Annotated in this window: 102 protein-coding genes and 2 tRNA genes (1 of these 104 running past the window's edge); 60 read left to right on the top strand and 44 right to left on the bottom strand. The window is 69.8% G+C overall.

Features of this window, described 5'->3' with window-relative positions:
• The 5 genes from RWK90_RS08770 to RWK90_RS08790 all read right to left on the bottom strand — a co-directional run.
• On the bottom strand, positions 1-368 hold the 5' portion of the coding sequence (locus RWK90_RS08770; protein ID WP_314036843.1) for a penicillin-binding transpeptidase domain-containing protein. 1,105 nt of this gene lie to the left of the window's left edge; only the first 368 of its 1,473 coding nucleotides appear in the window; its start codon is at positions 366-368; its stop codon lies beyond the left edge, outside the window.
• A 7-nt stretch (positions 369-375) separates the two neighbouring features.
• On the bottom strand, positions 376-1,845 hold the full coding sequence (locus tag RWK90_RS08775; protein ID WP_396230304.1) for an FtsW/RodA/SpoVE family cell cycle protein: 1,470 nt from the start codon (positions 1,843-1,845) through the stop codon (positions 376-378).
• Positions 1,842-3,365: a PP2C family serine/threonine-protein phosphatase gene (locus RWK90_RS08780; RefSeq protein WP_314036845.1), complete on the bottom strand. Its 1,524-nt coding sequence runs from the start codon at positions 3,363-3,365 to the stop codon at positions 1,842-1,844. The genes RWK90_RS08775 and RWK90_RS08780 overlap by 4 nt, the downstream gene beginning before the upstream one ends.
• Complete coding sequence (locus RWK90_RS08785) at positions 3,362-3,820, bottom strand: FHA domain-containing protein (protein ID WP_314036847.1); 459 nt, start codon at positions 3,818-3,820, stop codon at positions 3,362-3,364. The genes RWK90_RS08780 and RWK90_RS08785 overlap by 4 nt, the downstream gene beginning before the upstream one ends.
• 85 nt (positions 3,821-3,905) lie before the next feature.
• Positions 3,906-4,778: an FhaA domain-containing protein gene (locus tag RWK90_RS08790; RefSeq protein ID WP_314036849.1), complete on the bottom strand. Its 873-nt coding sequence runs from the start codon at positions 4,776-4,778 to the stop codon at positions 3,906-3,908.
• A 312-nt stretch (positions 4,779-5,090) separates the two neighbouring features.
• On the opposite strand from RWK90_RS08790, the gene RWK90_RS08795 reads away from it, so the two are divergent.
• The 12 genes from RWK90_RS08795 to RWK90_RS08850 all read left to right on the top strand — a co-directional run bounded on the left by RWK90_RS08795 (position 5,091) and on the right by RWK90_RS08850 (position 20,626).
• Positions 5,091-6,035 (top strand): glycosyltransferase family 2 protein, encoded by a 945-nt coding sequence (locus tag RWK90_RS08795; RefSeq protein WP_314036851.1) that lies wholly within the window; start codon positions 5,091-5,093, stop codon positions 6,033-6,035.
• Positions 6,032-8,221 (top strand): glycosyltransferase family 2 protein, encoded by a 2,190-nt coding sequence (locus RWK90_RS08800; RefSeq protein WP_314036853.1) that lies wholly within the window; start codon positions 6,032-6,034, stop codon positions 8,219-8,221. Before RWK90_RS08795 ends, RWK90_RS08800 begins: the two co-directional genes overlap by 4 nt.
• Positions 8,218-9,015, top strand: a complete 798-nt coding sequence (locus RWK90_RS08805; RefSeq protein WP_314036855.1) for a polysaccharide deacetylase family protein — start codon at positions 8,218-8,220, stop codon at positions 9,013-9,015. Before RWK90_RS08800 ends, RWK90_RS08805 begins: the two co-directional genes overlap by 4 nt.
• Complete coding sequence (locus RWK90_RS08810; protein WP_314036857.1) at positions 9,012-10,055, top strand: GNAT family N-acetyltransferase; 1,044 nt, start codon at positions 9,012-9,014, stop codon at positions 10,053-10,055. Before RWK90_RS08805 ends, RWK90_RS08810 begins: the two co-directional genes overlap by 4 nt.
• Entirely contained in the window at positions 10,048-10,995 is a 948-nt protein-coding gene (locus RWK90_RS08815; RefSeq protein WP_314036859.1) for a glycoside hydrolase family 16 protein, read from the top strand. Before RWK90_RS08810 ends, RWK90_RS08815 begins: the two co-directional genes overlap by 8 nt.
• On the top strand, positions 10,992-13,295 hold the full coding sequence (locus RWK90_RS08820) for a phosphotransferase (protein ID WP_314036861.1): 2,304 nt from the start codon (positions 10,992-10,994) through the stop codon (positions 13,293-13,295). The genes RWK90_RS08815 and RWK90_RS08820 overlap by 4 nt, the downstream gene beginning before the upstream one ends.
• Before the next feature lie 55 nt (positions 13,296-13,350).
• Entirely contained in the window at positions 13,351-15,066 is a 1,716-nt protein-coding gene (locus RWK90_RS08825) for a hypothetical protein (protein ID WP_314036863.1), read from the top strand.
• A 4-nt stretch (positions 15,067-15,070) separates the two neighbouring features.
• The gene (locus RWK90_RS08830) at positions 15,071-15,436 is read left to right on the top strand and encodes a hypothetical protein (RefSeq protein WP_314036865.1); all 366 of its coding nucleotides are present in this window, start codon (positions 15,071-15,073) and stop codon (positions 15,434-15,436) included.
• Between the two features lie 92 nt (positions 15,437-15,528).
• Positions 15,529-15,614, top strand: a tRNA-Leu gene (locus RWK90_RS08835).
• Positions 15,615-16,063: 449 nt separating this feature from the next.
• Positions 16,064-17,650, top strand: a complete 1,587-nt coding sequence (locus RWK90_RS08840) for a Re/Si-specific NAD(P)(+) transhydrogenase subunit alpha (protein ID WP_314036867.1) — start codon at positions 16,064-16,066, stop codon at positions 17,648-17,650.
• A gap of 4 nt (positions 17,651-17,654) precedes the next feature.
• On the top strand, positions 17,655-19,076 hold the full coding sequence (gene pntB, locus RWK90_RS08845; protein ID WP_314036869.1) for a Re/Si-specific NAD(P)(+) transhydrogenase subunit beta: 1,422 nt from the start codon (positions 17,655-17,657) through the stop codon (positions 19,074-19,076).
• A gap of 92 nt (positions 19,077-19,168) precedes the next feature.
• On the top strand, positions 19,169-20,626 hold the full coding sequence (locus RWK90_RS08850; RefSeq protein WP_314036871.1) for an NAD-dependent succinate-semialdehyde dehydrogenase: 1,458 nt from the start codon (positions 19,169-19,171) through the stop codon (positions 20,624-20,626).
• A gap of 71 nt (positions 20,627-20,697) precedes the next feature.
• Here RWK90_RS08850 and RWK90_RS08855 read toward each other — a convergent pair whose 3' ends face one another.
• From RWK90_RS08855 to RWK90_RS08865, 3 genes are read right to left on the bottom strand one after another with little or no spacing between them, the layout of a single operon-like run.
• The gene (locus tag RWK90_RS08855) at positions 20,698-21,561 is read right to left on the bottom strand and encodes an SDR family oxidoreductase (RefSeq protein ID WP_396230305.1); all 864 of its coding nucleotides are present in this window, start codon (positions 21,559-21,561) and stop codon (positions 20,698-20,700) included.
• Between the two features lie 44 nt (positions 21,562-21,605).
• Complete coding sequence (locus RWK90_RS08860) at positions 21,606-22,082, bottom strand: hypothetical protein (RefSeq protein ID WP_314036875.1); 477 nt, start codon at positions 22,080-22,082, stop codon at positions 21,606-21,608.
• Between the two features lie 38 nt (positions 22,083-22,120).
• Positions 22,121-22,282, bottom strand: a complete 162-nt coding sequence (locus tag RWK90_RS08865; RefSeq protein WP_314036877.1) for a hypothetical protein — start codon at positions 22,280-22,282, stop codon at positions 22,121-22,123.
• Positions 22,283-22,456: 174 nt separating this feature from the next.
• On the opposite strand from RWK90_RS08865, the gene RWK90_RS08870 reads away from it, so the two are divergent.
• The 3 genes from RWK90_RS08870 to RWK90_RS08880 are packed head-to-tail and all read left to right on the top strand — an operon-like array spanning position 22,457 to position 25,034.
• Complete coding sequence (locus tag RWK90_RS08870; protein WP_314036879.1) at positions 22,457-23,563, top strand: alkene reductase; 1,107 nt, start codon at positions 22,457-22,459, stop codon at positions 23,561-23,563.
• 59 nt (positions 23,564-23,622) lie between these two features.
• Positions 23,623-24,138, top strand: a complete 516-nt coding sequence (locus RWK90_RS08875; RefSeq protein WP_314036881.1) for an SRPBCC domain-containing protein — start codon at positions 23,623-23,625, stop codon at positions 24,136-24,138.
• Positions 24,135-25,034 (top strand): TIGR03619 family F420-dependent LLM class oxidoreductase, encoded by a 900-nt coding sequence (locus tag RWK90_RS08880; protein ID WP_314036883.1) that lies wholly within the window; start codon positions 24,135-24,137, stop codon positions 25,032-25,034. The genes RWK90_RS08875 and RWK90_RS08880 overlap by 4 nt, the downstream gene beginning before the upstream one ends.
• Positions 25,035-25,211: 177 nt before the next feature.
• On the opposite strand, the gene RWK90_RS08885 is transcribed toward RWK90_RS08880, so the two are convergent.
• Positions 25,212-26,522, bottom strand: a complete 1,311-nt coding sequence (locus RWK90_RS08885) for an acyl-CoA dehydrogenase family protein (RefSeq protein WP_314036885.1) — start codon at positions 26,520-26,522, stop codon at positions 25,212-25,214.
• A 132-nt stretch (positions 26,523-26,654) separates the two neighbouring features.
• On the opposite strand from RWK90_RS08885, the gene RWK90_RS08890 reads away from it, so the two are divergent.
• Positions 26,655-27,599: a TIGR03620 family F420-dependent LLM class oxidoreductase gene (locus RWK90_RS08890; protein ID WP_314036887.1), complete on the top strand. Its 945-nt coding sequence runs from the start codon at positions 26,655-26,657 to the stop codon at positions 27,597-27,599.
• A gap of 62 nt (positions 27,600-27,661) precedes the next feature.
• Here the strand turns inward: RWK90_RS08890 and RWK90_RS08895 are convergent, their stop codons facing one another.
• Entirely contained in the window at positions 27,662-28,243 is a 582-nt protein-coding gene (locus RWK90_RS08895; RefSeq protein WP_314036889.1) for a hypothetical protein, read from the bottom strand.
• 118 nt (positions 28,244-28,361) lie between these two features.
• On the opposite strand from RWK90_RS08895, the gene RWK90_RS08900 reads away from it, so the two are divergent.
• From RWK90_RS08900 to RWK90_RS08925, 6 genes are all read left to right on the top strand, one after another.
• Positions 28,362-29,780 carry an MFS transporter gene (locus RWK90_RS08900; RefSeq protein ID WP_314036891.1) on the top strand — a complete coding sequence of 473 codons (1,419 nt, stop codon included), beginning with the start codon at positions 28,362-28,364 and terminating at the stop codon, positions 29,778-29,780.
• Between the two features lie 277 nt (positions 29,781-30,057).
• On the top strand, positions 30,058-31,011 hold the full coding sequence (locus tag RWK90_RS08905) for an alpha/beta hydrolase (protein WP_314036893.1): 954 nt from the start codon (positions 30,058-30,060) through the stop codon (positions 31,009-31,011).
• Positions 31,012-31,046: 35 nt separating this feature from the next.
• Positions 31,047-31,772 carry a glucose 1-dehydrogenase gene (locus RWK90_RS08910; RefSeq protein WP_314036895.1) on the top strand — a complete coding sequence of 242 codons (726 nt, stop codon included), beginning with the start codon at positions 31,047-31,049 and terminating at the stop codon, positions 31,770-31,772.
• 71 nt (positions 31,773-31,843) lie between these two features.
• A complete protein-coding gene (locus RWK90_RS08915) occupies positions 31,844-33,505 on the top strand; it encodes an NAD(P)/FAD-dependent oxidoreductase (protein ID WP_314036897.1) in 1,662 nt (553 codons plus the stop codon).
• Positions 33,502-34,551, top strand: coding sequence for a ferredoxin--NADP reductase (locus tag RWK90_RS08920; protein ID WP_314036899.1), 1,050 nt, complete (start codon positions 33,502-33,504; stop codon positions 34,549-34,551). Before RWK90_RS08915 ends, RWK90_RS08920 begins: the two co-directional genes overlap by 4 nt.
• 76 nt (positions 34,552-34,627) lie before the next feature.
• Positions 34,628-35,698, top strand: coding sequence for a Zn-dependent alcohol dehydrogenase (locus RWK90_RS08925; RefSeq protein WP_314036901.1), 1,071 nt, complete (start codon positions 34,628-34,630; stop codon positions 35,696-35,698).
• 40 nt (positions 35,699-35,738) lie between these two features.
• On the opposite strand, the gene RWK90_RS08930 is transcribed toward RWK90_RS08925, so the two are convergent.
• Positions 35,739-36,767, bottom strand: coding sequence for a helix-turn-helix domain-containing protein (locus tag RWK90_RS08930; protein ID WP_314036903.1), 1,029 nt, complete (start codon positions 36,765-36,767; stop codon positions 35,739-35,741).
• 837 nt (positions 36,768-37,604) lie between these two features.
• Here RWK90_RS08930 and RWK90_RS08935 point away from each other — a divergent pair.
• The 7 genes from RWK90_RS08935 (at position 37,605) to RWK90_RS08965 (ending at position 46,156) form a co-directional block, all read left to right on the top strand.
• A complete protein-coding gene (locus RWK90_RS08935) occupies positions 37,605-38,639 on the top strand; it encodes a Rieske 2Fe-2S domain-containing protein (protein WP_314036905.1) in 1,035 nt (344 codons plus the stop codon).
• Positions 38,639-39,796, top strand: coding sequence for an acyl-CoA dehydrogenase family protein (locus RWK90_RS08940; protein WP_314036907.1), 1,158 nt, complete (start codon positions 38,639-38,641; stop codon positions 39,794-39,796). The genes RWK90_RS08935 and RWK90_RS08940 overlap by 1 nt, the downstream gene beginning before the upstream one ends.
• An 8-nt stretch (positions 39,797-39,804) precedes the next feature.
• Positions 39,805-40,887, top strand: coding sequence for an acyl-CoA dehydrogenase family protein (locus RWK90_RS08945; RefSeq protein ID WP_314036909.1), 1,083 nt, complete (start codon positions 39,805-39,807; stop codon positions 40,885-40,887).
• The gene (locus tag RWK90_RS08950; RefSeq protein ID WP_314036911.1) at positions 40,884-41,693 is read left to right on the top strand and encodes an enoyl-CoA hydratase; all 810 of its coding nucleotides are present in this window, start codon (positions 40,884-40,886) and stop codon (positions 41,691-41,693) included. Before RWK90_RS08945 ends, RWK90_RS08950 begins: the two co-directional genes overlap by 4 nt.
• The gene (locus RWK90_RS08955; protein WP_314036913.1) at positions 41,690-43,264 is read left to right on the top strand and encodes an AMP-binding protein; all 1,575 of its coding nucleotides are present in this window, start codon (positions 41,690-41,692) and stop codon (positions 43,262-43,264) included. The genes RWK90_RS08950 and RWK90_RS08955 overlap by 4 nt, the downstream gene beginning before the upstream one ends.
• A 111-nt stretch (positions 43,265-43,375) precedes the next feature.
• The gene (locus RWK90_RS08960) at positions 43,376-45,292 is read left to right on the top strand and encodes an NAD(P)/FAD-dependent oxidoreductase (protein ID WP_314036915.1); all 1,917 of its coding nucleotides are present in this window, start codon (positions 43,376-43,378) and stop codon (positions 45,290-45,292) included.
• Positions 45,293-45,412: 120 nt separating this feature from the next.
• Complete coding sequence (locus tag RWK90_RS08965; RefSeq protein ID WP_314036917.1) at positions 45,413-46,156, top strand: glucose 1-dehydrogenase; 744 nt, start codon at positions 45,413-45,415, stop codon at positions 46,154-46,156.
• Between the two features lie 124 nt (positions 46,157-46,280).
• On the opposite strand, the gene RWK90_RS08970 is transcribed toward RWK90_RS08965, so the two are convergent.
• On the bottom strand, positions 46,281-47,612 hold the full coding sequence (locus RWK90_RS08970) for an MFS transporter (RefSeq protein ID WP_314036919.1): 1,332 nt from the start codon (positions 47,610-47,612) through the stop codon (positions 46,281-46,283).
• A 168-nt stretch (positions 47,613-47,780) separates the two neighbouring features.
• Complete coding sequence (locus RWK90_RS08975) at positions 47,781-48,632, bottom strand: SDR family NAD(P)-dependent oxidoreductase (RefSeq protein WP_314036921.1); 852 nt, start codon at positions 48,630-48,632, stop codon at positions 47,781-47,783.
• A 455-nt stretch (positions 48,633-49,087) separates the two neighbouring features.
• Here RWK90_RS08975 and RWK90_RS08980 point away from each other — a divergent pair, with 455 nt between their 5' ends.
• The 6 genes from RWK90_RS08980 to RWK90_RS09005 all read left to right on the top strand — a co-directional run bounded on the left by RWK90_RS08980 (position 49,088) and on the right by RWK90_RS09005 (position 55,112).
• Complete coding sequence (locus RWK90_RS08980) at positions 49,088-49,981, top strand: cyclase family protein (protein WP_314036923.1); 894 nt, start codon at positions 49,088-49,090, stop codon at positions 49,979-49,981.
• Between the two features lie 49 nt (positions 49,982-50,030).
• Positions 50,031-50,498 (top strand): VOC family protein, encoded by a 468-nt coding sequence (locus RWK90_RS08985; protein ID WP_314036925.1) that lies wholly within the window; start codon positions 50,031-50,033, stop codon positions 50,496-50,498.
• 44 nt (positions 50,499-50,542) lie between these two features.
• Positions 50,543-52,387, top strand: a complete 1,845-nt coding sequence (locus RWK90_RS08990; protein WP_314036927.1) for an NAD(P)/FAD-dependent oxidoreductase — start codon at positions 50,543-50,545, stop codon at positions 52,385-52,387.
• A gap of 96 nt (positions 52,388-52,483) precedes the next feature.
• Positions 52,484-53,278, top strand: a complete 795-nt coding sequence (locus RWK90_RS08995; RefSeq protein ID WP_314036929.1) for a hypothetical protein — start codon at positions 52,484-52,486, stop codon at positions 53,276-53,278.
• Positions 53,275-54,216, top strand: coding sequence for an NAD(P)-dependent oxidoreductase (locus tag RWK90_RS09000; protein ID WP_314036931.1), 942 nt, complete (start codon positions 53,275-53,277; stop codon positions 54,214-54,216). Before RWK90_RS08995 ends, RWK90_RS09000 begins: the two co-directional genes overlap by 4 nt.
• A gap of 32 nt (positions 54,217-54,248) precedes the next feature.
• Positions 54,249-55,112, top strand: coding sequence for an alpha/beta hydrolase (locus tag RWK90_RS09005; RefSeq protein WP_314036933.1), 864 nt, complete (start codon positions 54,249-54,251; stop codon positions 55,110-55,112).
• A gap of 31 nt (positions 55,113-55,143) precedes the next feature.
• Here the strand turns inward: RWK90_RS09005 and RWK90_RS09010 are convergent, their stop codons facing one another.
• Positions 55,144-56,010, bottom strand: coding sequence for an alpha/beta fold hydrolase (locus RWK90_RS09010; protein ID WP_314036934.1), 867 nt, complete (start codon positions 56,008-56,010; stop codon positions 55,144-55,146).
• 127 nt (positions 56,011-56,137) lie between these two features.
• The gene (locus tag RWK90_RS09015) at positions 56,138-58,402 is read right to left on the bottom strand and encodes a catalase (RefSeq protein ID WP_314036936.1); all 2,265 of its coding nucleotides are present in this window, start codon (positions 58,400-58,402) and stop codon (positions 56,138-56,140) included.
• 177 nt (positions 58,403-58,579) lie between these two features.
• Between RWK90_RS09015 and RWK90_RS09020 the strand changes: the two genes are divergently transcribed.
• Positions 58,580-59,881 (top strand): AI-2E family transporter, encoded by a 1,302-nt coding sequence (locus tag RWK90_RS09020; protein ID WP_314036938.1) that lies wholly within the window; start codon positions 58,580-58,582, stop codon positions 59,879-59,881.
• Positions 59,878-60,414, top strand: coding sequence for a hypothetical protein (locus tag RWK90_RS09025; protein WP_314036940.1), 537 nt, complete (start codon positions 59,878-59,880; stop codon positions 60,412-60,414). Before RWK90_RS09020 ends, RWK90_RS09025 begins: the two co-directional genes overlap by 4 nt.
• Here RWK90_RS09025 and RWK90_RS09030 read toward each other — a convergent pair.
• From RWK90_RS09030 to RWK90_RS09040, 3 genes are all read right to left on the bottom strand, one after another.
• Positions 60,411-60,680, bottom strand: a complete 270-nt coding sequence (locus RWK90_RS09030; protein WP_314036942.1) for a hypothetical protein — start codon at positions 60,678-60,680, stop codon at positions 60,411-60,413. The genes RWK90_RS09025 and RWK90_RS09030 overlap by 4 nt on opposite strands.
• 10 nt (positions 60,681-60,690) lie before the next feature.
• Positions 60,691-61,884: a Rieske 2Fe-2S domain-containing protein gene (locus RWK90_RS09035; RefSeq protein WP_314036944.1), complete on the bottom strand. Its 1,194-nt coding sequence runs from the start codon at positions 61,882-61,884 to the stop codon at positions 60,691-60,693.
• A gap of 78 nt (positions 61,885-61,962) precedes the next feature.
• On the bottom strand, positions 61,963-62,466 hold the full coding sequence (locus RWK90_RS09040) for a nuclear transport factor 2 family protein (protein WP_396230291.1): 504 nt from the start codon (positions 62,464-62,466) through the stop codon (positions 61,963-61,965).
• A 128-nt stretch (positions 62,467-62,594) separates the two neighbouring features.
• On the opposite strand from RWK90_RS09040, the gene RWK90_RS09045 reads away from it, so the two are divergent.
• From RWK90_RS09045 to RWK90_RS09055, 3 genes are all read left to right on the top strand, one after another.
• Positions 62,595-63,893: an acyl-CoA dehydrogenase family protein gene (locus RWK90_RS09045; RefSeq protein WP_314036946.1), complete on the top strand. Its 1,299-nt coding sequence runs from the start codon at positions 62,595-62,597 to the stop codon at positions 63,891-63,893.
• Positions 63,894-63,917: 24 nt separating this feature from the next.
• Entirely contained in the window at positions 63,918-64,706 is a 789-nt protein-coding gene (locus RWK90_RS09050) for an SDR family NAD(P)-dependent oxidoreductase (protein WP_314036948.1), read from the top strand.
• A gap of 88 nt (positions 64,707-64,794) precedes the next feature.
• Positions 64,795-65,589 (top strand): IclR family transcriptional regulator, encoded by a 795-nt coding sequence (locus tag RWK90_RS09055; protein ID WP_314036949.1) that lies wholly within the window; start codon positions 64,795-64,797, stop codon positions 65,587-65,589.
• Between the two features lie 10 nt (positions 65,590-65,599).
• Here the strand turns inward: RWK90_RS09055 and RWK90_RS09060 are convergent, their stop codons facing one another.
• Complete coding sequence (locus RWK90_RS09060) at positions 65,600-66,265, bottom strand: flavin reductase family protein (RefSeq protein ID WP_314036951.1); 666 nt, start codon at positions 66,263-66,265, stop codon at positions 65,600-65,602.
• 98 nt (positions 66,266-66,363) lie between these two features.
• Here RWK90_RS09060 and RWK90_RS09065 point away from each other — a divergent pair, with 98 nt between their 5' ends.
• Positions 66,364-67,257 (top strand): alpha/beta fold hydrolase, encoded by an 894-nt coding sequence (locus tag RWK90_RS09065; RefSeq protein WP_314036953.1) that lies wholly within the window; start codon positions 66,364-66,366, stop codon positions 67,255-67,257.
• 94 nt (positions 67,258-67,351) lie between these two features.
• Here RWK90_RS09065 and RWK90_RS09070 read toward each other — a convergent pair whose 3' ends face one another.
• Entirely contained in the window at positions 67,352-67,789 is a 438-nt protein-coding gene (locus RWK90_RS09070; protein WP_314036955.1) for a hypothetical protein, read from the bottom strand.
• A gap of 231 nt (positions 67,790-68,020) precedes the next feature.
• On the opposite strand from RWK90_RS09070, the gene RWK90_RS09075 reads away from it, so the two are divergent.
• Positions 68,021-68,617 carry a maltokinase N-terminal cap-like domain-containing protein gene (locus RWK90_RS09075; protein ID WP_314036957.1) on the top strand — a complete coding sequence of 199 codons (597 nt, stop codon included), beginning with the start codon at positions 68,021-68,023 and terminating at the stop codon, positions 68,615-68,617.
• Between the two features lie 173 nt (positions 68,618-68,790).
• Here RWK90_RS09075 and RWK90_RS09080 read toward each other — a convergent pair whose 3' ends face one another.
• The 4 genes from RWK90_RS09080 to RWK90_RS09095 all read right to left on the bottom strand — a co-directional run bounded on the left by RWK90_RS09080 (position 68,791) and on the right by RWK90_RS09095 (position 72,502).
• A complete protein-coding gene (locus RWK90_RS09080) occupies positions 68,791-69,342 on the bottom strand; it encodes a YceI family protein (RefSeq protein ID WP_314036959.1) in 552 nt (183 codons plus the stop codon).
• Positions 69,343-69,513: 171 nt separating this feature from the next.
• Positions 69,514-70,461 (bottom strand): alpha/beta fold hydrolase, encoded by a 948-nt coding sequence (locus RWK90_RS09085; protein ID WP_314036961.1) that lies wholly within the window; start codon positions 70,459-70,461, stop codon positions 69,514-69,516.
• Complete coding sequence (locus tag RWK90_RS09090) at positions 70,458-71,132, bottom strand: TetR/AcrR family transcriptional regulator (protein WP_314036963.1); 675 nt, start codon at positions 71,130-71,132, stop codon at positions 70,458-70,460. Before RWK90_RS09090 ends, RWK90_RS09085 begins: the two co-directional genes overlap by 4 nt.
• The gene (locus tag RWK90_RS09095) at positions 71,129-72,502 is read right to left on the bottom strand and encodes an NAD(P)-binding domain-containing protein (RefSeq protein WP_314036965.1); all 1,374 of its coding nucleotides are present in this window, start codon (positions 72,500-72,502) and stop codon (positions 71,129-71,131) included. The genes RWK90_RS09090 and RWK90_RS09095 overlap by 4 nt, the downstream gene beginning before the upstream one ends.
• 158 nt (positions 72,503-72,660) lie before the next feature.
• On the opposite strand from RWK90_RS09095, the gene RWK90_RS09100 reads away from it, so the two are divergent.
• From RWK90_RS09100 to RWK90_RS09120, 5 genes are all read left to right on the top strand, one after another.
• The gene (locus RWK90_RS09100) at positions 72,661-73,428 is read left to right on the top strand and encodes an SDR family oxidoreductase (protein ID WP_314036967.1); all 768 of its coding nucleotides are present in this window, start codon (positions 72,661-72,663) and stop codon (positions 73,426-73,428) included.
• Positions 73,425-74,369: an SDR family NAD(P)-dependent oxidoreductase gene (locus tag RWK90_RS09105; protein WP_314036969.1), complete on the top strand. Its 945-nt coding sequence runs from the start codon at positions 73,425-73,427 to the stop codon at positions 74,367-74,369. The genes RWK90_RS09100 and RWK90_RS09105 overlap by 4 nt, the downstream gene beginning before the upstream one ends.
• A 21-nt stretch (positions 74,370-74,390) precedes the next feature.
• Positions 74,391-75,485 (top strand): LLM class flavin-dependent oxidoreductase, encoded by a 1,095-nt coding sequence (locus tag RWK90_RS09110; protein ID WP_314036971.1) that lies wholly within the window; start codon positions 74,391-74,393, stop codon positions 75,483-75,485.
• 62 nt (positions 75,486-75,547) lie between these two features.
• Positions 75,548-75,931 carry an MTH1187 family thiamine-binding protein gene (locus RWK90_RS09115; RefSeq protein ID WP_314036974.1) on the top strand — a complete coding sequence of 128 codons (384 nt, stop codon included), beginning with the start codon at positions 75,548-75,550 and terminating at the stop codon, positions 75,929-75,931.
• A complete protein-coding gene (locus RWK90_RS09120) occupies positions 75,928-76,356 on the top strand; it encodes a hypothetical protein (protein WP_314036976.1) in 429 nt (142 codons plus the stop codon). The genes RWK90_RS09115 and RWK90_RS09120 overlap by 4 nt, the downstream gene beginning before the upstream one ends.
• A gap of 74 nt (positions 76,357-76,430) precedes the next feature.
• Here RWK90_RS09120 and RWK90_RS09125 read toward each other — a convergent pair whose 3' ends face one another.
• A complete protein-coding gene (locus RWK90_RS09125) occupies positions 76,431-77,516 on the bottom strand; it encodes an alpha/beta fold hydrolase (RefSeq protein ID WP_314036978.1) in 1,086 nt (361 codons plus the stop codon).
• Positions 77,517-77,698: 182 nt separating this feature from the next.
• On the opposite strand from RWK90_RS09125, the gene RWK90_RS09130 reads away from it, so the two are divergent.
• The 4 genes from RWK90_RS09130 to RWK90_RS09145 are packed head-to-tail and all read left to right on the top strand — an operon-like array spanning position 77,699 to position 80,872.
• Positions 77,699-78,259: a sigma-70 family RNA polymerase sigma factor gene (locus tag RWK90_RS09130; RefSeq protein ID WP_314036980.1), complete on the top strand. Its 561-nt coding sequence runs from the start codon at positions 77,699-77,701 to the stop codon at positions 78,257-78,259.
• Positions 78,256-78,876, top strand: a complete 621-nt coding sequence (locus RWK90_RS09135; protein WP_314036981.1) for a methylated-DNA--[protein]-cysteine S-methyltransferase — start codon at positions 78,256-78,258, stop codon at positions 78,874-78,876. The genes RWK90_RS09130 and RWK90_RS09135 overlap by 4 nt, the downstream gene beginning before the upstream one ends.
• Positions 78,873-79,646: a LysE family transporter gene (locus RWK90_RS09140; RefSeq protein WP_314036984.1), complete on the top strand. Its 774-nt coding sequence runs from the start codon at positions 78,873-78,875 to the stop codon at positions 79,644-79,646. The genes RWK90_RS09135 and RWK90_RS09140 overlap by 4 nt, the downstream gene beginning before the upstream one ends.
• Before the next feature lie 11 nt (positions 79,647-79,657).
• Entirely contained in the window at positions 79,658-80,872 is a 1,215-nt protein-coding gene (locus RWK90_RS09145; RefSeq protein WP_314036985.1) for an MFS transporter, read from the top strand.
• An 11-nt stretch (positions 80,873-80,883) separates the two neighbouring features.
• On the opposite strand, the gene ppc is transcribed toward RWK90_RS09145, so the two are convergent.
• The gene (ppc, locus tag RWK90_RS09150; RefSeq protein ID WP_314036987.1) at positions 80,884-83,766 is read right to left on the bottom strand and encodes a phosphoenolpyruvate carboxylase; all 2,883 of its coding nucleotides are present in this window, start codon (positions 83,764-83,766) and stop codon (positions 80,884-80,886) included.
• A gap of 131 nt (positions 83,767-83,897) precedes the next feature.
• Between ppc and RWK90_RS09155 the strand changes: the two genes are divergently transcribed.
• A complete protein-coding gene (locus tag RWK90_RS09155; protein WP_314036989.1) occupies positions 83,898-84,329 on the top strand; it encodes a DUF4870 domain-containing protein in 432 nt (143 codons plus the stop codon).
• A 51-nt stretch (positions 84,330-84,380) separates the two neighbouring features.
• On the opposite strand, the gene RWK90_RS09160 is transcribed toward RWK90_RS09155, so the two are convergent.
• Positions 84,381-84,734 (bottom strand): DUF1801 domain-containing protein, encoded by a 354-nt coding sequence (locus RWK90_RS09160; RefSeq protein ID WP_314036991.1) that lies wholly within the window; start codon positions 84,732-84,734, stop codon positions 84,381-84,383.
• A gap of 403 nt (positions 84,735-85,137) precedes the next feature.
• Here RWK90_RS09160 and RWK90_RS09165 point away from each other — a divergent pair, with 403 nt between their 5' ends.
• Positions 85,138-85,548: a hypothetical protein gene (locus RWK90_RS09165; protein WP_314036993.1), complete on the top strand. Its 411-nt coding sequence runs from the start codon at positions 85,138-85,140 to the stop codon at positions 85,546-85,548.
• Positions 85,549-85,562: 14 nt separating this feature from the next.
• Here the strand turns inward: RWK90_RS09165 and RWK90_RS09170 are convergent, their stop codons facing one another.
• The 4 genes from RWK90_RS09170 to RWK90_RS09185 form a co-directional block, all read right to left on the bottom strand.
• Positions 85,563-85,976 (bottom strand): hypothetical protein, encoded by a 414-nt coding sequence (locus tag RWK90_RS09170; RefSeq protein WP_314036995.1) that lies wholly within the window; start codon positions 85,974-85,976, stop codon positions 85,563-85,565.
• Complete coding sequence (locus tag RWK90_RS09175) at positions 85,973-88,246, bottom strand: hypothetical protein (RefSeq protein WP_314036997.1); 2,274 nt, start codon at positions 88,244-88,246, stop codon at positions 85,973-85,975. Before RWK90_RS09175 ends, RWK90_RS09170 begins: the two co-directional genes overlap by 4 nt.
• Before the next feature lie 450 nt (positions 88,247-88,696).
• Positions 88,697-89,323, bottom strand: coding sequence for a recombinase family protein (locus tag RWK90_RS09180; RefSeq protein WP_314036999.1), 627 nt, complete (start codon positions 89,321-89,323; stop codon positions 88,697-88,699).
• A 214-nt stretch (positions 89,324-89,537) separates the two neighbouring features.
• Entirely contained in the window at positions 89,538-90,674 is a 1,137-nt protein-coding gene (locus tag RWK90_RS09185; protein ID WP_314037001.1) for a hypothetical protein, read from the bottom strand.
• Between the two features lie 135 nt (positions 90,675-90,809).
• On the opposite strand from RWK90_RS09185, the gene RWK90_RS09190 reads away from it, so the two are divergent.
• On the top strand, positions 90,810-91,541 hold the full coding sequence (locus RWK90_RS09190) for a hypothetical protein (protein WP_314037003.1): 732 nt from the start codon (positions 90,810-90,812) through the stop codon (positions 91,539-91,541).
• A gap of 166 nt (positions 91,542-91,707) precedes the next feature.
• Here RWK90_RS09190 and RWK90_RS09195 read toward each other — a convergent pair whose 3' ends face one another.
• The 3 genes from RWK90_RS09195 to RWK90_RS09205 form a co-directional block, all read right to left on the bottom strand.
• The gene (locus tag RWK90_RS09195) at positions 91,708-92,265 is read right to left on the bottom strand and encodes a hypothetical protein (protein ID WP_314037005.1); all 558 of its coding nucleotides are present in this window, start codon (positions 92,263-92,265) and stop codon (positions 91,708-91,710) included.
• 68 nt (positions 92,266-92,333) lie between these two features.
• Complete coding sequence (locus tag RWK90_RS09200) at positions 92,334-94,829, bottom strand: polynucleotide kinase-phosphatase (RefSeq protein WP_314037007.1); 2,496 nt, start codon at positions 94,827-94,829, stop codon at positions 92,334-92,336.
• Positions 94,826-96,238, bottom strand: a complete 1,413-nt coding sequence (locus RWK90_RS09205; RefSeq protein ID WP_314037009.1) for a 3' terminal RNA ribose 2'-O-methyltransferase Hen1 — start codon at positions 96,236-96,238, stop codon at positions 94,826-94,828. Before RWK90_RS09205 ends, RWK90_RS09200 begins: the two co-directional genes overlap by 4 nt.
• Here RWK90_RS09205 and RWK90_RS09210 point away from each other — a divergent pair.
• Positions 96,222-96,704, top strand: a complete 483-nt coding sequence (locus RWK90_RS09210) for a hypothetical protein (protein ID WP_314037011.1) — start codon at positions 96,222-96,224, stop codon at positions 96,702-96,704. The two genes, RWK90_RS09205 and RWK90_RS09210, sit on opposite strands and share 17 nt — an antisense overlap.
• Before the next feature lie 16 nt (positions 96,705-96,720).
• Here RWK90_RS09210 and RWK90_RS09215 read toward each other — a convergent pair whose 3' ends face one another.
• The 5 genes from RWK90_RS09215 to RWK90_RS09225 all read right to left on the bottom strand — a co-directional run bounded on the left by RWK90_RS09215 (position 96,721) and on the right by RWK90_RS09225 (position 99,462).
• Entirely contained in the window at positions 96,721-97,326 is a 606-nt protein-coding gene (locus RWK90_RS09215; RefSeq protein WP_314037013.1) for a hypothetical protein, read from the bottom strand.
• A 65-nt stretch (positions 97,327-97,391) separates the two neighbouring features.
• On the bottom strand, positions 97,392-97,985 hold the full coding sequence (locus RWK90_RS09220; RefSeq protein WP_314037015.1) for a hypothetical protein: 594 nt from the start codon (positions 97,983-97,985) through the stop codon (positions 97,392-97,394).
• A 76-nt stretch (positions 97,986-98,061) separates the two neighbouring features.
• On the bottom strand, positions 98,062-98,292 hold the full coding sequence (locus RWK90_RS17360) for a DUF2188 domain-containing protein (RefSeq protein ID WP_396230292.1): 231 nt from the start codon (positions 98,290-98,292) through the stop codon (positions 98,062-98,064).
• A 427-nt stretch (positions 98,293-98,719) separates the two neighbouring features.
• On the bottom strand, positions 98,720-98,950 hold the full coding sequence (locus tag RWK90_RS17365) for a PLD nuclease N-terminal domain-containing protein (protein ID WP_396230306.1): 231 nt from the start codon (positions 98,948-98,950) through the stop codon (positions 98,720-98,722).
• Between the two features lie 137 nt (positions 98,951-99,087).
• A complete protein-coding gene (locus tag RWK90_RS09225; RefSeq protein ID WP_314037018.1) occupies positions 99,088-99,462 on the bottom strand; it encodes an amino acid permease in 375 nt (124 codons plus the stop codon).
• 89 nt (positions 99,463-99,551) lie between these two features.
• Between RWK90_RS09225 and RWK90_RS09230 the strand changes: the two genes are divergently transcribed.
• Positions 99,552-100,208, top strand: a complete 657-nt coding sequence (locus tag RWK90_RS09230) for a hypothetical protein (RefSeq protein ID WP_314037020.1) — start codon at positions 99,552-99,554, stop codon at positions 100,206-100,208.
• Between the two features lie 449 nt (positions 100,209-100,657).
• Here RWK90_RS09230 and RWK90_RS09235 read toward each other — a convergent pair whose 3' ends face one another.
• Both RWK90_RS09235 and RWK90_RS09240 read right to left on the bottom strand, forming a co-directional pair.
• Entirely contained in the window at positions 100,658-101,749 is a 1,092-nt protein-coding gene (locus RWK90_RS09235; RefSeq protein ID WP_314037022.1) for an SMP-30/gluconolactonase/LRE family protein, read from the bottom strand.
• Positions 101,750-101,751: 2 nt separating this feature from the next.
• Positions 101,752-103,479, bottom strand: a complete 1,728-nt coding sequence (locus tag RWK90_RS09240; RefSeq protein ID WP_314037024.1) for an AMP-binding protein — start codon at positions 103,477-103,479, stop codon at positions 101,752-101,754.
• 174 nt (positions 103,480-103,653) lie between these two features.
• On the opposite strand from RWK90_RS09240, the gene RWK90_RS09245 reads away from it, so the two are divergent.
• Positions 103,654-104,580, top strand: coding sequence for a tyrosine-protein phosphatase (locus RWK90_RS09245; RefSeq protein WP_314037026.1), 927 nt, complete (start codon positions 103,654-103,656; stop codon positions 104,578-104,580).
• Here the strand turns inward: RWK90_RS09245 and RWK90_RS09250 are convergent.
• Positions 104,567-104,893, bottom strand: coding sequence for a hypothetical protein (locus RWK90_RS09250; RefSeq protein WP_314037028.1), 327 nt, complete (start codon positions 104,891-104,893; stop codon positions 104,567-104,569). The genes RWK90_RS09245 and RWK90_RS09250 overlap by 14 nt on opposite strands.
• 273 nt (positions 104,894-105,166) lie before the next feature.
• Here RWK90_RS09250 and RWK90_RS09255 point away from each other — a divergent pair, with 273 nt between their 5' ends.
• On the top strand, positions 105,167-106,315 hold the full coding sequence (locus RWK90_RS09255) for a DNA gyrase subunit A (protein WP_314037030.1): 1,149 nt from the start codon (positions 105,167-105,169) through the stop codon (positions 106,313-106,315).
• A 44-nt stretch (positions 106,316-106,359) separates the two neighbouring features.
• Here RWK90_RS09255 and RWK90_RS09260 read toward each other — a convergent pair whose 3' ends face one another.
• Together RWK90_RS09260 and RWK90_RS09265 are read right to left on the bottom strand one after the other, a co-directional pair.
• A complete protein-coding gene (locus RWK90_RS09260; protein WP_314037032.1) occupies positions 106,360-109,809 on the bottom strand; it encodes a UvrD-helicase domain-containing protein in 3,450 nt (1,149 codons plus the stop codon).
• Positions 109,806-112,730, bottom strand: a complete 2,925-nt coding sequence (locus RWK90_RS09265) for a PD-(D/E)XK nuclease family protein (protein WP_314037034.1) — start codon at positions 112,728-112,730, stop codon at positions 109,806-109,808. The genes RWK90_RS09260 and RWK90_RS09265 overlap by 4 nt, the downstream gene beginning before the upstream one ends.
• Before the next feature lie 130 nt (positions 112,731-112,860).
• Here RWK90_RS09265 and RWK90_RS09270 point away from each other — a divergent pair, with 130 nt between their 5' ends.
• Complete coding sequence (locus RWK90_RS09270; RefSeq protein ID WP_314037036.1) at positions 112,861-113,514, top strand: hypothetical protein; 654 nt, start codon at positions 112,861-112,863, stop codon at positions 113,512-113,514.
• 93 nt (positions 113,515-113,607) lie between these two features.
• A tRNA-Asp gene (locus RWK90_RS09275) sits at positions 113,608-113,681 on the top strand.

Below are 113,681 nucleotides of genomic sequence, written 5' to 3' on the forward strand. Positions count from 1 at the left end.
CCGGTGATGCGCTGGGACAGCAGGCGCGGGTCGGAGCCGTTGAGGAAGGCGTCCTGGGACTGTTCGATCCCGGCGGTGGCGTACTGCAGCGAGTAGTAGCCGACGGTGGGGCCGAACACCTCGGGGTCGGTGGGATAGGTGCGCTCGAACTCGAAGCGCCCGTCGGACGGCAGCGACATGGCCAGGACGCGCCCGCCGGCGGTGATCTGTCCGCGTTGGCGGGAGTACTCGTCGAGGAGCATGCGGGTGTTGCGCGGGTCGGCGCGCAGTTCGTCGGCGCGGAAGACCTGCACCCAGGTGAGCTGGAGGAGCAGGGCCACCACCATGACCATGGCGGCGACCGCGACCCTGCGGATGGCGGTGTTCACGCGGCGCTCACCCGTTCCTCCGGCCCGGCAGCAGCCGCGGCGTGCGCATCATGCCGGTGGCGGCGTCGGCGAGGGCGGGCGCCTGTCGGGGCGTGGGCATGGGCCGGCGCGCGTCGTGCGACAGCCGCACCAGGATCGCCATGAGGGCGTAGTTGGCGAGCAGGCTGGAGCCGCCGTAGGCCATGAACGGCAGCGTGAGCCCGGTGAGCGGGATGAGCGTGGACACGCCGCCCACCACGACGAACATCTGGATGGCGACGGTGAACGCCAGGCCCACGGCGACGAGCTTTCCGAAACTGTCGCGGATGGTCAGCCCCACGCGGATGCCGCGCAGCACGAGGATCGCGTAGACCATGAGCACGGCGGCCAGGCCGATGAGGCCCAGTTCCTCGCCGATGGTCGAGGTGATGAAGTCGGTGTTGGCGAACGGCACCTGGTCGGGGCGGCCGTTGCCGAGGCCGGTGCCGCCCATCCCCCCGGACGCGAGCCCGAACAGGGCCTGCGAGCTCTGGTAGCCGCCGGTGTCGAAGAACGCGAACGGGTCCTGCCAGATCTGGAACCGCACGCGCACGTGACCGAACAGCGCGTAGGCGAGCACGCCGCCGATCGCCACCAGCACCACGCCGATGAGCAGCCAGCTCACCCGTTCGGTGGCCACATACAGCATGGTCAGCACCGTGGCGAACAGCAGCAGGCACATGCCGAGGTCGGTGTTGAACACGAGCACGCCCAGCGAGAGGAACCACGCCACGATGATGGGCCCGAGGTCGCGGGCGCGCGGCAGGTCCACCCCCAGGACGCGCTTGCCGGCGGTGGTGAACAGCTCCCGCTTCTCCACGAGGATCGACGCGAAGAAGATGATGAGCAGGATCTTGGCGAACTCGCCGGGCTGGATGGTGAACCCGGGCAGGATGATCCAGTTCTTGGCGCCGTTGATCTCGGAGAACCGCGAGGGCAGCACGGCGGGGATCGCCAGCAGCACGAGTCCGGCGAAGCCCATGGTGTACCCGTAGCGGGCCATGACGCGGTGGTCGCGCAGGAAGAACAGGACCGCGCCCATGACGCCCACCCCGATGAACGTCCACAGCAGTTGCCGGGTGACGTCCATGCCGGGTGGGTCGTTGCCGGCGGCCGCGGCGTTGGCGGCGTACGCCAGGTCGAGCCGGTAGATGAGGACCAGTCCCAGGCCGTTGAGCAGCGCGACGCCGGGCAGCAGCACGGGGTCGGCGTAGGGGGCGAGCCACCGGATGAGCAGGTGGGCGCCGCCGGACAGGCCGAGGAACGCCAGGGTGATCCAGAGCAGCGCGAGGGACAGTTCCTGTTCCTGGGCGAGCTGGACGAGCAGGAGCGCGAACCCGACGATCACCGCCGCCGCGACGAGCAGGACGATCTCCTTGCCGCGGCGGGGGCGGTCGGGGACCGCCTGCCCGCGGGGGTCGGAGGCGGGTGGGGTCGAGGTCGCCGAGGACACGGTCAGCTCACCGCCCGACAGGTCTCGCCGGGCACCGGCGCGGGTGGCGCGGGGCGCTCGGCGCCGGGATCCGCCTCCGCGGGACGCTCGGCGCCGCGCGGGTCCGTCTCGGCGGGGGAGGTGGGCGCGGCGGGCGAGGACGGCGACGACGACGAGGTGGCCCCGCCGCGGCCGGCGCGCTCCGGCGTGGGCTCGCATTCCGGCAGGAGATTGTCCTGCGCCAGGCGCGAGACCTGGGCGTTGGCCTCGGACAGGCTTCCCGACGGCATCCCGGCCCGCACGGTCTCCCGGGCGGGTTCACGCAGGTCGCCCAGGGTGAACACGTCGCACCCGGTGGGGATCGCGTCGGGGGAGTGCATCGTCAGGTCACCGTCCGGGGCCAGACAGGCGACCTGGCTGACCGAGGCCAACGAAATGCCGAAGACCTCCCCGGAGATGCCCCTCTTCACCACGACCTGGTTGTCCTCCTCGGTGACGAAGTAATTGCTGCGGACGAGCAGCGCGGACACGCCGACGATCCCCGCCAGCACCGCGAGGACCCCGACGACGCTCAACGCGAAACGCCATCTGCTGCCCCGCGGCGGCGCGGGGTCGACCTCGTCGTCGTCGCCCCTCTCGCCCGGCGCGCCCCCCGCGCGGACCGCACCGGCCCCGCCGGCGTCCCCGGCCCGCAAGGCCACCTGGGCCCGGGAGAACGCGGCGGCCTTACCGGCCGCGGTGTCGGAGTACGGGTCGGCGGCCGGGTCGATCTGGCCCGGCTCCTCGCCGGACGCCGCACCGACCACCACGGGGACCACCGGCGCGGCACGGGGTGAGTCCACGACGTCCGCCAGCACGACGGTGATGTTGTCCGGACCGCCCGAGCGCAACGCCAGCTGCACCAACCGGTCCGCCGCCTCCTCGACCGTGCCCGTGGCGAGGGTCTCGGCGATGGTCTCGGTGCTCACCGGGTCCGACAGGCCGTCCGAGCACAACAGGTACCGGTCGCCGACCCGCGCCTCGCGGATGACGGCGGTCGGCTCGACCGGCTCCCCGGTGAGCGCCTTGAGGATGAGCGAGCGCCGCGGGTGCGTGTGGGCCTCGTCCGCGGAGAGCTCCCCGCGGTCGACGAGGGACTGCACGAACGTGTCGTCCTTGGTGATCTGACTCAGCGTCCCGTCCCGCAGGAGGTAGGCGCGCGAGTCACCGACGTGGATCAGGCCCATGCGGCGGCCGTCGAACAGCAGCGCGGTGGCCGTGCACCCCATGCCCTCGGTCTCCGGGTGCGCCTCCACGTGGGACGCGATCGCCCGGTTGCCCACGGTGAGCGCCCGGCTCAGCGCGGCGGTGAGGTCCTGCCCCGGCTCGTCCTCGTCGAGCCGCGCCAGCGCCGCCACGACGAACTGGCTGGCGATCTCGCCCGCCGCGTGGCCGCCCATCCCGTCCGCGAGCGCCAGGAGGCGCGGACCGGCGTAGGCCGAGTCCTCGTTGTTCTCCCGCACCATCCCCAGGTGGGACCGTGCGGTGTAGACGAGCGCCGGGGTCACGCGCGCAGCTCGATCACGGTCTTGCCGATCCGGATCGGCGTGCCGGCGGCCACCTTGACCGGTGTCGTCACCCGCGTCCGGTCCAGATAGGTGCCGTTGGTCGAGCCCAGATCCTCGAGGAACCAGTCGGAGCCGTGCGGTGACAACCGGGCGTGCTGGTTGGACGCGTAGTCGTCGTCGATCACGAGCGTGCACGAGTCCGCCCGGCCCAACAGGACCGGTTGCTCGGACAGCGTGATGCGGGTGCCCGCGAGCGCGCCCTGCGTCACGACGAGGTGGCGGATGGCCCTGGCCCCGCGGCCGAACACCCCACCCCGGCGCTCGGTGCGTCCGCCCGCGCGCATGCCGACGTTGCCGAAGACGTCGGTCTTCAGGGCCCGCAGCGTGAGGTAGATGAACAGCCACAGCAGCACCAGCAACAGGCCGCGCGACAACTGCAGAACGAGTCCCTGCACTGGTGTCGTCCTCCCCTCGCCGGTCGGGTCACCTCTACCAACGTGTCACCGCCCCCGGTGGTTCCGGGGGTCATCCGTGACGAGGCTAGTCGAACCGGACGGTGATCTCCGAGTGTCCGACGCGGATCACGTCCCCGTCGGCCAGCTGCCAGTCCTGGACCGGGCCGCCGTTGACCGTGGTGCCGTTGGTCGAACCGAGGTCGGTGAGAACCGCCTCGCGTCCGTCGAAGTGGATGTCCGCATGCTGCCGGGACACACCCGTGTCGGGCAACCGGAACGCCGCGTCCTGGCCCCGTCCGAGCAGGTTGGAGCCCCGCTGGAGCCGGAAGGTGCGGCCCGAGCCGTCCTCGAGGTGCAGCGTGACCGCCAGCGACGAGCGGCCCTGCGTGATCTGGGTGGGGGCGTCGGACGGGCCGCCCCAGCCGGAGCTGCGGGGGCCGGTCTCGGGTGCGACGGGGTAGTTGGTGGCGGGTGCCTGCATGTCGTTGTTCTCCTTGCTCGCGCCCGGCCGCTCGCGCGACGGCGACGACGGCGCGGGATGGCCCGGGCGCGGTGCCGGCGCGGCGGCCGAGATGTGGAACGGGACGGCATCCGGGTCCACGACCCCGTCGATGCGCATCTGTCCGGTGTGGAGGTCGTCGCGCTCCACGAAGGTCACGGTGACCGGACCGTAGGTCTCCCACCCCTGCTCGCCGATGTGATCCGACAGGTGGCGGGAGAAGGTCTTGACCGCCAGGGCCTCGTCCTCCGTGAACGACTCGTAGTCGGACCGGGCGAGGGTGATGGTGTAGCTGTTGGAGACCAGCAGATGGCCGTCGACCACCTTGAGCGAGGCCTCCGCCTGCTTGCGCAGTTGCGCCTCGACCTCGGCCGCGACGACGCGGCCCCCGAAGAGGCGGGCGAACGCGTCGCCCACGGCGCCCTGGAGGGTGCGTTCGAATCTGCCGACGATGCCCACGCTCACTCTCCTCTCGTCCCGGGCGGTCCGCCCGGTGCGCGGGCGGGTGCGGTCACGCCGCCTCGGGGCGGCATCCGGTCGATCATAGAGGCGATTCCCCACCAAAAGCACGCACGGAGCGGACCCCCTCCCCGCCGCTGGTCAGCCCACCTGCCGGGTGTCCAGTTGGTCACCCTGTGCAAATCGACGGGTGGAACGTTGTGAACTTGAGATGAAAAAAAGGTCACAGATGAGAGGAACTTTAAGATATGTTCATCGAGACCTAAGGGGGGTCCGGGCCGCGAGGCCCACAGTCACAAGGGGGAATTCGACGTGAACAAGGACGTCAACGGAAAATCTCGGGGGACGGTTCAGGCGGTCCAGGAGAACGGCTCGCGGTCACCGCGCGTCAGCCTGGTCATCCCGACGCTCAACGAGGCCGAGAACCTGACCTGCCTGCTGCCGACGATCGGGGGGATCGTCGACGAGCTGGTGATCGTGGACGGCAGGTCGACCGACGGGACGGTGGAGAAGGCGCTCGAACTGCGCCCCGACGCCGTGATCGTGCTCGAGGAGCGCGCCGGCAAGGGCTACGCGCTCCAGGCCGGATTCGCGGCGTGCACCGGCGACATCATCGTGATGATGGACGCCGACGGCTCGATGGCGCCGGCCGAGATCGAGACGTTCGTCTCCGCCCTCCAGGCGGGCGCGGACGTCGTCAAGGGATCGAGGTTCCTCCAGGGAGGGGGCAGCGGAGACCTCACCGGTGTGCGGATGCTCGGCAACGCCGTGCTCACGCGGACGGTGCGGTGGACGTTCGGCGGCCGGTTCTCCGACCTCTGCTACGGCTACATGGCGTTCTGGCGCGACGTGCTGCCGTTCTTCGACGAGGAGGTCGGCGGGTTCGAGATCGAGACGTTCCTCAACGTGCGCGCGCTCGCCGCGGGCCTGCGGGTCGTCGAGGTCGCCTCGTACGAGGAGCAGCGCCTCAACGGGGAGAGCAATCTCAGCGCCATCAAGGACGGGTGCCGGGTGCTGAGCACGATCGTCCGGGAGCGCCGGCGTGTCCGCCGGTACCGGGCGAGCCTGGGCCTGCACCGGCCCGACCTGCACAGCGGCACCCCGATGCCGCACCCGGTGATCGCCCTGCGCGAGCACCGCAGCCCCACCGTGATCCCGGCGACCACGCTGACCAGTGCGTCGGCGTCCCCGGTCGCCGGGGTGGCCGTCGCGGCCGTCGTCACCGAGGGCAGCGCCCTCCGGGGAACCGGGCAATGACCGGGGAGCGCGCCACGGTCATCGTGTGCGCGAACTCCTCGGATCGTTTCCCACAGCTCGTCTCGGCGGTCGAGTCCGTCCTCGGACAGACCCGGCCGCCGGCCGAGATCCTCGTGGTGATCGATCACAACCCGGAGCTCCGCGGCCGTGTCGCGCGCCGCTTCCCGGAGCTCGCCGTCCTCGAGAACATTGGTCCGCCCGGCCTCTCCGGGGCCCGGAACACCGGGACGGCCGCGGCCACCGGCGGGATCGTCGTGTACCTCGACGACGACGCGGTGGCCGACCCCGGGTGGCTCGAGTCCCTGACCGGCCACTTCTCGCGTCCCGAGGTCCTCGGGGTCAGCGGGTACGCGGAACCGCGGTGGGCGGCCGGTCGGCCGCGGTGGTGGCCGGACGAGTTCGACTGGGTGGTCGGCTGCAGCTACCGCGGGCTCCCGGAGTCCGTCGGCGAGGTGCGGAACCTGATGGGGTGCACCATGGCCCTGCGGCGCCACGTGGTGGAGGCCGCCGGCGGGTTCGACACGGCCCTGGGCCGGACGGGCACCGGCGCGGCCGGGTGCGAGGAGACGGAACTGTGCATCCGGGCCTCCGAGAGGTTCCCGCACGGGGTCTTCCTCCACGATCCCGGCGCGCGGGTGCGTCATCTCGTCCCCGCGACGAGGGGCACCCTGTCCTATTTCCGGTCGAGGTGCCTCGCCGAGGGCGTGTCCAAGCGGCTCGTCACCCGCCGCACCGGCGTGGGGACGGGACTGTCCACGGAGGTCGCCTACGTCCGCCGCACCCTGCCCGCGGGGATCGTGCGGAACCTCGTGCAGGCGTGGCGGGGCGAACCGGCCGGCCTGGCCCGGGCGGCGACCATCGCCCTCGGGCTGGGCGCCACGGCGGTGGGTTACCTCACCGCCGGCGTCCCGGTGTCGCGGACGCCCGCGGCCGGGCCGGCGCCGACCGCGGACGCGGTCCCGCCGGTCCTGCCGCTGGTCGTCGACCTCGCCGACCCGCCACGGCCGCTCCCGGACGCGCCGGCGCAGGGCCCGTACGCCCGGGCCTGGTGTCTGATCCTCGAGGACGGCACCCCGGTCGAGGAACACGACATCGCGCTGGACGGCACCGAGACGACCACCGCGGACGTCCTCGCGCGCATCGGTGCCCCCGCCCTGGGGCCCGGGCTCGACAGCCCGCCGGCGTCGGCGTCGGCGTCGGCGCGCGGGCGCGACGACACGACGGTGGTGGTGGCCACCCGGGCCAGACCCGCCCGCCTCGCCGAATGCCTCGACTCGATCGCGGCGGGGACGGTCCTGCCCCGGACGGTGATCGTGGTGGACAACGCGCGCCCGGACGACCTCACCGAGAAGCTGGTCGCGGGCTACCGCATGGAGGGCGTCACCGTCGAGTACGTGCGGGAGGACCGTCCGGGACTGGCCCACGCCCACAACGCCGCCCTGCGGTGCGTCGGCACGGAGCTGGTGGTCTTCACCGACGACGACGTGTGGGTCCACGAGCGCTGGCTCGAGAACATCACCGACGTCTTCGACACCGACCCCGAGACCGTGTGCGCGACCGGGATGATCGCACCCCGGGAACTCGACACCCTCGCCCAGCAGTGGGTCGAGGCGCAGGGGGTCTACAGCAAGGGGCTCCGCCCACTGGTGTTCGACAACGCCGAGCACCGGGCGGACAACCCCATGTACCCCTACGCGGCGGGCACGTTCGGTTCCGGAGCCAACATGGCCTTCCGCACCGCCCACCTGCGGTCCATCGGAGGGTTCGACGGCGCGCTGGGGACGGGCACGGTGACCAAGGGCGGCGACGACCTCGCGGCGTTCTACGACGTCATCCGTCACGGCGGGCGCCTGACCTACGTGCCCTCCGCAATCGTGCTGCACCCGCACCACCGGGACTACGCGGCGCTGCGCCGCCAGGTGTACGGGTACGGGGCCGGCCTGGGCGCCCATCTCATGCGGTGCGTCCTCGACGAGCCCCGCGCGGTGGTGACGATGGTGCGCAACCACCGGGCCGCCGTGGCCCGGCTCTCGACCATCCTCCACCCGCCGCCGGCCCGGGGACTGCCCGCCTATCCGCGGGACCTGTCCCGCGCCCAGCGCAGCGGGCTCGCCACCGGCCCGGTCCGGTACCTGATCAGTCGCTACCGCACCCGCGGCGACGTCCGGGAACGGATCGCCGCATGAAACACCTCATCCCGATCCTGCTGTACCACTCCGTCACCGGCACGCCCGCCCGTGGCCTCGAGAGGTTCACCGTCCGGCCCGATCAGTTCGCCGCACACCTGGACCACCTGATCGACGACGACCGCACGGTCCTACCGCTCGGGGAGATCGCCGAGCACCTCCGGTCCGGCACGCCCCTGCCTGAGGGCGCGGTGGCCGTGACCTTCGACGACGGACTGGCGGACTTCGCCGAGCACGCCTGGCCCGAACTGAGATCGCGGGGGATGCCCTCCACGCTGTACGCGGTCGCCGGGTATCTCGGCGACCGCAGCCGGTGGCTGGACGGCCCGGCGGCCGAGAGTCCCATGCTCAGCGCGGGACAGCTGTCGGCGTTGGCGGACGGCGGTGTGGAGATCGGGGCCCACAGCATGACCCACCCACAGCTCGACCTCCTGCCCCGCGCCCGCGCGCAGCGGGAGATCGCGGACAGCAAGGACGCCCTCGAGCAGATCCTCGGACGGCCGGTGACCACCTTCGCCTACCCGCACGGGCACCACACCCGCGCGGTCAAGGACCTCGTCGTGGAGGCGGGGTACACCTCCGCCGCGGCGGTCCGGGACATGTTCAGCCACGACCGCGACGACGTGTTCGCCATCGCGCGGCTGACGATCACCGACGCGACCACCAACGAGGACCTGGGCCGGCTCCTGCAGGGCAGGGGCGCCCGCCCCGCGCCCCGCCGGCAGCTGGTGCGGACGAGGCTGGGCCGGCAGGTCCGGCGTCTGCGTCAGACCCCGTCGAGGAGCGACCGATGAGCATCCTCGAGGTGAGCTCCCCCGCGCCCAGGGACAGGTGGAACGAGCTCGTCGCACGGTCCGACCGGGCCCTGCCCGAGCACGTGCCCGAGTGGACGGACGCGATCTGCGCCTCGGGACGGTTCGGCGACGTGAGCCGCCACTACCGTTTCGACAGCGGCGCCGAGGCCGTCCTACCGCTGGTCGCCCGCCGGGGACTGACGGGGATCGGCGGGTGGGCCAACTCCTACCCGCCGGCCTGGGGCATCGGTGGGCCCGTGCACACGGGGCTGACGACGGACGAGGCGGTCGCGGTCGTGCAGGACCTCGGCGGGTTGGGTTTCCAGCGGGTGGGGCTGCGTCCCGACCCGCTGGAGGGTCCCCTGTGGGCCGCCGCCGCGCACCGGGCCGGGGTGGACACCATCGCCCGACGCGCACACGTCCTCGACCTCTCCGAGGGTGTCGACGCTGTGTGGGCGGCAACGTCCAAGTCGGCGCGGAGGAACGTGCGCCAGGCGAGGAAGGCCGGGGTGCGGATCGAGGTGGCCCGCGGCGGGCGACTGCTCGAGGAGTACTACGAGCTGTACCTGACCTCCGTCGACCGGTGGGCCGAGTTCCAGCGCGAACCGCGGGCCCTCGCCCGGGCCCGGGCCCAGGCCCGCGATCCGCTGGGCAAGCTCCGGACCCTCGGGCAGGCCCTGGGGCAGCGGTTCCACGTCCTCCTGGCCTACGTCGACGACCAGCCGGCGGCGGGCGCGATCGTGGTGACGGGGCGTACCGCCCACTCGATCCGCGCGGCGATGGACAAGTCGCGGATCGGCGACACCCAGGCCGCCGTCCTCGCCAACTGGACCGAGATCGAGGTCGCCGCGGGCGCGGGGTGTCGGACCCTGCACCTCGGTGAGTCGGGGCGGTCCCGGCAGTTGGCGTTCGCCAAGGAGAAGTGGGGCGCGCGCCCGTACGACTACGTCGAGCTCCGCATCGAGAGGCTCCCGTGGACACGAGTCGATTCCGCTCTGCGGACCGGCGTCAAACGAGCGATCGGATTCAGAGATGACTGACTCAGACATCAGCCGGCCCCGTCGGACCCTCGTGGCGACGGGGGCCGTCGTCGCGGCGCTGTCCGTGACCATCGCCTCGTGCACGGTCGACGTCCGGTTCGGGATGGAGCGGGCCGGGGCGGAGACCACCACACTCACGCCGGCGGCCGCGACGACCGTGACCTCGACACCGGAGACCGGCGTGAGACACCTCCTCGCCGCGGAGATCGCCGAGGCCCCGCTCATCCTCGACGAGGACTTCAGCGGGTACGCGCTCGACACGAGCGTCTGGAACACGTGCCACTGGTGGGACGACGGAGGCTGCACGATCGCCTCCAACGACGAGCTCGAGTGGTACCTGCCGAGCCAGGTGGCGGTGCGGGACGGGGCACTGGAGCTCACCGCCGAACGCCGCGACGTCGTGGGCGCCGACGGGACGACCTTCCCGTACACGTCGGGGATGGTCACCACGGGTCCCCCGGTCCACGACGGGCTGGCCAAGCTGGCGTTCACCTACGGCGCCGTCGAGGTCGAGTTCCGGGCGCCCCTCGGCGCCGGGCTGTGGCCCGCGATCTGGATGCTGCCCGCCAGCGAGAACTCGAAGCCGGAGATCGACATGTTCGAGGCCGTCGGCCAGCGGCCGGACCAGGTCAGCATGTTCTTCCACCCCAAGATCGACCCGGACCGCAACGTCTCGCACACCCGGGTGTATCTCCCCGAGGGTCAGACGTTGGCGGATCCCCACGTCGTCCGCCTCGAATGGTCGCCGGGGCTCATGGACTTCTACCTCGACGGTGAGAAGGTGTGGCAGGTCACCGGGGCGCAGGTGCCCGACGAGCCCATGTATCTCGTGATGAACCTCGCCGTGGGCGGCGTCTTCGGCGGCACCCCGGATCCGTCGGCCTTCCCCGCGACGTTCTCCATCGATCACGTCCGCATCTGGTCGGGAGGCACCCAGTGACCGGGATCGCCGTGCCCACCCGGCAGCGGTTCAGGACGGCGAACCCGCTGCACACGAACGCCAACGCGCTCATCCTGAGCACCGTCCTCACCTCGGCGGCCGGGCTCGTGTTCTGGGCGCTCGCCGCGCGGTGGCTGCCGGCGGACTCCGTCGGACTCGGCACGGCGCTCGTCTCGGTCCTCACCCTGCTCGCCAACCTCGCCACCCTCGGGCTCCGCAACGGCGTGGTCCGGTTCCTCCCCTCCGCCGGGGCGTCGGCCCGGCGCCTGATCGCGGGGAGCTACGCCGCGTGCACCGCCGCGGCCGTCCTCCTGTCCGGTGTCTTCCTCCTCGGTCAGCCCCTCTGGTCCGCACAGCTCGGCTTCCTCCGGGACAACGTCTTCACCATCGGCGCGTTCACGGCCGCGACGGTGGTCTGGGTGCTGTTCGTCCTGCAGGACGACGTGCTGGTGGGACTGCGCAAGAGCGTCTGGGTCCCCGTGGAGAACCTCGCGTACGCGCTCGCCAAGATCGCCGTCCTGCCGGCCCTGGCGTTCACGGCGACGTGGGCGGTGCTCGCGGCGACCGTGCTCCCGGCGGTCCTCGCCGTCGCGGCGGTCAGCATCCTGCTGCTGCGGCTGTCGCACCCGTCCCGGCTGGGGTCCGGTGGGACCGGCAGGATCTCCGTGTCCCAGCTGGTCCGGTTCGCCGCGGCCGACCAGACCGCCTGGCTGATCTCCGCGTGCACCGCCCCGGTGCTCACGCTGATCGTGCTGGAGGTGCAGGGTCCCGAGGCGAGCGCCTACTTCTACATGGCCAACATGATCGGCTACACGCTGTACCTGATCACGAGCAACATCGGCAGCGCGCTCATCGCCGAGTCCGTCCACGACCCGGGGCGCGCGGCGACCCACACCCGTGCGGCCCTCGTGCACAGCCTCCGGCTGGTGCTGCCCCTGGCGGCGGCGGGAGTGGTCGCCGGTCCGCTGGCGCTCCGGATCTTCTTCGGGGAGGACTACGCCACCCACGCCGGCGGGGCGCTCCAGCTGATCATCCTGTCCGCGCTGCCGCAGACCATCATCGGGATCAGCATCAGCACCGCACGCGTCCGCCGGCAGATGTCGACGGTGGTGGTGACGTACGGCTTCCTCGCGGTCACCATCTGGGGCGGGAGCTGGGCGGCGCTGCAGTGGTGGGGTGTCACCGGCGTCGGGGCGACCATCCTCGTGGCGCACGTCCTGGCCGCCGTCGGGCTGGTCGTGACCGGTCGGGCGGGCCTCGGCGTGGGCGGCTCGGCCACCGGGACGCTCTGGTCCCTGGTCGCCCGGCTCTCCCTGGCGGCCCGGCACGGTGCCACCAGGCGCGACTCCGGTGGTCGCCTGCGCCCGGCGCTCGAGGCGTGCGGGCTGCCCGTCACGGCGGGGACCCGGGTGATGAAGAGCGATTCCGACACCCTCGTCGCCGCGGTCACCGCACCCGAGGGCGACTGTGTCCTCAAGATCTCGACGTCGGACGCGGCGGACCGGAATCTCGCACGCCACGTGCAGGTCGTCGAGGCGCTGCGGGGGATCGGCGACGACTCCTTCGCCGCACTGCTCCCACGGAGCCTCGATCAGACCACCGCCGACGGCCGGGCTGTGGTGCGCGAGACCCTGCTCCCGGGTCGCACCCGCGGGGACGACTCCACCCCCGCGGCCCTGGCCGCCATCGGTCGCCTCCACTCGGCGACCGCCCGGACGCGGACCGTGACCCCCCGGGTGCTGGCGAGCTGGCTCGATCCCGCCCTCCGGGTGCTCCGGGAGTCGGAGCAGGGGGCCCGCAACGCGCGTGCGACGCGCCACCTCGCGGACTACCTGGGTGCCGGCCTGCTCTACGCGGAGGTCACCGTGAGCTGGATCCACGGGGACTACTGGCCCGGCAACGTGCTGGTGTCCGACTCGGCGCACGGCCCGCTGGTCACCGGGATCGTCGACTGGGAGAACGGTCTCGAACCGGGTATGCCCGATGTCGACCTGGTGCACTGGTATCTGTCCACGAGGACCGACGATCTCGGGGCGGCGGTCTGCAGCCTGCTCGAGGACCCCTCCGCGGTGGAGCGGTCCCTCGACGCCGCCGGCGTGAGCCTGGCGAATGCGCACGTGGGGATCGAACGCATCGCGCTCCTCGTGTGGTTGTGGCACGTGGCCAACATGCTGTCGAGGTCGACGCGGAACGGGCCCGGGCGGATCTGGCACCTGCGCAACGTCCAGCCGGTGCTCAAGCGGTTCGAGTCGGATCCGTCGATGCTCGCGGGCGGTGGTCCCGGTGGTCACACTCGATGAGCGGCGGCGGACCGCCGCTCGACCGACGCCGCCCACGGCCGCGCAGGCGCCGCAGGTGACCCGGCAGGAACGGCCCCGGCGCGCCGCCCCGCTGCGCGCACTCCGGGGCCAGGCCGTGGCGTTGTGCTGCGTGGCGGCGGCGATCCTGATGTGGACGGTCGGGTTCGCGGGCGCCGACCCACGGCAGATGGGCGCCCTCGGCCTGCTGACGTTCTTCAACACGGCGATCGTGGGCGCGATCCTCCTGCTGCTGGGCAGCGCCCTGGTGTGCGTCTACCAACGACGCCCGCAATGGGTCGTGGGCGTGCACCTCGTCACCTATCTCGCACTGGTGCACGGCACACCGGCGCTGATGTACGACAACGTCAGGTATGCGTGGTCCTACAAACACCTCGGGGTCGTCGACTTCATCCTGAGGACCGGCACCGTCGACACCGGCATCGACGTCAACCCGATCTACCACAACTGGCCGGGGGTCTTCGCGGGCAGCGCGTTGATCGCGGGATTCGGGGGAGAGGACACCGAGAGGACCCTGGCACTGTGGGCCCCTCTGGTCTTCAACCTGATCCTGCTCGTGGTGTTGAGGTATCTCTTCCGCGGTCTGACGAGCCGCAGCGACGTGGTCGGGACGGCCCTGATCATCTACTTCACGATGACCTGGGTGGGGCAGGACTACTTCTCGCCGCAGGCCGTCGTCTACATCCTCTATATCGCGGTGGTCGGCCTGCTCCTCCGCGGCCAGTACTCCGGGTGGCTGCGGACCGCCTTGTTCGCCCTCCTCGTGGCCGCGATGGCGGTGAGTCACCAGATCACCCTGGTCATGCTCCTCATGGCGCTCACCGCACTGCTGGTCCTGCACCAGATCCGCGGATGGCACCTGCTGACCGTCGCCGTGGCGATCATCGGTGCCTGGGCCCTCACGTTCGCGGACGACTTCACCCTCACCAATCTCGCGGACCTGGTCTGGGGATTCGGGCAACCGCTCGCGAACGCGGAGGAGACGTTCAGCAAGTCGGACGGCGCGACCGGATTGCAGAAACTCGTGGTGGTGGGGGACAGGTTCACGGTCGGTGTGGCGGCCGCCTTCGCGGTCTTCGGCGCGTGGCGCAGTCGACGGGACAGCTCGCTGAGCCGGCCCGCCCTGATCCTCATGCTCGCCCCGGTGGCCATCCTGGGGATGATGTCGTTCGGCGGCGAGGCCCTGCTCCGGGTCTTCCTCTTCGCCGCGCCGTTCATCGCGTTCCTCGCCGCGCAGGGGTGCGCGCCGCGTACCCGGGGCACCGACGTTGACTACCGGCGGCTGTGCACGGTCGCCGCGGTGGTGGCGCTGGTCCTGCCGGGCTTCTTCCTCGGGTACTACGGCAAGGAGCGCCAGAGCTACTTCACCGCGGAGGAGGTGGGCGCCTTCGAATGGCTCGCGGAGAACGCCCCCGCCGGTTCCCTGCTCGTCGAGGGTGACACCAACTACCCGCGGCAGTTCCGCAACTACGAGAAGTTCGACTACGTCGTGATCGCCCGCGAACCGGCGTCGGGGCGCATCGTCTCCCGCCCGGTGGCCAGGCTGGGGGAATGGCTCTCCGACGCCCGGTTCGTGGACGGGTACGTCGTGATCACCCGCTCCCAGAAGATCGGAATCGAGATGGACCACTCGATGCGTCCGGGATCGCTGGATCGAATCGAGGACGCACTGCGGTCGTCGCCGTTGTTCACCGTCGTGCACGAGTCGCGGGACGCGACCGTGTTCACGCTGTCCGAGCTCGGGAGAAGGTAGCCACATGGGACGAGGGATGACGTTCGGACGGATCCTCGCGCTGGGGATCGCGGTCGCGGCCCTCACGATCGCGGTGATCGTCGTGGAACCACTGCGGCTGGTCTACGCGGTCGCGTTCTGCCTGCTCGTGCCGGGCGCCGGGTGGGCTGCCAAGGCCCGGGAGGCCGACGCCGTCGACCGGCTCGCGCTCAGCGTGGCCTTCAGTCTGAGCGCGACGGTTCTCGTGGCCACGGCCATGGCCGCCACCGGGACGTGGTCGGTGACGGTCGGGATGGCCGCCCTGGCGGTGATCGCGATCCTGGGGTTCGCCCCGCTCGGCTCCTCGGCGCGCCACCGCAAGCCGCTGAGGATCCGCCTGCGATCGAGGTGAGCGGGGCAGGCGGGCCGCACCGTTGTCCGGGCCGCTGACCACGCGATTGGTGAAGCCGGACGGGGCCGTGTTAACGTATTCCAGCGTTACTCGGGCGAGTGGCGGAATGGCAGACGCGCTGGCTTCAGGTGCCAGTGTCCTTCGGGACGTGGGGGTTCAAGTCCCCCTTCGCCCACCACACAGCAACACCCCGGAGTGTCGGCAGACCCTCCGGGGTGTTGTCGTATGTTCCGGGGCCCCCGCGGACGGGATCGGCGCCAGCATCGTCGGTTATGTCATGCGTCACAAGTAGGCGGAAACCGCTCGACGAGGGTAGTTCACCACGCAAAGTGTCCCGTAGGCTCTCCCGGAAGTTCTCTCGGGAGACGTGGCGCCACCCCGCCCGCCCCGGAGGACGACGCCGTAGTGGCGGACGAAGCCGGGACACCATCCCACCCCGAGCTGCTTCGTGAGCTCTGAAGCGCGGATCGGTGACAAGAGCGCACCCAGGTGGAACACGTTCCAAAGCCTGTGGACAATGAGTAAAACACCGACACAAGACACAACGGAGCCGACGCCTGGGCGTCGGCTCGCTCACAACGCCCAAAAGGATGCCCAATGGCCTCGAGCCTTGAAGAGATTCCTGATATGACCCCGGGGACAGACCTCCGGGACGCCGTGCAGACCGCGTCCGTGATCGGCGTGGTCGCCGAATCCAACCCCGCCGAGAACCGTGTGGCGGCGACGCCGGAGACCGTGGCGAAGCTGATCGGCCTGGGTTACCGGGTCGTGGTGGAGCACGGCGCAGGGACGCGCGCGGAGTTCGCCGACGCGGCCTACGCCGGGGCCGGCGCCGAGATGGTCGACGGTGACGCCGCCTGGTCGGCTGATGTGGTGATGAAGGTCGCCGTGCCGACCGAGGCCGAGGTGGCCCGGGTCCGGTCCGGGGCCACGCTGGTGAGCCTGTTGGCCCCGGCGCAGAACGAGCGTCTGCTCACGGTGCTGGCCGAGCGCGGGGTGACCGCACTGGCGATGGATGCCGTGCCGCGGATCTCGCGGGCCCAGTCGATGGACGTGTTGTCCTCGATGGCCAACATCGCCGGCTACCGCGCCGTGATCGAGGCCGCCCATCACTTCGGTCGGTTCTTCACCGGGCAGGTCACCGCGGCGGGCAAGGTGCCGCCGGCGAAGGTCCTGGTCGCGGGCGCCGGTGTGGCGGGTCTGGCCGCCATCGGTGCGGCCTCGAGCCTGGGCGCGATCGTGCGGGCGACCGACCCGCGGCCCGAGGTGGCCGATCAGGTCAAGTCGATCGGCGGCGAGTACCTGCCGGTCGAGGTGCCCGACGAGGAGAAGGTCGTCTCCACCGACGGCTACGCCAAGGCCACGAGCGAGGCCTATGACCGCGCGGCCGCGAAGCTCTACTCGGATCAGGCCGCCGAGGTCGACATCATCATCACCACCGCGCTGATCCCGGGCCGCGCGGCGCCGCGGCTGATCACCGCCGCCGACATCGCGGCCATGAAGCGCGGTTCGGTCATCGTCGACATGGCCGCAGCGCAGGGCGGGAACGTCGAGGGCAGCGTGGCCGACGAGGTCGTCGTCACCGACAATGGCGTGACGATCATCGGCTACACCGACCTCGCGGGTCGTCTGCCCGCGCAGGCGTCGCAGCTCTACGGCACCAACCTGGTCAACCTGGCCAAGCTGGTCACGCCGGGCAAGGACGGGGTGTGGTCGCTGGACATGGACGACGTCGTCCAGCGCGGTGTGACCGTCGCCAAGGGCGGTCAGATCATGTGGCCGCCGCCGCCGGTGCAGGTCAGCGCCGCCCCGGCCGCCCCTGCGGCCTCCGCTGCGGCGGAGCCGGCCGAGGAGAAGAAGAAGCTCTCGCCGGCCGCCAAGCTCGGCATGATCGCCGTGGGTATGGCGCTGCTGCTGCTCATCACCGCGGCCGCGCCCGGTGACATCGCCCGGCACATCACGGTGTTCGTGCTGGCGATCGTCATCGGTTACTACGTGATCGGCAACGTCCACCACGCGCTGCACACGCCACTGATGTCGGTGACCAATGCCATCTCGGGCGTCATCGTCGTCGGCGCGCTGCTGCAGATCGGTATCGACAGCACGCTGGGCCTGGTCCTGGCCGTGGTGGCGATCCTGTTCGCGTCCATCAACGTCTTCGGCGGCTTCGCCGTGACCCGTCGCATGCTCGCGATGTTCTCGAAGGGAGCCTGAGAAGATGTCGATCGACTCCGCCGCCAATGCGGCCTACCTGATCGCGGCCCTGCTGTTCATCCTGTCGCTGGCAGGGCTGTCCAAGCACGAGACCGCCCGCCGGGGACTGACCTTCGGCATCTCCGGCATGGCGCTCGCGCTCGTCGCGACCATCGCCCTGGTCCTCGACCACCAGCCGCCGACCCTGGGCATCGTCCTGATGGTCGGTGCCGTGGCCATCGGTGCGGCCGTCGGCCTGTGGCGCTCGCGCAGCGTGCAGATGACCGAGATGCCCGAGCTCATCGCCCTGCTGCACTCGTTCGTCGGCCTGGCCGCCGTCCTGGTGGGATGGAACGGCTATCTCGACCCCGACCTGCATGGTGAGCTCACCGGATCGCTGCTGGGCATCCATCACGCCGAGGTGTTCATCGGGGTGTTCATCGGCGCCGTGACCTTCACCGGTTCGATCGTGGCCTACCTCAAGCTGTCGGCCAAGATGGCCTCCGCTCCGCTGGTCCTGCCGGGCAAGAACCTCATCAACCTGGGCATCCTCGTGGCGTTCATCGTCCTGACCGTGTGGTTCGTGACCAGCCCCGCCCTGTGGATGCTCATCGTCGTCACCGTCCTGGCCCTGGCGCTGGGCTGGCACCTGGTCGCCTCCATCGGCGGCGGCGACATGCCCGTGGTGGTGTCGATGCTCAACTCCTACTCGGGCTGGGCCGCCGCGGCGACCGGCTTCCTGCTGGGCAACGACCTGCTCATCGTCACCGGTGCGCTGGTGGGCTCCTCGGGTGCGTACCTGTCGTACATCATGTGCAAGGCCATGAACCGGTCGTTCTTCTCCGTCATCATGGGCGGCTTCGGCATCGAGGCCTCCTCCGGTGAGGGCAAGGATCACGGCGAGCACACCGAGATCGACGTCGCCGGGGCGGCCGAGATGCTCGCGAACGCCTCCTCGGTCATCATCGCCCCCGGGTACGGCATGGCCGTCGCCCAGGCCCAGTACCCGGTGGCCGACCTCACCCGCACGCTGCGCGAGCGCGGCGTCGACGTGCGCTTCGCCGTCCACCCGGTGGCCGGTCGCCTGCCGGGCCACATGAACGTGCTGCTGGCCGAGGCCAAGGTGCCCTACGACATCGTGCTCGAGCTCGACGAGATCAACGACGACTTCGCCGACACCGACGTCGTCCTGGTCATCGGCGCCAACGACACCGTCAACCCCGACGCCGCCGAGGACCCGGGCAGCCCGATCGCCGGCATGCCGGTGCTCCACGTGTGGGAGGCCTCCAACGTCATCGTGTTCAAGCGGTCCATGGCCGCCGGGTACGCCGGCGTCCAGAACCCGCTGTTCTTCCGCGAGAACACCGACATGCTGTTCGGCGACGCCAAGGACCGCGTCGGCGACATCCTCAACGCGGTGAAGGACCAGCAGGGCGCCGGCGTCTGACACGACGTCACGCAGGCCGCTCACGGGCCCGGACCGAGGGGATTCTCCCCGGGTCCGGGCCTGCGGCGTCCCGGGCGGGTAGAAGTGGGACCATGAGCGCCGCACCCGATACCGCGTACCCCGACACCCGACTGTTCGTCGACGGCCAGTGGTCCGACGCCGCCGACGGTCGCACGATCGACGTGCTCAACCCGGCCGACGGCCAGGTGATCGGCACGGTCGCCCACGCCTCCGTCGCCGACCTCGATCGCGCCCTCGCGGCCGCCGAGCGCGGCTTCGAGGTGTGGCGTGACATGACCCCGGCCAGGCGGGGCACGATCATGCGCGCTGCCGCGGAGCTGCTGCGCGACCGGGTGGAGGTGATCGCCCGGACCCTGACGCTGGAGCAGGGTAAGCCGCTCCGCGAGGCCCGGGGCGAGATCCTCGCGGCCGCGGACATCATCGACTGGTTCGCCGAGGAGGGGCTCCGCGTCTACGGGCGGCTGGTGCCCCACCGCACGGACATCACGATCCGGCAGATGGTCGTCAAGGACCCGGTCGGCCCGGTCGCGGCCTTCACGCCGTGGAACTTCCCCGTCAACCAGGTGGTGCGGAAGATCGCGGCCGGCCTGGCGGCCGGGTGCTCGCTGATCGTCAAGGCCCCGGAGGAGACGCCGGCCAGCCCGGCGGCGCTCATCGGGGCGTTCGCCGACGCGGGCCTGCCGGCCGGGGTGCTGGGTCTGGTGTACGGCGATCCCGCGGAGATCTCCGGTTACCTCATCCCGCACCCGGTGATCCGGAAGGTTACGTTCACGGGGTCGACCGCGGTCGGCAAGCAGTTGGCGGCATTGGCGGGGCAGCACATGAAGCGCAGCTCCATGGAGCTCGGCGGCCACGCTCCGGTGATCGTGTGCGATGACGCCGACCTCGAGCTCGCGTTGGGGACGATGGGTCCGATGGCGTTCCGCAACGCGGGCCAGGTGTGCATCTCCCCGACGCGGTTCCTCGTGCAGAACGGCGTGCGCGACGAGTTCGCCCGCGCGCTGGCCGCGCACGCCGAGGGGATCCGGGTGGGCAGCGGTCTGGAGGACGGCACCACGATGGGCCCGCTGGCCAACGACCGTCGGCTCGCGGCGATGGGCGAGTTCCATTCCGATGCCGTGGATCGCGGTGCTCAGGTGCTCACCGGTGGCCACCGGATCGGCGAGTCGGGCAACTACTGGGCGCCCACCGTGTTCGACGAGATCCCGACCGAGGCCCGCATCTACAACGACGAGCCGTTCGGTCCCGTCGCGGCGATCCGGGGATTCGACCGGTTGGACGAGGCGGTCGCCGAGGCGAACCGGCTGCCGTACGGGCTGGCCGGTTACGCGTTCACCAGCTCCCTGGCGAACGCGGACCTGCTGACCCGGCGGGTCGAGGTGGGGATGTTGTGGGTCAACATGCCGTCCACGCCGTCGGCCGAGCTGCCGTTCGGCGGGGTCAAGGACTCGGGTTACGGTTCGGAGGGCGGTCCCGAGGCCATGGAGTGCTATCTAAACACCCGGGCGGTCGCGATCCGCAACGTCTAGCGCCGCGGGTTTCACGTGGAACCGGAGGGCGGGCGGGAGCTGGTCCCGGGCCGGGTCCACGGTGGGCGGGGTCAGAAGACGGGCTTGCCGCCCGTCACCCCCAGCACGGTCCCCGAGACGTAGCTCGCGTCGGACGGCGAGGCGAGGAAGACGTAGGCGCCTGCGCACTCGCCGGGTTGGCCCGCGCGCCCGAGCGGGGTGTCGCCGCCGAAGTCCTCGAGCGTGTCCGGGTCCTGCGTCGCCGGCTGCAGGGGCGTCCAGATGGGGCCGGGCGCCACGGCGTTGACGCGGATGCCGCGTTCGCCCAGCTCGTTGGCCAGGCTCACGGTGAGGTTGTTGAGTGCGGCCTTGGTCGCGGCGTAGTCCACCAGCGGCGGGGCGGGTTGATAGGCCTGGATGGACGTCGTGTTGATGATCGACGACCCGGGGCCGAGGAACTGCAGTGCCTCCTGGCTGGCCCAGATGGTGGCGTAGAGGTTGGTCTTCATCACCCGGTCGAGGTTCTCCGAGTCGATGGTCTCCAGTCCCTCGCCGCGGGCGTGCTGGTACGCGGCGTTGTTGACCAGGACGTCCAGGCCGCCCAGCTGCTCGGCGGCGTCGCGGACGACCTTGCGGCACTGCGATTCGTCCTGCAGGTCCGCCGGCAGCAGGACCGCGCGTCGACCGGCCTTCTCGATCCACCCGGCCGTCTCTTCGGCATCCGGTTGTTCGACCGGCAGGTAGGAGATCGCCACGTCGGCGCCCTCGCGGGCGAACGCGATCGCGGCGGCCCGCCCGATCCCGGAGTCCCCGCCGGTGATGAGCGCCCGGAGGCCCTCGAGGCGCCCGGACCCGCGGTAGCTGTGCTCGCCGTGATCGGGCAGCGGGTCCATCCGGGAGGTCAGGCCGGGAGGCTCCTGCTCCTGGGCGGGGAAGCCGCCGGAGTCGTTGACCATCTGTTGCGCGTTCTCGGCGATGTCGCTCGTGGCACCCATCTCGATCACTTCCTCTTGAGCACGCCGGCGCACGCCACGCGCAGTTCCTCCAGCTCGCGGGCGTGCTGTTCGGCCCGGTCGAAGAGGTTCTGCAGCGTCGGGGTCGGCAGGCGCGGGTCCTCGATCTCCAGGAGGGCCCGGAACCCCATCTTCTTGCCGTTGACCGCCAGCGTGAGCGCCTCGAGCTCGACCAGATCGCTCAGGGGGGACCGCTCGGCGAGCCGCCGGTTGGGTTTGAGCTGGCCGAGCTTCTCGGACGCCTTGGCGGGGAGGTCCTTGAGCAGCGACGGCGAGGTCCCGGCCAGCGTCATGAGTTCCTCGAGGGCCTTGAGGTCATCGACCGTCTCGTCGCCGATCCGGCCGACGACCTCGCGGACGTGCGGGTCGCTGTGATCCTCGGCGACGCGCCGGAACAGGTCGATCCCGGCGGCGGCACCGGCGTGGTGGTCCTGCATGTAGGTGTGCAACATCTCGGTGGCCATGTCCTGACGCTACGAGTCTGAGCGCGCGGGGCAACCGGTCAGTTGATCGCGCCCGTCGCCTCCCGGGCCCGGACAGCAGATTCATCGTTCACCGCCCATCCCACGCCTGTCCGTCCGTTCGCCGAGGAGAGCGTCAGGAGCGGCGATGCCGGAAAGGCGTTGACGCGCGAGTAGCCAACGGCTACGGTGACGAGCGTCACAGTCGCAGGGCTCCAGCGATGCAGCTCGACCGCCCCCTCTCGGCGCGACGTGACGCATGAGCACGCAGCACCCAAGAGTTCGCCCGCCGTCCGAGCCCGGACGGCCCGAACCCTGTCCCGTCATGCCTGTCCTCCCGGAGAGTCTCGCTCTCCCGACCAGAAAGCGGCACCAACGTGAGCTCATTGTTCGACTCGTACCCCCTCGGTGACGTCCGGCTCCACAACCGCGTGGTGATGGCCCCTATGACCCGAGCGCGCAGTCTCGACACGATCCCCAACGCCGTAATGGCGGAGTACTACCGCCAACGCGCGTCCGCCGGTCTGATCGTCACCGAGGGCACTGCGATCTCGCCGGAAGCGCAGGGTTACGCGTTCATTCCCGGCATCTGGAGCCCCGAGCAGGTCATGGGCTGGAAGAAGACCACGACCGCCGTCCATGACGAGGGTGGCCGGATCTTCTGCCAGTTGTGGCACGTCGGCCGACTCTCGCACCGCTCCCTACAGCCCGGCGGTCGGCAGCCGGTCAGTTCCGGCGCCGCCCCCGCTCGCGGATGCCAAATCTTCGCGTACGACGACGACGGGGAGGTCGGGTTCATCAACGTGACAGACCCGCGCCCGCTGACCACGGCCGAGGTCGAGCGGGTGGCCCGTGATTACGCGACCGGCGCGGCCAACGCGTTGGATGCCGGGTTCGACGGGGTCGAGCTGCACGCCGCCAACGGTTACCTGTTCGAGCAGTTCCTCAATCCCGCCGTCAACACGAGGGACGACCAGTACGGGGGGACCGTCCCCAACAGGGTCCGGTTCCTCCTCGAAGCGGTGGACCGGGTGGTGGAGGAGGTCGGCTCCAGCCGGGTCGGCGTCCGGCTCTCTCCGTTCAGCGGACTCTTCGACATGCCGTCATATGCCGAGGCGCAGGAGACCTACCTGTATCTGGCCGATGAGCTGGGCCGTCGACATATCGCCTATGTGCACCTCATCGACCAGAACCCGGACGGGCAGCGACTGCTAGCCCCGGAGTTCCTCGCGTCATTCCGGGCCCGGTACGGCGAGGCGATCATCCTCGCGGGTGCGCTCACCGGCGAGCTGGCCCACGCCCTCGTCGAGCGCGGGCTGATAGACCTCACCGCCTTCGGTCAGCCATATATCGCGAACCCCGATCTGGTCGAGCGTCTGCAGAACGGCTGGCCGCTCGCGACCCCAGACCCGAAGTCCTACTACGGCGGCGGCGGCGCAGAGGGCTACTCCGACTACCCGCGATTCGACCCGGCGACCGTCTGACCGGGTCCCGGCCCCCTCATGAGCCGATCCCCTATTCACCCTTCTCTGAACGGAGCACGATGACAGACCTGAACATCCCCGAGTACGACCAGTCCACGCTCGTCCGCTCGATCGACGTCGAGATCGACGCGCCCGCGGGCATCGTGTGGGGCGTCCTGACGAACCTCGAGGCGTATCCGGAGTGGAACCCGTTCTGCATCTCCGCTCGGTCGACCCTGGAACTCGGGGCCCCGGTGGAGATGACGCTGAAAGATTTCAGCGGAGGTTCGGGGACTTTCCCGAACACGGAGTACGTCTGCGCCGTGATCCCGGAGCGTCTGCTCTCGTGGGAGCTCATCGCGACCGACGACGATCCGAAGGCCGCGCGACGCGATCAGGTCATCGAACCGATTTCGGGGGACCGCTGCCGTTACTACTCGACCGACGCCTTCCTCGGCGTCGAGGCGCGTCAGATCATGGAGGAGAGCGGAGCCTGGGTGAAGCGCGCCTTTGACGTGACCGCGCTGGCGCTCAAGCAGCGCAGTGAGTCGCTCTACGCCGATGTGACGGCGACCGAGCGGGGGGCTGCACTGTGAAGTTCTGGGCGAGCACGGCGTTCATGAAGACCGCGGAGATGCCCGCGGTGGCGCAGATGGTCGAGGAGGCCGGTTTCCACGGGGTGCTGGTGTCGGACCATCTCACCTTCCCCAGGGAGATGAAGACCAGATACGACGGACACGAGAGTGGCCAGATGTACTGGCCCGCAGACACGGAGTGGCCGGATGCGTGGGCGCTCATCAGCGCGATGGCCGCCGTGACGACGACGCTGCAGTTCGGTAGCTACGTCTATATCGCGCCGGCACGGCCTCTCATCGAGGTCGTCAAACAGGTCGGCACGGCGTCGGCGATCGCGGGAGGCAGGGTGTCGCTCGGATTGTCGGCGGGGTGGATGCGGGAGGAGTTCGAGCTGACCGGCCAGGACTTCGACAACCGCGGGCCGCGGCTCACGGAGATGATCGGGGCACTGCGCGAGCTGTGGCAGGGCGGTTGGGTGTCGTGGAACGGGGAGTACTACGAGGTCCCCGAGATGATGATCGAACCGCACCCCCCGGGGAGGATCCCGATTCTGTGCGGGGGCGAGTCGGGACCCGCGCTGCGGCGCGCGGCCCAGCATGGCGACGGCTGGGTGGGAACCGCGTATACCCTCGATGACGCCGGGGAGCGGATCGACCGGATCAACCGACTCAGGCGTGAGTACGGCCGGGAGGATGAGCCGTTCGAGTTCATCATGGCCTTGTACGACCCCCCGACCGTGGAGACGTTCGAGCGGGCGGAGAGCGCCGGCGTCACCGGAATCGTGGCGCCACTCGCGAGCTGGGTGGAAGGACGGCCTGACGATCCCGGGGTCGGGGCCGGTGCGGAGAGGTTCCGGGCCCCGATCACGGAGTTCCGCGAGAACATCATCGACCGACTCACCCTGGTGCGCCAGTAGCGGAATGCGGCCCGGCCCCCGGGCACCCGCCGGGGCCGGTCCGACCCGGGCCTGGCACTGGCGACGCCGGGCCCGTCAGACGGGCGCCGATCACGCGTGGCCGGACCAACGGCACTCGCAGATCGGTCCGGGCGGCCGCATCTCCTGCCCCGGTCGAGGGCCGTGGGCCCCGATCCGTCAACCGGCAGGCGAGAGGAGGCCCTTGGCGATGTGCGTCACCTGGATCTCGTTGCTGCCCGCGTAGATCATGAGCGATTTGGCGTCGCGGGCGAGCTGCTCGACCCGGTACTCGGACATGTAGCCGTTCCCGCCGAACAGCTGGACGGCCTCCATGGCGACCTCGGTGGCGGCCTCGGAGGAGTAGAGCTTCATCGCCGACGCCTCCGCCAGCGACAGCGGCTTGCCCGCGCGGGCGCGCTCGAGGGACTGGAAGACCATGTTCTGGACGTTCATCCGCGCCACCTCCATCTTCGCCAGCTTGAGCTGGATGAGCTGGAAGCGCCCGATTTCCTGGCCCCACAGGGTCCGTTCACTGGCGTAGTCGATGCACAGCCGACGGCACTCCTCGATGATCCCCAGCGCCATCGTCGCTACACCTATCCGTTCGGCGGTGAAACTCGAGCGCGCGGACTCCTTCCCGTCGCCGCCGCGGCCGGCCTCGGAGCCGCCGAGCAGGCGCTCCCGGCCCAGGCGGACGTCGTCGAAGAACAGCTCGCCGGTGGGGGAGCTGTGCAGGCCCATCTTCTTGAACGGGGTGCCCTGCGTCAGTCCGGGCATGCCTTTGTCCAGGACGAACGTGAGCACCTTGCGGTCGCGCGGGCCCACCGACGGATCGCCCTCGTCGAGCTTGGCGTAGACGATCATCACGTCGGCGTACGGGCCGTTGGTGATGAACGTCTTGCGGCCGTTGAGGATGTAATCGTCGCCGTCGCGCCGCACGTAGGTGCGCATGCCGCCGAAGGCGTCCGAACCCGAATCCGGCTCGGTGATCGCCCAGGACGCCACCTTCTCCATCGTCATGATCCCCGGCAGCCAGCGTTCCTTCTGCTCCAGGGTGCCGCGGGACGCGATCGTGGTGGCCCCCAGCCCGAGGCTCACGCCGAGCGCCGAGACGAGTCCCATGCACGCCCCGGCCAGTTCGCTGATCACCACCGCCATCATGGAGTCCCGGCCACCGAGACCGTCTCCGGAGCCGCCCTCCTCGTCGTCGTCCTCACCGCCGTCTCCACGCGGCGTGGAACCGCCGGCCGCGCCGTTTCCGCCCCCGGTCGCGTCACCGGCCGCCCGCGCCCGCTCCTTCGCGAGCATCTTCTCCACGTTGTCCCGCGACATGGCGTCGATCCCGAACTCGGTGAAGAGCTTCCGGATGATCGGGTACGGCGTGATCTCGCCGCTCTCGAGGGCGTCCAGGTTGGGGCGGATCTCCTTGGCGATGAAGCCACGCACGGCGTCGCGGATCATCAGGTCGGTCTCGGACCACTCGAACATCGGCTGTCGTCTCCTCGGTGGGGGTCGCGCGGCATGTGAGCTGCAACACGTTCCAGCTCAGTGTGTCGTGGAACGGCCCCGCGGAGGCGGGATTGCAGCGAACGGCCGTGCTCGTCGGGCACACTTTCGGCCATGAGTTCTCTGAAGGACAGTGCCTCCCACCCCGCGGGCCGCGCACAGCTCGGCCGGATCGGCCTGTGGACCGGCTCGCTCGAGGGCGTCCCGGTCGCGCGGATGCCCGAGGTCCTCGGCGAGCTCGAGGAGCAGGGCTGGGGCACGCTGTGGTTCGGCGAGGCCGTGGGGCGCGAGGCGTTCACCGCCGCCCAGCTGTACCTCGGCGCGACGAGTCGGATGGTGTTCGGCACCGGCATCGCCAACATCTACGGGCGTGACGCCTCCGCCGCCGGGTCGGCCGCCCGCACGATCGAGGCCCAGCACCCCGGCCGGTTCGTCCTGGGCCTGGGCGTCTCGCACGCGCCGCTGGTCGAGCGGCACCGCGGACACCACTACGGTCGCCCGCTCGCCGCGATGCGCGAGTACCTCGACGCCCTGGACGGCACGCGTCCCCTGGCCGCCGGGGAGGACGTCATGCCGCCGGTCGTGCTTGCCGCCCTCGGGCCCAAGATGCTGGAGCTCTCCCGCGACCGCACCGCCGGCGCGCACCCCTACCTGACGCTGCCCGAGCACACCGCGCAGGCGCGGGAGATCCTCGGCGGGACCGGCGACGACGGGCCGGCCCTGATCGTGGAACACGCCGCGGTGCTCGCCGAGGGAGTCGAGGACGACGACGAGGTGTGGCGCTCGCGGGCGCACGATCACCTCAACGTCTACACAGGCCTGCCCAACTACCGGAACTCCTGGACACGGCAGGGCTTCGACGAGTCGGACTACGTGCGCGGGGGCAGCGAGCGTCTCAAGAAGGCGCTCGTCACCCGCGGGCTCGAGGCCACGCGGGCGCGCGTGCAGGAGCACCTCGACGCGGGCGCCTCGACCGTACTGGTGCAGGTGCTCGGGGAGAACGTGCTGGTCCCGCCGGTGACGGACTGGCGGATCGCCGCGGAGGGGCTGCTGGGCTGAGGCCGAGGGTCGGCGGGTGAGCTCCTCGTCGTCGTACTCTTCCTACCGGTGACCCCTGCCGGTCACCCGGGCCAGGCCGCGGTCTCCACGACGATCGGTCCGGCCACCGCGCCGCCGGTGGTGGTGAGCGTGTACTCGACGGGCCCGGACCCGGTGCTGATGATCGCGTCGTAGGGGTGGGAGATCGGGGCGGGCACGCCGGTGGAGATGCGCGGGTGGGGGATGTGCGCGACCTTCTGCCCACTCTCGCCGGATCGGAGGTTGCGCCAGGAGAGGGTGGCGGTCAGATCGCACGGGCCGAACCCGACCACGGCGAACGCCCAGCTCACGCTGGACGAGCCCGGATATCCGATGCCGTTGAGGGTCGTCGACACGGCGCCGGCGCACGCCCCGGCCGGGCTGCCGCTGATCGCGACGAGACGGTCCGCGGCGGGGAGGACCTGCGGGACGGCGTCGGCGGATCCCGGGCCGAGGGAGCCAGCGGCACCGGGGGCCGGAACGACGGAGCCGGGGGCGGCGGACGCCTGGGCACCGGCGACGGCCGGGGCGGCGACGGTCACCGCGAGAACCGTGGCGGCGAGTGCGGTCGTCACCGGGATGCCGGGCCGGAGGGCGGCCCGCGTGGACGTGCCGAGCATGTTCATCTGCTGATGGTGTCACCGGATGGGCGGGCAGACAACAGTGCGGCGGGGCCGGGCGGCACGAGAACGTGTTCACACGTGTCTGTAATGTCCGGACGGAGGGTTGAGGAAGGACACATCGATGGGTGGCAGAGGGCGCAGCGTCCATGGAGCGCGGGCGGAGGAGAACCGACTCATCGCCGTGCTCGCCTTTGCCGGGATCGTCGTCTCCCTCAGTCAGACGCTGGTGATACCGCTGCTCGGCAAGCTCCCCGCGATCCTCGACACCTCGGCCGTCAATGCGGCGTGGGTGGTGACCGTCACGCTGCTCGCCGGCGCGGTGGGCGGGCCGGTCATGGGCCGCCTGGGCGATCTCTACCCCAAGAAGTTCGTTCTGATCGGGTGCACCGCTGTGATGGTGGCGGGCTCGGTGCTGTGCGCGCTGGCCGGGTCGCTGTGGCCGATGCTCATCGGACGCTTCCTCCAGGGGCTGGGGATCGGGGTGATCCCGATCGGCATCGCGACCATGCGCGAGGTGCTGCCGGCCGCCCGCCTGGCACCGTCCATCAGTTTGATGAGTTCTTCTCTGGGCGTGGGCGGCGCACTGGGTCTGCCGGCGGCCGCGGCGCTGGCGCAGTACGGATCGTGGCAGTGGATGTTCTGGGGCACGGCTCTGCTGGGGCTCGGGATCATGGCCGCGATGGCGCTGCAGCTACGCAGGATGTCGGCGGCCAAGCCCGACGGAACCCTCGACGTGGTGGGTGCCCTGGGGTTGGCCGTCGGCCTGGTCTCTCTGCTCCTCGCGGTGTCGAAGGGCGCCGACTGGGGCTGGGGCTCGCGGATGACGCTCGGACTGTTCGCCCTGGCGGCCGTGGCGTTCCCGGCCTGGGGGTGGTGGGTCCTGCGCCACCGCTCCCCGCTCGTCGACCTGCGCGTCGCCGCGCGCCGTCCGGTGCTGATGACCAACATCGCAACGGTGCTGGTGGGCATGGGGATGTACGCCCAGTTGCTCATCCTCCCGCAGATCCTGCAGCTGCCGCTGGCCACGGGCCACGGGCTCGGTCAGTCGATGGTGGCGATGGGGCTGTGGACCGCGCCCGGAGGGCTGGCCATGATGGCCGTGTCCCCGATAAGCGGTCGGCTCATCGGCACCCGCGGACCGAAGTTCACGCTGGTCCTGGGTGCGCTGGTCATCTCTTCAGGGTATGTATCGGCCGTGTTCCTCATGGGGTCCACGTGGGGCGTCATGGCCGCCGGTGCACTGACGAACGCCGGCGTCGGACTGGCCTACGGCGCCATGCCGGCGCTGATCATGGCGTCGGTTCCTCGTACCGAGATCAGCTCCGCCAACAGCGTCAACACCCTCATGCGGTCGGTCGGCACGACCACGTCGGCCGCCGCGCTGGGCGTCGTCCTCACCCAGATGTCGGTGGACTACCAGGGGCTGTTCGCTCCGACGGAGGCCGGATTCCGCACCGGGTTGGTGATCGGGTGCGTCGTCGCACTGCTCGCAGCCGCCGTCGCGGCGACCATCCCGCCACCGTGGGAGGACAGGGACTGATCTGGCCGCACCGCGATCGCCGGGCGGTGGCGGCTGCCGGGCGATGGCCGGCCCGCGCGCGCCCGGGGCCGCGCTCACGGTGTCGGTGTGCTGCCGACGTACCGGCCCACCAGCCCGCTGGCCGCCGGGAGCAGGGGGGCCCGGCCGCGGCAGTTGACGACAGAGTGGCCATTGGCTACCGTGACGGTTGTCACCTTGAGGTGACCGTCGTCACGTCGAGGAACCGGTCCGAGCCGGCCGGGGACTCGCACCCCCCAAGTGCACACGGAGCGAAACGATGACCTACCCCGTGGATCCGGAATACCGCCCACTGATGGAGTACGTCCCCGTTCTCGACATCGCCGACCCGAGCAGCACGCGAGAGCGTCTGCGGGCTCAGGCGACCACGGATCCCATGTCGCTCGTTCCCGAGAGTGTGGAGGTCATCGACGAGGTCGCGCCGGTGAGTGACGGCACCGACGTCGGCCTGGTCGTCTTCCGGCCGGCTGCACCTGCTGACCGTGCGCTCCCGGTGGTCCTCTACTTCCACGGAGGCGGATTCGTACTCGGGGACGCGCGCACGGACGTGCGGGTCCCGGCGCGCCTCGCCGCGGACCTCGACGCCGTGGTGGTGTCGGTCAATTATCGCCTCGCCCCCGAGCACCCGTACCCGGCGCCGTTCGACGACGGATACGCCGCGCTCGAATGGGTCGCTGCGGCGGAGGGCCACGGCTTCGACCCGTCCCGGGTGGTCGTCGCCGGAACGAGTGCAGGGGCCGGTCTCGCCGCAGCGGTCGCGCTCAAGGCCCGGGACACCGGCGGCCCGACGATCCTCTTCCAGGCGCTGGACTCACCGGTCGTCGACGATCGTCTCGTCACCGACTCCTCCCGGCGCTATACGGACACCCCGATGTGGACCCGACAGAACGCGATCGACAGCTGGGGCCACTACCTGGGTGGTGAGACCGGCCGGGACTCGATCACCGAGTACGCGGCCCCGGCCCGTGCCCGCGATTTCTCGGGTCTGCCCCCCGCCTACATCGCGGTGACCTCCTTCGATCCCTTGAGGGACGAGGGAATCGACTACGCCCGGGCGCTGCTCGGAGCCGGCGTCCCGACCGAACTCCATCTCTCGCCGGGGACGTTCCACGGAGCGACGAGTCTGTTCCCGCACGCGGAGATCTCCCAGCGCGTGAACGCGGCATTCACCTCCGCGATCCGACGGGCTCTGGAATCTGATCGGTCGCGTTGACCATCCACCGAGTGCACCACCGAGATCGGAGAGACATGCCGTCGCGCATCGAAGGAAAGGCCGCCATCGTCACGGGTGGCGCGAGAGGACTGGGCGAGCAGGTCGTTCGTGCGCTCGCGGGCGAGGGCTGTTCGGTCATGATCGCCGATCTGCTGGAAGGTCCGGGCCAGGCGCTCGCAGATGAGCTCGGGAGCCGGGTCGTCTTCGCCCGGGTCGACGTGACATCCGAGGCCGATTGGGAAGACGCGGTGGCGACGGCGGAGACCACCTTCGGCGGTCTGGACATCCTGGTCAACAACGCGGCGATCTACCGCCGCCAGCTTCTCGAAGAGGAGACGGTCGCCGAGCTCGAGAAGATCATGGCCGTCAACCTCCACGGCCCGTTCCTCGGCATCAAAGCGGTCGTACCGGCGATGCGGGAGCGCGGCGGCGGATCGATCGTCAACGTCTCCTCTCTCGCCGGCGCCACGTCCTACCCGGCGCACGGCGCGTACAGCATGTCCAAGTGGGCCCTGCGCGGTTTGACCAGGACCGCCGCGATCGAGCTCGCGCCGTCCGGCATCCGGGTGAACGCCGTCCTCCCCGGGAACATCCGTACCGAGATGTCGCCCACCACGGCGTCCGGCGAGATACCGACGGGGTTGAAGCGCCAGGCGGATCCCCGCGAAGTCGCCGATGCGGTGGTCTACCTCGCCTCGGATCAGTCGACGTTCGTCAACGGAACAGACCTCGTCGCAGATGGTGGCTCACTCCTGGGATAACCGGAGCCGCCGAGCCTCGCCCCCCCACCACCCCTTCCCGCTCTCCGTAGCGGGCCGACACCTGGAGCATCATGACCACTCCGCCCCCGACCCCTGCCGGTCCCACCGAGCACTACGACGTCGTGATCATCGGCGCCGGTTTCAGTGGGATGTACGCGTTGCACCGATGCCGTCAACAGGGTCGAGACGTCGTGTGCCTCGAGGCCGGTGACGGGGTGGGGGGTACGTGGTACTGGAATCGCTACCCGGGCGCCCGCGTGGACATCGAGAGCATGCAGTACTCGTACTCCTTCGACGAGCAACTCCAGCAGGAGTGGTCCTGGTCCGAGCACTTCGCTCCACAACCCGAGCTCGAGGCGTACGCCAACCACGTCGCCGACCGTTTCGGACTGCGAGAGGACATCCGGTTCGGCACCGTGGTCGATCGACTGACCTTCGACGAGTCCACCGATCTCTGGGGAGTGGGCACGACATCCGGTCATACCCTCACCGCCCGGTTCGTCATCGCCGCCACCGGGAGCCTCGACGTCTCGAACGTCCCTGACTGGCCCGGCCTGGACAGCTTCCGAGGCGAGGCCTATCACACCTCGAGGTGGCCCGAGAGCGGCGTCGAGCTCGCCGGCAAGCGGGTCGGCGTCGTCGGCACCGGATCCACGGGGATCCAGGTGATCCCCGAGGTCGCGGCGGTCGCCGACACGCTGACCGTCTTCCAGCGGACCCCGAACTACAGCCTCCCCTCCCGGAATCGCCCCCTGGACCCGGAGCACGAGCGGGCGTGGAAAACCGAGTACGCCCAGCGGCGCGAGGCCGCCCTCCAGACTTACGGTGCGACGCTGATGGACCACATCGACGAACCCCGGTCGATCTTCGACTACACCGACCAGGAGCGGGAGGAGGTGATGGAACGCGCGTGGAATGCGCGCAAGGGGCTCGAGTTCATCCGGACGTTCACCGACACCTCATCTGATCCGGCGGCCAACGAGATCCTGGCGGAGTTCGTCCGCAACAAGATCCGCGCGATCGTCGATGACCCGGCCACCGCGGAGCTGCTGTGCCCCAAGGACTACCCCATCGGCGGCAAGCGGATCTGCCAGGACTCCGGCTACTTCGAGACCTTCAACCGGGACAACGTGGAACTGGTTGACGTGAAATCCGATCCCATCGTCGAAGTCACCGCCTCCGGCGTGCGCACGAACAGTGCCCACTTCGACCTCGATGTGATCATCTTCGCGACCGGCTTCGACGCGATGACCGGATCGATGCTCAGAATGAACCCCGTCGGCGTCGACGGGGAGAGTCTCGCCGATCGGTGGAAGAACGGCCCGAAGGCGGCTTTCGGCCTGATGACCGCGGGGTTCCCGAACCTGTTCATGGTGCACGGACCGGGAAGCCCGTCGGTCCAGGCGCAGATGATCACCACAGGCGAGTGGCAGGTCGACTGGATCCTCCGTGTGATCGACCACCTCGACGAGCAGCAGATCTCCCGGCTGGGGGCGACCCCTGAACTCGAGGACGAGTGGGCGAGGGAGATGGACGCGGTAGCCGCACGCACGATGCACGCGAAGACCGACTCCTGGTACACGGGCGCGAACATTCCCGGCAAACCCAGGACATTGCTGATGTACGTCGGGGGCTTCAAGCGTTACTCCGAGCTGGCGGCCGCGGCCGTTCAGGGGGGATTCGCAGGATTCGAGAAGAAGGAGAGGCTGTCGATGGGGGAGCGAGTGCGATGACCACGCTCACTACTGCAGGTGTCGTGTTGGGACACCAACTGACGGTGACCGATGTCATCGACGAGACCGCTGACGCGAAGTCGATAGTGATGACGGTGCCGGAGGAGAACAAGAAGCTCTTCGCCTATCGACCCGGGCAGTTCCTCACGTTCCGGATCCCCAGTGATGAGACCGGTTACGTGGCCAGGTCCTACTCGCTCTCCAGTGCTCCGGACCTCGATGACGAGCTGAAGGTCACCGTCAAGAGGACCGCGGGGGGCTACGGGTCCAATTGGATCTGCGACAACCTGACGCCGGGCAGCGCCGTCACCGTACTCCCCCCGTCCGGGCGGTTCACTCCTACCGGGTTCGACCACGACCTGTTGCTGTTCGCCGCCGGCAGCGGAATAACTCCGGTGATGTCGATCCTGAAAACCGCCCTCGCGCGGACCGATCGTTCAGTAGTGCTCTTCTATGCCAACCGGGACGATGACTCGATCATCTTCCGCGATGAGCTCGACGGCCTCACCGCCCGGTATGACGACCGCTTGATCATCCGACATCACGTAGACGATCGGCACGGACCGGTCACCGGGGATCTGCTCGTCGACCTCGCCTCGCAGTACTCCTCCTCTGAGGCCTTCGTCTGCGGACCGACGCCGTTCATGGATCTCGTCGGCGACGCACTCCGTTCCGCCGGGGTGCCGGACGAACGCCGACACCGCGAGGTGTTCCTCTCCTTGTCCGGGGATCCGTTCGGTGAGGTCGGTTCCCGAGAGTCCGATCTCGCGGGCCCGGAGGTCGAGACCGTGGTCCACCTGGACGGAGAGACCCATCGCTTCGGCTGGCCGACCGACCAGACTCTCGTCGACGTGTTGCTGGAGCGCGGTGTCGACGTCCCGTTCTCCTGCCGCTCGGGGGAATGTGGCTCGTGCGCCTGCACGGTCCTCTCAGGCGCGGTCGGCATGGCGAACTCGGAGATCCTCGATCCCGCGGACATCGCGGACGGGTTCATTCTCGGCTGCCAATCACGGCCCGACACGGGGCCCATCGAGATCGAGTTCTGAACAGCGGCGCCGACAGTGCGCCACGACAACCCGGGGTAGGCCGCGCACGCGCCTACCCCCGACAGTAAGGGCGATAATGAGAGCAATAGTCTTCGACGGTACGGAGAACACACTGGTCGACGGCGTCACCCTCCGAACTCCCGGGCCGGGAGAGGTCCGGGTCCGGATCGTCGCCAGCGGCCTGTGCCAGAGCGATCTGAGTGTGGTCAACGGAAAAATCCCGTTCCCGGTGCCCGTCATCCTGGGGCACGAGGGCGCGGGAGTCGTCGAAGAGGTCGGCCCGGGGGTGACGAGTCCGGTCGTCGGCGATCATGTCGTCCTGTCCACCCTCGCGACCTGTGGCCAGTGCGCGGCCTGTACATCGGGTCGCTCGACCATGTGCAGGGAATCCTTCGGCAAGACGGCGACCCCCTTCGAACTCGACGGGACTCCGATCCACAACTACGCGGCTCTCTCGACGTTCAGCGAGAAGATCGTCGTCAAGGCCGGCCAGGCCGTGCCGATCTCCAAGGACATCTCCTTGGCGACTGCCTGTCTCATCGGCTGTGCGGTCCTCACCGGTGCCGGCGCAGTGCTCAACCGTGCTCGTGTCGCACCAGGTGACTCCGTGGTCGTGATCGGATCGGGTGGGATCGGACTCAATGTGATCCAGGCGGCGAGGGTCGCCGGTGCCGCGTCGATCATCGCGATCGACATGAACCCGGATAAGGAGGCGAAGGCGGCGGCGTTCGGTGCGACTCACTTCATCCGCGCCGGGCAGGGCGATCCGGTCGCCGCGGTACGCGAGATCACGGGCGGGGGCGCCCATCACGTCTTCGACTGCGTCGGGGGCGAGGCGGTCACCAGTCAGGGCATGGAGATGCTCGACTGGGGAGGGCAGTTGATCATGCTCGGCGTGGCCGGTCCGGAGACCACACTGTCAGTTCCCGCCACCACCTTCTATATGGACCGCTCGGTGCTCGGGTGTCGCTATGGCTCCTCACGGCCCGGCGCGGACATCCCGAAGTACCTCGACCTCTACCGGTCGGGTCGTCTCCTCCTCGATGAACTCGTCACCAAGACCTACGAGATGGAGGAATTCTCCTCGATGATGGACGACGCGCGCTCCGGGAAGCTCGATCGCGGCGTCTTGTTGATGTCCTCCTGAGTGCCGGCCCCCTCCGTGTCGTCCACGCGTCCGGATCCGGTCACCGATCCGGGCGCGTGGCGTATACGAGGAGTTTGAGCATGTCAGTGACCTCATCTCGAACGTCCCGGGCATCGCGGTCCGGTGTGTCGGCGAGCTCGGCCAGGTACGGCTCGTAGAGATCCCACACAGAACCGACGAGCGCGAGCAACGAGGCGAGGACGTTCGAGTCGAATTCCCTCCGGACCTCCGGTTCGACCGGGTCCTGCCAGAGGGCCTCGATCTGGGAGCGGTAACCGCGCGAGCGAACGCCGCCCAGCAGCCGTTTCGGCTCGGTGCCCTCGAATATGGCCCACGCGAGCATCCGGCCGAACTGGCCGGCGTCGAGGTCGGCGCCGAACGAGTTCTCGATGGCGGCGTAGGCGTCCGCCTCGCTAGTCAGGCGCTCGCCACCGTAGTTGACCAGCAGGCCCATCACGGCCACGAGAAGATTCTCCTTGGTCCGGTAGAAGCGGTGGATGAGGCCGTACGAGACGCCCGCGGCGGCGGCGACCTCACGCAACGAGACCTTCGCCGGGCCCTTCCGGGCGAACAGATCCGCGGCGGCCAGCAGGATCGCGTGTTGCGCTCCCGTCTCGCCCGCGCTGGTAGGGGTCCACTCGGCGACGTCCCGTCGGTTCCGCGTTCCCTCGACCTCGGGCGTCGGCCCCACGAGTTCCCTCAGAGCGGCCCTCTGGCAGGAGTGGGCGAGTCGGAGTGCGTCGTCCCTGCCGGACGGATCCAGGAGCAGTTCCGCCGGGGAGCGATCGTAATCGTCCTGTGGAGTGACCGACCACTGGGCGATGGCGTCTGATGGTATCGACTCGTCGAACGCCTCGAGGTACTCGAGTACCTCCGGGCGAACCCCGCGATCCTCCATATCGAACTGCCACGTGGGGAAAAGGGTTTTTCCACTGCCCGGATATCCGAGCATCTTCCGATTCTGTACCCGTTTGTTGATCGCCTGGCGGCTGATGCCCAGGAATTCAGCGACCCTCGGCGTCGTCCACACCTCGCCGAGGGTCGAGGTCGTCTCGCTCGAACTCTCCATAGTGCGGGAACCTTCTCGTGGTCATCGGCTGTGAAGTGTGCATCCCGGCGCCACCGCGGAGTGAATCGCGGAGGAGGTTGCCGTTGAAGTAGCCACTGGCTTTCTCCGTCACACTACCCAGTCCGGACGGCGAATACAGTTGGTACCTCTTGGCCGTCTGAGTGGCTGCTTTGTCATCAACCGACGTCTCAACACCGGTTCCGGGGATTCCTGCCCCAATCCTGGAAGCGGGGAGCGCCGGTATGCGTCTTGCCTCTCCGGCAAACCCTGCGGCCCGGAAGTGGGCAGAGGGATCAGCCGCGCCCTCAATCGTTAACTGGCCGCCTCCCAGCCGGTGATCTGCTCTTCCGTCCCGACTACCGGGCCCGTACACATACCCCAGGGCTTCCGGGTGGACAGGCGTGTCCTCATAGCGCTCAGCCCGGTGACGCCGCCGAGTCGGTAGCCGGTCTGCGGGTGGGCGTAGACGGATTCCGATAGGCGACCGTGCCGATGGGCCGTAAGGCGGGATTCCACCGGTCATGGTGAGTGACGAGAGGCGCCGTAGCCGTTGGCTACCGGACCGTCAATAGGGCACCAGGGGGTTTCCGCTGTTCGGGGCGGGTGATTTCAACGCTACGTGACTGCTGTTGACGTTGACGTAGCCAATGGCTACAGTGATGCCTGTCACTGTCCTGAGGCGGAGCCGGTCTTCCGATTCCTGTTCAGGCCTCCACTTCCGCGGATTCGCCGACGAGCAGCCGGCTGTCTTCCGCCACAACCTTTGCCGTGCGATAAGTCCCCACGCTTCTGCCGTGGGCTGCTGTCGAGATCGCTCAGGAGGATGAAATGTCACCGATGGCATTGTCGATGAAGCCGACCGGGTGGTTCCAGATCGGTTGGTCTGACGAGCTCCGACCCGGAGACGTCACACCGATGCGCTACTTCGGACAGGATCTGGTCGCCTATCGCGCCGAAAGCGGCCGGCTGGTGGTCCTCAACGCGTACTGCGAGCACCTCGGTGCGCACCTCGGGCATGGCGGGTCCGTCGCGGGCGAGGACATCAAGTGCCCGTTCCACGGATGGCAGTGGGGGCCGGAAGGTCGGAACACCTGCATCCCGTACCAGGAACGGACCAACCGGGTGCGGCGGATCGGTACCTGGACGTCCGCGGAGCGTGACGGCGTCATGTACATCTGGCATGACGCAGAGGGGCGTGATCCCCTCTACGAGGTCCCCAGCATCTTCGATCTCTTCGAGGATGCGGGGTCCGCCGGGGACTACCACGAACTGGGTGAGGCCGGGCGCTATGAGACGCCCGCCCTACCGATCCATCCCCAGTACGCAGCGGAGAACGGTGTCGACTTCGCCCACTTCAAGTATGTCCACCGGGCTGACGAGATCCCGACCGTGGTGAACCGCGAGTTCGGCGAGAACGACTTCAAGACCGAGCTCGCGCTGAACTTCACACGTCGCGGCGCGAACGGCGAGAGAGAGATGGTCCGAGGCCGCACGATGGCCTCCCTCCTGGGCGTGGGATTGGGGTATTCGTTCGCCGACGGTGTCGGGGCAATCTGCTCGCTGACGGCGGTGACACCGGTCGACGACGAGACCTCGATCCTCCGGTTCTCCGCTTGGCCGAGCAGGGAGCAGGGCGAGGACGAGGCACGCGTGGCCAAGCGGCAGCGAAACGCTGCGGCACAGCTCAAGGCCGACGTCGCCATCTGGGAGCACCAGCGCTATACGGAGCCTCCCGGTCTGGCCACTGCGGAAGCAGCGGGCTTCCGCGACATCCGTCGGTGGGCGCGCCGCTTTTACCCGGAGGGGCACCTCGGGCACGGCGCTGCGGAGCAGTCGGCCGGCACGGACGCACAAGAGTCGGGAATCGCCTGATGAGACTTCAGCAAGCAGATGAGCACGAGGCCTGGCGCGCCGAGATCCGGGAGTTCCTCGAGGCCGAGCTACCTCCCGAGAACGCCTTCAATCCCGAGTTCGACGACGAGCCGGACCAGTGGGCGATCGCGGTCGAGTTCAGTAAGAAAGTCGCTGCGAAGGGCTGGATCGGCCTGACGTGGCCGAAGGAATACGGCGGCAGGGGTCTGTCCCCCGTCGCGAACCAGATTTTCCTCGAGGAGCTCTACGCGGCCGACGCGCCGATGATCAATTCGGTCGGCATCTTCCTCGCCGCAGGGACCATTCTCGTGGGTGGGACCGAGGAGCAGAAGCAGCGTCTCCTCCCCGACATCGCGAACATGCGAACGCTGTGGGCCGAAGGACTCACGGAGCCCGGATCGGGCAGCGATCTCGGATCATTGCAGACGAGGGCGGTCCGCGACGGCGATGAATGGGTGATCACGGGCGAGAAGGCGTACACCTCGTGGGGCCCCATGTCCGACGTCCTCTATGTCGCGGCCCGGACGGGGTCCGGTGACGGGGCGAGCGGGGCGATCAGCATCTTCGTGGTGGACCTGCGTTCGCCGGGGGTGACTCTTCATCCGATGCGCAACTACGGAGGCGGCGTCCAGTCGAGCACGCACCTCGACGGAGTGCGCGTTCCGGCGAACGCGCTCATCGGAGAAGAGGGCAAAGGTTGGCAGTACATCATGCGCGCCTTCTACGCGTCCGGGACCGTGGAGCCGATCTACGCGATGCAGGAGGCACGGCTGCGCGACCTCGTCGAGCACTGCAAGAGCATCCCGGGCAAGTTGGAGGACCCGCACGTACGGGCTGACCTGGCCGAACTCGCCGACATGGTGCAGACACAGCGACTTCTCGCCTACGAGATCATCGGTGACAACGCTCACGGGCGACAGACCCCGTGGGGCGGCGGTGTGCAGCAGGTCATCGCGAAGGAGTACGAGCCTCTGTTCGCGCAGGTGTACGACCGTGTTCTCGGCCCGACCAGCCAGCTGCGTCCGGCCTCACGGTACGCGCCGCTGGGCGGCAAGCCGGAGGCCTGGTACCGGCAGTCCTTCGCGAACCACGCCGGTGGAACGTCCCAACTCAAGCGGATGGTCCTCGCCACGCGAGGCCTCGGCCTCCCTCGATAGGAGTAGACATGAATCTGGCGTGGGGTGAGGACTTCGACGTCCTCGCAGAAGTGAGCAGATCGGTGTTCGCACGCTACTCGCCTCTCGAGAACCGATCGAACACCGTGGCGTTCGCTGACCAGGTCGCCCAGTTCGCGGAGCTCGGCTGGTTGAGCCTCGGCGACCCATCCGGAAAGGACGCCGACAGCGCGTCTCTCGGGACGATCGCGGCGGTCTTCGTCGAAATGGGGCGCGCCCTCGCGGCGACGCCGCTGCTGGAACTGACGATGGCGCGCGACGCAGCGCTCGCTGCCGGGACCGAGGAGTCGCGGAATCTGGCCGAACAGATCGGTAGCGGTTCGGCCGCGGTGATCCCCGTCTTCCCCTCGGCGGACTGGAATTCGGCGGTCGCGTACCAGGACGGTTTTCTGAACGGGGTGGCACTGGCGGTCGGTTATGCCGGTGACGCAGACCGGTTCCTGGTCCATGCCGGCGGGACGGAGAACGTGCTCGCAGTGGTCCCCGCAGGACCCGGGATCACAGTCGAGGAGATGCCGAACATGGGTGGCCACCACATGTTCGCGCTGACATTCGACCGTGCCGCTGTGGCCGACTCGGCCATCGTCGCGCGGGGGAGCACCGCGGACGGTGCCGTGGAGACCGCCGAGTCGCGGTGTGCGGTCCTGCGTGCGTCTCAGGTTCACGGAGCCGGGCTCCGGCTTCTCGACATGACCGTTCTCTATGCACAGCAGCGACACCAGTTCGGCGGGCCGATCGGGAGATTCCAGGCGGTGCAGTATCTCTGTACCGACCTGGCGATCGCGGCGCACCTGACGGGGGTTCACGCACGGTCGACCGCGGCGGCGATCGACGCCGGCGTCATCCCGCAGCCGCATATCGGGCTTCTGCGACGGCAGGCGGCCAAGGCCGCCCAGGAGATGGTGCATTCCTCTCACGAGGTCCACGCGGGCATCGGGTACATGGTCGAGTCGAACGTGCATCTGTTCACCAATGCCGCGAAACGCTGGCAGTTCGACTTCGGTTCGCAAGCCCGCAACAGCGCGGACATCACGTCTGCGCTGGAGCGGATCTACACGGGAGCAGACCGATGAGCTACATCGACTACAAGGTCCTCGGCGGCGTCGCGGTGATCAGTCTCGACCGTCCCGATAAGCACAACGCGCAGGATCAGTCGCTGCTGCAAGACCTCGATAAGCGGTGGAGTGAAGCTGCCGCCGACGATTCCGTCAAAGTGATCGTGGTCCGGGCGAACGGCGACCACTTCTCTTCCGGCCATGACCTGAAGACCCCGGCACCTGGCTACTTCCAGGAGGGGAAGACGACGCTGGAGAGTGCGTACGTCTGGGAGACGGAACACTACCTCGGCTACTCCCGGCGCTGGCGAGATATCCCGAAGCCCTCGATCGCGTCGGTGCAGGGGGCCTGCGTGGCCGGAGCGCTCAATGTGATCTGGCCGTGTGACCTGATCGTCGCCGCGGACAACGCGTTCTTCAGCGACCCGGTCGTGAAGTTCGGTGTCGGCGGAGTCGAGTATCACGCCCACACCTGGGAACTCGGAGCGCGTCGCGCCAAGGAGATGCTGTTCACGGCCCGCGAATTCACGGCCGAGGAAGCGCTCGCCGCCGGGATGGTGAACCGCGTCGTACCGCTCGCCGAGCTCGAAGACCAGACAATGTCGCTGGCCGGAAGGATCGCGGAGATGGATCCGTGGGCGCTGGCGACCGCCAAACGAGCCGTCAATCAGACGCTTGACGTGATGGGTCAGCAGGCCGCGATGCAGGCGGCCTTCGACATCCACTGGCAAGGCCACGCGAACGCCTTGCTCCGCACCGGATTCCCACTTCTGACGCCGGAGCCGATCAAATCCAAGCCGACCGGAAAGCAGGAGGACACGTGAACACGGACTTCGACCCGGATCTCGTCACGTCACTCTGGGAACTCCTGACGCGCCGCGCCGCGGTGAGCGGCGATTCCACCGCCGTGATCGACGAGCACGGGCGTCAGCTCACCTTCGCCGAGCTCGCAGCGTCGGCGGAGAGGGTCGCCGCGGGCGTGTACGCCCGCGGTATCGGGCCGACGACGACGGTGAGTTGGCAGCTGCCGACCAGTATCGACACCATCGTGCTCAGCCTCGCGCTGTGCCGACTGGGCGCCACGCAGAACCCGATCATCCCCCTGTACCGCGGCCGAGAGGTCGCCGCGATGCTAGAGCAGTGTGAGTCGGACTGGCTCATCACGCCGATCGAGTTCCGCGGATTCGACCACGCGGGGATGGCCGAGGAACTCAGTGAGGCCAGCAACGGCCGGCTCCGGATAATGACCCTCGACGGAGTCCTCCCGGAAGGTGATCCGGAGACGATCCCCGCGCCGCCCGCGGGTCGCGACGAGGTGCGGTGGATCTACACCACCTCCGGCACCACCTCCGCGCCGAAGGGCGTTTGTCACACGGACGGCACTCTGATCGCAGGAGGCGTCTCGCTCGCCGATGCCATCGGGGTCGGCCCTGACGACATCGGCACGGTCTTCTTCCCCTATGCCCACATCGGTGGCCCCGACCTGCTCGTGGCCTCCCTGGCCACCGGCATGGCGTTGGTGGTCATGGAGGTCTATGAGCCCGCTGCCGCGGTGACCCTGATGCGCCGGGTCGGGGCCACGATGACCGGAGGCTCGACCCCGCACTACGCGTTGCTCCTGGAGGAGCAGCGCAAGGACCCGGGCCGTCCCGTCGTCCCGACACTCCGGATGATCGCGGGAGGGGGCGCGCCGATGCCCGCGAAACTGTTCCGCGAGGTCCGTGACGAGGTCGGTGTCCCGATCCTGCACGCCTACGGCATGACCGAGTGTCCGATGATCACGTCAGCGCGCATGGACGATACTGACGAGCAATTAGCCGGTACCGAGGGCCGTCCAGTTCTGGGCTGTGAGCTCCAGATCCGCGACGAGAACGACCACGTCCTCCCAAACGGTGAGGTAGGACGCGTCTGGCTCCGGGGGACGATGCTGTTCAAGAAGTACCGCTCGGAGGGCGCGGACATCCATCCGTTCGATGCCGACGGGTGGATGTTCACCGGCGACGTCGGACGGATCGAACCCGAGGGGCATCTGGTCCTCGTCGGGCGGGAGAAGGACCTGATCATCCGCAAGGGCGAATCGATCAGTCCCTCCGAGATCGAGGCGGTTCTCGCGAAGCACCCCGCTGTTGTCGACGTCGCGGTGATCGGTCTTCCCGACGAGCGGGCGGGCGAACGAATCTGCGCGGTCATCCAGCCTGTGGATGGCATGGAACCGGTGACGCTCGAAGAGGCCCGCGAGATCTGCCGCTCCGCCGGGTTGTCCCCGGCGAAGTTTCCGGAGGAAGTCGTCGCGATTGCCGAGATGCCCAAGACGCCCACGATGAAGATCCGCAAGCAGGCCTTGCGAGAGTCCGTGATCGACCAGCACGCCGGAGCCGGCGCACCCGCTGTGTGATCCGCTCCCCGAGGCGTTCTCCCTTCAAAACCCCTGAGAGTTGGAAAACCCATGCAAGGACGTAGGTATATAGAACGGGCAGTTGAGTGTGCGGATACGAATGCCCTCCGAATGGCGCTTTACCAGGCGACACGTGACCCGGAGATCGCCGCGATCGTTCCCACGCGGGAGTTCGGCCCGGTGGCGGACGTCGTGACGTTCAGCGAGGAAGATGCCGCACTCATCCGGGCAAAGGCCGTCGACTATCTGCTCACCGCGCCGGACGAGTCCTCGTTGCCCATTCCCGACAAAGACGAGATCGTCGAACTGCTCGAGATGGCTGAAGCGCGCCGACTCGGCCCGGAAGACCTGATCATGCGGCACCACATCCCGGCCTTCTCCGATATGCCTTTCCAGGCCGAGTGGTCCGACTGCAGGGCCGTGCCCGACGGCTACAACGTCGCAATCGTCGGGGCGGGGTTCGCGGGCGTCGCGATGGGAGTGCAGCTCGCCCAGCTCGGGATCCCGTTCACGATCTACGAGCGTCGCGCCGAGGTGGGCGGGGTGTGGAGCATCAACACCTATCCGGACGTGCGGGTAGATACGGTCAGCTTCACCTACGAGTACGCCTTCGAGAAGAAGTACCCGTGGACCGAGTACTTCGCCCGGCAGGCCGATGTCCGCGAATACATCGACCATGTGGCTCGCAAGTACGGCGTCTATGACCGCATCAGCTTCGGTCGGGACGTGCGTGCGGCGCACTACGACGAGACGACGCACCGTTGGACGCTGACGGTCCATGGCGAGGACACGGTGGAAGACGTCGAATCGAACGTCGTTGTCGCTGCCAGCGGGGTCTTCGCCACGCCTCGCGAACTCACCGTGGCAGGAGTCTCGGAGTTCTCGGGACAGATCGTCCACACCGCTGAGTGGACCAGTGACGTCGAGTATTCGGGCAAGAACGTCGCCATCATCGGCAACGGGTCCACCGGCGTCCAACTTCTCTCGAAGGTGGCCGAGTCGGCGAGGTCGGTGACCGTCTACCAGCGGACCCCGCAGTGGATATCACCTCGAGCGAACTACGGAGTTCCGATCGGTGAGGAACTCCAGTGGCTGATCCGGGAGATGCCGTTCTACTGGAACTGGAACAAGTACGTCGCTGGTCTGAGCACCATCGACATGCGGAACGTCCTGCAGCCGGACGAGAAGTGGATCGCGGCCGGCGGTGATGTCAATGAGCGCAACGACATGCTGCGCGGAATGCTCGTCCAGTACATCTCGGCTCAAGTGGGCGGCCGACAAGATCTGATCGATCAACTCGTTCCGGACTACCCGCCCATGACCCGCCGCCCGGTGGTGGACAACAACTGGTACAAATCGCTGACGCGCTCCAACGTGGAGCTGGTGAGTACTCCTATCGATCGCATGACGGACGCCGCGATCGTGACCGCGGACGGCGAATCCCGCGAGGCGGATCTGGTGATCGCGGCAGTCGGATTCCAGACCGAGAAATACATTTGGCCGACGCAGTATCACGGCATCGGCGGCGTGACCTTGGAAGACGTCTGGGCGGCGCAAGGCGCCCAGGCCCACCTCGGCATGACGGTCCCGGGATTCCCGAACATGTTCATGCTCTACGGTCCGAACTCCCAGCCGGTGGCGAGCGGCTCCGGGTTGCCGGTGTGGTTCGAGATCTGGAGCGGCTATATCGCGCAGTGCATCGTCGGAATGCTCGAGAACGGCCATTCGTCTATGGAGATCCGACGCGACGCGTTCTCGGATTACAACGACAGGCTTCACGAGGAGGCCAAGAAGCTGATCTATCTGTCCCCGAACTCGGCGCTGGAGAAGAACTACTACGTGAACGAGTTCGGACGACTCCAGATGAACGCACCGTGGAGTGGTGAGAAGTTCTACGAGATGTGTGCGCGGCCGGACGAGGCGGACTTCCAGTTCTCCAGCGCGGGAAATCGGAATGGCGTGTCGCCTGAAAAGGTGACCGCGGGAGACCAGTCCCTGTTGATGACGACCGAAATCCCTACGGCGTAGAAATCCCGCCACACCACCAACGGGCCCCTGCACTGATCTGTGCAGGGGCCCGCCCCATCGTTCGGTGGGACACAGCCGCCGACGGCCCGTCATGCACGGAAATTCCCCGGAGGAGATCGAATGAAGGACAGGTTCGAGAACAGAGTCGCCCTGGTCACGGGTGCCGCGAGCGGAATCGGGCGATCGGTGGCCCTGCAGATCGCGGCGGAAGGAGGAGCCGTGGTCGTGGCCGACATCCAGGACGATCTGGGTGCGGGTGTGGCGCGAGAGATCATCGACGCCGGCGGCAGGGCCGTCTACCGCCATCTCGATGTGGCGTCCGAGGCCGAGTGGCACGCGACGGTCGCCGCGACGGTCGACGAGTTCGGGAGCCTCGGAATCCTGATCAACAACGCCGGGATCGCGCACCCCGACCTGATCGAGGACACCACGCACGAGCTCTACGCACGAGTGATCGCGGTAACCCAGACCAGTGTGTTCCTGGGCCACCGGGCGGCCAGCGCTTCGTTGAAGGCGTCGGGGCACGGGGCGGTCGTCAATGTCAGTTCGATGTTCGGCATCGTCGGCGGCTTCGGTTCCGCCCCGGCGTACGCTGCAGCGAAGGGCGCGGTACGGGCGTTGTCGAAGAACACTGCCGTCGCCTGGGGCGGCGACGGAGTGAGAGTGAACTCCGTGCACCCCGGATTCATCGAGACCCCGACCCTCGGCGCAGGCAGTCGTGAGAGGTTGGCCGCCCTGACACCGCTGAGAAGGATCGGGACCGCCGACGAAGTCGCGGAGCTGATCTCGTTTCTCGCGAGCGACCAGGCCTCATACATCACTGGGGGCGAATTCGTGGTCGATGGCGGCTACACCGCGCAGTGATAGACGCGGTGCGGCCGGCGGCGCCCCAGGTGGGTCCTCGTGGACGATTACGCGAGAAGGGCCCCTGTTCTCCTCTCAGGGGAGAACAGGGGCTCTCAGGAGTCCTGCGACCGGGCTCGCGGGTCTAGCTGGGCACAGACATCTTGCTGGGCACCCGGGCCTTTTCGAGCGCGATGTCGCCGGTCATCTGGCCGGCCTCCGGTGCGGCGCTGCTGTTGCTGTTCGGCATCGTCACGATGACGATGATGCCGAGTAGCGCAGCGACCCCGACGACCCCGGAAGCCGCGTAGGAGTTACCGGTGACCTCGGTGAGACTGCCTGCGAGGAACGGTCCGAGCCCGCCGCCGATCGCCGAACCGAGACCGAATCCGATGGCGGCGCCGGTGTAGCGCACCGCGGCAGGGAAGGCCGAGGTCAGAGTCGCGTAGACGGGGACAGCCACGGCCCCGGCCAAGGCGCCCAGAAGCATGTGCCCGGGGGTGGCGACCCACAGGCTGCCTCCACTGGCCTTGATGAAGTACATGATCGGGAACATCCCGATCAGAAGGATGCTCATGCCGACGACCATCGTGTTCCGTCGGCCGATCCTGTCCACCATGAAGCCGGCGGCGAAGCCCAGAACCACTGCGAACGCGGAGGCGGCGGTGGCGACCCACGCTGTGGTGCCCGGGAGCATGCCGACCTCCTGCTGCATGAAGAGAGGCATGTATGCCGGGACCACGTAACCGATCGCGAGAACCGAGGTGCTGAGTGCGATCACCCGGGCGAGCGTCGCGGGGTACTTCGTGACGACCAGGCGGACCGGCGACGACTGAACTTCCTGCTTGGCCGCCAGCTCCTTGAAGTCGGGTGACTCCTCCAGGCGGTTGCGCAGATAGAGCACGAAGAGCATGAGCGGAAGCGACATCAGAAGCGGGATCCGCCATCCCCACTCCACCATGGTCTCCTCGGAGGTGAGCGACGTCGTCAGCGCCACGACCAACGGCGCGAGGACCGCACCCATGGCGAAGCCCACCGGGGTCATCGCACTCAGGATTCCGTAGTTCTTGGCGGTGGCGTGCTCTGTCACGAAGGTCGCCGAGCCCATCTGTTCGCCTCCGGCGAAGAAGCCCTGCAGCAGGCGGGTGAGAACGAGGAGTAGGGGAGCGACGATCCCGATCGCCGCGTACGTCGGTAGCACGCCCATGAGGATCGTGGCGAGGCCCATACCGCCGATGGTGGCGATCAACGCGAATCGTCGACCGTGACGGTCTCCGATCCGGCCGAAGACGATCCCGCCGATCGGCCTGGCGAGGAACCCGGTTCCCAGCACCGCGAGCGAGCTCAGCACACTGGTCGCGGGGTTGTCGCTGGGGAAGAACTGGGGGCCCATGTAGGCGATGAGAAACGTGAAGACCATGAAGTCATAGGCCTCCACCGTGGTGCCGAAGAAACCTGCAAGGGACGCTCTCCGCACGAGACTGTGGGATGGCGCTGAGTCAGTGGACGTCATCGCGAAACTCTTTCTGGGAGTGTGGTTGTCATTGGGAATCGAGGTCGGCGCCGACGCGGGTCGCCTCTCGCCGGCGCGTCAGGGGGATTCACCGCGGTCGCGTCGCGCTCAACGGGCGATGGGTGGCGGTCGTCACGACTCCTCCGGGTTGTTGAGTCCCTGTAGCCGGTATGGGTAGGTGACGGTCGCGCCCCCGTCCATCACGAGAACCTGCCCGGTGACGGCGGCAGCCAGGTCGCTGACGAGAAACGAGATCCCGGCGGCGACGTCGGACGGCGTGGTCCACCTGGGTAGAGGCTCCGCCGCCCTCGCGTTCGCGAGCTGCGCTTCGTCGAGGACCTCTCGCATGCGCGGGGTCAGGGTGAATCCCGGGGCGACCGCGTTGACTCTCACCCCGGCCGGCCCGAGTTCCAGAGCCGCCGTACGGACGAGGGAGGTGAGCGCTGCCTTGTACGCGCCGTAGGCGGCGTGTCCGGGGGCCGTTCCGAGCCCCGAGACCGAGGCCACGAACGTCAACGAGCCGGCAGCCTGATCGGCCAGGGTCTGACCGAAGTGGCGGGTCGTGAGCCAGGCGTGGCGGAGCACTAGATTGTGGGCGGAATCCCAGTCGGAATCTGAGAGTTCGAGAAGAGGTCGGTACCGGGCCATGCCGATCACGTCAACCACGCCGTCCACCCGTCCGAGGTCGGCCACGAGTGCACCCATGTCTCGATCGTTCGTCGCATCGACGACGGCCGCGCGGGCGGACGGGCCGATCTCCTCGGCCACCTCGTTCGCTCTGTCCCGCTCCGCGTCGACGACGGTGACACTGGCGCCCATGTGAGCTAGCGCGTGTGCGGTGTGCCGACCGATTCCCCGCCCACCGCCGAGCACCACCACATGTTGGCCGACCAATCGGAATCGCTGTGTGATCTGCGTGATCTGGTCGGCCGCATCCACGAGTTCCGTCACGGAGCGGGATGCGGGCGGTTCGTATTCAGACATTCGTGAGTTCTCCTGGCGAGGTGCGGGCGGCGGGTCCGGGCACGATTCCCGAGAGCTGTTCCTGGGATGGGACGGGTGCCGCTCGGTCCGGTGAGCGAGAGGAAGCGGGAGGGAGCGGCAGGGGGGCCGCGCAGGTGGCGAGATGGGAAGAGGGCCGGGTGGAAAGCCTCGCCGGCCGGGTGATGCAGGTCACTGTAGCCAGTGGCCGCGTCAACGCGCAACTGTCCGCGCATGTTTATTTCGAGACGCTTATGGGGGGAAAGAGGTCCACGCGGTGCGTCGACTCCGGCCTATTGACGCGCCCGTGGCCGATGGCTACAGTGAGCTCAGTCACAGACCGAGGGCCGTGTCACCGACTGCCGGCTCCGCAGAGGGGCCGGACGACCACGCGGCCCCGGAGTCGATGGGATCCACCACCGCGCTCGACGTGCGAGCTGCGCTGATCTGAGGAGTCTATGTTGAGCACGCGTAAGACGAATTGGGGCCGTTGGGGAGACGATGACGAGCTCGGCGCTCTCAATCTGCTGACTCCGGACCGCGTTCTCGCCGCCCTCCGTCTTCCGAAGAGTGGCAAGACCTACAGCCTCGGCATCCCGATCCAGCGATCCGGTGTACCGAACCTGGAGTACCGCGGGATCCCGCAGCGTCTGACGATGATGAACCATCAGGATGAGGCCATGGCGCGGGCGAACGGCGGCGCCCCGGGTGTCGGCGCGAACGAGGATCAGCTCGTCATGCCGTCGCACACCTCGACGCACATGGACGCTCTGTGCCACGTCTACTCGGACAACAAGATCTACAACGGATTCCCGGCCGACGAGGTCACGCCGTATTCGGGAGCGGCGAAGTGCAGTATCGCGAACGTCGGGGGCATCACCGGGCGCGGTGTCCTGATCGATGTGGCCGCCTCGAAGGGCGTCTCCGTACTCGAACCGGGGTACGTCATCACCGCGGACGATCTTCGGACGGCGCTCGACGCTCAAGGGGTCGAGTTGGAGACCGGGGACCTCGTACTCGTGCGGACCGGGTGGCTCGAGGATTATCTGGCGAACCAGGGGGAGATGATGCCGCAGCCCGGTATCGGCCTCGAAGCCGCCGCGTTCCTCGCCGAGAAAGACGTGGCGCTGGTAGGCGCCGACAACGCGGCCATCGAGCCGATCCCGTTCGATCAGAACGTCTACCTGGGCGTGCACATCATCCTGCTCGTGGAGCACGGGATCCACCTGGTCGAGCACCTGGATCTAGCGGAGCTCTCGGCAGACAAGTGCTACGAGTTCCTCCTCACGATCGGCGCACTGAAGATCACCGGAGGCACGGCAAGTCCGGTCTCGCCCGTGGCCATCGGCTGACCCCTCCTTCCTTCATCCCTCGCTCGCTCTCACACCCTCAAGGAACCCGATGACAGACGACGCCGGAACGGCTACCCACGACTACCGGACTTCGCATATCGGTCTGTGCGTGTCCGACCTGGCCCGGAGCACGCGCTTCTACTGCGACGGCCTGGGCTTCACCAAGATCATGGAGTACGACATCGATGAACAGATCCCTGAGGTCGATGCGCCCTGCAGTCTCACTTCGACATTTCTGGAGAAGGACGGGATGCGCCTCGAGTTGCTGTCGTACCGGCAGCCCGGGGTGATCGGCACCCCGCCCACGAGACGCAACCACCTGGGATTGACGCATCTGTCCTTCTTCGCCGAGGACATCGATGCCGCCGCCGAGGAGCTGTGCGGCTTCGGCGGCACGCTCGTAGAGGACACCCGCGTGGGAATGGAAGACGCGTCCGCCCCGCAGTTCGTATTCCTCGCGGACCCGGACGGCAACCGGGTCGAACTCATGCACATCCCCGCTGGCACCCCTTGGTGACCCAGCCCGCGCGCCACCTTTCTGACAGAACCTAAGGACGACTCATGAGCGCTCCCACGAGAACAGAAATCGACCCGCACCTCTGGGTGCCCCAGCGCAAGGTCACAGACCTCGAGCCCTTCCGCAAGAAGTACGCGGAGGAGCGCGCCAAGCGGATGCCCCTCACCGGTGCCGACACCTATAAGGCCGTCGACTTCGATGGCAAGTTCGCTGCTTTCGACACCGACCCCCACGCCCAGGCTCCCCGCAGTACGCCCGCGGTGACCGCCGAGATCGAGATGCTCATCATCGGCGCCGGCTTCATGGGCATGAGCGCCGGAATCGAGTTGAAGAAGAAGGGGATCACCAACTTCACGATCCTCGACGTGGCGGCCGACTTCGGAGGTACGTGGTACTGGAACCGGTACCCGGGAGTCCGGTGTGACGTGGAATCGTACGTCTACCTGCCGTACCTCGACGAGACGGGCTACATGCCCACCGAGCGGTACGTGCGGGGAGACGAAATCTACGGCTACTGCCAGCTGCTGGCCGAGCAGTACGACCTCTACGACAACGCCCTGTTCCAGACTCGGGTCACCTCGATGGAGTGGGACGAGGAAAGCGCACGGTGGACGGTGCGCACCGACGGCGGCGATGAGTTCCGCGCACGCTTCGTCTCCACCCAGAGCGGGCAGTTCAGCCGCCCCCAGCTCCCGGGCATCCCCGGAATCGAGAACTTCCGGGGTCACAGCTTCCACACGAGCCGGTGGGACTACGAGTACACCGGTGGTGACAGCAGAGGGAATCTGCACAAGCTCCATGACAAGCGTGTGGCCATCATCGGGACCGGGGCCACCGGCGTCCAGGTCATCCCCCAGCTCGCCGAGTACGCCGAGTCGCTGGTCGTATTCCAGCGCACACCCACCCAGATCGCGCCGCGAGAGAACTCGCCCACCGACCCGGAGTGGTTCAAGAATCTTCCCGACGGTTGGTATCGGAAGCGTCGGGATTCGTTCGACAAGTGCGCGATGGACCGCGCCACCGCCGACTGCGACGTCGACGACGGCTGGATCAAGTTCGCGAAGTATCAACTCGGAGCGATCTACGAGGCCGGCGGCACTGAACCGACCCTCGAGCAGTTCATGGACGCCATGGAGCGGTCCGACTACGAGTGGAACGAGATGCTCCGGGACCGCGTTGACGCGATCGTCGAAGACCCGGACAAGGCCGAGAAGCTGAAGAGCTACTACCGGACCATGTGCAAGCGGCCGGGCTTCAGCGATGACTTCCTTCCCGCCTTCAACAAGGAGTCCGTCGAGATCGTCGACACCGCCACCACTCCCATCGACCGGATCACCGAGCGCGGTGTGGTCGTCGATGGCAGGGAGTTCGAGGTGGACCTGATCATCTACGCGACCGGTTTCCAGATCGGCCGCTCCTGGACCGACAAGGCGGGGTACGACGTCGAGGGTCGCAACGGCAACCGCCTCTCGGAGAAGTTCGCAGACGGGGTGAGCACCTACCACGGATTCCTGAGCAAGGACTTCCCCAATCTGTTCTTCCTCGGGTTCAACCAGTCCACTCAGGTGTCGAACATCGCGAACCTCATCGACCATCAGGCCCGCCACATGATCTACATGGTGGACAAGTGCGTCCGCGAGGGCATTCGGGCTATCGAGCCGACTCCCGAGGCCGAGTCCGGCTGGTGCGAGGTGATCGCGGAGCACGCGGAGATGCGTCGTGATTGGAACAACACCTGTACACCGGGTCAGTACAACAACGAGGGGCGCCTCGACGACAAGCGCAGCAACCTGGTCGGAGGGCTCTACGGACCCGGTTACGAGTACTTTGACCTGCTCCGAAAGTGGAGAGAGGCCGACGATCTCGACGGACTCTCGCTGACCCGCTGAGCGGGGCCCCGTTCGCGAAAGCTCTGTGCGGCTGGTCGGGTGGTCCTCCGTCATGGGGACTACCCGACTAGCCGTGTACTGATCAAGGAGATAGACATGACGTTGACGCCGGTTCGGCTCGGCCAGGCCCTGTTCACGATGGTGGACCCGTCCCGCGGCCACGAGGTCGCATACAACCGTTGGTACGAGAGGGACCACCGCTACTCCGGCTGCATGATCGGCCCCGGTTGGTTCGCGGGCAGCAGGTGGGTCGCGACGAAGGCCCTGAAGGATCTTCGTTTCCCGGAGACCGGTCCGGTGGCCACCAAGACCGAAGACGGTTCCTACCTCGCGATCTACTGGGTCCATGAGCCCGAGATGGAGGAGGCCGAGGCCTGGGCCCGCACGCAGGTCGGTGAGCTCTATGCGGCCGGTCGAGGGTTCGCGGAACGAGAGCACGTCCACACCGGGCAGTACCTGCCGGATTCGACGGTGTCGGCCCGAGAGGACGGCGTGCCGCTCGAACTGGCACACGATCACAACTACGGCGGACTCGTGGTGGTGATGATCGAGGCCGCTGACGGAATGGACCGTGCCGATGCCATCCGGACGATCGATTCCGGCCCGGTGAAGACGCTTCTCGGGAAGGGAGCCGTCGACCTGGTGAGCAGCTGGCGGGCCAAGCCCTGGCCGGCGGACCACAACGTCCCCATGAAGATGGGTAACGACGGCGGGTCCCCCGATCGGATCCTGCAGATGTGCTTCCTGGAGGACGACCCAGCCCGGAGCTGGCAGCAGATCATCGACTACGCAGCGGAGATCGAGAGCTCCGGCGCAGGGACGGTCACGTTCGCCTCTCCCTTCATCCCCACGGTGGTCGGAACCGACAAGTACACCGACGAATTGTGGTGACGACGGTGTTGAACGGCGAGAAGATCCTGGTCACGGGTGTCACCGGACAGATCGCGATGCCCATCGCGCGACTGCTGGCCACCCGGAACGAGGTGTGGGGGCTGGCGCGGTACAGCCGCGCCGGCAGCCGTGAAGATGTAACCGAAGCGGGGATCACGCCGGTGACCTGCAACATCGGGGAAGGCGACTTCTCTGAGGTGCCGGATGACTTCACCTACGTTGTTCACCTGGCTGCGGACCTGTCTCCGGGTTGGGACTACGACGCGGCCGTTCGTGCGAACGCCGAGGGCACCGGTCTCCTCCTCCAGCACTGTCGGAAGGCGAAGGGCGCGCTGGTGATGTCGACCCATTCGGTGTACCGGCCGCAGGAGGACCCGATGTACGTGTTCACCGAGGACTCGCCGTTGGGAGAGTGCAACAGCACCCATACGCCCACGTACTCGGTGTCGAAGATCAGTCAGGAGGCCGCTGCTCGACTGGCCGCCCGGGCGTTCGGGGTCCCCGTCACAATCGCGCGGATGAACGCCTCGTTCGGTCCCAACGGCGGGCTCCCCGCTATGCATGTGGACGCTCTCGCGCAGGGACGGTCGGTGACGACCCGATGGGACCCGTGCATGTACAGCCCCATCTACGAGGACGACATCAACACACAGGTGAGTGCTCTGCTGGAGGCTGCGACCGTCCCCGCCACCATCGTGAACTGGGGCGGTGACGAGCCGGTCAGCGTCCAGGAGTGGACGGCGTACGCCGGCGAGTTGATGGGAATCGAAGCAACCGTCGAGGTCGAGCCGATCGAGGGAACCCTCCGGGGTTCGATCGCGGATACGGCTCGGCGCATGTCGATCACCGGGCCCTGCACCGTGGACTGGCGGGAGGGCTTGCGACGCACGATCGCCAGTCGTCACCCTGACCTGCTGGTCCAGCCGTTGCCCTCCTGACCAACCCACTCACACACATTCCGGGAGAACTGATGTCGACCACAATGCACGAGTCGTTGCCCCCTCTGCGGCCGGGTCGGCCGTCGTCTCCGGAGCTCGACGGCCGCCGGGCGATGTTCGCGCCGACGGAGATCGACCCGGGTCTCGGGATCTCGTCCGAGGCCACGGAGATCGCGGACATCGAGTGCCTGGTACTCAACCCCGAAGGGTCGGTGACCATTCTGTACCTCCACGGCGGCGGATACAGGATGGGCAGCCCGGAGGCGTACAACGCCTACGGGGCGACGCTCGCGGCGGGGGCGGACGCGAGGGTCGTCCTGCCGAGATATCGGTTGGCGCCAGAGAATCCGTTCCCCGCGGGCCTGCATGACGCCGTGGCGGTGTACCTGGAACTGGCCCGGGCGTCGGACACCCCGATCGTCCTGGCCGGTGACTCCGCCGGCGCGGGCCTGGCCGCTGCGGTGACCGTCACGATGTGTCTGGGCGACGCCCGCCGACCAGCGGGCCTGATGCTGATGTCGCCGTGGCTGGACCTGCGGTGTTCCTCACCGTTCTACGGAACCGCGAGTGATGTCTTCTTCACACGTGACACCGCGGCGTCCGCGCGGGACGACTACCTGCAGGGGGCGCCCCAAGACGACGTCCTGGTGTCACCGCTGTTGGCCGACCACGCGGGGTTCCCGCCCACGCTCATCCAGGTGGGGGGCGATGAAGCCCTGGTGGGTGATGCTCTCGGGCTCACCACGTCACTCGCGGGCCACAACATCGGTTGCACGCTCGAAGTCCTGGCTGATCAGGGACACACGTGGCCGTTGATTCAGCCGGAGAGCGCAGCCGCGCGCGCCTCCGTGGAATCGTGCGTACGGTTCATCAGGTCTCGGAGCTCCTCGGGCTGATCGGGCGGGAAGGCCGCTGAGAGCGTGGTGCTCAGTCCGCCACGGCGGACCGGGCGCGATCCACGATCGCGTCGGCCAACTCCGCCGGCCGCTCGTCCGGGATCCAGTGGCTGACGCCATTCATCTCGACGAACCGGTAGTCGGCGTCCACGTGCTCGCGGGTCCGCTCGGCGCCACCGCGGCCGAGGGCCGGATCGCGGTCGCTCCACACGAACGTCGTGGGGACGTGGACCTTCGCGGTGGCGGCGCCGGGCGCGGCGAAGGGCAGGGCCCGGTACCAGCCGAGCCCGCCGCGGATCGCGCCGGTGGCGACCATCTCCCCGCGGTAGCGCTCGATCATCTCTGGCGTCATTCCCATGCCCGCGAGTGCTTTCTCGGGCCCGGGGCCAGGGGAGTTGAGCACGAGCTCCGGGACGAACGGCAGCTGGAAGAACCCCATGTACCAGGACCGCAGCAGCTGGTCGGACCTGGCCATCGCGGTGAGGAACGCCGCGGGGTGCGGGACCGAGACAGCGGTGAGTGAGCGGACCCGGTCGGGGTGGGCGCCGGCGATGCCCCACGCCACGGCGGCACCCCAGTCGTGGCCCACCACGTGGGCGTCGGCCAACCCGGCGGCGTCGAGCAGGCCGAGCACGTCGCCGACCAGTTCGGGGAGACGGTAGGCGCGGCGCCCGCGCGGCCGGGCCGATTCGCAGTAGCCGCGCTGGTCGAGCGCGAGCGTGCGATAGCCGGCGGAGTGCAGTAGCGGCGTCACGAGGTCCCAGCTCGAGGTGCGCTGCGGGAACCCGTGCAGCAGCACGATGGTCTCGCCGTCCGCGGGGCCGGAGTCGACGGCGCGCAGTTCCATGCCGTCGCGCGGGAACCACAGGTCGGGGCGGGGGGCGTCGCTGGCGGTCATGACGGCGACGCTACCCGCGGTCTCCGCGCCTCGGGGATGCTTGCGCGCTCCGGCGCCGGGGCCAGCCGGAGGCGCGAACCCCCGGCCGGCCCCGCCGGCGCATCACCGCGCGAGTGGCCGCGTCGGCTCAGACCCGCGCGGGGTCCGGACGCTCCCACACGCGGTGGTTCGCCAGCAGCGGCTTGAGCGCCGGCACCACGCCGCCCGCGGCGTCCACCTGCACGACGCCCGGGGTGTCGGTCGTGATCCCGAAGTCGGCGTACCGGTCGACGGGCGCGAGCGTGGCGATGGCCTTCTTGTGCCGGTACATCTCGCTGATGAGGATGTCCGTGCGCGGATTGGCCGGGAGGTCCACCACCACGAGGGCGTCGAACTCGATCGACCGCTGCGTCTGATAGGTCCGCGAGACGGACACGGCCTCACCGGCCTCCGGGTCACCGAGCATCCCGCCCACGGGGGCGATCACCAGCGGCACCATGTCGTCGTCGAACACCGCCTGCACGAGCTCGGAGACGGCCTCCACGTCGGAGTCCTCGGTGACGAGGATGCCGATCTGCCGGCCGTCGGACGGCCACTCCTTGCCGATCTGCGAGAGCGCGGGGCTGGTCGTGACCTCGGCGACGGGCACCTTCGCCGGCGCGGGCAGGCCGAGCCCGGTGGCCACGGTGACCGCGAGATCGTGGTCGATGTGCGCGAGCTGCTCGACCTGCCGGACCTTGATGGCCTGCTCGTAGCACTTGCCCAGCTCGAAGGTGTACGCCTCGGCGACGTGCTCCTTCTCGACGTCGGTGAGGCTGTTGTAGAACAGCGTCACCTGCGAGAAGTGGTCGTCGAAGCTGGCCGGCTTGGCGCGCTCGATCTGCGACTCGGAGATCTTCTGCGCCACCTCGACGAGCGCGGCGTCGTCGGTGCCGGCCATGAACGGGCAGCCGCCGTCGAGGCTGTTGGGCTTGTACGGCGCCACGCCCACGTGGTCGGCGGACTGGTGGAAGCCGTCGCGGAACATGTCGTTGACCGGCGCGTGCGGGCGGTTGATGGGGATCTGCCCGAAGTTGGGCCCGCCCAGGCGCGTGAGCTGGGTGTCGAGGTACGAGAACAGCCGGCCCTGCAGCAGCGGGTCGTTGGTCACGTCGATGCCCGGCACGAGGTGGCCCGGGTGGAACGCGACCTGCTCGGTCTCGGCGAAGAAGTTCTTGACGTTGGCGTTGAGCTCCATGGTGCCGATGACCTGCACCGGCGCGAGCTCCTCGGGCACGATCTTGGTCGGATCCAGCAGATCGATGCCGTGGAAGGTCTCGGTCATCCCGTTCTCGTCGACCGTGTCGGGGAAGACCTGGATGCCGAGGTCCCACTTGGGGAACGCGCCGGTCTCGATCGCGTCGGCGAGGTCGCGGCGGTGGAAGTCGGGGTCCATGCCGCCGGTGATCTGGGCTTCCTCCCACACCTGCGAGTGGACGCCGAGGTGGGGCTTCCAGTGGAACTTCGCCAGGGCGGTCTCCCCGGCGGCGTTGACGAGCCGGAACGTGTGGACGCCGAAGCCCTCCATCATCCGGTAGGAGCGGGGGATGCCCCGGTCGGACATGTTCCACATCGTGTGGTGCTGCGCCTCGGTGTGCAGGGAGACGAAGTCCCAGAAGGTGTCGTGGGCGCTCTGCGCCTGGGGGATCTCGCGGTCCGGGTGCGGCTTGGCGGCGTGCACGACGTCGGGGAACTTGATGGCGTCCTGGATGAAGAACACGGGGATGTTGTTGCCCACCAGGTCCCAGGTGCCCTCGTCGGTGTAGAACTTGGTCGCGAATCCGCGGGTGTCGCGGACGGTGTCGGCGGAGCCGCGGTTGCCGAGCACGGTGGAGAAGCGGACGAAGACCTCGGTCTCCTTGCCCTCGGCGAACACGCCGGCCTTGCACACGCTGGCGGCGGCGCCGTTGGCGCGGAAGACGCCGTGCGCTCCGGCGCCGCGGGCGTGGACCACGCGCTCGGGGATGCGCTCGTGGTCGAAGTGCATGATCTTCTCGCGCAGGTGGTGGTCCTGGAGCAGGACGGGGCCGCGGCGGCCGGCCTTCTGCGAGTGGTCGGTGTCCGACAGGCGGGCGCCCTGGGCGGTGGTGAGGAAGGCACCCTGCTGGCGCATGACCTCCTCGCGGGCGGTGACGGAGCCGGGCGGCTCGGCGCCGGTCGGGCCGTACGGGGTGGCGCCCCTCTGGTCGGCCTTGGGCGGCAGCGGGCTGGTGGGCTCGGTGGGCTCGTCGACGGTCGGCGGCCGGGACCCGGGGGTGCCGGGGACGACGTCGGCGCTGCCGACCAGGTCGTCGGCGAGCTCCTCGGCCTTGTCGACGATCTTCTCGGCGGCGGACCGGGCGGCGGACTTGGAATCTGACCTCTTGTCGGGCATGGCGCTCCTTCGCGGGTGGGAATCGGACGTCCGGGCGTTCCCGTCCCTCTCCTCCGCGCCGGTGGGACCGCCGTGGGGCGGGGGTGGGAACCGTGGGCGCGATTCTGCCCCCGTCCGCGCCGGCCGCAACCGCTCGATCAATGTCAGAGAACCTTCATCCGCGATTATTCTCATTCCATGACTTCCCCCCCGGTCGCCCGCGAGCACCTCCCGTACCCGGTCCTGCTGGCGGCGGCGTGGTCCGCGTGCCTGCTCCTCATCGCGGGCGGCGGCTGGCTCCTGGGACAGGCGGTGGGGCGGCTGTCGGTGATCCTGGCTCCCCTCGCGATCGCGGTACTGCTGGCGGCCATGCTCCGGCCGCTCGTGGACCGCATCCCGCAGCGGGTCCCGCGTGCGGCGGCGGCCCTCGTCGTCGTCGTCGGGGTCCTCGGGGTCGTCCTCGCCGCGCTCGCGGCGGTCACCACCCAGCTCGCCACCGGGGTGCCCCGCATGCGGGAGCAGATCTCCTCCGGCACCGACGCGGCGTTGCGGTGGCTCGAGGAGGGGCCGCTGCACCTCACGGCGGACCGGCTGCAGGAGGCGGTGGCGCAGGCGCGGACGTGGATCGAGTCCCACTCGGAGGCCGTGGCGGCCGGGGCGGTGCAGTTCGGGCACACGGCGGTCGACGCGGTGGCCGGGATGCTGATCTGCCTGGTGGCGTTGTTCTTCTTCCTCTATCACGGCGAGAAGCTGTGGGCGTTCTTCGTGCGGTGGCTGCCGCGCGCGAGCCGCGCGCACGTGGACTCGGCGTTCCGTCACGGCTGGGGGAGCCTGGGGGCGTACACGCGGACGCAGTTGACGGTGGCCGCGATCAACGCGGCGGGTGTCGGCATCGGCGCGGCGTTGCTGCGGGTGCCGTTCGTCATCCCGATCGTCGTGGTGGTGTTCCTGGCGTCGTTCGTGCCGATCGTGGGCACGCTGGTGGCGGGGCTGGTGCCGACGGTGTTGGCGGTGGTCGAGCGCGGTCCGGCGATCGCGGTCGCGATGCTGGCGATCGTCGTGGTGGTGCACCAGCTCGAGTCGCACGTCCTGCAGCCGATCCTCATGGGTCACGCGGTGGCGCTGCACCCGCTGGCGGTGATCCTCGTGGTGACGGCGGGGACGTATCTGTTCGGGATCGTCGGCGCGCTGTTCGCGGTGCCGGTGACGGCGATGGCCAACACGATCGTGCGGTACCTCGCCGCGCGGGGGGCCGGCGGCGCCGACGGCGACGGTCCGGGGCCGGGGCTGGTGCCGGAGGTCGACGAGGTGTCGGGGCCGGACCACGAGGGCCGCGACGAGGGCCGCGACCGCGACGACGGCGGCGACGACGAGCACGACGACGGGGGCGACGACGAGGGCGACGACGAGCCCGGCCCGCGCGGTCGTCCCGCCGCCCCCGGCGACCCCGCGGAACCGGCCGGGCACGCCCGGGCCGACGCCGGTCCCGCCGCCCGGTGAGCCGCCGGGCCGGCGCTTCCCGGGACGCCCGCGCCGTCCGGGTGGTCCGCTCGAGCGTGGTCCGCGCGCCCCGCGAGCAGGTGTGGGCGCGCGTCGTCACGCCGGACGGCGTCGCCGACGAGTTCGGACCACTTCTCACGATGCGGTTCCCGCCCGCGCTCGCCGGCGCGTCGATCGCCGACGTGCCGACGGGCCGGCCGGTCGGGCGGGCGTGGATCCTGCTGGGCGGCGTGGTCCCGCTGGAGTTCGACGACCTCACGCTCCTCGAGGTCTCGGCGCCCCGGTTCTTCCGCGAGCGCTCGCGCCTCGGCTCGTGCCGCGTGTGGGAGCACCACCGCGATCTCGAGGCCCGGCCCGACGGCACGACGCGCGTCACCGACACCCTGCGCGCGGTGCCGCGGGCGCCGCTGCCGGGCCCGGTCGTGCGCGCGGTCGTCGGCGCGCTGTTCACGCACCGACACCGCCGGCTCGCCCGGTGGGCCGGCGGTGTCGGTGGTGGCGGTATCGGCGGTGGTGCCGGCGGGTCCGGCTAGGCGAGTACCCCGCGCACCGGCTCGGTGCGGTACGAGTACGGCAGCGTGCCGTCCTCGACCGCCCGGTCGATCGTCGCGTAGAGCGACGGGCACCGGTTGGACGAGGAGGTCCCGGACGACCGCAGGTCAGCGGCCATCCCGGTGTCGTCCGCCCGGAGCAGGGGGCAGGCCCGGGCGTCGTCCAGCCACTGGACGCCGGTGTGCTCGGGGCTGTACTTCTCCGCCGCGACGGTGATGCCGCAGTGGTCGCAGTCGATCTTCTGCATCGCCTGCGGCCTAGACGCCGGTGGGCTGGGCGGCCCCGGCCCGTGCCGCGTCGGTCACGGCGGCGGCGTCGGCCTCGTTCTGCGCGCGCTGACGGGCGATGTTCTCGGCGACCTCGCGGTCCCAGTGCTCGTTCGCCTTGGTCACGTCCACGTCGAACTCGAACCGGCGGACCATGTCCTCGGTGATGTCGGCGCGGTCCACGTAGAACTGCTCGTACCAGCGGCGCAGCTGGTAGACCGGCCCGTCGTCCTCGGACAGCAGCGGGTTCTCGATCCGGGTCTTGTCCTTCCAGATGATGACGTCCTGCTCGAACGTCTCCATGGTGCCGTTGCCGAACTGGGCGGCCAGGGCGTTGGCCTCCTCGTCCGTCATGCCGGGCGTCTTGGACACCATCACGCCGTACTGGAGCAGGAAGGAGTTCGGGGTGACCGGGTAGTGGCAGTTGATGAGGACCACCTCGAGCCCGTCCTGGGCCGTGAGCTGGTTGATCATGTACGACGGGCCGAAGTACGAGGCGGTGGACTGGGTCACCGAGTCCTCACCGAAGTTGACGTAGCCGGCCGTGTCCGCGCGCGGCTTGAACGACATCTCCTGGGTGGCGATGTGGTTCTCGAACACATTGCGGAAGTGCATCGGCTGGTTGAGGTGCACGTAGTAGAAGTGCGCCATGTCCACGACGTTGTCCACGACCTCGCGGGCCGGCGACCCCTCGATGAGGGTCGACGCCCAGTTCAGGTCAGTCCACTTGTCGGTGCCGTAGCCCTCGATCTCGGGGATCATCTCCTCCTCGAGCGGGTCGCCGCCCTCGGGGTCGTTCCACACGAAGAGCTGGCCGTTGCGCTCCATGGTCTGCCAGGCCTGGGTGCGGGCGCGCAGCGGGACGCGGCGGGCGTAGGGGATCTCCTTGCACCGGCCGTCGCCGCCCCAGCGCCAGTCGTGGAACGGGCACGCGATCTTGCCGTCCTTGATCTGGCCCTTGGACAGGTCGCCGCCCATGTGCCGGCAGTAGGCGTCCAGCACGTTGAGCTGGCCGTCCTCGCCGGCCCAGACGACCAGCTTGCCGCCGAACGCGTTGAGCGAGTGGGGCTTGCCGTCGCGGAAGTCCTCGGCCAGGCCCAGGCAGTGCCAGCCGCGCGCATAGCGCTCCTTGAGTTCCCCGACCTCGATCTGACGTACCTCGTCGACGATGTCTTCCGTCGTCATAGTCCAACCTCCTGGGTTGTGGGTGGTGAGATGCCTCACAGTGGCGACGGCGACGGCCCCGCGACGGATCGCTCCCGCTCAGTGGGAAGCGTCCACGTCCTCTCCCGCCAGCAGGGCCCGGGCCTCCGGGCGACCGTCGAGCAGTCGCCCCACCCGGCGCCGACAGCGCCACCCCTCACCCGTCCGGACGAGCTCCCAGCGGTTGGCCGTGGCGCGCGCGACCGTGAACGGGCCGCCGGGCCCGTCGGCGGTCACGAGCAGCGACTTGCAGGTGGCCACGGCGGTGTCGCCGTCGATCACCACGTCACCGGGCTCGAGGATGTGCGCGCACCCGCCGCGGACGAAGCCCTGGTGCATGGGGCCACGGACCATCGCCCGGATCTCCTCGTGGCCGCGCATGACGCCGGTGTCCACGTCGTACTCGCCGTCCTCGGTCCACACCCGCGCCACCGCATCGGCGTCGCCGGCGTCGATAGCCGGGCCGTACGTCGTCATCAGCGCGACGATCGCGGCGCGGTCCTCCAGGGCGTCCACGCGCGCGGTGAGCTCGAGCAGGATCTGGGTCATCTGGTCCTCGGTCATGCTCCCAGTCCGCCACAGACCCCCTCGCCGACCCGCACTCTTCCCGGTGACCGGGAACGAGCGGTCCGCGCGGCCCGTCGACTGTGACGCTGCTCTCACCTTTGAACCGGTCGACGGGAGATCCAACCATGACAACTGTGCTGCCGAACTCGGCGGGAACCGACGAGCCGACGGGCGCCGCCGTGTCGGCCCCCGCCGTCCCCGCCACCGCCCTGACCGCCACCGTGCCGGTCACGCCCGCGCCGTCCAACCCGGTGTACGAGTACATCGAGGCCCACGCCGAAGAGCTGTTCGCCCAGGGCGCCGAGGCCGAGAAGATCGGACGCCTCACGGACACCACCGTCCGCATCCTGCGCGAGGCCGAGGCCATGCGCATGTTCCAGCCCGCCGAGTACGGCGGCCTCGAGTACCGTCCGCGCCAGTTCGCGGAGACGGTCATGCGGCTCGCCTCCCTCGACCCGGCGGCGGGCTGGGTGCTCGGCGTGTGCGGAGTCCACCCGTGGCAGCTCGCCTACAACGACACCCGCGTCCAGGACGAGGTGTGGGGCACCGACTCCAGCACCTGGATGGCCTCCCCGTACATGCCCGGCGGCCTGCTCGTCCCGCAGGAGGACGGCACCTACCACTTCAGCGGACGCTGGCAGTTCTCGTCCGGGACCGACCACTGCCGGTGGGCGTTCCTCGGCGGCATGCTGGCGACCCCGGAGGGCGAGATGGCGCAGCCGCCGCAGATGGTGCACGTGATCGTGCCCCGCGGGGACTACGAGATCATCGAGGACTCGTGGGACGTGGTGGGCCTGCGCGGCACGGGCAGCAAGGACCTGGTGATCGCCGGGTGCACGGTCCCGGACTACCGCGTCATGACGTGGGAGGACGTGTCCTCCGGTGAGGGCCAGGCCCGCTCCGGCCGCACCGAGACCCTCTACCGCATGCCGTGGTCGGCGATGTTCCCGCTCGGCATCACCGCCGCGACCGTCGGCATCTGCGAGGGTCTGCTCCGCCTGGCGCAGGAGTACCAGACCGCGCGCATCGACGCGAACGGCGGCCGGGTCACCGAGGACCCGCAGACCATGTACCAGTTCGCGGAGCTGTCCGCGGACCTGCGCGCCGCCCGCGCGGAGCTGCTCGCCAACGCCGACGAACTGTGGGAGCTCACCGAGGCCCAGGGTGAGGTCGACTTCGCCCGACGCGCCCAGGGCCGGGCCACGCAGGTCCGCGCCGCCTGGCGGGCCGTGCACGCCGCCAACGAGATCTTCGCCCGCTGCGGCGGCAACGCCCTCCGGATGGACCAGCCGATGCAGCGCTTCTGGCGAGACGCCCAGGCCGGCATCCACCACGCCATCCACGCGGCCAACACCGTGTACCACGCGGCCGGTCTCAGCGCCCTCGGCGTGGAGCCCGAGGGCCCGCTGCGCAAGCTCATCTGACCGGCGGACCTCGAGGAGACCACCATGATCGACAGTTCCAAGTACGGCCCGTGGGCCGTCATCGCCGGCGGGTCCGAGGCGGTCGGCGCCGAGTTCGCGCACCAGCTCGCCCGCGCGGGGCTCAACCTGCTGCTCATCGCCCGAAAGGAGGGGCCGCTCGAGGAGACCGCGGAGGCCGTCCGGCAGCACGGCACCGAGGTCCGGACGCTGAGTCAGGACCTGGTCGCGCCGGACGCGGTCGAGGCCATCGCGGCCGCGACCGCCGACCTCGAGGTGGGGCTGCTCATCCTCAACGCCGGCGCCAACACCTACGGTCACGAGTTCGTCACCGGGGACCTCGAGGCGTTCCGCGCGGTGGCCACGCTCAACATCGACCGCAAGCTCGAGCTCACGCACCTGCTGGGTCGACCGATGGCCGAGCGGGGCCGCGGCGGGATCATCATCGTCGGATCGGTCACCGGGTTCGTGGGATGCGAGGTGATGAGCGTGTACTCGGCCTCCAAGGCGTTCAGCCGCGTCTTCGCCGAGGGCCTGTGGCTGGAGATGAGGGACCGCGGCGTGGACGTCCTCGCGCTCACCGCCGGCCCCACCCGGACCCCCGCCATGGACCGCGCCGGCCTGGACTTCGACGCCGCGGGGATCGTGGCCTCGGACCCGGCCGACGTCGCGCGCGAGGGGCTCGAGCACCTCGCGGACGGGCCCGTCTGGGTTGTGGGCGAGCACTACGAGAAGGCCAGGACGCTCTCCGGATTCCCGCGACGCGACCAGGTTCTCGCGGAGGCCGCGGCCGTACGGGAGATGATGGGGGTCTGACCCCCTCGTGAGGTCCCGGCGTCGTACGCGGCGCCGGGACCTCCTCGTGCGCCCCGCCGCTGGGCCCTGGAGATTCGGAGTACGACAGATGTCCGGTGAACGCCCCTCCGCCGACGGCGCGTCACTGCTCGACCGGTTCGACCTCATCCTCGACGCGATCGAGGAGGCCGGCTATCTCACGCTGACCGGGGTCATGGAGCGCACGGGGCTCGCCCGGTCCACGGCCCACCGGCTGCTGCTGCAGATGGAGCGCCGGCAGTGGCTGTTCCGGGTGGGCACCAACTACGAGCTCGGCCCGCGGTTGTTCGACCTCGGCACCGCGGGGCTGAGAAACCACTGGTTCTACCGCTCGGCCCGTCCCGCCCTGCACTGGCTCCACGTCCGCACCGGGTGCCTGGTGCACCTGGCGTTCCTCCGGGGCACGGACGTGGTGTTCTGGGACAAGATCGGCGCCGGCGCCGGCGACGCGACCTTCGCCGGTCAGATCGGCGGGCGCGCCCCGGCCTCGGTCACGGCCCTGGGCAAAGCGCTGCTCGCCGGCCAGCCGCCGGGCGTTCTCACGGCTCACACCCTCGCGGTGAACGCCTCCGGCCGGCCGACCCGGTCGCGGGCCGACCTGCTGCGCGAGCTGGAGGAGATCCGGCACCGCGGCTACGCCTGGGACCGGGAGGAGTTCCATCCCGGGGTGGGGTGCCTGGCCACGGTGGTGCACGCCAACGCCGACGACCCGTCGAGCGCCTACCGCACCACCGCCGCGATCTCGCTGTGCGTGCCCGTCGACCGCCTCGACGCGCGCCTGGTGGCGCCGCTGATGACGGCCAAGACCCGGATCACCCAGGCGGCCCGCGTCAACCCGATGATCGACCGCTCGCCGAGCGCCTGAGCGCCCCGCCCTAGAACCAGTCGCCGGGGACGTATCCCGCCAGCGCGCCGGCGGGTTCGCGGTACCCGGCGGCGGACACGGCCGCGGCCGCCGCCGCGATCCCCGGCGCCGCCGCCTGGGGGACTCCCGGCGCCGCCGCCTGCGCGGTCGCCGGGACAGCGGGCACCGGGCGGGCCATCTGCTCGTAGCGGCCCCGGAAGAACAGCAGCGGGTCGCCGTCGCACTCCGCCGGGCCGGCCCCGTGAACGTCGGCGAGGATCACGACGTGGTCGCCGCCGTCGACGACCCGCGCGACCGAGCAGTCGAACCACGCGAGCGCCCCGGCGATCACGGGCATCCCGCGGTCCGTCCGGGCGAGCGGCACCCGCGAGAACTTGTCGGGGTCGCGGCCGCCCACCGTCGCGGAGACCTCGGCGGCATCCGCGCCGAGCACGCTGACGGCGAAGTCGCCGCGCTCCAGCAGGGCCGGCAGCGTCCGGGACTGACGCATGACCGAGATCAGCACCATGGGCGGATCCAGCGACAGCGCCGAGAACGACTGGCAGGCGAAACCCGCCACCCCGGCGGGGCCCTCGGTCGCCACGACGGTGATGCCCGAGCAGAACCGACCGAGCAGCTCCCGCAGCGCCAGCGGGTCGGTGGGGTCGATCACGGAGTCCATGGGAACGATGTCCATGGGATACAGGTACCGCGCCGCGCGGGAACGGTCCGGTCGACTCCCGGTGAGCGGGATCACGCCGTGTGGGGACCCGTGGGCGGGGGAGGCTGTTGCCCATGACCGACCGCGCTGCCGCCCCGTCCGCACACGCCACCGCCTCGTTCGTCGAGCCACCGCTCCGTGAGCTGGCCACCGAGCGGGGGGTCCTGCGATACCGCGAGGCCGGCGACGGCCCGACCCTGCTGCTGTTGCACGGTTCGGGGCCCGGCGTCACCGGGTGGCGCAACTTTTCCGGCAACGTGCCGGTGTTCGCCGAGCACTTCCGGACCATCGTGCTGGAACTGCCCGGCTTCGGCGTCAGCGATCCCGCCGGCGACCTGCACCCCATGGCCTCCGCGCAGACCGCGGTGCAGGACTTCGTCGACGGCCTGGGCCTGGACAAGGTGAGCCTGATCGGCAACTCCATGGGCGGGTTCATCGCCACCCAGTTCGCGCTGGAGCGGCCCGAGCAGGTGGAGAAGCTGGTCACGGTCGGCGGGGCCGGCGTCTCGATCTTCTCGCCCGGCCCGGGGGAGGGGATCATCCGGCTGTCGGCCTTCGTCGAGGAGCCCACCCGGGAGCGGCTGGTGGAGTGGCTGCACTCGATGGTCTACGACAAGTCGCTGGTCACCGACGAGATGATCGAGCAGCGCTGGGCCCAGGCGACCGATCCGGAGACGCTGGCCTCCTCGCGGCGCATGTACGGCCGTGAGGCGCTGGCCGCGATGGCGGCCGCCCCGGCCGACCCGTCGGTCGTGCCCGCGTGGGCCAGGTTCGGCCAGGTGCAGGCGCCGACCCTCATCACCTGGGGGCGCGACGACCGGGTCAGCCCGGTCGACATGGCGCTGCTGCCCCTACGGATGCTGCCGCGGGGGGAGATCCACGTGTTCCCCAACTGCGGGCACTGGGTGATGATCGAGCAGAAGGCGGCGTTCGAGTCCGTCGTGCTGGGGTTCCTCACCCGTCCGTGACGAACGCGGCCCCGGCTCCCCCACGGGGGACCGAGGCCGCGTCGCGGGGCCTGATGATCAGGCCGTCACGGTGTCATTCCTTCAGGGTCAACCCTCAGGCGACGGCCGTGGTGACGGGCTCATCGTCGCCCTCGGGCGCGACGTTCTCGCCCTCGACGGGCTCCTCGGTGTCGACATCGCCCTCGGCGTCATCCTCGTCGGGGACCTCGGCGTCGATGCCCTGGAGGATGTCGATCGCGCCCTGGATGTCGCCCGAGAAGGCGGCGGCGATGGCGGCGTCAGCGTTGGCGCGGCAGTCCTCGCCGCTCAGCCCGGGCACCACGCCCTCGGCCGAGCCGAGGAAGTCGTAGGCGTCGATCGTGCCGCAGAGCTGCTCGGCGATCTCGGAGACCTCGGCGGGCGTCTCGACGGTCTCGCCCGCGCCGAGCGAACCGGCGTCGAGGCCGGGAACGGCGCTCTGGGCCGAGGCGAGCCCCGCACCGGCGAAGGACAGGGCGGCGGCGGAACCGATCACAGCGATGGTCTTCTTCATGTGCGTCACACCTTCCTATCGGGATTCCAGGGGATCTCCCCGGCGATATGCGGGCAACCGTAGCGACACGATCGGCACCTGGCTGTGATCCCGCTCACATGGAACCGTCTGTCAGCCGGGCGTGCAGGTTCGCTGTGCAGGGGAAACGCGGACTGTACGAATTCTTCTTCATGTGTCCACCCGGATGCCCGATCGTTTGCCGGACCGTGCGACTTCGGGGAGGCTTAGCCCATGAGTGGAACCGCCGAGATCTACGATGCCGTCCTCGACCCGGGCAAGCTGGACCTGCTGCGCGGGTGGGTCCGCCGGCAGGACTGGTTCGACGGTGACCCCGAGCGCCTGGAGCAGGTGACGGCCTACCGCTTCGTCGACCCGGACGGTGAGGTCGGGATGGAGTCGTTCCTGCTCTCCGACGGCTCCCGGACCTACCACGTGCCCGTGACGTACCGGGGCGGCGAGCTCTCCGACGCCTCCGAGGCGCTCGTCGGGGTGATGGAGCACTCGGTCCTCGGCCGCCGGTGGGTCTACGACGCGCCCTCCGACCCGGTGTACGTGGCCGAGGTGTGCCGGGTGATCAGCCACCGCGACACCGCCGCCGACCACCTGCAGGTCGAGGACGGCACCGTGAGCCCCTCGCCGGTCAACATCCGCGGCGGCGGCGACGGGATCGGCCAGTCCGCCGAGGCGACCCCGCGGGTCATCCGCGTCGTCGACGAGGAGAACGACGCCGAGGCCGAGCGCCCGCTCATCGGCTCACCCGGCACGCTCAGCGGGACCTGGGAGGACGGCGACGGTACGCACACCGCGGTCCTCGTCGTCGTCACCTAGTCGCCCGGTCCCGCACCACCTCGCCCGGTCCCGCACCACCTCGCCCGGTCCCGCACCACCTCGCCCGGTCCCGCACCACCTCGCCGAACGACCGCCACCACGAACGCCCGCCCCGACGGCTGCCGGGGCGGGCGTTGACGTGCGGCGGCACCGGGGTGCGCCGCCGGGTCGGGTCAGGCGCTCTTGATGGCCGAGACCTCGATCTCGAGGGTGATCTTCTCCGAGACCAGGACGCCGCCCGTCTCGAGCGCGGCGTTCCAGGTCAGGCCGAAGTCGCTGCGGTTGAGGGTGGTGGTGCCCTCGAAGCCCGCGCGCAGGTTGCCGAACGGGTCGGTGGCGGTGCCCTCGTACTCGAACGGGATGGTGACGGACTTGGTGGTGCCCTTGATGGTGAGGTCGCCGGTCACGTCCACGCCGCCCGAGCCGTTGGCCGCGATCTTCGTCGAGGTGAAGGTGATCTCGGGGTAGTTCTCCATGTCGAAGAAGTCGTTGGACTTCAGGTGCCCGTCGCGGTCGGCGTTGCGGGTGTCGATGGACGAGGCGTTGATGGTGACCTCGGCCTTCGCGCCGTCGATGCCCTCGGCCGGCACGGTGACGGTGCCCGTGAAGTCGTTGAACGCGCCGCGCACCTTGGTGATCATCGCGTGACGCGTGACGAAGCCGAGACGCGTGTGCGTGGGGTCGAGGGTCCAGGTGCCGGTGAGGTCGGTGAGGTTCGCGGTCATGATGACTCCTTGTGGGATCGGTCCGGGCGGAGCCGGACGCTGCTCTTGTTGTTGTGTCACCAACGATAGGCGCTCATGGGTGACGCGTCAACTACCCAGTCCTGTGATCCGCTTCACACCCTACTCGCCGGCGCTCGAGGGGCGGTGGGCGATGACCTGCGGGGTGACGGATCAGCCCACCCGCCGCCGGAGGAAGTGCACCGCGTGCTCGACCGCGCTCTCGTGACACGGCCGGCCGTCGAACAGGTCGAAGTGGTCGCCGGGGTAGTGGCGGACCTCGGCACGCGCGGCGACCGCCGCCGTGGCCGCGGCGTGTGGCGGCGCGCTCCGGTCCAGGTCGGCGATCTGGAACAGCACGGGGACGTCGGCGAGGTCCTCGGCGTGCCGGCCGGGCCGGAACGAGCCCAACTCGGTGCCGATGGAGGCGCCCACCTCGTTGCGCCAGGACGGCCCGGCGACGGAGGTGTACGCCTCCTCGTACCCGTCGAGGGAGAGCAGCGCGTCGGAGCCGGGCGGGCCGACCAGGGGGAGCCGCGGCTCCTCGCGTCCGGCGGCCGCGAGGGCCTTGGCGGCGATCGCGGTGCCCGTCGCCCGTAGCAGCGAGGTCGGCTTGTGCTGGCGGGCGGCGGCCGCGGCGGCGGCACGGCCGTCGACCAGCGGGATCATCGTGATGACGGCCGCGATGTCGTCACGTCCGCGTGCCACCTCGAGCACGTGGCCGCCCGCGAGCGAGCAGCCCCACAGGATGATCCGCCGGGGGTCGACGCCGGGCTGGGCGGCGGCGGCCGCGATCGCGGCGCGGTAGTCCTCCTGCTGGCGGGCGGGCGAGACGACCTGGCGGGGGCTGCCCTCGGACCGGCCGAAGCCTCGGTAGTCGAAGGCCAGGGCGGCGTACCCCGCGGCGGCGAACGCCTCCGCGAACGGCAGGAGCCCGGAGTCGACGGTCCCGCCCAGACCGTGGGCCAGCACCACGGCGGGGCGCCCGGTGCCGGTGCCGCTCGCACCTGGGCCGCCCGCACCTGTGCCGCCCGCGCCGGCGGCGGGCAGGAAGGTCCCGCGGCACTCGGCGGCGTGCGGCCCGGTGCCGGAGCGGAACGTGACGTCGACGGCGGTGGTCATGCGGTTCTCCCTGGATCGGCGGCGGCCGCCGCGGCGCCCGTACCGGGGTCCACGGCGGGGTCGGGTCGGCCGTACACCGTGCGGACCCACATGTCGGCGGCCACGGTGAGCAGCGGTTCCCGGGTCCCGTCGGGGTCGTGGGCCAGCTGTTCGAGCACGGTCTCGTTGATGTGGATGAGCCCCTCGGCGAGCGCGTCGGCGTCGACCCCGTCCGGGGCGCGGCCGGCGGCGCGTTCGGCGCGCAGGAACTCCGCGACCCGCACCGCGAGCCGCGTGCGGCCCTCGTTCCACAGCGCGCGGGTCTGGGCGTGCTTGCTGCGGGCGGTGAGCAGCGCTCGGTAGATGTGGGCCTTGTCGAGGACGCGGTCGGTGAGTCGTTCGAGCGCGGCGGTGACGCGGGTGCGGAAGTCGCCCTCGCCGCCCACGACGGTGTCGACGGCGGTGCTCGCCTCGTCCTGCACCATCGCCAGCAGGACGCCCACGGCGGCGGCCTTGGAGTCGAAGTAGAAGTAGAACGCCGAGCGGGTGATGCCGGCGGAGTCGGTGAGGTCGGCCACCGAGATGTCGTCGAGCGGGGTGCTCTTCAGCCGTTCATCGAGCGCGACGAGCAGTGCCTCACGCCTCCGGTCCCCGCGCGGGGAGGTGTTGCCCGACGGCGCCGCTGGCGTCATGCCGTCACCCTGGCGCGGAAGGCGGGGCCGTGGGCGCGGGCGCGGTCGAGTCCTCGGGGTATCTCACGGGTACGCATGTCGTGTTCATACAGGAAGTAGTCGACCTGCTGCTGATGGCGTGGGGTGTCGAGCATGTGACCGATGTACTTCTTCTCGTCCTCCACGATCACCCTCTTCATCTCCTCGACAGGTGGGGTGCGGTACAGCCCGGCCGCCCACGCGGCGACGAGCCGGGCCTGCGCCTCGACGAACGGGAACAGGGTGGGGGTGGCCTGGGCGAACCCGACGAACGCCAGGTCCTCGATCCCGGGGGTGAACATGCGCTTGTAGAGCGGCACGTGATTGTGGGCGTCGGCGGACAGGAAGTCACGGTCGAAGAACGGGAACGTGGTGTTGTAGCCCGTGGCCTGGATGATGACGTCGAACTCGGCGCTGGTGCCGTCGGTGAAGTGGACGGTGCGGCCGTCGAGGCGCTCGATGTCGCCCTTGGCGGTGACGTCGCCCGAGCCCAGCCGCAGTGGCAGCTCGACCGACTGGGTGGGGTGGGCCTCGAAGAACTTGTGGTTGGGCTTGGGCAGCCCGTACGACTCGGGCCGGCCGGCGGACATGGGCTGCATGGTCTGGATGACCTTGCGCTGCCACGAGTAGGGCACGTAGGGGAAGGTCGCGAAGTACTTGTCGGCGGGCTTGCCGGCGATGTACTTGGGCACGATCCACGCGCTCGACCGGGTCGAGAGGGTGACCTCGTTGCGCATCACCTTGGACGAGAGCTCCACCGCGATGTCGGCGGCGCTGTTGCCCAGGCCCACCACGAGGATCTTCTTGTCCATGAGGTGCAGCGGGGTCCACGGGTCGATGTAGGCGTGGGAGTGGATCATCTCGCCGGTGAACTCGCCGGGGAAGTCGGCGAAGCGCGGATCCCAGTGGTGTCCGTTGCCCACGACGAGGGCGTCGACGTGTCGCGTCTCGGTGGGGCCGCTGCCGTCCGCGCCGGCGAGGGTGAGTTCCCAGCCGCCCTCCGGCAGGCGCTCGGCGTGCATGACCCGGGTTTCGAACTCGATCGAGCGCAGCAGGTCGAACGCCTCGGCGTAGTCGTCGAGGTACTGCTTGATCTGGGTGTGGTGGGGGAAGTCCGGGAACTCCTCCGGCATGGGGAAGTCGCGGAAGCTCAGCTGGTGCTTGGAAGTGTCGATGTGCAGGGAGCGGTACGCGCTCGAGCTGCCGTTGGGGTTGTCGAACGCCCAGTTCCCGCCGATCCGGTCGGACGCCTCGAAGCACACGACGTCGATCCCGTAGTCGCGCAACATCTTCACCGTGGTCAGGCCGCTGATGCCGGCGCCGATCACGGCGATCCTGCAGGTCGATGTCATGCGAACCCCTTCGGCGCGGTCCCCGGCGAGGCACACTCACCGGGAACAGGAAGCTATGGCACGCATCACACTATGGTCCGTGTTGACGGCCGTCAACGTCTTCCTCTACCGGGGTGTCGCGCACCGTCGGCGCCCACTGTCGACCGAGGGGAGGCCGTATGGCCGTCGAAGTGGAACCGGCTCGTCACGCCGTCGTGGTGGGCGGCGCCTCGGGCATCGGGTGGGCCACCGCCCGCGCCCTCGCCGACGCCGGCTGGCGGGTGACGGTGGCGGACCTCGACCTCGACGTCGCCGCGGGCCGAGCCGGGGAGCTCGCCGGCGCGGGCCACGAGGGGCGTCGGGTGGACGTGACCGACGAGCCGTCGGTCGAGGAGCTGTTCGCGGGCGCCGCGCCGGACCTGGTGGTCACCACGGCGGGGGTGAGCACGCTCGGGCTGGTCACCGAGCACGATTCCGACGAGTTCCGCCGCGTCGTGGACGTGTGCCTGACGGGCGCGTTCCTCGTGTTGAAACACGGTAGTCGGGCGGTCCGCGACGGCGGCGCGATGGTGGCGATCGCCTCGCTCAACGCCCGCCAGCCCGGCCGGGGGATGGCCGCCTATTGCGCGGCCAAGGCGGGCCTGGTGATGCTCGCGCAGGTCGCGGCGCTGGAGCTCGGCGAGCGCGGCGTGCGCGTCAACACCGTCTCGCCCGGCTTCCTCGTCACCCCGCTCACGGAGCCGGTGCTGCAGATCCCGGGCCTGGCGGAGGAGTACGCGGAGAACGCCGCGATCGCGCACCGAGGCACGGCCGAGGACGTCGCCCGCGCGGTGCTGCACCTGGCGGACGCGGAGTGGATGACGGGGGAGGACGTGGCGATCGACGGTGGCGCCCAACTGCGCCGCTACCCCGATGTCCTGGGGGCGGCGATGCGGGCGTTCTCGTGACGGCGGCGTCGCGGCGGGCGCCCCGCACGCCGAGCCCGGCCGGGGCGACCGCGATCGTCACCGGGGGCGGGTCCGGTATCGGCGCCGCGCTGTGCCGGGCGCTCGTCGCGGCGGGCGCGCACGTGGTGGTGGCCGACATCGACCTCGCCGCCGCGCGCCGGGTGGCCGAGGAGGTGACGGCCGCGGTGGGCACGACGGGGACGAGAACGGGGACGACGACGGGGACGACGACGAGGGCCGCGGTCCACGGCGATCCCGCTCCGGCGGGGAGCGCCGAACCGGCACGCCTCGACGTCACCGACGCCGACGCGGTCTCGGCGCTGGTCGAGCAGGTGATCGCGACCCGCGGCGGGCTGGACTTCATGTTCGCCAACGCCGGCATCACGTGGGGCGGGGACACCGAGCAGCTCGGCCTCGACCGGTGGAACGCGATCATCGACGTCAACGTCCGCGGGGTGGTCCACTGCGTGCACGCGGCGTATCCGCACATGGTGGCCCGTGGCTCGGGGGCGCTCGTGCTCACCGCGTCCATGGGCGGGCTGTGTCCGGCGGGCCTCATCACGAGTTACGCGATGACCAAGCACGCGGTGGTCGGCCTGGGCCTGTCGCTGCGGGCGGAGGCGGCCGGCCGCGGGGTCGGGGTGACCGTGGTGTGTCCCGCGGCGGTGGAGACGCCGATCCTCGACAAGGGGCAGCTCGACGGCTTCGACGGGCGGCACTTCTACCTCGACGGGCAGGGCGTGCGCCGACCGCTCGACCCCGACAGGTTGGCGGCGTCGGTGCTCGCGGGAGTGGCGGGCAACCGCGCTCTCGTCGTCGAACCCGCCCGGGCCCGCGCCACGTGGCGCCTACACCGTCTCGCCCCGGGCCTCATGGACCGGGCGATCACCCGCTACGTGCGCACGGAGCGCGCCAGGGCGGCGTCCCCGCGCGCTAGGTGACGGATCAACTATGCTGTGCGCATGACCTCCGCAGACACCTCCCGCGTCGCCTTCGGCCTCGACACGTTCGGCGACACCACCGTCGACCCGGGCGGCCGGCCCGTCCACCACGCGCAGGTCCTGCGCGACGTCGTGGAACAGGCCGTCCTCGCCGATCAGGTGGGCGTGGACGCGATCGGGATCGGCGAGCACCACCGCCCCGACTTCGCGGTCTCCGCCCCCGACGTGGTCCTGGCCGGCATCGCCACGCGCACCGAGCGCATCCTCCTCGGCTCGGCGGTGACGGTGCTGTCCAGCGACGACCCGATCCGCGTCTTCCAGCGTTTCGCCACGATCGACGCGCTGTCGAACGGGCGCGCGGAGGTCGTGCTGGGCCGCGGCTCGTTCACCGAGTCGTTCCCGCTGTTCGGCTTCGACCTGTCCCAGTACGAGCAGCTGTTCAGCGAGAAGCTGGACCTGTTCGCCGCGCTGCTGCCCGAGGGGCCGGTGACGTGGTCGGGCGAGCTGCGGCCGCCGCTGGTCGACCAGCACGTCTATCCCAAGACCCAGAACGGGCTGCGGTCGTGGATCGCGGTGGGCGGCAGCCCCGAGTCCGTGGTCCGCGCGGCCCGCTACCGGATGCCGCTCATGCTGGCGATCATCGGCGGGCCCGCCGGCCGGTTCGCCCCGTTCGCCGACCTGTACCGCGAAGCCAACGCCCAGCTCGCGGGCAGCGACGCGCCGCGCCTGCCGATCGCCGTCCACTCGCCCGGTTTCGTCGCCGAGACCGACGCCAAGGCCGCCGAGTTGTCGGTGAAGCACTGGCTGGTCAACCGCAACCAGATCGGCCGCGAGCGCGGCTGGGGCGACGCGACCGAGGCCGACTTCCACCGCGAGGTCCGCTCCGGCGCCATGTACGTCGGCTCGCCGGAGACGGTCGCGCAGAAGATCGCCACCACGGTCCGCACGCTGGGCCTGGACCGCTTCGACCTCAAGTACGCCAGCGGCCCCACCCCGCACGAGGACCTCATGACCTGCATCGACCTGTACGGCCGCAAGGTCATCCCGCGGGTGCGGGAACTGCTCGCCGAGGCGGGGTACACCCCGGGTGTGCCGCAGACGGTCTCGCGCCTGTGACGTAGCTATCGCGCGGGTGGCGTCGTCTGCACGATCCGGCGCGGCGGGTTTACGGTGATGCCATGTTGTTCGCTTTCTCCATCGCCCCCACGTCCACCGCGGACGAGTCGGCGTCCATGAGCAAGGCGGTCGCCGAGGCGGTCCGGGTGGTCCGCGAGTCCGGGCTGCCGCACGAGACGACCTCGATGTTCACGACCGTCGAGGGCGAGTGGGACGAGGTCATGCCCGTCATCCGCGCCGCGACCGACGCGGTGCTGGCCGTCTCGCCGCGGGTCTCGTTGGTGCTCAAGGCGGATCTGCGGCCGGGGCGGTCGGGGGAGCTGCGCGGGAAGGTGGAGCGGGTGGAGCGTCACCTCGCGGGCGGCGGGGGTGGCGCGCCCGGTGGCGGCGGTGGGGCAGGTGTGACCGGGGAGGGTTCCGACGACGACGAGGAGCTGCACTCGTGACGTGGCCCGGTCCGTTGGAGTCGTCGTCGCCGGCCGCTGACGCGATGGCCGAACACCTGAGGCGCCCGCGGGGTGGGGCGACGGTCGCGTACGTGATCGCCACGGCGGCCGGCGGTGCCGGTGCGCTGGTGATCGCGGCGGCCCAGCTGCTCTCCGGCTCGCCCAGCGTGATGGACGTGCTGCTGTGGGCGGCGATCGCCGTGCTCCTGCTGGGCGCGGCCGCGCACCGCTGGTGGCTGGGCGGACGCAACGAGGAGCGCTCGCTGCGGATCGCCGCGGCCATCCGGCCCGAGCAGGTCGCCGCCGCGATCCGCGGATCGTCGGGGGAGATCGACGCCGTGCGCCGCCTGCGCGTCTCCCACCCGGGCCTCGGGCTGCGGCACGCCTACGACCTGTACCAGCACTACGCGCGCGAGCACCGCTGATCACACGGCGGCCGGCTCGGCCTGACCTGCGCCGCTCAGCCTGACCCGCGCCGCTCAGCCTCCTCCCGGCCCGCTCAGCAGCCCCCGGCCCCGCCGAGCGCCCCGGCGACCAGCGCGTGCGTCCGCCCGTCGACGGCGATCCCGCCGTGCGAGGTGGGCCCGCCCCCACACGCGTCCTCGGGGACCACCCAGCGCACGCCCGGGCCGGGCACGAAGCTCCGCTCGGGCGGGAGCAGGTGGTCGCCGCGCGTGGCGATGAGCGTGTACCCCACGCCGGGGAGGAACGGGGTGCGGTCGAGGCCGTACCAGGCGGCGAGCATCGGGCTGCCCGGGGACAGTTCGGCCAGTCCGCGCAGGTTGGCGCCCCACAGCCCCAGGCCGGCGACCTCGCGCGGCAGCTGGTGGGGGATGAGCCCGCTGTTGTCGGCGCCCCAGTAGCCGCCCACGGAGACGACGTTCGCCACGGCGCCGGGCCGCAGGACCTTGGTGGTGTAACCGGCGATCGAGGCGCCCTGCGAGTAGCCCACCAGGTCGACCTGCGGTGCCCCCGTCACCGCGCGGACGTGGTCGATCACCCCGGCGAGCTGCGGACCCGACGCGGCGACGATCGAGTCGAGGCCGCCGCGGGCCGGGTTGCCGGCGTAGGCGCCGAGGGTCGGGGCGATCACGCAGAAGCCCTGCCGCCGCAGCGGATCGCCGAGCCGGGGCATGGTGTTGGGCCCGTTGTCGAAGGTCCCGTGCACGAGGATCACCGGCCGCGGTCGCGCGGGTGTGGGTCGGCACGTCACGGCCGCGTCCACCGCGGCGGGCGGCCCGGGGGCGCCGATGGGGCCGTTGACGCCGCCCAGGGCCTCGGTGACGTACGGCCCCAGCTCCCCGGCGGGGTCGAGCTCACGCAGTTGGTCGGCGAGCGGTCCGAGCTGACCCGCCAGGGGGCCGAGTTGACCGGCCAGCGCGCCGAGTTGGTCGAGCGGGGACTGCGCGTGCGCCCGCGGCGCGAGGGCACCGGCGGCCTGCGCTGATCCCACCGCCGCGGCGAGCGGAACCGCCAGCGCGAGCGCGGCCAGCGCCCCGGCCAGTCGCGAGCGCGCGGATCGGCGCGGGGATCCGCGTTCGGGGCGGTGGCCGGCGGGCCGTGCGGGTGTGCGGGAACCGAGCATGGGAACTCCCCGGGAGCGGGCGGTGAGCACCAGTATGCGAGCCCCGCGCCGGATTGGGAACACTATTACCTCACGAATCCGCGGCGCCGCGCGACTACTCGTCGAACCGCGCCGTCCGCGCGTCCGGCCCGGGGGCGGGGCGCGCGGGCCGGCGATCACCGACGAGGGCAGGATCTACACACATGAGGGCAGCGTTCGACGCCGTGGTCGACCGGCACGGGGCCACCGTGCTGCGGGTCTGCCGCGCGGTCCTGGGCCCCGGCGCGGACGCCGACGACGCCTGGTCGGAGACGTTCCTGTCCGCGCTGCGGGCGTGGCCGGAGCTGCCCGAGGACACCGACGTCGAGGCGTGGCTCGTCCGCGTCGCGCACCGCCGGGCGGTCGACGTGGTCCGCCGCGCGTCCCGGACCGCGGTCCCGACCGGCGTCGCCGACGACGTCGCCGTGCTCGAGGCCCGCGCGTCGGGTGCGGGCGGGGCGCGAGGAGCCCCCGGGGTCGACGACGACGAGGACGGCAGCTGGATCTGGGACGCGGTCGCCGCCCTGCCGACCCGGCAGCGCCTCTGTGTGGCGTACCGGTACCTGGGCGGCCTGCGCTACGCCGAGATCGCCGAGCTCACGGGCGGCACCGAGGCGGCGGCACGGCGCGCTGCCGCCGACGGGATCGCCGCCCTGCGCAGGACACTCACCCCGCCGCCGACACAGGCACCGACACAGGCACAGTCACAGGAGGTCGCGCCATGACCGAGCACGCTACGACCGACCCCACGATCGCCACGCTGCGGGCCGCGCCCGCCGACACCGGCCGGCTCCGCGAGCGCCTGGCCCGCGATGCCGAGACCGAGGGCTTGGCCGACGTGCTCTACCGGACCGTGGACTCGCCCATCGGGGGCCTGCTCCTGGCCGCGACCCCGCTCGGACTGGCGTACGTGGCGTTCGAGGTGGAGGACGCCGACGCGGTCCTGGCGACCCTCGCCACCCGCATCGGCCCGCGCGTCCTGCGGGCGCAGGCAGCCTCGCCGGTCCTCGACGCGGCCGCCGCGCAGATCGGGCAGTACCTCGCCGGCGAGCGCCGCGACTTCGACCTGCCACTGGACACCCGCCTCGCCACCGGTTTCCGCGGCGAGGTCCAGCAGCACCTGGCCCGGGTGGGCTACGGGCGCACGGCGACGTACCGGGAGATCGCCGCCGCCCTCGACCGGCCCGGCGCGGTCCGCGCCGTCGGCACCGCCTGCGCCACGAACCCGCTCCCGCTGGTGTGGCCGTGTCACCGGATCCTCCGATCCGACGGTGGGCTCGGCGGGTACCGCGGCGGGCTCGCGGCCAAGCAGCGGCTCCTGGCGATGGAATCGGCGGCGTGACCGCGGCGCAGCTCCTCGGCCTGTTCGGGGTGTGGGCGATCGCGGTCGTCTCGCCGGGGCCCGACGTCGTCGTCGTCCTCCAACGCGCCCTCGCCGGACGGCGGCACGGCGTGGCCACCGCGGTGGGGATCGTCGCCGGCCTCACGGTGTGGCTCGGGGCGGCGTTCGCCGGCGTCGCCACGCTGGTGCGCGTGTACCCGCAGGTCATGACGGTCCTGCAGGTCGCCGGCGGGCTCCTGCTGGCCACCCTCGGCGTCCTCGGCCTGCGCGGGTGGTGGCGCTCTCGCAGCGCGCCGACTGATCCCGCCCCGGCCACCGGCCCCGCCTCGCCCACGAACGCCGCGTCGCCCGCACCCACCGAACCCGCCCCCGCCACAGCCCCGCAGAATCCGCTACCCGGAGTCGGGATCCGCTACCGCGACAGGAGTAGCGGATCCCGACTCGGGGTAGCGGATCCGGTGCGGGGGGACGTCGCGCGCGGCCTGGCCACGAACCTCGCCAACCCCAAGGCCCTGGTGTTCTTCGGCGCCGTGCTCACGCCGTTCCTGCACGACGAGGTCTCGGTGGCGTGGTCGGTGGCCCTCGTCGCAGGGATGCTCGCCGTGGCGCTCGCGTGGTTCGCCGGCCTCGCGATGATCGCCTCGCACCGCGCGGTCAACGAGCGGGTCGGGCGGCTGCTGCCGTGGGTCGACCTCGTGGCCAGCGCGCTGTTCGTGGCGGTGGGGGTGGCGTTCGTGATCGGGGCGGTCGCCTCCGTCGCGGGCGGCTAGGTTCGATCCCCATGAGCAGTCGTCGCAGCGAGGTCGTGGGCGGCCGCGACTGGGCCCGCGCCGCGCTGGCGATGTTCGCGGTCGGCTGGGGAGCCAACCAGTTCGCGCCGCTGCTCACGATGTACGAGCGCGAGCTCGGCCTGGGCCAGTCCGACGTGACCGCGATGTTCGCCGTCTACATCGTGGGGCTGATCCCCGCCCTGGTGCTCGCCGGCCGCTGGTCGGACACGAACGGGCGACGCGTGCTCATGCGGCCGGTGCTCGTCCTGTCGCTGATCGCGACCGTGCTCATGCTCCTCGGGCCGCAGGACCCGCTGTGGCTGTACCTCGGGCGGTTCCTCGCCGGCGTGGCCTCGGGCGCGGCGTTCGGTCCGGGCAGCGCCTGGATCAAGGAACTGTCCGCGGCGGCCCCACCCGGTGCCGGGGCCCGCCGTGCCGCCACCGCGGTTTCCGGCGGGTTCGGGCTCAGCGCCCTGGCCGCCGGCATCATGGGCGAGTTCCTCCCCGCACCCACCTTCACCCCGTATCTGCCGCACCTGGTGCTGGGCGTGGTCGCCACCGTCCTGGCGTGGAACGCGGCGGACCCGTTCGTCCCGCGTGACACCGCCACCCGGGTGCCGCTGCTGCCCGTCGGGGCCCGCCGCCGGCGGTTCGCGCTGGGCGTGGCGCCGTGGGCCGCGCTGGTGTTCGGCTGCGCCTCGATGTCGTTCATCGTGCTGGCCGGTCTGCTCGGCGGGGACGCCGCCGGGATGCCGGTGCTGTACGCGGGGGTGCTGGCCGGCATCACGCTGGGCACCGGGGTGCTGGTCCAGCCCGCCGCCCGCCGGCTGGCGTCCGCGACCGCGCCGTGGCGGGTGCCGGTGGCGGGGCTCCTGGCCGCCGCGCTGGGCATGTCCGCCGGCGCGGGGTTGGCCGCCGCCGAGGACCTGCCCCTGCGCGCGGTGCTCATGCTGCCGGTGGCGGTCCTGCTGGGTGCCGGCTACGGCACGCTGCTCGTGGGCGGGCTCGTGGAGGTGGAGCTGCAGTCCGGGCCCGACGAGCACGCGGGGCTGGTCGCCGTGTTCTACGTCCTCGCGTACGTGGGGATGGCGACGCCGTACGCGATCGCCGAGGTCGCGCGCTTCGGTGGGCCCGTCCCGTGGATCGCCGCGATCGCCGGAGTGTGCGTACTGCTGATCCCCCTGACGATGTCCCAGCTGCGCGAGGTCCCCGCCGCCGGGCGTTGAGTCGCCGGGCGCTAACCCGAGTTCCGCAGGGCCGTGGCCAGGCCGTTCATCGTCAGCTGGATGCCGGTGCGCACGGCCGGGTCCTCGTCGCCCGCGCGGTAGCGCCGCAGCAGCTCCACCTGCAGCACGTTGAGCGGCTCGAGGTAGGGGAAGCGGTTGCGGACCGAGCGGGCGAGCGCCGGGTTGTCGTCGAGCAGCGTCTCCTGCCCCGTGATCGCCAGCAGCATCTCGCGAGTGAGCTCGAACTCGTCGGCGATCACCCCGTGGATGCGCCGGCCCACCTCGGCGTCGGGAACGAGTTCGGCGTACCGGCCGGCCAGCCCCATGTCGGCCTTGGCCATGACCTGGGCCATGTTGGACAGGGTCGAGCGCAGGAACGGCCAGTCGTCGTACAGTCGCCGCAGGGTGGCCAGGCGCTCGTCGGCCGCGTCCTCGCCGCGCTCGTGGATCCAGGTCCGCAGCGCGGTGCCCACGCCGAACCAGCCGGGCAGCATGACCCGCGACTGCGACCACGAGAGCACCCACGGGATCGCCCGCAGGTCCTCGACCGACGAGGTCTGCTTGCGCGCGGTGGGCCGCGAGCCGATGTTGAGCTCTCCGATCTCCGCGACCGGCGTGGAGGTGGTGAAGTACTCGATGAACCCCGGATCCTCGTGGACGAGCGACGCGTACGCCTGCCGGCCGAGCGTCGCGAGTTCGGCCATCACGCCGTAGGCCTCCTCGGCGCGGTCGCCGAGGCCCTCGACGTCGAGCAGGGAGGCCTCCAGAGTGGCCGCGACCAGCGCCTCGAGGTTGCGGCGCGCCCGCCGCGGCTCGGAGTACTTGGCGGAGATGACCTCACCCTGCTCGGTGATCCGCAGCGCCCCCTGCACCGCGCCCGGTGGCTGGGCGAGGATCGCCTCGTACGAGTTGCCGCCGCCGCGGCCGACCGCCCCACCCCGGCCGTGGAAGTACCGCAGGTGCACGCCGGCCCGGTCGGCGGCCTCCACGAGATCGCGTTCCGCCTGGTAGAGCGCCCAGTTCGCGGCCAGGTAGCCGCCGTCCTTGTTGGAGTCCGAGTAGCCGAGCATCACCTCCAGCACGTCGCCCTGCGCCCGGATGAGCGCGCGGAACTGCGGGATCGCCAGCGCGGCGTCGAGGATGCCGGGCCCGGCGGCGAGGTCGTCGATGGTCTCCAGCAGCGGGATGAGCCGCACGCTCGACCGCGGCTCGGCCGGGTCGCCGGAGAACAGCCCCACCTCGCGCAGCAGCACGGCCGGCTCGAGCAGGTCGGAGACGGACCCGCACATCGACACGATGTAGTGCGGCACCACGTCCGCGCCGAGCAGGTCCACGGCCGCGGCGGCCGCCCGCATCACCCCGAGCTCCTTGGCCGCCAGCTCGGACAGCTCCGCCCGCGGCCCGAGCAGCGGCCGGTCGTGCGAGAGCTCGCGCAGCAGCAGCTCCACGCGCGCGTCCTCGTCGAGCGCCGCGTAGTCCTCGCTCACGCCGGCCTTGGCGAACAGCTCGGTGAGGACCTCCTCGTGCGACTCCGAGTTCTGCCGCATGTCCAGGGCCTGCAGGTGGAACCCGAACGTGCGCACCGCCCACCGCAGGTCACGCAGCCTCGGCGAGCGCAGCATCTCGGACCCACACTCCCCGAGAGCCGCGTCAATGACGTCCAGGTCCGCGAGCATCTCACCGGGGGAGGCGTACGGCTCGGCGGTGAAGACCTCGTCGTCGTCACCGTCGCGGTGTCCGCCTGCCAGGGGCGACGACGACGAGGTGGTCCCCCGCGCGGCGAGGCGACGCCGGACCACACTCACGGCGCGGCGGAAGGGCACGTCCTCCCGCGCGGCGGTGAGCTCGCCCTCCTCCTCCCCGAGGGAGTCCGCGAGGTCGCGTAGCGCGGTGGGCACGTCCACGACGCGCCGCGACAGGGGCAGCTCCCGCTCGAGCATCCGCAGCTCGTGGGCATAGTGCTGGTGCAGCAGGGCGGCGGCCTGCTCGGTGGCGAAGCGGACGACGTCCCCGGTGACGTACGGGTTGCCGTCGCGGTCCCCGCCGATCCAGGTCCCGGGCCGCACGACGGGCCGGTCGCCGCACCCCAGGCGCTCGGCGATCTCCGCGTTGAGCGGCGGGATCACGTCCATGAGCGTGGCCTCGTGGTACTGCAGGCCGCCCAGGACCTCGTCTTCAATGCGGGGGCGTTGGCTGCGGATGATGGCGGTCTGCCAGAGGGTGAGCACCTGGCGGCGGATGTCGGTCTCGACCTCGGCGAGCTCGGCCTCGGTGACGCGGTCCTGGGGCCCGGTCCGCAGGGCGTCGCGGCGGCGCATGAGGTCGAGCACGCGGCGGGTGATCTCGAAGACCGACCGGCGGCGCGTCTCGGTGGGGTGCGCGGTGAGCACGGGGACCACCCGGGCGGTGGACCGGACGGTCTCGAGCTTGTCGCGGTCCGGCTCGGTCTCGGCCAGGCGTGACCAGGTGGCCTCGAGGTCCCCGTCGGGCGGCGGCGACCCGGCGGCCGTGTGGATGCGGCGACGCCGATCCTGGTGGAGGTCCTCGGCCACGTTGGCCAGCAGGGCGAACAGTGAGAACGCTCGGATGACGGGGATGACCTCGGGGGCGGGCACGTCGGTGAACAGGGCGGCGACCTCGTCGCGGTCGGCCTCCGAGCGGCGGACGGCGAACGCGGTGCGCCGCGCGGTCTCCACGAGGTCGAAGATCCGCTGGCCGGCCTGCTCCCGCACGGTGTCGCCGAGCAGGGCCCCGAGGAACCGGACGTCGTCGCGCAGGGGGCGGACGGCGTCCTCGAGCGGGTCGACGCCGTCGGGCGCGACCTGATCGACGTCGGGCTGGTCGGTGTTCGGCTGGTCGGTCGGGCGCTGGTCGGACTGGGTGGTGTCGGCCATGCCCGCCACAGTAGGCGCGGGATATGACAGGCGCGTGAAACCTGGCCCGCGCCCCCATCCGCCGGCGCGCGGGCACGAGAACCGGGGAGAACCCGGATGCGCCGCCGCAGCGCGACGGGGAGACTGGGGTCATGACCCAGCAGCCCGGTTTCTCCCAGTACGGCGACCCCCGGTACGGCGACCCGCGGCACGGCCAGCCGCCCGCGGTCGGCCCCGACGACCGCACGCCCGCGGCACTGGCCCACGCGTCGAGCCTCATCGCGATGGCGCTGTCGGCCGGGTGGCTGTCATTCGTCGGTCCGCTCGTGATGTGGCTGATCTACAAGGACCGCAGCCCGTTCGTCCGCCAGGCCGCGGCCGGCTCGTTCAACTTCAACCTCGGCCTGTGGCTCATGAGCATCGTGGGCTGGATCTGCATCATCACGGTGATCGGCCTCCCGCTCGGCCTCATCCTGCTGGCGGTGTCCTTCCTCGCGCAGGTCATCGGCCACGTGATCGGCACCCTCCGCGCGCTCAAGGGGCGGGCGATCAACTACCCGTTCCAGCTCAAGGTGCTGCGCTAGATTCTTGGGCTGGTTTGAGCGCCGCGCCGGATAGCGGCACGGGCGGCGTAGTCACATCCAGTTGACGCCGTCGTGTTCGTGTTCGCGCACTCGGTACTCGATCATCCTGGTGAGCAGCTGGCGCGGTGGTGGGGTGCCGTATGGCAGGGCGACGGTGCCTTTGCCGGTGCGGTATTGGGTGAGCTCGGCCTCGAAAGCAGCTCGGGTGGATGGGGTGAATGCGACGCTGGCGTGGGCCTTGTGTCCGCTGAACATGAACAAGATGACGCCGTCGGGATGGACGTAGGCCGGGTGGCCCCACTTGATCTGCTCGACCGCATCGGGGACGACCTCGCGGCTCAGGGCGCGGAGTTCGCTGAGAAGGGCTCTGCCGAGAGGCGGTGCTGTGCTGATGTACTCGTCCACTGTCGCTGGCTCCGACATCGTCTCTCACTCGATTCTTTGACCTGGGCGTTGGATTGCGGGGTGGGCGGTGCCGAAGGCAGGCGCGCTAACTGAGGCGGGAATGGAGCGGGTGTGTCTCGGTCGATGAATGGCATCTTGCCCGAAACGAAGTGAGAAGCGACCGACCCGCCAAGACTCGCCAGCTTCCCTTCGTCTTAACGCGGACCGCCATAAAGGGCGGTCACGCGCACCGACCCGACCTGGTTCGATGGGGTACACCCGTGTGGGACGAAGAGGCGTCCGCGATCGCCGCTGTGTCACTGGGTCGGTTTGCGCGCTAGCGACCCGTGTCCCTCTGGGGTTCAGATCGCATCGGATCTGCGAGCGGCAGATTCCAGCGGACGCGGGGACCTATGGTTACCGAATGGTCCGCGGAGATTCGGGGTCGTCGGCAGCTGGCCGAACGAGCGAGAGCGTTTTTCGTGCGGTGCTTGTTTCTCTGCTGCCTGCGGTAGGTGTGTTCGCGGGCATCGTGATCGGCTGGTACACGATCACCTGGGCGGTCCTGACTTTCCGAGACGTGTTCGAGGTTCCGGAACTCTCGCCAGTGCCGGTACAAGACCGGGCGCCCGGGGTGCCGGGGCCGACGGTGGGCTATTGGCTTTCGTGGGCAGTGCTGCTGGTGGTGTTCTACGTTGCCGGTGCGTTGCTGTGGTGGAGGTGGCGCCGTAGCCGGCTACTGATCGGATCGGTGATGGCCGGCTTCAGTGCCGTCGTTGTGTTGCTTGCGCCCGTGTGGGTGTCGATCGAGGTGGGCGGTTTCGCGCCCAGCTGAGCATCTAGTGACGACTAGAGCTGCATGAACCCTCTAGGCCATCGAAAGTCCTGTATCTCCTCGGGTCGGTGCGGTACCTGGTCCCGTACCGCACGATCGCTTTTGTTCCAGTGGATGAAATCGGCGTTGAGTTCGCGAATAGGGACGAACGATATGCCGCGTTCCCAGACGCTTGCTTCGGCGAGGTTTCTACCAGTCTCCCACGGGCCCTCGTTCACAGTTATCGGCCTGAGCTGGGATTTGTGCCGCGCTAAACCGAACACCACACCCGGGTAGCTGTTCGGCAGGAGCTCCAGAAGGACTATGAGCACGTCTTCAAAGTGGCCCACCAAGAGCACGTCGGCGGCCTCGGCGCCTGCAATGCGTGGCTGCTCCGCAGTGGCTCTGAAACCGTCTGCGACCTCTGCGAAAAACTCAGTTTCGTTCATTCACTCCACCCTTCATGTGCGGTGCGGGGTGTTGCGGGTTGGCCGTCGATGATGTGGCCGTCGGTGGTGATACCTCGCCAGGATCGCCCCGAGAACCAGACGATGTCGTCGGGGGTGACGACAGCTGAGGGCCGAGGGCTTTCGGTCAGGGCCGCAGCGACCGGGGTGAAGGTGCTGTCGAGCCGGACCACCAGGCCTTTCGGGTGGTCTCGCGGCCCCAGGTCGCTGAGCAGGTCCCGCAGATGCCACGGGTCGGGTGTCTGCGGATCTTGGAGGTGCTGGCCGAGTTTGGTGGGGTCGAGGGTGAGCCACATTCCAGTTTCTGTGGCCCCGCCGGTATCGGGGCAGTAGGGCAGTCGATGCGCGGTTGTCTTAATGAGGGACGCATCGAAGCGGATGAGAAGATTGGCGCAGAGAACCCATGCACCCTGTTTGGTGCGCCCGACGGCGCTTTCGGGGCGGGGGAGTCCGAAGGACGGCCCGACGGCCCAGCGGCCGTGATGGTCGTACAGTGCCAGCCGGAAACGGTTGCGAGATGCTTTGTCTGTCCTGTGGTTGACGGCGTCGGACATGTCGTCCCAGTTCAGCTCACGTCCCACCACCAACAGGCCTTCCGTCACCCGGGCCAGTGAGCCAACGTAGGCGATCTCTGGAGGAAGTGGGACAGGATCGATCTCGCCGTCGGCATCGAAGCGCCTGAGGTGCTGGCCACCAGTGACGAGGTCACGTCCGATCGCTACCGCGGACCTCCATCGCACCGGGCCGAGGTCGTAGAGTTGCGCCGCCCCGGCATGGGTGGTGTCGACTGAGTAGAGGGTGTGGTCGTCTTGGAGCCACAGTCCGTGTGCGCCGACGTGAGGCGTGAGCCTGCTGGGGTGGCGACTCACCGGCAGCGGCAAGAGGAGTTCTTCCGCCGGTGTTGAGTCCGTGGCACGGCGTCGTTGCAGGATTGGTCGGAAGCGGTCGCTGGCCCAGAGTTCGTCATCGAGAACGGCCAGCCCTCCGGGCTCGAAATCATTGCGCAGCTGCGGTGGGTCGGCGGCGTCGATGTCCAGGTCGAGGGCCACAGCGATGGGGTAGGCGTAGTCGGCGGTGTTGCGCCGCACCATGTGGGCAGCAAACCCGGCGGGGCACACGGGCTCGTTGGACCAGGCGTTACCTGGGAGCGGTCCTCGCTCGAGGTCGGCGGGCATCGGTCCGGTGAGGCGGTTGACTCGGATCCCGGTGACCGCCGCCCGGGTCGGAGGAAAAGCGTCGACGGCCGCGGCGTCGTGAAGGACCGCGAAGTGTCCTGTGACCAGGACGTGTCCGATCATCGGTCGCGGTGAGGACCACTTGGCGTACCACCCATCGCCACGAAGGATGGTGGGCCAGCGCAGAACCCCGTGATGGTCGGGTCGTGGGGAGCCCTTGCCGATGGGTTCGGCGGTAGCGCGGACTTCGGCAGGTTCTGCCCCCATCGGGGAGGGGTCTTCGAAGAACGTCAGATGCACCTCGACGGTGTCGTCTACTCGCGGTGGCGGGAGCTGACCGTCGGCGATCACTAGCTCATCGAGCCGGGCCCGCAGGTGCCGCCCGCGCCGATCGGCGGGCAGAGGTTCCGGGTCGGGGTCTGCCACGAGCTGGCCGGTGAACCGGGTCGGGATCCACTCGCTGTTGGGTGGGATCGGCTCAGGTGGGCCAGTTTCGCCTTCCCAGCAGAACATCGACTCTTCGCATTGGGTGAAGGTGAGGTTCTCGAGCCAGGCTTCCCAGGTTCCGTCGGCGGCAGCGATCTTCACGAGCACTCCGGTGTGTACGTCGACCGAGATCTCGACGGCTCCGAATCCGTCACCTGGGTCACCTGCCGCCACCACGGTAGGTCGGCCCAGGTGCGTGGAATCGGTGAGCGGGCCAGACGGGAATCCGTAGCCCAGGGCCTGCTCGGCATTGTTCGGCTGGTCAATGAGTAGAGCGGCGTACCCGGAGGCGTTCAGAGACCTGACGTCGAACCGGGTGGCGGTGTCGTCGGCGGCGACCTGCCACACCGTCCCGTCATTGAACAGCGTCCGTCGCCCGTCTGCGTGGTCGAGCCGGACACGAGAGGCCCCGGCTCGTGTGAGTCGGCTCCGACCGGGGCCGGCGTGCAGATTCGCCCTCGGATCATCCATCACCCAAGACAGGATCGTCGGGGCAGGCTCTGTTCGGGGCCGCACCACCAGATCTGCCTCGAACGCGGTATCGGCACCGCGGGCGAGCAACCCGCCGACATCAGACCAGGTCGGTGTCATGGCGCCAGCCTAGGGCGGTTCGACGATGCACTGCGGGCCGCTTTGGCGGACAGGGAGGGGGGAAGACGGTGGTTACACCTCTTTGCCCTGCTTGGAGTTGGTGCACCCGGTCCACTCCGTTTCGATCCGGACCAGCATATTGATCAGAGAAACCGTGAGATTGTCGACAGTGAACGGGAGCCCTGCTTCGTTGAGCTGCCTCAGCTCGTTGTGTATAGACTCAATCCACTGCGATGAAATCGGGTTCGCCTGAGGGTCGACACGGCGTCGAGCCACGTCGACTGTCCGGAGAAGGTCTGAAGCGTTTGCCTCGTTCTCTGATTGCATTAGATGACAGCCTTTCAGGGGAGTGGTTCATTTCCTGGTTGTCACTTTGCTGAATGCGAGCACCGCAGCCGAGACTCGATGACTCTTGCACTACTGCCGGGAAAGCCGGGAACGATTGCGGTGTCAGGGTTTCGGCTCGGGTCTGTCCGTCGTTGCTGGTCTAGCGGTTACCGGCTCCTCTGGTCGTGGTGGGAGGTGACGGTAGAGGGTGGTGCGGGTGATGCCCGTCTTGGTGATGATCTCGGCGATGGTGTGTCCGTTGTCCCTCAAGTGCTCGGCGTAGGCCAGTTTGTCGGGGTCCACTACTGAGGGGCGTCCTACTCGGCGTCCCTTCGCGGTGGCTACGGCTCGGGCATGCGCGGCTCGCTCGAGGGTGTAGGTGCGTTCCATTTGTCCGAACAGGGCCAGCAGCACCACGGCGAGCTGGGACATCGGGTCGCCCGGGTTGGTCGAGTCGATTTTGATGGGGTCGGCCAGGTTGCGTATCCCGATTCCGCGTTCGGATAGTTCGTGGATCAGGTTCAAGGTGTCGCGCACGGTGCGCCCGAGTCGATCCAGGGTGTGCACCACGATCACGTCGCCCGCGCGGGCGTACTCCATAACCGCGCGCAAGCCGGGGCGGTCGACCGTGGACCCGGACTTCTTGTCCACATAGATGCGATCGGCGTCGATGCCTTCTCGGCGCAGGGCGTCGATCTGCCGATCCAGGTCCTGTTTGGCTGTTGACACCCGCGCGTACCCCAACTCCATGCGGTCAGCGTACCGAAAGTTGTATCCGAACTGCCCCGTTGGGACGCGATAATGGACTCTACTTTTGGAACGCATTTCTCAAGTGCCGAGGAGTGCAGCCTGGGTCCGACCGGGACCGTCCCAGAACCAAGGAACTGGGACGGGCGCCGCGGCTCTTGCCCAGCAGGGCTACGAGGCCGTCCCGCGGGCCCGTTCTGGCGCATCAGTGAGCGATTCACTCCTGGGAAAGCTTGAACTCCGCTTCCAGTTGCTCAATCAGGGACGGCGCATGATCGCTGTAGGTCGAGCACGCTGCGGACAGCGTCTCGACTGCCGCATGTAGCGGATCGGCGTTCGCGGCGGTAACGATGGTGGGCAGGGCGAAGTGTGGTCGCGAGACTTCGCCGCTCGCGTATGGGTGCTGCTCCGGGCTGAGAACTCGTCTCGTCCACGTCGCTTCAGGCGACAACGCCCTGCTTCCCTCGTCGAGGGAAGTCTCGTCCAGCCATTTGTTCAGCCACTCGAACAAGTCGTCAAGCTTTGGTGGCGGTGCACCGGCTTCGACGTTCGCCAAGGTTGTAATGATGTAGTCCTCGGTATGGAGACCGGCCAATTCGAGCGCCCGGCGGGCGCACCACCATGCGATCTCCCGCTGCTCGTCCTCCGGGAGTCGGATGAGACGAGCGATGAGGTCCGGGACCATCTCGTTGAGACTCACAGCTCCGTTGACGTGATACAGCTCAGCGGGCACTGAGTCCCACGGCGACGTCCTCGGCAAGAATCCCCAGCTAGTTGACTCCGTGGCATCGGTCGAGGAATCGCTGGTGACCTCGGAATGGAAAGGAACCTGGACGGGGGCCCCAACGCCAGGCTGATGCCACCGTTGCGGTGCCCGTACCCCACCCGTGTCGGTCCGCTCGGGCCACAGTCGCAGGCGCCACTCGTCGCCCGGGTCTGTCGAACCGGGCCACCCGTAGCCCACGAAACCTCGTCCGCTGACTTCGAGGATGTAGGTGTCCGGAGCAGCTGAGGCCGCTAGCTCGTCGTAGCCGGGCGAGCCGATTACCAGTGTGCCGGATTCCACCCGGAGAACATTCTCCGAAATTTGCTCCCATCGATCTCGATCGTCATCGGGCCGAGCGGACCAGAACTCAATGGTCACCGACGTGTCGAAGTTGTTCTGGTGCGGGCTAAGGATGACCGCCATCCCATCCGCGCTGGAGCTGGGGGGAGAGGCCTCCGCCAACGCGAACAGATCAGTGCCTTCCGGCGGGAGTGCCAAGGGATCGAATACCTCGAAGTGTCCGTGGTCGATCACGATCCTCCCCGCGCAGGAGTCGACAAGCTGCGGCAGCTGTTCTGGGATCGCCATCCCGCCATGATCGCGACCACCCGGGTGCATGTCGAGTGAAGACCGGGAACTTATGTCTCGTAAAACTGTAGGTAGATAAGACGAGCGAACGTCGGTGCGACCAGCCAGGCTCGTCAGTCTGGCTACGCTCTCCGTATGACGACTCCACCGCTGCCAACCGCGGACGACTACTGGAGCGAGCTCACCGCGAGATTTGGCGTTGGGCGAGAGGAAGGTGCGTTCTTTGGTGGGCGTTTCATTCGAACGATCATCCGACCCTTCGACTCCATTGCTGGCTCCGGAGTGCTCGAATCGTTGATCGGCGGGTCATCAAGTACCGGTGTCGAGCTGTGGGGGCGTAGGCACGTCTTCAACGCTCGACATGAGTGGTTCCACTTGGACATTGCTCCGGCGTTCAACACATGGGAGACCGAGTACGAGCACAGTCCGTCGGACGCCAACCACGGGCCCAACGGTCAGAGGTCTGGTTCGGAGCGCTCGCCTGGCCCGATGCCACGAGCCTTTATTCAGCACCCTTCGAGTCTGATCTACTACGAGCAGTTCCCCATGTGGGGCGGGATCCGCCACAACGCGGACGACTACCTTCCAGGAGCTGTCCATGTTCTCTGGCAAGAGACAGCAGCGATGGAGGCCGGTGAACCTGACTGGCAAGCCTCGCCCACCCCCGGGGCCCTCGCACGTATCGATATCACCAACAATGCGCACCCAGATTCGGACGGGACAGCAGTTTTCGACCTCCGGGATCAGGTGTGCCTCTTCTTCGAAATCAGGCACTCGGGAGAGCCGAGCTATCGGCTCGTCGTGGACGCCATGAAGGCGCGAGGGTCTAAGAAGGCATTCACTGAGTTCGGCGACCGGTCACAGTAGTCAGCCGCTGATGCGCGTGGCCACCGCCTTCATGGGAGGGGGACGATGGCTTTCCGTGACAGGCTCCCGCTCTGCCACCCAGCAGTGAGAGAACACCGCCATTCACCGATGCGACTCACAGCCCCGAGGAGGGGACACGCCCGAGTAGCGTCATCATCTCTGGCGGTTAGCGGAATTGCCGGCGGGGTGGGTATCGGCGGTGCCAACCGGCCGCGAGCGCCGCGATTAGCGCGGTCCCGATAAGCCCGGTGACCCACCATGACCACGGGAAGCCGACATCATCGAGGTCGACCGGGCGTTGATCGGCGGCCGGCGCATGCGGGTGGCCATAGACCTCGATCGCAGCCTGGCGGGTGCGGGTGTCGGTGGAGGTCGTGGTGGCTGAGCAGGAAGTGTCTGACCACGGCGCCCCGTGAGACCGATCGGTGCCGGCGAAGACCAGGTATTCGGTGCCGATCGCGTACCCGGTGCCGCAGGCGGGGCCTTGGGTGCTGGTGGCCACGACGGTGCTGTCGCCGATCTCGCCGGTGAAGACCTCCCGCACATCGAACTCGTAGTAGGCGGTCTCTCCGTCGATGCGCTTCGCGTTCGCGGTGCCGGTGAACACTCCTGCCGCATGCGCAACGTGCTGAAGGATCCGGGGGTCATTGGGGGCGAAGGCGCAGGAGCAGGCATTCGCTGCGCCCGGCGTGGCCACCGGCACCATCAGCGGCGCAGCCAGCACCGCGAGGAGTAGCCACCTCCGCATTGCGACACCTCCGGGTCTTGGTGCGTACTGGTTCGGTTAGCGGGTCACAGTCGTGGGTCGATGGGTTCAGATTCCATGGCTAGGACTGCGAAGACGCACTGGTGGACTTTCCACAGTGGTTCGCCGGCGGCGGCGCGATGTGCGGCCTCGAGTCCGAGGGCGTATTCACGCAACGCCATGGAGCGTTTCTGGCCCAGGGCTCGGTTTTTGAGGCCGGCCAGGATGTCGGGGTTGGTGTAGTCGGCGCCGTAGATGATGCGCAGGTACTCGCGCCCCCGAACTTTGAGGCCGGGCTGGACGAGGCCCTTCTTGCCGCGGGTCAGGTTGGCCAGGGGTTTGACCACCATCCCTTCCCCGCCGGCGCTGGTAAGTTCGTCCCACCACTGGATGCCCGCGGCACGCGAGTCGTCGCCGGTGGTGGTGACCTCGAGGCGGCGTGTGGTGCGGAACAGGTCCGGGTCGGCCGAGATGAGGCGGTCGGCAAGGTCCAGGTGCCACCGGTGGTCGCGGGTTTCGTAAGTGCCAGCGGTGCTGGCCACGATCTGGAACGGGGCGATCTGCAGACCAAGCTGGGTGTCGACGGGCTGGATGTAGCGGCGGTAGGCCTGAACGAACTTCTCGGCGTTGGCGGCTCGGCCGCGCGTGCGGTCGAGTAGGTCACCGACGTCCAGGCCGCGGTGAGCGGCCGATGCGAGCACGTCCACGGCAGCGGGCAGGGCGGTGGTGGCCGCGGCGCCCACGGCGGCGTACTGGTCGCGGATCATCGGTTCGGCTTTGAGCGTCCACGGCAGGATCTCGGTGTCCAGTAGGAGCCAGGTCGCGCCGAGGTCTGACCACAACCCGGCGGCGGTCGCGGCGCTGGCGATGCGCTGCAGAACGGCCGCCTGCTGCTCATCGGGCAGCAGGGCGCGGCCGGTGCGAGAGTGGATCACCCCGCCGCCCTGGTCGGTCAGATGCACAACAGCGCGCGAACCCATGTGCTTTTCCTGGCACATCACCTGGTCGACGCCGTGCTTGGCGAAGTAGTCAAAGGCCTGATCGGGGTGCTCGAGCAGATCGGGGCGGGGGGAGCTGTCCACCGGGGACATGGTCGGCGGCAGGTAGAGCAGCTGCGCCGGGTCGACCGCGAAGCGACTCATCACCTCCAACGCTCCGGCCGCATTGTCTGCCCGCAGCGACACCCGCCCCATGTGCTGGGTCTCGATGACTCGCGGTCCAAGGACGTCGGTCAGCTTGAGCGTTGCGGGGTCCCGCTCGGGCGGGGCTGGCGGACGGACCGGTTCGTAGTAGGTGTCCTGGGCGGGCACCGAGACGACGTCGCGTTCGGGATAGCGCAGTGCGGTCAGGGCCCCGCCGAACACGCACCCGGTGTCCAGGCACATGGTGTTGTTGACCCACTCGGTCTCGGTGACCGGGGTGTGCCCGTAGAGCACCATGGCCGCACCGCGGTAGTCCTCGGCCCACGGATAGCGCACCGGTAGCCCGAACTCGTCGGTCTCGCCACTGGTGTCGCCGTACAGGGCGAACGCTCGCACCCGCCCGGATGCCCGGCCGTGGTACTTCTCTTTCAGGCCAGCGTGGGCCACGACGAGGTGGCCGTCATCGAGGACGTAGTGCGCCACCAGGGAGTCGCAGAACGCCCGCGTCCTGGCGACGAAGCCCTCGTCTTGGTCGGCCAGTTGGTCCAGGGTCTGTTGCAGACCGTGAGTGGCTTTGACCGATCCTCGGCCCAGCGCCTTGGCGAGTTTGGCTTCGTGGTTGCCCGACACACACAGGGCGTTGCCCGACTCGACCATCCCCATCGCCAGCCGCAGCACGCCCGGGGAGTCCGGGCCCCGGTCGACCAGGTCTCCCACGAACACCACGCGCCGCCCATCGGGGTGGCGGGCATCGACCGCACGTCCGTGGTCGTCTTCTTCGATCACATACCCCAGCTTGTCGAGCAGCTGCTCCAGTTCCATAAGGCAGCCGTGGACATCACCAATCACGTCGAACGGCCCGTGCTCATCGCGGCGGTCATTGAACAACCGCGTCCGCACAATCGACGCCTCGGCCACTGCCTCGACCGAGTCCAAGACGTGGATGGACCGGAACCCTTCCTTCTTCAGGCCGCGCAGCGAGCGGCGCAGCTGCTCGGCCTGCCGCTTGATCACCCCGGCTCCGAAATCGCGGTCGTCGCGAGCGGCATTGCGCTGCACCGCGACCGCGGTGGGCAGGTCCAGCACGATCGCCGTGGCCAACACGTCATGCTCACGCGCCAAGGCCACGAGGGATTTGCGGGCGGCCGGCTGCACATTCGTCGCATCGATCACCGTCAACCGTCCCCGCGCCAGACGCTTGCCGGCGATGAACTCCAGCACGGCGAACGCATCCACTGTTGCGTCCTGGGCGTTGGGGTCATCACAGACCATCGCCCGACAGTCATCGCTGGAGATCACCTCGGTGGGGGCGAAATGGGTCGCGGCGAAGGTCGATTTGCCCGACCCACTGGCCCCGATGAGCAGAACCAGCGACAACTCCGGAATGGACAGCTCACTCATGCGGGCACCTCCACAGGGGCGGACAGACTGAACACGGCCATCTGCGTCGGCGGACCGACCTGCGGATCGTCGTCGCCCACGGGACGGAAGTCCACCTGGTAGCCGTGCATGGTGGCCACCGCGGTGGCCCACTGTCGGAACTGCTCGCGGGTCCACTCGAACCGATGATCCGGATGCCGAAACCCTCCTGAGGCCAGCGCGGGGTAGTGCACGTTGTACTCCCTGTTGGGCGTGGTGATCACCACGTGCCGGGGACGCATCGCCCCGAACACGTTTCTGGTCACCGCTGGCAGGCGGTCGGGGTCGACGTGCTCGATCACTTCCATCAGGATCGCCAGATCCAGATCGATCAGGCGCTCGTCCTCGTACAGCAGCGAGGACAGCAGCAACGTCAGACGCTCGGCTTGCCGCTCGGTCATCGACTCCACGTGCAGCCGCGTGGCCGCCTTAGACAGCGCGACATCGGAGACCTCGGTACCGATCACCCGCGCCACGCCCTGCACCTTGAGCAGACCGCTCAGCAGAGCGCCGGACCCGCACCCCAGATCCGCGATCGATGCAGGCGATAGGTCGCGGACCACCTCCAGCACCGCCTCGTGGCGCAGTCGCACCAGCGGCCGCGGGGCGCTGGCCCCGTCATCGTCGTCGACGGGCGGTTGTGCGTGGACGTCCAGTTCGGCCAGTCGGGTCAGGGCACTGTCGCGAAGATCGCGCTGACCGGCCAGGAAACGATGCGCGATCACCTCACGCTCGGGATGCGACGATAGCCAGCCCGAGCCGGCGCGCATCAACTTGTCGATTTCGTCCTGACCGACCCAGTAGTGCTTGGCCTCGTCGAGTACCGGCAGCAACACGTACAAGTGACTGAGGGCCTGGGCCAGGCGCACCGTCCCGGTCAGCGTCACCGACACCATTGGTGCCTGGCCCCACTGGGGCCTGGTGGCATCGAACGCGATCGGCGTGGCCTGCACGTCCCATCCCAGCGGCGTGAACAGTCTGCGGACCAGATCCGCCTCCCCGGGCACCGCCGGCAGGAACAGTGTCAGGTCCAGAGCAGTGTCGACGAGATCCTCATGGCCGGTGCACTGACCATTCAGGGCGGAGCGGAACACTCTGCCCACCGCCACCGACAGCAGGGACGACGCGACGTATGGGCGATCGTTGACGTAATGCCCCAGAGCGAAGGCGTCGCTGCGGCCCGAGCGCCCTCGTACCAAGGCCACCGGATCCACCTCCAGCACCACCGCCGCAGTACACGTCTCGGCTGAGCTCTCGGGGTAGAACACATGCGCCGTGCCCCCGTACACCTTGAACGACTGCACCCGCTCGGGATGCTTATGCAGCAAGATCCCCAGATCACTCGGCGTCGGCAGCGCCTGCGAACGGCGGGCAGTGATCGTCAACAACATGCAGGCCAGTCTGCCCCACCAACTCACGCGAGCAGGCACGACGGGCAATCGAGGGCCTCACGGTATTGCCAGCAGGAGCGCCGCCGGCTGCCTCGTGGGCGCTACCGTCACTGCCATGGTGTGGGTATGGACGTTCGCGGTGTTGATGGTCGTGTTGGTCGGCGCTGCGGTGTTGCCCCGGCGCTCCGGGATCCGTCGCGAGGGCTTTCCGTGGTTCTGGTTGGCCTTCCCGACAGCGGCCCTGCTGGTGGCCGCGTCGGTCAGCATTTGGGTTCCCGGGATCAGCGCGACTGGGGGTTGGACGATGTACATGCCACTCGCGGATCGAAGCGGTGGCGTCCAGTTCCTCAGCAATGAGCAGTTCTGGCAGCTGCAAGCGTTCCTGCTCGGACGGTGGATATTGCCCGCAAGTGCCCTGATCGCTGTCGGATTGTCGGTGTGGTCCTGGAGACGCGGCCGATACTGAGCCCGGCGCGACCCCATCACCGGGCGACGTCGACGACTGGCCGAGCACGGTCGGTCAGGAGGGTGGCTGCGGCCAGCAGGTAGCCGGCGAGGGCGATCATGACTGGGGCCAATAGGTAGACGCCGGGCGCGCACGCGATGACAAGCACAGCAGTCATCACGCAGGCGGACTTGGCGGCAATGGTGTTCCTGCGAGCAACGAGGACGAGCGCAAGCCCCGCTGCGGTGATCGTGATGCTTGCCCACCCGGCGAGCGGGGAGTGCTTCGCGAAAGTCACGGGGATGGAGAAGCCTCCCTGGGCGATGAGCAGGGCCCCGACCACAGTCATCACCAGTGCGGCGGCCCGGGTGCGCTCGCTCGCGGTGTCGTGGTGAAACTCGGATGCGGTGGTGATCATCAGCGCGACCACACACGTCAGGGCCACCACGCTCATCGCCGGGATCACGTAACCGAGGCCGTCCGGGCAGCTCCACACCTGTTGCCCGTCGATTCTGTTGCGGGTACAGCCGTAGTGGGTGGCTTGGGCCAGCTGCATGGCGCCGACCGCCAGGAACGCTCCCACGCAGCAGCCGCCGATGGCCGCGACGAATGAGGCGTAAGCAATCCGCGCACCAACTCCCATGGCCACACCGTAGTGCGGCTTGGCTGTCTTGAAGCGGGCCCCGATGTGATGCCGGCGGCCGGGGCCTATCCGGAGGAGGCCGGGTTGTCTGGCGGCCTGCCGTAACGAGACCGAATGTAGTGGGTGATGTGTCCGGCGAGGGCCAGGGCCGCCAGGACGAGTTGGACGCGGCGATCGGCGAGCCACGTCAGCGGCCATTCAAGTGCCCCTAGGGCCCAGGAGGTGGGGGTGTGGCGCGGCGAGGTCGGGTCGCCGTGAAGGCTGTGGGCGAGGTCGCTGGTGCTGGCCGACTGTCCGTCCCGAAAGGTGGAAAGCGCGTAGCCGCACATGTCGGCCTCCGCGGCTGCGATCGGCCAGAGGCGGTCAGTGCCGAGGAAGAGTCTGGACTGCCCACGTTCCGGGCGGCCGGGAGAGCAGGAGTTGCCTGAATCGGGCGAGGTGACCAGCACTCGCGAGGCCACGTTTCCGGCGTAGACCTCATCGACCTGGTATTCGCTGACACCGGGGAAGGTCCGCGCCAACGTGCCCGTGAAAACAACGTCGTAGCGGGACAGGCGCTCCAGTGCACCCTGACGGTTCTCCGGCAACGCGCAGCTACATGCCGCCGCGGTACCGGCCCCGCCGAATAAGAGCGCCACAGCCAGGGCGATCAGCGTCACGACCTTCCACGGCCCAGTCACAGGCATCCTGGGAGAACCAGCGGGAGAACTCGCCGCAACGTTGGGGGCCGGGCTCTTATCCCTTTGATGAGCGCGGATCATTGCCTGGGGCGATGGTGTCCTGTGCCCTGGTCTGTCCGTTCTTGCCCCGCACCTGTAATTCGCCACCGCCATCGTTGGCAAGGATCTCGCGAGCCCGGTCAACGCCATCTGACTGTCGGGGTGTGACTGCGCTCGCTCGGTCGGCCCCCGGTTTGCGTACCTCCCAGTTTCCGTCGTCACGCTGAACGACTCGTTTGTTGACCATGCCGAGTTCCCATCGTCGCCGACTGTTGATGTGAGCGTAGAGCGGAAGCGGAAGCGCTGGGGCGCCAAGTGGGCTTGGGCGTTCTGTCTTTGTCGTAGGTCCGTGCAAGTCTTCGCGGTGTGACTGATATCGGTGTGCTGAGGATCGGTGAGCGTCTGATTTCGCGACGCTGGAGGAAAGTCATCAGCGCGGCGGTTATCGCTGTGTTCGTGCTTCATCCTGCGATGGGGCAACGAGCGGCCTTGTGGGCTGGGGACCAGTACGCTCAACGACTTTCGCGAATGGTGGAAGATGCAGGATTGCTGGACTTCGGCACGATGCCGCCCCAGACTCCGGTGTCTGATGGAGCCTGACTGGTCATAACGTCTGATTACCGGACCGCTGGGGAACGGCTGCGTTCCCGTCGGGCCGGGGGGCACTCCGCTGGTCAGGTAGGGCGCGAATCTGTGGTGCTCGCGTGGCGTCGGTGCGGACCCAGCAGCGCGTAGAGCACTGCGCCCAGAAGTGGTAACGCGACGATAGGGAGCGCCCATGCCCAATCTGACGAGCTGCGCCGACGCCTGGCCAGGTGGGCAATCGCGACGACATCGAGGACGAGCACCAGGAGCACCGTGGCCGTAAAGATGATGTCGTAGGCAACTGGAACAGTCTTCTCCACGTCCGGTTGGGCGAGGGCGCTGGAGTGCGCGATCGTGAACAAGGGCGTTCTCCAATTTCGTTGCGGTGGCGGGTGCGGTTCGGGCGTGGCCGGTGGTCGCCGCGGTCGGCACGCCAGCGACCGCGATCGGCGCAGTCCTACTTCGAGCCAGTGGCGTTGTTCGTGTGTCTATGGCGACGGCGCCATGTCCAGATAGATAGTCCAATGCCGACTACGGACAGTATCGGCAGGGACCACAGTGCTCGACGGCGTAAGAGGATCTGGTCGACCCGATCATTCGGCAGCGCGAGCGGTGCCGGTTCATACCCTGCGATGTAGATCGTCGACTGAAAGTCCTGGGGCAGTGCGGTGCCGAGCAGGCCCACGCTCGCAGCGATAGAGAAACAGGTGGCCGGGAAGACGACCCAAAACCAGGGAAATCCGAGCTCGGTGTCTGGGGCCGACTGTCGTGGCAGGGTCACCGCCGCCACGAGCAGCACGGTGAGTAGCGCAAGAACCATGAGCCAGACCATGAGCGTGAGCCTAGGACGACGCGGAAGGCGAAAGGCAGAGTTGGCGCAGCGCAGCACCGGGTGGTGGCCCGGCCCTCTACGCTGCACTCATGGTCGCTGCCTTCTCGTCCGGCACGGGTAGTCGCAGAGCTCGTATTGCTTTGGGTCTCGTTCGGGCGGTCAGCATCTTCGCTGCGGCAGTCGTGGTGGTGGTTGTCGCAGCGCTCAGTTTGCTCGCTGTCGATTGGGCGCCATTCGTCGATGGCAACGTGGGCGACGGGGACCGTCTTCTTGGTGGGGTGCTCGCCAGCTGGGCGCTGATGATCGCGGGCCTGGCGTGGCTGATCGCGGTGCTGGTGGCGTGGCGATTCCGGCAGCTACGAACGTGGTGGCTCGGGGCCCCTCCGGCCCTTTTCGTGGCTGGTGTGGCCGTGGCGCTGGCGATTGGAGCAGCGGTCCCAAAAGGGCTCGATTCCTCTCGCTCAGAGATGGAGAATGCTGTTGCGCAGGCTCGCTCCCATCCGCCGGGTTGGTCGGAGCTCTACGGCTTCGACACCCCACGGCAAGTAGGGCACGTGGAGGTCTGGAAGCTCAGCCACCGAGAGGACGGGGTGGTCGTGGTCAGCGATGCCGACTTCGTCTTCGGATTTCACATGCGCGGGTGGGCACATTCCCTACAGGGGCCTCCCACGTTCGAACCTGGAGTAAAAGAACTGCAGGTAGAGCACCTCGGAGGGCCGTGGTACTCCTACAGCTACGTGCTGTAGCCGCCGTCCGGAGCGGGCCGAACGAAATTCGTGCCAGTTCGCGGACGAGAGGAGTGGCGACCTTCCAGACGTGACTCAGCCTGGTCGGGTTGACATAAGATAACTTATCGGCGGCTTAACCGCTCAGGTAAAGCGGCTTATCTCAAGCTCTAGAATGGAGATTCCGTCTCGAGAGAGAAATGTTCTGAGCACCCCCGGGAGCCGGGCCGGCACGACACGGGACAGGGCCGGTGGCGCCATCTGAGCCACACGAGACCTCATCGCTCCATCAGGGCAAAAACCCCCGCCGAGGTGCTCGCGCTGACAGTGGGCATAGCGGGTCGGCTCACTGGTGAGCGCGGCCCGCAATTCGGGTGCCACCTCGTCGGTCGGGTTCTCATCTAGCCGCAGCCGCATGCTGAGCAACAGCGCGGCGATGTACCGGTCCCAGTCGTCCTAGCTAGCGAGCCTCAGCCCTCCGCCAGCCGCACGTGCCGGATCGGCCCGTGCAGTGAGGTAACGAGCAGGTCGTCGGGACCGAACTCCCCGAACCCGTCGGCCACGACCACGGCCGTGGCGCGGGGGATCCCGCCCACCAGGACGCAGGCGTCGCCGGTGCCGCGGTCGACTCGGAATACCTCGCCGGTGGTCCACGACGTGACGTAGAGGGCCTGCGGGGTCACGGCCAGATCGTCGAGTCCGCGGGCGATCTCGGGCGGGGTGGTGAGCTCCCTCGTCGTCGTCGCCTCCGGCCGGTCCAACGGCACCTTCAGCACCACGGTGCGCGTGGTCGACTGGGTGACGTACGCGGTGTCACCCTCGATCGCGATCCCGTTGGACACGCCGATCCCCGCGCGGCGCGTCCAGTCGTCGTCGACCTCGCCGGCCGCGGTGACCCGCGTCAGCGCGGGCACGTCCAGGCTGGTCAGGTACCGGTTCCCGGCGGCGTCCACGACCAGGCCGTTCATGCGGGCGTCCAGGCGCGCCTCGATCCGCGCCTCGGGGCGCTCGGCGGCCGGGTCGAACGTCACCACGTCGGACCGGTCGGCAAGGTACCCGGTACCGGCGGCGACGTGCATGCGCCCGTCGGGGCCGAGCGCGATCCCGCCCGGCGCGCGGACGGCGACCGACGCCACCACGCGGCCGTCGGGATCGTAGGCGTCGACCCGGTTCAGGAACGTCGTGGACACCCACAGGCGGCCGTCGGCATCAAAGGCGAGGTTCTCGGTCCAGCCCACCACCGGCACGGGGGCGTCACCGAACGTCGACACCCGCGGCGCGGGGCCGGGGCAGGCCGCGATCGGCGTCCCGACAGAGCCCGGCGCGCTGACCAGTCCGGACCCGGCGTCGAGCGCGGCGGCCGAGCCGCCGTGGGGACCGAGCGACCCCAGTGCGCCCTCGATCGGCGCCGCCGCCGAGCCGACCGACCCGGCCGCGCCCTCGACCGAGCCGGGCGGGACCGCCGCCGCGGCGGGCACGAGGGCGGCCGGCGCGAGCACCACGGCGAGCCCGACGGACACCGCGCGCCCGGACACCACGCGCAGGATCCGCCGGGCCCGCATCGTCAGACCCCGGCCGGCCGGCGCCCGTGGAGCTGGTACTCGGCGAGCAGCGCCTCGCGGTCGGCGTCAGTGAGGGGCCGGTACACGTCGTCCGACTTGTCGGCGCCGCCGCGCAGGTAGACCTCGCCCGGCTCGATCCACGACTCGCGTCGCAGGCTGGGCTTGGAGATCTTGCGGGTGGCGGTGACGGGCATCTCCTTCATGATACGAACGAACCGCGGCGCCCACTTGGTGCCCATGTCGGGCTGGGTGCGGCAGAACTCCGTGAAGGCGTCGGCGTCGAACTCCACGCCGGGCTCCAGCTGGATGGCGGCCATCACCTGGTCGCCGGTGCGCGGGTCGGGCACCGGGTAGACCGCCACGACCAGCACGCCGGGGAAGCGGTCGAGGATCCGCTCGACGGGGCCGGCGGAGAAGTTCTCGCTGTCCACGCGGATCTTGTCGCCGGAGCGGCCGGCGAAGTAGAAGTAGCCGTCGGCGTCCTTGTAGCCCAGGTCGCCGGAGTGGTAGACCTCGCCGATGTTGCGCTCGGCGGTGGCCTCGGGGTTGCGGTAGTAGCCCTCGAACAGCGTGGCGCCGGTGAGGTTGCAGATCTCGCCGATCGCCTCGCCCGCGTTGACCAGGCCGCCGTCGGCGTCGAACTCGGCGACCGGGCACTCGGTGCCGTTCTCGTCGAGGATCGCCACGTCCATGTGGGTGCCGGCCACGCCGAGCGCGCCGGGCGGGGTGTCCTCGGTGCGGCTGATCACCACGCCGCCCTCGCTGGAGCCGTACGACTCCTGTGGCGTGACGCCGAAGCGGCGCTCGAACTCGACCCGGTCGTGGACAGACGCCTCGGTGCCGAACACGATCCGCAGGCGCGTCCGCGTCTCCTCGGGGACCTCGGGCTGGGCGAGGATGTAGGACAGCGACCGGCCGACGTAGTTGAAGTACGTGGCGTCGAACTTCAGCACGTCGGGCAGGAAGCCGGAGGCCGAGAACTTGCGGCGCATCGCGAACGTGCAGCCCACGTAGGCGGCGGGGGAGAAGGCGGCGAACAGGGCGTTGCCGTGGAACAGCGGCATGGCGCTGTAGGCGACGTCCTCGCGGACCAGGCCGCGGTAGTTGATCGTGCCGAGCATGGCCATGCGGCCGGTCGAGCACATCACGGCCTTGGGCGCGCCCGTGGAGCCCGAGGTGAACAGCAGCGCGAGAAGCGTGTGGGGGTCGCGCGCGTCCTCGGGGTGCAGGCGGGGTTCGGCGCCGGCGTGCTCGGTGAGCAGGCCCCGCCAGCGGTCGGAGCCGATGTCGAACGTGGCGACCGCGCCGGTGTCGAGGCCGTCGAGCAGCGCGGCGCCGTCGGCGTCGGTGAGGATCACGTCGCAGTCCACGCCGCGGATGTCGGAGGCGAGCTCGGCGCCGCGGCGGGTGGGGTTGATGCCGATGATCGTGACGCCCGCGAGCGCCGCGCCGCACAGCGTGAACAGGTACTCCGGGACGTTCTCCAGCAGGATGCCCACGTGGAGGCGCTTGTAGGGATCGGGACGCTCGGCGTAGGAGGCCGCGTACTCGTCCGACCAGGCGCGCAGGATCCCCGCGCGGACGGCGGCCTCGGCCACGAACTCCCGCCACGTCCACGCCGAGTCCTCGAACAGCAGCCCCGGGTGGTCGTCGGTGGAGCGCTCCAGCAGGATGTCGCCGAACGTCTCGTGCGGCATGTCGAAGCCGGGATTGAAATCCGCTCTGGTCATGAGACCGCAGGATAGGCCATGCGGCCGCGTCCCACGGCGGGAACCGCCGATGACTTTGACAGGTGTCAGCGTGGGTGTCCGGGTCGTCGGGCCGGTGGTCGGCGCAGACCGGGATCGGGTAGGAACGAGAGGTGGCGCGCCGCGCGGGCGCGCCGGGAACGCGAGGGGCGTGGGATGGTCGCGGAACCGGGTGGAGGCCGCAGCGTGGCGTCGGTGGCCGGCGCGGACGGTGGCGCCGGGCGGTACCGCGACGAGGTCCGCCACGCCGAGGGGTACGACGACGAGGTCCGCCACGCCGAGGGGGACGGCGACGAGGTCCGCCTCACCCGCGCCCGGGGCGTCGGCGGGGAGATCCGACTGGTCGGGGTCCACAACTTCCGGGACGTGGCCGGCCCCGGGTACGCCCTGCGGCCGTCCGGCGCGATGACCCGCGGTGTCGTCTACCGGTCCACCGCGCTGTCCGTGGACGAGGGCGATCTCGGGACGCTCGAGCGTCTCGGCGTCACCGCGGTGGTGGACCTGCGCACCCCCGCCGAGATCGAGAAGCAGCCCGACGTGATCCCCGCCGGCGCCGAGTACGTGCCGATCGACGTGCTCGGCGGGCACACGTCCGCGGCGACGCTCACCACCACCGGCCTGGTCGGGGCCGACCAGGCCCGCCGCGAGATGGCGGAGACGTACGAGCGGTTCGTGCTGGGCGATCACGAGCGAGGGGCCTTCGGCCGCGCCGTCCACGCGCTGGCGGCGTCGTCCGGGCCCGCGATCGTGCACTGCACGGCGGGCAAGGACCGCACGGGGTGGGTCTCCGCGCTGCTGCAGCTGCTGGTGGGGGTGCGGGAGGAGGACGTGATCGCGGACTACCTGCTCACCCGGGAGCGGTCGGCGGATGTCGTCGCCGCGATCCGCACTTACGTGCAGGCCGAGATGCCCGACAAACTCGAGGCGGTCGAGGTTCTCCTCGGCGTGGAGGAGGCCAATCTGCGGCGCTCACTGGACGCCCTGGCCCGGGAGTTCGGAGACGCCCGCCGGTACCTCGTCGAGGGTGCGGGCGTGGAGGACGCCGCCGTCGACGAGCTGGCCGCGCGCCTCAGGTCAGGATGAGCAGGGCCCCGAGGACCCCGCCGAACCCCAGCGACTGCAGCGCCACCGCGATCGTGCGCCCGACCTCCGTGCGGGCGCCCGCGTGGACCCGGGGACCGGCGAGGGTGACGGCGAAGATCATCACGACGGCCGCGACACCGGCGACCGTGTCGGCCAGCCGCGCGGCCACCCCGTAGACGGCCGCCAGGCCCAGCAACCCGCCGACCAGTGCGGCGAGCACGGTCGTGTGCGGGGCGGGCAGCACCGTCGCGTGCGGCGCCCGGGGCTCATCCCGGGACAGCTCGCGCTCCCGCAGCATCAGACGGTCACTCATGTCCCCGACGGTACGCACCCGCGGCGGCGCGAGCCCCGCCTCCGCCCCTGCCCCCGACCGGCGTGGGTGTTCGCGCAGGTCACGTCGCCGCCGATCGGCGGAGAGTTCGGTCACAGAACCGCGCGTCCCCGCTCCCCGGCCCGCCACATCCGTCCCTCCGGACCCGGTGGCCACCCGTGTCACCGTTCCACCACGGGCGTGGGGGCGGGCGTAGGATGCCCGGGGATCCGATGGGGCTCGGGTCCGGATCGTGTGACTGGTCTGGGGGTTGACGTGGGCGCTGCCGGTGCGATCGGCGGGTGGTTCGAGCCGTCTGACGAGGTCGGGCGTGCGTGGGACGAGGCGGAGGCGATCCTCCGGGCGTGCGATGACCTGGACGCGGTGATGGCCACCATCCACGACGCCGCCTCTCCGGTCGAGGCGCGCCGCGCCCTCAAGCGGGAGTTCGGTTTCACGGGCCGCCAGGCCGCGTTGCTGCTCACGCTGCCGGTGATGTCGTTCACCCGCTCGGAGAGGGATCGCCTGGCCGGTGGTCGGCGCGCGCGGTTGGAGCTCCTGGCGGACGTCACGGGCGTCCTGCCCGCGGTCCCGGCCGAGCCCGCCGCGCCCGCGCCTGCTGAGCCCGCGGTCGCCGAGCCGGCGCCTGCAGATCCAGCGCCCGGGTTCGCCGCGTCCGGGCTCGCCGCGTCCGGGGAGGCGTGGACCGCCGAGGTCGACGGCGCCCTCGCGCGCATCAGCTCGGCGATGGAGGAGTCGTGGGGCGAGGCCCCTGGCGAGCCCTGCCCGGTCGCCGATGCGTCGCCCCGGCCGGTCCGACGGTCGGTGGTGGGGGAGCAGGACGCCTCGGAGGTCGTGGACGAGCAGATCGGTGAGCTGTGTGATGCGCTGGCCGATCTCGTGAGCGTGGCCGCTCCCGCACTCGAGGTGGCGGCCCTGGACGACCCTCGTCGGCCGGACAGCCCCAGCGGGGTGCTGCTCGACGGTTGCGAGGTGGGTGACGACACCGGCCTGCGCACTCTGCTGTGGCATCTGCGCCGCACGGGTCTGGATTCGGTGCAGGGGTTGTTCCCGTTCGCGGAGCCTCTGCCCGCGGAGCGGGGCTTCGACGTGCAGGCCGCGCGGTACGCCGAGGCGATGAGCGCCGGCGTGCTGGGGTTCGAGCCGGGCGGTGATGCGACGTGGTCGGGACGGTTGTGGCCGATCGCCGAGCGGAGCGGTTTCGGGTACGCGGTGTCCTACCGCAGCGGGCCCGACGAGGGGTCGGTGTGGGCGTACGGCGGCGGTGAGACGCTGCACCGACTGTGGGATTCCGTCCTCGACCTGCTGGTGGAGCTGTACCAGGCGTTCACGGCCGGCGCTCCGTGCGATGCGGCGATCGCCGCGGTCGTGCCGGGCCGGGTCGTGTGGTCGAACCTGGGCTGAGGCGGACGCGCCGCCTCAGCCCGGGCCCCACGGTCCGGTGCGGGTCACGCGACCGGGATCAGCTCCCGCGCCACGATCGTCGGGCGGGGACCGCGGCAGAAGACCAGCTCGATCCGCGAGACGGTCATGCCGGTCGAGTTCGCGAGGAGTTCTGCGTACGCGCACAGCTGGAGCAGGTACTCGTCGACGGTCTCCGTGGTGACGGCGACGTCGGTCTTGTAGTCGACGATCGACAGTGACCCGTCGTCCTCCTGCACCACCAGGTCGACCACGCCGTCCACCGCCACGGTCGTCCCCTCCGCAGTACTCAACGCCCCGGCCACCGGCAGCTCCGCCCAGTGCGTCCTCGATGCCGCCCGTCGCACCGGCGCGGAGGTCAGGGCGGTTCGGGCGACCGCGACCATCTCGGCCACGGCCTCCGGGTTCCGGCTGCCCCGCAGGTCGCCGGCGAGTCCCAGACCCGCCAGCTGGTCGGCGGCCCACCGTTCCCAGGCCGCCATCGCCGAGTCCGGATCGGCCGTCGGCCCGAGCAGCCGGGACAGGTCGGTGTGTTCGGCCAGGTGGTGCACGGCCGTGCCGACGTCGGGTCCGGCGGCGACCGGCGTCGTACGCGGCGCGGGCGGGAGCTCCTCCGGTCGCGTCGGGGCGGGTGCGAACCGCTCCCGCAGTGCTGCCGCGAGTCGCCGGGGTAGGGACGACGTCCGAGCCCCCTCCGCCTCGTCGTCCGAGGCGTCGGCCTGTGCGTCGGGGTGGACGATCCGGGTCGCCGACCATCCCGCGCGCTCGGCGGACCTCTCGGAGATCTCCCGGCTGCGGCGCGCCCACTCCGCGTCGTCGGGCACATCCACGGCGGGCACCGCGGCCGACTCGAGGAGGTTCTCGCCGAACGCGACGAGTGGCGGTGCATCCGGTTCCTCGACCGCCGACCCCAGCAGCGACCCCCACAGCTTCCTGGGTGTCTTCTTCTGGGTCAGGACATACCCGTGCCCCGAGACCGCGAGCCGGCTCTCGGCGCGGGTCGTGGCCACGTAGAGCAGCCGGATCCGTTCGGCGAGAGAATGCTCGGCCTCGCGCGCGGCAGCGCGGGAAAAGGCCGGGTCACGGACGATCTTCGAGAACGACGCGGCGGGGCGCGGCGGGTCGTCGTGAGTCCACAGCAGCCGGGACCGGTCGTCAGGCCACTTCCGGCTCATCCCGGCGAGGATGACCATCGGGTACTCGAGCCCCTTCGACGCGTGGATGGTGGTGATCCGGACGGCGTCGACGCCGATCTCCGGGATCGCCGCTTCCGGGACCCGCGCGTCCTCCGCGGTCAGTGCCAGGGCCCAGTCGGCGTAGTCGCGCAGGTCGGCGCGGGCGGGGTCGGTGGCGGACTCCTCCCACTGCCAGGCGTGCTCGATCACGAACCGGATCCGCCGCCACAGATCGCGGCGTCGAGGCGACTCCGCGACGGTCTCGAAGACCATCCGGTCGTGGACCAGCTTCTCCAGGAGCTCGCCCGGGCGTCTGGTCCGGCGGCCCAGCTCGGAGAGGTAGTGCATGGCCTCGGCGACGGGCGACGACGCGAGCTCGTCCGGCGCGGGCGCGCCGGGAGCCCAGGTGCCGCCACCGGCGCGCCAGCGGAGGAGGTCGTCGTCCCCGCAGCCGAAGAGGGGTGACCGGAGGGCGCCCACGAGTGAGGCCTCGTCGGCGGCGTTCGCCACGGCGCGCACGGCCAGCAGCAGGTCGCGGATCTCGGGTGTCCCGTAGACGATCGAGGACGCCTCGGTGCGGAAGTCGATCCCGGCGCGGTCGAGGCAGGTCTCGATCATGGGCAGCGAGCCGCGCGAGGGCAGGAGGATCGCGATGTCGCCGAGCCGCAGCGGCGTGTGGGTCCCGTCCTTGGCCTCGTGTGTCCACTGCTCGCGGATGGCCGTGGCGATCACCCTCGCCACGTCGGCGGCCTCGGTCCAGTGGCGGGTCTGGTCGTCGCTCGCCTCCGGCGGGCAGTCCGGGGGGACGTCCCCGGTGCGGAAGACGAACGGTCGCGGCCCGTGGACCGGATCGTGGGGTGGGCGCGAGGGCGGGGCCTCCAGTGCGCGGTACTCGGGCTGCACGCTCTCAGACGCGGTGAGGACCTCCGAGAACACGTCGTTCACCCAGTCGAGAACGGCGCGCGAGCACCGGAAGTTGGTGCTCAGGCGCGCAATCTCGACGCCGGACTCGCCGCCGTCGCCGCCGCGGGCGCGCAGGTAGGTGGCGATGTCGGCGCGGCGGAACCGGTAGATGGACTGTTTGGGATCCCCGACGGTGAACAGTCGGCCGGGTTCGGGTCCTGCTCCGCCCGGCGCGGTGGTGAGGAGCTCGGCGAGGTCCAACTGGATGGGGTCGGTGTCCTGGAACTCGTCGATGAGGATCCGGCGGTACCGTGACCGGACCCGCTCGCGGACCTCCGGCACGCGGAGCAGTTCGCGGGCCAGGACGAGCTGATCGTGGAACTGCAGGGTGCCGTGACGGCGTCGGTCGTTGGCGTGCCTGAGGACCACGGGGATGAGCGCGTCGAGCACGACCGCGATCCGCGGCCGCCAGTGAGCGGAGAGGATCTCACCGCACACACCCGGGAGTTGCCGGATCTCCTCCTTGATCGAGTCGAGCGCCTCCTTGCCGCCCCAGTTGGCCGCCTTACCGCCGCGCCCCACCCCGATCGGCTCGGCGAGCAGTTCGACCCATGTGGGAGACGCGGACGGGTCGGTCGTGGCCGCCTCGAGTCCCTCCAGCCACTCCTGGTGCTGGCCGAGGGTCTGGTACATCAGATCGGCCTCGTCCTGACAGGAGTCCCGCCACCCGACGATCGAGCCCACCGCGGTGATGACCTCGGCGAGGTCCGGAGACGCGGGTAGCTCAGGGGGGCCGGTGTAGAGCGGTTCGGTGGGCAGGCGGTCCCAGTCCCGGTGCAGGGCCTCGACCACCTCGCGGAATGCGCGGGTGGAGACGCCCGCGTCCAGCATGTCGTCGACGGCCCGCGCGAGGTTGCCCGACCGCTGCGCCGCCGGGCCGCTGCCGAACAGGACCATGGCGCACTCCTGCCACAGGGCCTCGACGGCCGTGGCCTCGGCGGTGTCCTGTTGAGCGGTGACCCGCGGCGGGATGCCCGCCTCGAGAGGGTTCTCCGCCAGCAGGCGCAGGGCGAAGGAGTGGAGGGTGCCGATCGCGGCCGTGTCGAGCCCGGAGAGGGCGGCATCCGCGCGGTCGTCGCCCGCGGCCCGTTGTTCCACCAGATGCACCCGGAGGCGGTCCCGCAGCTCGGCGGCCGCCTTCTCGGTGAACGTGATCGCGGCGATCCGGTCGACGGGGACCGCGTCGTCCAGCAGCAACGTGCTGAGACGGCGGACCAGGGCGTGGGTCTTGCCGGTCCCGGCCCCCGCCTCCACGAACAGCGTCGCGGACGTATCGGTCTCGACGCGGTCGCGGGCGGCCTGATCGGGCAGCTCGCTCGTGTGCGTGAGCTGGCTCATGAGGAGGCCTCCGCTTCCGAATCGGTGGGGACGGCGCCGAGCAGGCCGACGAACGCGGGATGTGAGGACACCGGCTCGTGCTGCGAGAGTCGCTCCCACGCCTGGTCGAGGTCGGTTCCGCCGAGGAGGTTCGCCAGGTCCCGCGAGGAACCGCGGCCGCCCTTGAGCGGGAACCATCCTCGTTGCAGGGCGTCGACCAGGTGGCCGACGTTGTCGCGGACCCGGTCCAGCAGGTCGACGGTGATGTCGAGGGCGATCTGCTCGAACTCCCCCCGCTCGGTGCAGTACCAGTACCGCACCTCGCTCACGGGCATCTGACCGGCGCTCGCCGCGGCCACGGCGTAGAGCGGCAGCTGGAACCGTGTGCCGGCGAGGGTCGGGTTCTCCTCGGTGGGGCGATCATCCGCACCGGGGGGCTTGCCGGTCTTGTAGTCGGTGACACGTTGAGTGCCCCCGCGGACGTCGAGCCGGTCGATCGACCCCGCCAGCAGCACGGTCGCGCCACCCGCGGAGGTGGGGACCTCGAACGGCACGTCGACGACGGCGCCCTCCGGCCCCGGGCGCCCGAACGGCAGCTCGGTCGCGGACGGCTGCCACCCGGCGTGGTGGTCCGCGCTGTCCTCGGCGAACCACCGTTCGAGTTCGGCGGCGAGCAGGATCTCCCGGCGGCGCCACAGGGACGCGACCAGCCCGGGGGACTCGGCGACAGCGGCCTCACACTCCTGGTGGAGGGCCTTCATGAGGAGCTCCCTGTCGGGACCGGACCCGGTCGCGATGCGGTCCGAGACGTAGCGCTGCAGGATCGAGTGCACCAGGTCGCCGTACTCGCGCAGATCCATCTCGATGTCCGCCGCCGGGTCCTCGAGCGTTCTCACCCGGAGCACCGTGGTGAGGAAGAACAGGTACGGACTCTGCGCCCAGTCCTCGAGCCGGGTCGGCGAGATCGGCTGGTCGAGGACGGTGAGCAGGTCGGCCGCCGACGAGACGTCGCCGGTGAACCGGGTGAACCGTCCGTGGCGACGGTCGAGACGCATCTCGTGGGCGCGCAGGAGCAGGGTGGGGCTGTCCGGGCGGGGCCGCCATCCGTGCGCGGCGAGCTGCCGGAGGCGCAGCTCGGTGAGGGTGGCCGGCTCGGCACCGAGCGACGGGGGCGGTGTGAGGACCCCGTCGACGAACGACGGCACCGCGATGACCGCCGGGCACCCGGCCACGTCCTCCTGCCACCGGGTGGCGTGGACGGTGACGCCGGCGAGGCGGGACAGGGTGGGCAGCAGCCAGCGGGACGGGATGCGGTCGCCGCCGCCCCGCATCGAACCACGGGGGAAGGAGCACAACCGGTACCCGCTCCCCGCGGCCAGTGCCAGCTGGAGGACGCGGTAGCGCTCGTCGAGCATCTCGGCCGAGGGCGGCTCGACCGCGCCCTCGGGCAGGAGCGGATCGGGCTTGTGGAGCACGGGCAGGAGACCTTCGGCCATGCCGACCACGCACACGGTGTCGAGGTCCCGCCCGACCGCGTCGTCGACAGGCCCGAGGGCGACCCCGGCCCCCTCCTCGCCGACCCGGTCGGTGACCTGGTCCAGGCGGGCGGTCACGGCGGACATGACCCGAGCCCGCGTGATCGCCGGCCCGATCGAGTCGAGGTCGGCGAGGGAGGCGAGGACCGAGAGCACGGCCCCGCGTTCCGGGCCCGGCCGGAAGACCGCGCCGACCAGCCCGCTCACGGCGTCCGCGGCCTCGGACCAGGTGCGGGCGGCGCCCACCGCGCCGAGAGTCGCCCGGACGAGGCCGATCAACCGCACCAGGGCCGCAGCCGCGGCACGCTCCGACTCGGCGAACGCCTCCGGCTCCTCGCGCAGGCGGTCGGCCAGCCGGTCCCAGTCGCCCCCGCCGATCACCGGGAAGCGGGTCCGGGTGAAGATCTCGAGGCGCCGGGAGGAGACCGACGCCCCCGCGTCGTCGAGCGGCATGACGGCCCCCTCCGCCACGATCGACAGGAGTTCCGCGCGGGGGAGCGTCTCGGCGTCCAGACCCAGCAGCCTGACGAGCGACCGGCCGGCGGGGGTGTGCCCCAGCCCGGAGTCGGACGGGCCGTGAACGGCGATCCCGGCCTCGGCGATCGCGCGGTGGAGCAGACGCAGGTAGGGGTCGGGGGAGGGGTAGTAGACGCCGATCCGGTGCCCGGGTACCCCGGCGGACAGGCGGGAGCGGACGAAGCGGACCACGGCCCGCACCTCGTCGTCCGAATCCGACGCGTGCAGCACATGGGTGCCGGTGACCGCGTCGACCCCGGCGGGCTCCGCAGCCGAGGCGAGGTGGTCCGATCCCGTCCCGGGGACGGGCGTCACCCCGCGCTCCTCCAGCGCCGCCCGGAGCCGACGCTCGACGGCGGTCCCCCGCAGCGGCGCGGCGAGGACGATCCTCCCGAGCGCGTCGAGCCGCTCGAGCGCCGTGGTCACCGCCTCGAAGCGTGTGTAGTAGGCGGAGGCGGTCGCGGCGTGTGCCTCGCCGGCCAGGCGCAGCACCTCCCCGTGCAGCGGGGTCTCCGGGACGACCGACCCGGGCTCCACCGTGCCCAGGCGTAGGCACGCCCGCGCGACCGCCTCTCCGGTGACGGGTTCGGCGGCCACGGACGCCAGCGCCCCGGGGTCCACGTCGAGTGCCCTGTCCACCGCGGCGGACAGGATCGGGAAGGGCAGCGGTGCCCTCGGCGCCAGGGCGGGCGCCGCCAGCTCGTCGATCACCTGCGACGCCGTCCGTACCGCGACGTTGACCGCCCCGCCCGACAGCGCCAGCGCGCGGACGAGGTCCCGCGCCGCACCGAACGACGGGACGAGCACGGTGATCCGACCGAGGGGGTCTGCACCGCGGAGACGGTGGACCTCGGCGGCGAGGACGCTGGGGTGGGCCTGGGATCGGGTCACACCGACATGGTGCCGCACGGGTACGACAGACACGGTCCGGGCGGTGCGTCATAACGCCATGACGTGTCGGACACTGCTGCTAGCGTCCGGTCGTACCGGCCCGGGAGGGGTCGCGACGGTGGGGGTTCAGATGACGAACGGCGGGCAGTGGGGGCCGGCGCCCGGGTATCAGCCGCAGGCGCAGCGCGGTGGCTCCGCCGTGGTGCTGGCAGTCGTCGCCGTACTGACGATCCTCGCGATCGCGCTGCTGGGCGTGATCGTCTACCTCGTCCTCCGCCCGGGCGGACCATCCGGCGACGGGCCGGACGGCGTCGCGGCGCAGGCCTCGTCGTCGTCGCCGTCATCACCGTCGACCGAGCCCCCACCGCCCCCGGCGACCGAGACGGCCTACACCACCGTGCCGCCCCGCGAGACGGTCACCGTGACCCGCGAGGCGCCCGCGCCCCGGATCCCGCGCGGCGGCGGACAACCGGCCGGCGCCGACTCCTCCGGGTGGCTCGCGGACCGGGCGGCCCGCTGCAACGCGGGCGACCCGGCCGCCATGATCGGGCGCACCACCCAGGCGTCGTTCTCCATCTGCGTCAACCCCGCCAACGGCCGCTATTACTACCGCGGCTCGTCCGGCGGGGCGGGGGTGGAGATCGACGATCCCACGGTCACCGGATCCCGGGCCGTGGTCACCAACAACGACGTCCTGTACTCGATCGACTCGTCGGGGATGAGCATCTACCAGGGAGGAGACCTCATCTCGAGCCAACCGATGCTCGTCTTCTGGAACGGGTGAGGCGCCCCGGGACACACGCCGGGGACCGCCCGCCAGGCCCCCGTTTTCCTCTTCGCCTCCGGTTCGGCTAATGTTCTCCCGTGCGAAAAGCACGGCCCTGTGGCGCAGTTGGTTAGCGCGCCGCCCTGTCACGGCGGAGGTCGCGGGTTCGAGTCCCGTCAGGGTCG

It is taken from the genome of Dietzia sp. CH92 (genome assembly GCF_032248695.1).
In the GTDB taxonomy this organism is placed as follows: Bacteria; Actinomycetota; Actinomycetes; order Mycobacteriales; family Mycobacteriaceae; genus Dietzia.

Excerpts from the sequence above, each read along its gene's own strand:
- RWK90_RS09200 (WP_314037007.1), bottom strand. The coding sequence starts at position 94,829 with ATGAGTGAGCTGTCCATTCCGGAGTTGTCGCTGGTTCTGCTCATCGGG.
- RWK90_RS08905 (WP_314036893.1), top strand. The coding sequence starts at position 30,058 with ATGACCTACCCCGTGGATCCGGAATACCGCCCACTGATGGAGTACGTC.
- RWK90_RS09020 (WP_314036938.1), top strand. The coding sequence starts at position 58,580 with ATGACTTCCCCCCCGGTCGCCCGCGAGCACCTCCCGTACCCGGTCCTG.
- RWK90_RS09045 (WP_314036946.1), top strand. The coding sequence starts at position 62,595 with ATGACAACTGTGCTGCCGAACTCGGCGGGAACCGACGAGCCGACGGGC.
- RWK90_RS08830 (WP_314036865.1), top strand. The coding sequence starts at position 15,071 with ATGGGACGAGGGATGACGTTCGGACGGATCCTCGCGCTGGGGATCGCG.
- RWK90_RS08895 (WP_314036889.1), bottom strand. The coding sequence starts at position 28,243 with ATGAACATGCTCGGCACGTCCACGCGGGCCGCCCTCCGGCCCGGCATC.
- RWK90_RS08935 (WP_314036905.1), top strand. The coding sequence starts at position 37,605 with ATGGCATTGTCGATGAAGCCGACCGGGTGGTTCCAGATCGGTTGGTCT.
- RWK90_RS08910 (WP_314036895.1), top strand. The coding sequence starts at position 31,047 with ATGCCGTCGCGCATCGAAGGAAAGGCCGCCATCGTCACGGGTGGCGCG.
- RWK90_RS08940 (WP_314036907.1), top strand. The coding sequence starts at position 38,639 with ATGAGACTTCAGCAAGCAGATGAGCACGAGGCCTGGCGCGCCGAGATC.
- RWK90_RS08900 (WP_314036891.1), top strand. The coding sequence starts at position 28,362 with ATGGGTGGCAGAGGGCGCAGCGTCCATGGAGCGCGGGCGGAGGAGAAC.
- RWK90_RS08855 (WP_396230305.1), bottom strand. The coding sequence starts at position 21,561 with ATGGTCAACGACTCCGGCGGCTTCCCCGCCCAGGAGCAGGAGCCTCCC.
- RWK90_RS09005 (WP_314036933.1), top strand. The coding sequence starts at position 54,249 with ATGTCGACCACAATGCACGAGTCGTTGCCCCCTCTGCGGCCGGGTCGG.
- RWK90_RS08815 (WP_314036859.1), top strand. The coding sequence starts at position 10,048 with ATGACTGACTCAGACATCAGCCGGCCCCGTCGGACCCTCGTGGCGACG.
- RWK90_RS09270 (WP_314037036.1), top strand. The coding sequence starts at position 112,861 with ATGACGAACGGCGGGCAGTGGGGGCCGGCGCCCGGGTATCAGCCGCAG.
- RWK90_RS09260 (WP_314037032.1), bottom strand. The coding sequence starts at position 109,809 with ATGAGCCAGCTCACGCACACGAGCGAGCTGCCCGATCAGGCCGCCCGC.
- RWK90_RS08875 (WP_314036881.1), top strand. The coding sequence starts at position 23,623 with ATGACAGACCTGAACATCCCCGAGTACGACCAGTCCACGCTCGTCCGC.
- RWK90_RS09250 (WP_314037028.1), bottom strand. The coding sequence starts at position 104,893 with ATGAGTGACCGTCTGATGCTGCGGGAGCGCGAGCTGTCCCGGGATGAG.
- RWK90_RS09235 (WP_314037022.1), bottom strand. The coding sequence starts at position 101,749 with ATGCGGGCCCGGCGGATCCTGCGCGTGGTGTCCGGGCGCGCGGTGTCC.
- RWK90_RS08980 (WP_314036923.1), top strand. The coding sequence starts at position 49,088 with ATGTTGAGCACGCGTAAGACGAATTGGGGCCGTTGGGGAGACGATGAC.
- RWK90_RS09185 (WP_314037001.1), bottom strand. The coding sequence starts at position 90,674 with ATGGCGATCCCAGAACAGCTGCCGCAGCTTGTCGACTCCTGCGCGGGG.
- RWK90_RS08925 (WP_314036901.1), top strand. The coding sequence starts at position 34,628 with ATGAGAGCAATAGTCTTCGACGGTACGGAGAACACACTGGTCGACGGC.
- RWK90_RS09170 (WP_314036995.1), bottom strand. The coding sequence starts at position 85,976 with ATGAACGAAACTGAGTTTTTCGCAGAGGTCGCAGACGGTTTCAGAGCC.
- RWK90_RS09070 (WP_314036955.1), bottom strand. The coding sequence starts at position 67,789 with ATGAAGAAGACCATCGCTGTGATCGGTTCCGCCGCCGCCCTGTCCTTC.
- RWK90_RS09065 (WP_314036953.1), top strand. The coding sequence starts at position 66,364 with ATGACCGACCGCGCTGCCGCCCCGTCCGCACACGCCACCGCCTCGTTC.
- RWK90_RS08840 (WP_314036867.1), top strand. The coding sequence starts at position 16,064 with ATGACCCCGGGGACAGACCTCCGGGACGCCGTGCAGACCGCGTCCGTG.
- RWK90_RS09040 (WP_396230291.1), bottom strand. The coding sequence starts at position 62,466 with ATGACCGAGGACCAGATGACCCAGATCCTGCTCGAGCTCACCGCGCGC.
- RWK90_RS08915 (WP_314036897.1), top strand. The coding sequence starts at position 31,844 with ATGACCACTCCGCCCCCGACCCCTGCCGGTCCCACCGAGCACTACGAC.
- RWK90_RS09015 (WP_314036936.1), bottom strand. The coding sequence starts at position 58,402 with ATGCCCGACAAGAGGTCAGATTCCAAGTCCGCCGCCCGGTCCGCCGCC.
- RWK90_RS09060 (WP_314036951.1), bottom strand. The coding sequence starts at position 66,265 with ATGGACATCGTTCCCATGGACTCCGTGATCGACCCCACCGACCCGCTG.
- RWK90_RS08990 (WP_314036927.1), top strand. The coding sequence starts at position 50,543 with ATGAGCGCTCCCACGAGAACAGAAATCGACCCGCACCTCTGGGTGCCC.
- RWK90_RS08975 (WP_314036921.1), bottom strand. The coding sequence starts at position 48,632 with ATGTCTGAATACGAACCGCCCGCATCCCGCTCCGTGACGGAACTCGTG.
- RWK90_RS08985 (WP_314036925.1), top strand. The coding sequence starts at position 50,031 with ATGACAGACGACGCCGGAACGGCTACCCACGACTACCGGACTTCGCAT.
- RWK90_RS09240 (WP_314037024.1), bottom strand. The coding sequence starts at position 103,479 with ATGACCAGAGCGGATTTCAATCCCGGCTTCGACATGCCGCACGAGACG.
- RWK90_RS09100 (WP_314036967.1), top strand. The coding sequence starts at position 72,661 with ATGGCCGTCGAAGTGGAACCGGCTCGTCACGCCGTCGTGGTGGGCGGC.
- RWK90_RS09090 (WP_314036963.1), bottom strand. The coding sequence starts at position 71,132 with ATGACGCCAGCGGCGCCGTCGGGCAACACCTCCCCGCGCGGGGACCGG.
- pntB (WP_314036869.1), top strand. The coding sequence starts at position 17,655 with ATGTCGATCGACTCCGCCGCCAATGCGGCCTACCTGATCGCGGCCCTG.
- RWK90_RS09055 (WP_314036949.1), top strand. The coding sequence starts at position 64,795 with ATGTCCGGTGAACGCCCCTCCGCCGACGGCGCGTCACTGCTCGACCGG.
- RWK90_RS09050 (WP_314036948.1), top strand. The coding sequence starts at position 63,918 with ATGATCGACAGTTCCAAGTACGGCCCGTGGGCCGTCATCGCCGGCGGG.
- RWK90_RS08950 (WP_314036911.1), top strand. The coding sequence starts at position 40,884 with ATGAGCTACATCGACTACAAGGTCCTCGGCGGCGTCGCGGTGATCAGT.
- RWK90_RS09215 (WP_314037013.1), bottom strand. The coding sequence starts at position 97,326 with ATGGGAGTTGGTGCGCGGATTGCTTACGCCTCATTCGTCGCGGCCATC.
- RWK90_RS09205 (WP_314037009.1), bottom strand. The coding sequence starts at position 96,238 with ATGTTGTTGACGATCACTGCCCGCCGTTCGCAGGCGCTGCCGACGCCG.
- RWK90_RS09165 (WP_314036993.1), top strand. The coding sequence starts at position 85,138 with ATGGTCCGCGGAGATTCGGGGTCGTCGGCAGCTGGCCGAACGAGCGAG.
- ppc (WP_314036987.1), bottom strand. The coding sequence starts at position 83,766 with ATGGCCGACACCACCCAGTCCGACCAGCGCCCGACCGACCAGCCGAAC.
- RWK90_RS09075 (WP_314036957.1), top strand. The coding sequence starts at position 68,021 with ATGAGTGGAACCGCCGAGATCTACGATGCCGTCCTCGACCCGGGCAAG.
- RWK90_RS09030 (WP_314036942.1), bottom strand. The coding sequence starts at position 60,680 with ATGCAGAAGATCGACTGCGACCACTGCGGCATCACCGTCGCGGCGGAG.
- RWK90_RS08920 (WP_314036899.1), top strand. The coding sequence starts at position 33,502 with ATGACCACGCTCACTACTGCAGGTGTCGTGTTGGGACACCAACTGACG.
- RWK90_RS09125 (WP_314036978.1), bottom strand. The coding sequence starts at position 77,516 with ATGCTCGGTTCCCGCACACCCGCACGGCCCGCCGGCCACCGCCCCGAA.
- RWK90_RS08890 (WP_314036887.1), top strand. The coding sequence starts at position 26,655 with ATGAGTTCTCTGAAGGACAGTGCCTCCCACCCCGCGGGCCGCGCACAG.
- RWK90_RS08800 (WP_314036853.1), top strand. The coding sequence starts at position 6,032 with ATGACCGGGGAGCGCGCCACGGTCATCGTGTGCGCGAACTCCTCGGAT.
- RWK90_RS08885 (WP_314036885.1), bottom strand. The coding sequence starts at position 26,522 with ATGTTCGAGTGGTCCGAGACCGACCTGATGATCCGCGACGCCGTGCGT.
- RWK90_RS08945 (WP_314036909.1), top strand. The coding sequence starts at position 39,805 with ATGAATCTGGCGTGGGGTGAGGACTTCGACGTCCTCGCAGAAGTGAGC.
- RWK90_RS08860 (WP_314036875.1), bottom strand. The coding sequence starts at position 22,082 with ATGGCCACCGAGATGTTGCACACCTACATGCAGGACCACCACGCCGGT.
- RWK90_RS09180 (WP_314036999.1), bottom strand. The coding sequence starts at position 89,323 with ATGGAGTTGGGGTACGCGCGGGTGTCAACAGCCAAACAGGACCTGGAT.
- RWK90_RS09080 (WP_314036959.1), bottom strand. The coding sequence starts at position 69,342 with ATGACCGCGAACCTCACCGACCTCACCGGCACCTGGACCCTCGACCCC.
- RWK90_RS09135 (WP_314036981.1), top strand. The coding sequence starts at position 78,256 with ATGACCGAGCACGCTACGACCGACCCCACGATCGCCACGCTGCGGGCC.
- RWK90_RS09145 (WP_314036985.1), top strand. The coding sequence starts at position 79,658 with ATGAGCAGTCGTCGCAGCGAGGTCGTGGGCGGCCGCGACTGGGCCCGC.
- RWK90_RS09095 (WP_314036965.1), bottom strand. The coding sequence starts at position 72,502 with ATGACATCGACCTGCAGGATCGCCGTGATCGGCGCCGGCATCAGCGGC.
- RWK90_RS09115 (WP_314036974.1), top strand. The coding sequence starts at position 75,548 with ATGTTGTTCGCTTTCTCCATCGCCCCCACGTCCACCGCGGACGAGTCG.
- RWK90_RS08805 (WP_314036855.1), top strand. The coding sequence starts at position 8,218 with ATGAAACACCTCATCCCGATCCTGCTGTACCACTCCGTCACCGGCACG.
- RWK90_RS09155 (WP_314036989.1), top strand. The coding sequence starts at position 83,898 with ATGACCCAGCAGCCCGGTTTCTCCCAGTACGGCGACCCCCGGTACGGC.
- RWK90_RS09110 (WP_314036971.1), top strand. The coding sequence starts at position 74,391 with ATGACCTCCGCAGACACCTCCCGCGTCGCCTTCGGCCTCGACACGTTC.
- RWK90_RS09130 (WP_314036980.1), top strand. The coding sequence starts at position 77,699 with ATGAGGGCAGCGTTCGACGCCGTGGTCGACCGGCACGGGGCCACCGTG.
- RWK90_RS09230 (WP_314037020.1), top strand. The coding sequence starts at position 99,552 with ATGGTCGCTGCCTTCTCGTCCGGCACGGGTAGTCGCAGAGCTCGTATT.
- RWK90_RS08930 (WP_314036903.1), bottom strand. The coding sequence starts at position 36,767 with ATGGAGAGTTCGAGCGAGACGACCTCGACCCTCGGCGAGGTGTGGACG.
- RWK90_RS08810 (WP_314036857.1), top strand. The coding sequence starts at position 9,012 with ATGAGCATCCTCGAGGTGAGCTCCCCCGCGCCCAGGGACAGGTGGAAC.
- RWK90_RS17360 (WP_396230292.1), bottom strand. The coding sequence starts at position 98,292 with ATGGTCAACAAACGAGTCGTTCAGCGTGACGACGGAAACTGGGAGGTA.
- RWK90_RS08850 (WP_314036871.1), top strand. The coding sequence starts at position 19,169 with ATGAGCGCCGCACCCGATACCGCGTACCCCGACACCCGACTGTTCGTC.
- RWK90_RS09175 (WP_314036997.1), bottom strand. The coding sequence starts at position 88,246 with ATGACACCGACCTGGTCTGATGTCGGCGGGTTGCTCGCCCGCGGTGCC.
- RWK90_RS08965 (WP_314036917.1), top strand. The coding sequence starts at position 45,413 with ATGAAGGACAGGTTCGAGAACAGAGTCGCCCTGGTCACGGGTGCCGCG.
- RWK90_RS09085 (WP_314036961.1), bottom strand. The coding sequence starts at position 70,461 with ATGACCACCGCCGTCGACGTCACGTTCCGCTCCGGCACCGGGCCGCAC.
- RWK90_RS09245 (WP_314037026.1), top strand. The coding sequence starts at position 103,654 with ATGGTCGCGGAACCGGGTGGAGGCCGCAGCGTGGCGTCGGTGGCCGGC.
- RWK90_RS09010 (WP_314036934.1), bottom strand. The coding sequence starts at position 56,010 with ATGACCGCCAGCGACGCCCCCCGCCCCGACCTGTGGTTCCCGCGCGAC.
- RWK90_RS09225 (WP_314037018.1), bottom strand. The coding sequence starts at position 99,462 with ATGGTCTGGCTCATGGTTCTTGCGCTACTCACCGTGCTGCTCGTGGCG.
- RWK90_RS09190 (WP_314037003.1), top strand. The coding sequence starts at position 90,810 with ATGACGACTCCACCGCTGCCAACCGCGGACGACTACTGGAGCGAGCTC.
- RWK90_RS08960 (WP_314036915.1), top strand. The coding sequence starts at position 43,376 with ATGGCGCTTTACCAGGCGACACGTGACCCGGAGATCGCCGCGATCGTT.
- RWK90_RS09035 (WP_314036944.1), bottom strand. The coding sequence starts at position 61,884 with ATGACGACGGAAGACATCGTCGACGAGGTACGTCAGATCGAGGTCGGG.
- RWK90_RS08995 (WP_314036929.1), top strand. The coding sequence starts at position 52,484 with ATGACGTTGACGCCGGTTCGGCTCGGCCAGGCCCTGTTCACGATGGTG.